This is a genomic window from Paenibacillus sp. MABNR03, assembly GCF_050455445.1.
GTDB classification, from domain to species: domain Bacteria; phylum Bacillota; class Bacilli; order Paenibacillales; family Paenibacillaceae; genus Paenibacillus; species Paenibacillus xylanilyticus.
The window spans coordinates 1-115,343 of record NZ_JBCIYR010000008.1 but is presented as its reverse complement, the minus strand read 5'-3'; the positions used below and the strand labels follow the sequence as shown (position 1 = coordinate 115,343).

The 115,343-nt window shown below is 48.5% G+C and carries 88 protein-coding genes, 1 tRNA gene, 1 other RNA gene and 1 riboswitch (1 of these 91 running past the window's edge); of the genes, 70 read left to right on the top strand and 20 right to left on the bottom strand.

Translation table 11 applies throughout. The features are described 5' to 3' along the window. Both AAIH57_RS26795 and AAIH57_RS26790 read left to right on the top strand, forming a co-directional pair. Positions 1-283: the final stretch of an SIMPL domain-containing protein gene (locus AAIH57_RS26795; RefSeq protein WP_430023644.1), read on the top strand. Its footprint begins 473 nt before the window's first position; 283 of the gene's 756 nt are visible here — the last part of the coding sequence; its start codon lies beyond the left edge, outside the window; its stop codon occupies positions 281-283. A 305-nt stretch (positions 284-588) separates the two neighbouring features. Beyond that, the gene (locus AAIH57_RS26790) at positions 589-1,686 is read left to right on the top strand and encodes a PdaC/SigV domain-containing protein (RefSeq protein WP_430023643.1); all 1,098 of its coding nucleotides are present in this window, start codon (positions 589-591) and stop codon (positions 1,684-1,686) included. 186 nt (positions 1,687-1,872) lie between these two features. Here the strand turns inward: AAIH57_RS26790 and clpP are convergent, their stop codons facing one another. Next, on the bottom strand, positions 1,873-2,469 hold the full coding sequence (gene clpP / locus AAIH57_RS26785) for an ATP-dependent Clp endopeptidase proteolytic subunit ClpP (protein ID WP_072735760.1): 597 nt from the start codon (positions 2,467-2,469) through the stop codon (positions 1,873-1,875). A 176-nt stretch (positions 2,470-2,645) separates the two neighbouring features. Beyond that, a tRNA-Arg gene (locus AAIH57_RS26780) sits at positions 2,646-2,720 on the bottom strand. Positions 2,721-3,160: 440 nt separating this feature from the next. On the opposite strand from AAIH57_RS26780, the gene AAIH57_RS26775 reads away from it, so the two are divergent. The 12 genes from AAIH57_RS26775 (at position 3,161) to AAIH57_RS26720 (ending at position 16,679) form a co-directional block, all read left to right on the top strand. Beyond that, positions 3,161-4,186, top strand: a complete 1,026-nt coding sequence (locus AAIH57_RS26775; protein ID WP_175394332.1) for a sugar-binding transcriptional regulator — start codon at positions 3,161-3,163, stop codon at positions 4,184-4,186. 105 nt (positions 4,187-4,291) lie between these two features. Further along, positions 4,292-5,299 (top strand): type I glyceraldehyde-3-phosphate dehydrogenase, encoded by a 1,008-nt coding sequence (gap, locus tag AAIH57_RS26770; RefSeq protein WP_175394333.1) that lies wholly within the window; start codon positions 4,292-4,294, stop codon positions 5,297-5,299. Positions 5,300-5,448: 149 nt separating this feature from the next. After that, positions 5,449-6,630, top strand: a complete 1,182-nt coding sequence (locus AAIH57_RS26765) for a phosphoglycerate kinase (protein ID WP_175394334.1) — start codon at positions 5,449-5,451, stop codon at positions 6,628-6,630. Positions 6,631-6,663: 33 nt separating this feature from the next. Then, positions 6,664-7,416: a triose-phosphate isomerase gene (gene tpiA / locus AAIH57_RS26760; RefSeq protein ID WP_175394335.1), complete on the top strand. Its 753-nt coding sequence runs from the start codon at positions 6,664-6,666 to the stop codon at positions 7,414-7,416. Next, a complete protein-coding gene (gpmI, locus tag AAIH57_RS26755; protein ID WP_175394336.1) occupies positions 7,416-8,960 on the top strand; it encodes a 2,3-bisphosphoglycerate-independent phosphoglycerate mutase in 1,545 nt (514 codons plus the stop codon). The genes tpiA and gpmI overlap by 1 nt, the downstream gene beginning before the upstream one ends. A gap of 242 nt (positions 8,961-9,202) precedes the next feature. Next, entirely contained in the window at positions 9,203-10,489 is a 1,287-nt protein-coding gene (gene eno / locus AAIH57_RS26750) for a phosphopyruvate hydratase (protein WP_175394337.1), read from the top strand. A gap of 217 nt (positions 10,490-10,706) precedes the next feature. Next, the gene (secG, locus tag AAIH57_RS26745; RefSeq protein ID WP_095362032.1) at positions 10,707-10,940 is read left to right on the top strand and encodes a preprotein translocase subunit SecG; all 234 of its coding nucleotides are present in this window, start codon (positions 10,707-10,709) and stop codon (positions 10,938-10,940) included. A 537-nt stretch (positions 10,941-11,477) separates the two neighbouring features. Further along, complete coding sequence (rnr, locus tag AAIH57_RS26740) at positions 11,478-14,219, top strand: ribonuclease R (protein WP_175394338.1); 2,742 nt, start codon at positions 11,478-11,480, stop codon at positions 14,217-14,219. Between the two features lie 178 nt (positions 14,220-14,397). Next, the gene (smpB, locus tag AAIH57_RS26735; protein ID WP_175394339.1) at positions 14,398-14,880 is read left to right on the top strand and encodes an SsrA-binding protein SmpB; all 483 of its coding nucleotides are present in this window, start codon (positions 14,398-14,400) and stop codon (positions 14,878-14,880) included. 579 nt (positions 14,881-15,459) lie between these two features. Then, positions 15,460-15,824: a transfer-messenger RNA gene (gene ssrA / locus AAIH57_RS26730) on the top strand. Between the two features lie 89 nt (positions 15,825-15,913). Then, the gene (locus AAIH57_RS26725; protein ID WP_175397149.1) at positions 15,914-16,111 is read left to right on the top strand and encodes a hypothetical protein; all 198 of its coding nucleotides are present in this window, start codon (positions 15,914-15,916) and stop codon (positions 16,109-16,111) included. Next, a complete protein-coding gene (locus tag AAIH57_RS26720; protein ID WP_430023642.1) occupies positions 16,104-16,679 on the top strand; it encodes a zeta toxin family protein in 576 nt (191 codons plus the stop codon). The genes AAIH57_RS26725 and AAIH57_RS26720 overlap by 8 nt, the downstream gene beginning before the upstream one ends. A gap of 112 nt (positions 16,680-16,791) precedes the next feature. Here the strand turns inward: AAIH57_RS26720 and AAIH57_RS26715 are convergent, their stop codons facing one another. Next, the gene (locus AAIH57_RS26715; protein ID WP_430023641.1) at positions 16,792-17,232 is read right to left on the bottom strand and encodes a stress protein; all 441 of its coding nucleotides are present in this window, start codon (positions 17,230-17,232) and stop codon (positions 16,792-16,794) included. Positions 17,233-17,442: 210 nt separating this feature from the next. Here AAIH57_RS26715 and AAIH57_RS26710 point away from each other — a divergent pair, with 210 nt between their 5' ends. After that, a complete protein-coding gene (locus AAIH57_RS26710; RefSeq protein ID WP_430023640.1) occupies positions 17,443-18,696 on the top strand; it encodes a mechanosensitive ion channel family protein in 1,254 nt (417 codons plus the stop codon). Between the two features lie 165 nt (positions 18,697-18,861). Next, positions 18,862-19,716 carry an aldo/keto reductase gene (locus AAIH57_RS26705; protein WP_430023639.1) on the top strand — a complete coding sequence of 285 codons (855 nt, stop codon included), beginning with the start codon at positions 18,862-18,864 and terminating at the stop codon, positions 19,714-19,716. A gap of 185 nt (positions 19,717-19,901) precedes the next feature. On the opposite strand, the gene AAIH57_RS26700 is transcribed toward AAIH57_RS26705, so the two are convergent. Next, complete coding sequence (locus AAIH57_RS26700) at positions 19,902-21,053, bottom strand: glycosyltransferase family 2 protein (RefSeq protein ID WP_430023638.1); 1,152 nt, start codon at positions 21,051-21,053, stop codon at positions 19,902-19,904. Between the two features lie 405 nt (positions 21,054-21,458). Between AAIH57_RS26700 and AAIH57_RS26695 the strand changes: the two genes are divergently transcribed. The 5 genes from AAIH57_RS26695 to AAIH57_RS26675 all read left to right on the top strand — a co-directional run bounded on the left by AAIH57_RS26695 (position 21,459) and on the right by AAIH57_RS26675 (position 28,488). Further along, positions 21,459-23,036: an extracellular solute-binding protein gene (locus tag AAIH57_RS26695; protein WP_430023637.1), complete on the top strand. Its 1,578-nt coding sequence runs from the start codon at positions 21,459-21,461 to the stop codon at positions 23,034-23,036. A 70-nt stretch (positions 23,037-23,106) separates the two neighbouring features. Next, positions 23,107-24,033 (top strand): ABC transporter permease subunit, encoded by a 927-nt coding sequence (locus AAIH57_RS26690; protein WP_175397143.1) that lies wholly within the window; start codon positions 23,107-23,109, stop codon positions 24,031-24,033. A gap of 28 nt (positions 24,034-24,061) precedes the next feature. After that, a complete protein-coding gene (locus tag AAIH57_RS26685; protein WP_175397142.1) occupies positions 24,062-24,946 on the top strand; it encodes a carbohydrate ABC transporter permease in 885 nt (294 codons plus the stop codon). 44 nt (positions 24,947-24,990) lie between these two features. Next, a complete protein-coding gene (locus tag AAIH57_RS26680; protein ID WP_430023636.1) occupies positions 24,991-27,324 on the top strand; it encodes a helix-turn-helix domain-containing protein in 2,334 nt (777 codons plus the stop codon). A gap of 33 nt (positions 27,325-27,357) precedes the next feature. Beyond that, positions 27,358-28,488: a glycoside hydrolase family 88 protein gene (locus AAIH57_RS26675; protein ID WP_430023635.1), complete on the top strand. Its 1,131-nt coding sequence runs from the start codon at positions 27,358-27,360 to the stop codon at positions 28,486-28,488. Positions 28,489-28,613: 125 nt separating this feature from the next. Here the strand turns inward: AAIH57_RS26675 and pdxA are convergent, their stop codons facing one another. From pdxA to AAIH57_RS26655, 4 genes are all read right to left on the bottom strand, one after another. Next, positions 28,614-29,615, bottom strand: coding sequence for a 4-hydroxythreonine-4-phosphate dehydrogenase PdxA (pdxA, locus tag AAIH57_RS26670; RefSeq protein WP_430023634.1), 1,002 nt, complete (start codon positions 29,613-29,615; stop codon positions 28,614-28,616). Then, positions 29,612-30,907 carry a four-carbon acid sugar kinase family protein gene (locus AAIH57_RS26665; protein ID WP_430023633.1) on the bottom strand — a complete coding sequence of 432 codons (1,296 nt, stop codon included), beginning with the start codon at positions 30,905-30,907 and terminating at the stop codon, positions 29,612-29,614. The genes pdxA and AAIH57_RS26665 overlap by 4 nt, the downstream gene beginning before the upstream one ends. Positions 30,908-30,967: 60 nt before the next feature. Next, positions 30,968-31,954, bottom strand: coding sequence for a 2-keto-3-deoxygluconate permease (locus tag AAIH57_RS26660; protein ID WP_175397138.1), 987 nt, complete (start codon positions 31,952-31,954; stop codon positions 30,968-30,970). A gap of 168 nt (positions 31,955-32,122) precedes the next feature. Then, positions 32,123-33,805 carry a PrpR N-terminal domain-containing protein gene (locus AAIH57_RS26655; protein ID WP_430023632.1) on the bottom strand — a complete coding sequence of 561 codons (1,683 nt, stop codon included), beginning with the start codon at positions 33,803-33,805 and terminating at the stop codon, positions 32,123-32,125. A gap of 236 nt (positions 33,806-34,041) precedes the next feature. On the opposite strand from AAIH57_RS26655, the gene AAIH57_RS26650 reads away from it, so the two are divergent. The 11 genes from AAIH57_RS26650 (at position 34,042) to AAIH57_RS26600 (ending at position 45,610) form a co-directional block, all read left to right on the top strand. Then, complete coding sequence (locus AAIH57_RS26650) at positions 34,042-34,254, top strand: hypothetical protein (protein WP_430023631.1); 213 nt, start codon at positions 34,042-34,044, stop codon at positions 34,252-34,254. A gap of 229 nt (positions 34,255-34,483) precedes the next feature. Continuing rightward, positions 34,484-35,188, top strand: coding sequence for a PspA/IM30 family protein (locus tag AAIH57_RS26645; protein WP_430023629.1), 705 nt, complete (start codon positions 34,484-34,486; stop codon positions 35,186-35,188). Positions 35,189-35,229: 41 nt separating this feature from the next. Further along, positions 35,230-36,261: a TFIIB-type zinc ribbon-containing protein gene (locus AAIH57_RS26640; RefSeq protein ID WP_430023628.1), complete on the top strand. Its 1,032-nt coding sequence runs from the start codon at positions 35,230-35,232 to the stop codon at positions 36,259-36,261. 38 nt (positions 36,262-36,299) lie between these two features. Then, on the top strand, positions 36,300-37,058 hold the full coding sequence (locus tag AAIH57_RS26635) for a TPM domain-containing protein (RefSeq protein WP_246310978.1): 759 nt from the start codon (positions 36,300-36,302) through the stop codon (positions 37,056-37,058). A 47-nt stretch (positions 37,059-37,105) separates the two neighbouring features. Then, positions 37,106-38,140 (top strand): SPFH domain-containing protein, encoded by a 1,035-nt coding sequence (locus AAIH57_RS26630; RefSeq protein ID WP_430023626.1) that lies wholly within the window; start codon positions 37,106-37,108, stop codon positions 38,138-38,140. A 199-nt stretch (positions 38,141-38,339) separates the two neighbouring features. After that, positions 38,340-38,567, top strand: coding sequence for a DUF896 domain-containing protein (locus AAIH57_RS26625; RefSeq protein ID WP_175397153.1), 228 nt, complete (start codon positions 38,340-38,342; stop codon positions 38,565-38,567). A 98-nt stretch (positions 38,568-38,665) separates the two neighbouring features. Beyond that, positions 38,666-39,622, top strand: coding sequence for a ring-cleaving dioxygenase (locus AAIH57_RS26620; RefSeq protein WP_430023624.1), 957 nt, complete (start codon positions 38,666-38,668; stop codon positions 39,620-39,622). 95 nt (positions 39,623-39,717) lie between these two features. Continuing rightward, complete coding sequence (locus AAIH57_RS26615; RefSeq protein WP_430023623.1) at positions 39,718-40,806, top strand: low temperature requirement protein A; 1,089 nt, start codon at positions 39,718-39,720, stop codon at positions 40,804-40,806. Positions 40,807-41,269: 463 nt separating this feature from the next. Then, complete coding sequence (locus tag AAIH57_RS26610; RefSeq protein WP_430023621.1) at positions 41,270-44,053, top strand: glycoside hydrolase family 3 C-terminal domain-containing protein; 2,784 nt, start codon at positions 41,270-41,272, stop codon at positions 44,051-44,053. A gap of 114 nt (positions 44,054-44,167) precedes the next feature. Further along, positions 44,168-44,359: a hypothetical protein gene (locus tag AAIH57_RS26605; protein ID WP_175397129.1), complete on the top strand. Its 192-nt coding sequence runs from the start codon at positions 44,168-44,170 to the stop codon at positions 44,357-44,359. A gap of 240 nt (positions 44,360-44,599) precedes the next feature. Further along, positions 44,600-45,610, top strand: coding sequence for a sialidase family protein (locus AAIH57_RS26600; RefSeq protein WP_430023619.1), 1,011 nt, complete (start codon positions 44,600-44,602; stop codon positions 45,608-45,610). Between the two features lie 47 nt (positions 45,611-45,657). Here AAIH57_RS26600 and AAIH57_RS26595 read toward each other — a convergent pair whose 3' ends face one another. Next, on the bottom strand, positions 45,658-46,596 hold the full coding sequence (locus AAIH57_RS26595) for a helix-turn-helix domain-containing protein (RefSeq protein ID WP_175397127.1): 939 nt from the start codon (positions 46,594-46,596) through the stop codon (positions 45,658-45,660). A gap of 138 nt (positions 46,597-46,734) precedes the next feature. Between AAIH57_RS26595 and AAIH57_RS26590 the strand changes: the two genes are divergently transcribed. The 16 genes from AAIH57_RS26590 to AAIH57_RS26515 all read left to right on the top strand — a co-directional run bounded on the left by AAIH57_RS26590 (position 46,735) and on the right by AAIH57_RS26515 (position 69,630). Further along, on the top strand, positions 46,735-47,427 hold the full coding sequence (locus AAIH57_RS26590) for a copper homeostasis protein CutC (protein WP_430023617.1): 693 nt from the start codon (positions 46,735-46,737) through the stop codon (positions 47,425-47,427). Positions 47,428-47,465: 38 nt separating this feature from the next. After that, entirely contained in the window at positions 47,466-48,947 is a 1,482-nt protein-coding gene (locus AAIH57_RS26585) for an alpha-L-fucosidase (RefSeq protein ID WP_430023615.1), read from the top strand. Then, positions 48,928-50,685, top strand: a complete 1,758-nt coding sequence (locus AAIH57_RS26580) for a glycoside hydrolase family 35 protein (RefSeq protein ID WP_430023613.1) — start codon at positions 48,928-48,930, stop codon at positions 50,683-50,685. Before AAIH57_RS26585 ends, AAIH57_RS26580 begins: the two co-directional genes overlap by 20 nt. Positions 50,686-50,789: 104 nt before the next feature. After that, on the top strand, positions 50,790-51,656 hold the full coding sequence (locus AAIH57_RS26575; protein ID WP_430023611.1) for a sugar phosphate isomerase/epimerase family protein: 867 nt from the start codon (positions 50,790-50,792) through the stop codon (positions 51,654-51,656). 214 nt (positions 51,657-51,870) lie between these two features. Next, complete coding sequence (locus AAIH57_RS26570; protein ID WP_430023609.1) at positions 51,871-52,929, top strand: Gfo/Idh/MocA family protein; 1,059 nt, start codon at positions 51,871-51,873, stop codon at positions 52,927-52,929. A gap of 378 nt (positions 52,930-53,307) precedes the next feature. Continuing rightward, complete coding sequence (locus AAIH57_RS26565) at positions 53,308-54,720, top strand: alpha-L-fucosidase (protein WP_430023607.1); 1,413 nt, start codon at positions 53,308-53,310, stop codon at positions 54,718-54,720. Positions 54,721-55,034: 314 nt separating this feature from the next. After that, a complete protein-coding gene (locus AAIH57_RS26560) occupies positions 55,035-56,012 on the top strand; it encodes an ABC transporter permease (RefSeq protein ID WP_175397120.1) in 978 nt (325 codons plus the stop codon). A gap of 15 nt (positions 56,013-56,027) precedes the next feature. After that, positions 56,028-56,936 (top strand): carbohydrate ABC transporter permease, encoded by a 909-nt coding sequence (locus tag AAIH57_RS26555; protein WP_153976530.1) that lies wholly within the window; start codon positions 56,028-56,030, stop codon positions 56,934-56,936. A 132-nt stretch (positions 56,937-57,068) separates the two neighbouring features. Then, positions 57,069-58,706, top strand: coding sequence for an ABC transporter substrate-binding protein (locus tag AAIH57_RS26550; RefSeq protein ID WP_430023604.1), 1,638 nt, complete (start codon positions 57,069-57,071; stop codon positions 58,704-58,706). 178 nt (positions 58,707-58,884) lie between these two features. Continuing rightward, entirely contained in the window at positions 58,885-61,098 is a 2,214-nt protein-coding gene (locus tag AAIH57_RS26545; protein ID WP_430023602.1) for a helix-turn-helix domain-containing protein, read from the top strand. A gap of 48 nt (positions 61,099-61,146) precedes the next feature. After that, on the top strand, positions 61,147-63,459 hold the full coding sequence (locus tag AAIH57_RS26540) for a glycoside hydrolase family 3 N-terminal domain-containing protein (protein ID WP_430023601.1): 2,313 nt from the start codon (positions 61,147-61,149) through the stop codon (positions 63,457-63,459). Further along, a complete protein-coding gene (locus AAIH57_RS26535; protein ID WP_430023599.1) occupies positions 63,456-66,554 on the top strand; it encodes an alpha-mannosidase in 3,099 nt (1,032 codons plus the stop codon). The genes AAIH57_RS26540 and AAIH57_RS26535 overlap by 4 nt, the downstream gene beginning before the upstream one ends. A 201-nt stretch (positions 66,555-66,755) precedes the next feature. Next, positions 66,756-67,631: a sugar phosphate isomerase/epimerase family protein gene (locus tag AAIH57_RS26530; RefSeq protein WP_175397115.1), complete on the top strand. Its 876-nt coding sequence runs from the start codon at positions 66,756-66,758 to the stop codon at positions 67,629-67,631. Between the two features lie 12 nt (positions 67,632-67,643). Further along, positions 67,644-68,516, top strand: a complete 873-nt coding sequence (locus AAIH57_RS26525) for a sugar phosphate isomerase/epimerase family protein (protein WP_430023597.1) — start codon at positions 67,644-67,646, stop codon at positions 68,514-68,516. A 224-nt stretch (positions 68,517-68,740) separates the two neighbouring features. Further along, on the top strand, positions 68,741-68,977 hold the full coding sequence (locus AAIH57_RS26520) for a DNA-binding protein (RefSeq protein ID WP_175397113.1): 237 nt from the start codon (positions 68,741-68,743) through the stop codon (positions 68,975-68,977). 224 nt (positions 68,978-69,201) lie between these two features. Beyond that, positions 69,202-69,630: a VOC family protein gene (locus AAIH57_RS26515; RefSeq protein ID WP_430023596.1), complete on the top strand. Its 429-nt coding sequence runs from the start codon at positions 69,202-69,204 to the stop codon at positions 69,628-69,630. An 83-nt stretch (positions 69,631-69,713) separates the two neighbouring features. On the opposite strand, the gene AAIH57_RS26510 is transcribed toward AAIH57_RS26515, so the two are convergent. Continuing rightward, complete coding sequence (locus AAIH57_RS26510; RefSeq protein ID WP_175397111.1) at positions 69,714-70,568, bottom strand: hypothetical protein; 855 nt, start codon at positions 70,566-70,568, stop codon at positions 69,714-69,716. Between the two features lie 185 nt (positions 70,569-70,753). Here AAIH57_RS26510 and ytxJ point away from each other — a divergent pair, with 185 nt between their 5' ends. The 8 genes from ytxJ (at position 70,754) to AAIH57_RS26470 (ending at position 81,204) form a co-directional block, all read left to right on the top strand. Then, positions 70,754-71,293 (top strand): bacillithiol system redox-active protein YtxJ, encoded by a 540-nt coding sequence (gene ytxJ, locus AAIH57_RS26505; RefSeq protein ID WP_430023594.1) that lies wholly within the window; start codon positions 70,754-70,756, stop codon positions 71,291-71,293. A gap of 284 nt (positions 71,294-71,577) precedes the next feature. Then, positions 71,578-71,661, top strand: coding sequence for a potassium-transporting ATPase subunit F (locus AAIH57_RS26500; protein ID WP_175397151.1), 84 nt, complete (start codon positions 71,578-71,580; stop codon positions 71,659-71,661). A 35-nt stretch (positions 71,662-71,696) separates the two neighbouring features. After that, entirely contained in the window at positions 71,697-73,376 is a 1,680-nt protein-coding gene (gene kdpA / locus AAIH57_RS26495; protein ID WP_430023592.1) for a potassium-transporting ATPase subunit KdpA, read from the top strand. 67 nt (positions 73,377-73,443) lie between these two features. Beyond that, the gene (gene kdpB, locus AAIH57_RS26490; RefSeq protein WP_430023591.1) at positions 73,444-75,588 is read left to right on the top strand and encodes a potassium-transporting ATPase subunit KdpB; all 2,145 of its coding nucleotides are present in this window, start codon (positions 73,444-73,446) and stop codon (positions 75,586-75,588) included. Between the two features lie 223 nt (positions 75,589-75,811). Further along, complete coding sequence (kdpC, locus tag AAIH57_RS26485) at positions 75,812-76,372, top strand: potassium-transporting ATPase subunit KdpC (protein ID WP_175397108.1); 561 nt, start codon at positions 75,812-75,814, stop codon at positions 76,370-76,372. Positions 76,373-76,575: 203 nt separating this feature from the next. After that, positions 76,576-78,915: a histidine kinase gene (locus AAIH57_RS26480; RefSeq protein ID WP_430023590.1), complete on the top strand. Its 2,340-nt coding sequence runs from the start codon at positions 76,576-76,578 to the stop codon at positions 78,913-78,915. 8 nt (positions 78,916-78,923) lie between these two features. Beyond that, positions 78,924-80,504, top strand: a complete 1,581-nt coding sequence (locus AAIH57_RS26475) for an ATP-binding protein (protein ID WP_430023588.1) — start codon at positions 78,924-78,926, stop codon at positions 80,502-80,504. 1 nt (position 80,505) lies between these two features. Continuing rightward, positions 80,506-81,204 (top strand): response regulator, encoded by a 699-nt coding sequence (locus tag AAIH57_RS26470; RefSeq protein ID WP_175397106.1) that lies wholly within the window; start codon positions 80,506-80,508, stop codon positions 81,202-81,204. A 106-nt stretch (positions 81,205-81,310) separates the two neighbouring features. On the opposite strand, the gene AAIH57_RS26465 is transcribed toward AAIH57_RS26470, so the two are convergent. Continuing rightward, positions 81,311-82,612 carry an alpha-glucosidase/alpha-galactosidase gene (locus tag AAIH57_RS26465; protein ID WP_413037441.1) on the bottom strand — a complete coding sequence of 434 codons (1,302 nt, stop codon included), beginning with the start codon at positions 82,610-82,612 and terminating at the stop codon, positions 81,311-81,313. Positions 82,613-82,805: 193 nt separating this feature from the next. Between AAIH57_RS26465 and AAIH57_RS26460 the strand changes: the two genes are divergently transcribed. The 6 genes from AAIH57_RS26460 to AAIH57_RS26435 all read left to right on the top strand — a co-directional run bounded on the left by AAIH57_RS26460 (position 82,806) and on the right by AAIH57_RS26435 (position 89,067). Next, complete coding sequence (locus AAIH57_RS26460; RefSeq protein WP_430023587.1) at positions 82,806-83,633, top strand: AraC family ligand binding domain-containing protein; 828 nt, start codon at positions 82,806-82,808, stop codon at positions 83,631-83,633. An 81-nt stretch (positions 83,634-83,714) separates the two neighbouring features. Further along, a riboswitch (cobalamin riboswitch) is annotated at positions 83,715-83,904 on the top strand. A 163-nt stretch (positions 83,905-84,067) separates the two neighbouring features. Then, positions 84,068-85,006, top strand: coding sequence for a nickel ABC transporter permease (nikB, locus tag AAIH57_RS26455; protein ID WP_430023586.1), 939 nt, complete (start codon positions 84,068-84,070; stop codon positions 85,004-85,006). Next, positions 85,007-85,840, top strand: a complete 834-nt coding sequence (gene nikC / locus AAIH57_RS26450) for a nickel transporter permease (RefSeq protein ID WP_430023585.1) — start codon at positions 85,007-85,009, stop codon at positions 85,838-85,840. A 14-nt stretch (positions 85,841-85,854) separates the two neighbouring features. Next, positions 85,855-87,450, top strand: coding sequence for an ABC transporter substrate-binding protein (locus AAIH57_RS26445; RefSeq protein WP_430023584.1), 1,596 nt, complete (start codon positions 85,855-85,857; stop codon positions 87,448-87,450). Next, the gene (locus AAIH57_RS26440) at positions 87,450-88,247 is read left to right on the top strand and encodes an ABC transporter ATP-binding protein (RefSeq protein WP_430023583.1); all 798 of its coding nucleotides are present in this window, start codon (positions 87,450-87,452) and stop codon (positions 88,245-88,247) included. The genes AAIH57_RS26445 and AAIH57_RS26440 overlap by 1 nt, the downstream gene beginning before the upstream one ends. Continuing rightward, a complete protein-coding gene (locus AAIH57_RS26435; RefSeq protein WP_430023582.1) occupies positions 88,237-89,067 on the top strand; it encodes an ABC transporter ATP-binding protein in 831 nt (276 codons plus the stop codon). The genes AAIH57_RS26440 and AAIH57_RS26435 overlap by 11 nt, the downstream gene beginning before the upstream one ends. Positions 89,068-89,277: 210 nt before the next feature. Here the strand turns inward: AAIH57_RS26435 and AAIH57_RS26430 are convergent, their stop codons facing one another. The 8 genes from AAIH57_RS26430 to AAIH57_RS26395 all read right to left on the bottom strand — a co-directional run bounded on the left by AAIH57_RS26430 (position 89,278) and on the right by AAIH57_RS26395 (position 102,605). Beyond that, positions 89,278-92,181, bottom strand: a complete 2,904-nt coding sequence (locus AAIH57_RS26430; RefSeq protein ID WP_430023581.1) for a DUF5704 domain-containing protein — start codon at positions 92,179-92,181, stop codon at positions 89,278-89,280. Positions 92,182-92,656: 475 nt separating this feature from the next. Then, positions 92,657-93,934 carry an S-layer homology domain-containing protein gene (locus AAIH57_RS26425; protein WP_430023580.1) on the bottom strand — a complete coding sequence of 426 codons (1,278 nt, stop codon included), beginning with the start codon at positions 93,932-93,934 and terminating at the stop codon, positions 92,657-92,659. Between the two features lie 547 nt (positions 93,935-94,481). Further along, complete coding sequence (gene udk / locus AAIH57_RS26420; protein ID WP_175393910.1) at positions 94,482-95,114, bottom strand: uridine kinase; 633 nt, start codon at positions 95,112-95,114, stop codon at positions 94,482-94,484. Between the two features lie 197 nt (positions 95,115-95,311). Continuing rightward, positions 95,312-95,893, bottom strand: a complete 582-nt coding sequence (locus AAIH57_RS26415) for a VanZ family protein (protein WP_430023579.1) — start codon at positions 95,891-95,893, stop codon at positions 95,312-95,314. A 27-nt stretch (positions 95,894-95,920) separates the two neighbouring features. Continuing rightward, positions 95,921-97,048, bottom strand: coding sequence for a DUF4179 domain-containing protein (locus AAIH57_RS26410; protein ID WP_430023578.1), 1,128 nt, complete (start codon positions 97,046-97,048; stop codon positions 95,921-95,923). Then, on the bottom strand, positions 97,032-97,565 hold the full coding sequence (locus tag AAIH57_RS26405; protein ID WP_175393912.1) for a sigma-70 family RNA polymerase sigma factor: 534 nt from the start codon (positions 97,563-97,565) through the stop codon (positions 97,032-97,034). Before AAIH57_RS26405 ends, AAIH57_RS26410 begins: the two co-directional genes overlap by 17 nt. Before the next feature lie 262 nt (positions 97,566-97,827). Beyond that, positions 97,828-100,836, bottom strand: coding sequence for a DEAD/DEAH box helicase (locus AAIH57_RS26400; protein WP_430023662.1), 3,009 nt, complete (start codon positions 100,834-100,836; stop codon positions 97,828-97,830). 5 nt (positions 100,837-100,841) lie between these two features. Continuing rightward, positions 100,842-102,605 carry an SWIM zinc finger family protein gene (locus AAIH57_RS26395; RefSeq protein ID WP_430023577.1) on the bottom strand — a complete coding sequence of 588 codons (1,764 nt, stop codon included), beginning with the start codon at positions 102,603-102,605 and terminating at the stop codon, positions 100,842-100,844. A gap of 279 nt (positions 102,606-102,884) precedes the next feature. Between AAIH57_RS26395 and AAIH57_RS26390 the strand changes: the two genes are divergently transcribed. Next, positions 102,885-103,703 (top strand): endonuclease/exonuclease/phosphatase family protein, encoded by an 819-nt coding sequence (locus AAIH57_RS26390; protein ID WP_175393914.1) that lies wholly within the window; start codon positions 102,885-102,887, stop codon positions 103,701-103,703. Between the two features lie 125 nt (positions 103,704-103,828). Here the strand turns inward: AAIH57_RS26390 and AAIH57_RS26385 are convergent, their stop codons facing one another. Next, the gene (locus tag AAIH57_RS26385; RefSeq protein WP_175393915.1) at positions 103,829-104,656 is read right to left on the bottom strand and encodes a methyl-accepting chemotaxis protein; all 828 of its coding nucleotides are present in this window, start codon (positions 104,654-104,656) and stop codon (positions 103,829-103,831) included. Between the two features lie 306 nt (positions 104,657-104,962). Between AAIH57_RS26385 and AAIH57_RS26380 the strand changes: the two genes are divergently transcribed. From AAIH57_RS26380 to AAIH57_RS26350, 7 genes are all read left to right on the top strand, one after another. Then, complete coding sequence (locus tag AAIH57_RS26380) at positions 104,963-107,284, top strand: glycoside hydrolase family 88/105 protein (protein WP_430023576.1); 2,322 nt, start codon at positions 104,963-104,965, stop codon at positions 107,282-107,284. Positions 107,285-107,503: 219 nt separating this feature from the next. Then, entirely contained in the window at positions 107,504-108,838 is a 1,335-nt protein-coding gene (locus tag AAIH57_RS26375; RefSeq protein WP_175393917.1) for an ABC transporter substrate-binding protein, read from the top strand. Positions 108,839-108,886: 48 nt separating this feature from the next. After that, positions 108,887-109,837, top strand: a complete 951-nt coding sequence (locus tag AAIH57_RS26370) for a carbohydrate ABC transporter permease (RefSeq protein ID WP_217506281.1) — start codon at positions 108,887-108,889, stop codon at positions 109,835-109,837. Further along, on the top strand, positions 109,834-110,682 hold the full coding sequence (locus AAIH57_RS26365) for a carbohydrate ABC transporter permease (protein ID WP_175393918.1): 849 nt from the start codon (positions 109,834-109,836) through the stop codon (positions 110,680-110,682). Before AAIH57_RS26370 ends, AAIH57_RS26365 begins: the two co-directional genes overlap by 4 nt. Positions 110,683-110,707: 25 nt before the next feature. Further along, entirely contained in the window at positions 110,708-112,594 is a 1,887-nt protein-coding gene (locus AAIH57_RS26360; protein WP_430023575.1) for a cache domain-containing sensor histidine kinase, read from the top strand. After that, positions 112,591-114,195, top strand: coding sequence for a response regulator (locus tag AAIH57_RS26355; RefSeq protein ID WP_430023574.1), 1,605 nt, complete (start codon positions 112,591-112,593; stop codon positions 114,193-114,195). Before AAIH57_RS26360 ends, AAIH57_RS26355 begins: the two co-directional genes overlap by 4 nt. Positions 114,196-114,247: 52 nt before the next feature. Then, the gene (locus AAIH57_RS26350) at positions 114,248-114,793 is read left to right on the top strand and encodes an N-acetyltransferase family protein (RefSeq protein ID WP_430023573.1); all 546 of its coding nucleotides are present in this window, start codon (positions 114,248-114,250) and stop codon (positions 114,791-114,793) included. The last annotated feature ends 550 nt before the right edge of the window (positions 114,794-115,343 follow it).

Here is a 115,343-nt window from a genome sequence, read left to right as displayed (position 1 = left end):
AAATGTACGCTTTACGGTAGAAAATCCGGAAAACTTCGAAGCACAAGTGATCGAGAAAGCGGTAGCCAATGCAGATGTGAAAGCAGGCGCGATTGCCAAAGCTGTTAAGCGTCAATTGGGTGCTGTCCTGTCCGTGAGCCAAGGCGATGCCAATGTGCCTGTGTTCTATGCAACGGAAAGTTTAATGGCCAAGGACGTGGCAGAGTCTGCTGCCGGTACAGAAATTGAAACAGGTCAGGTGAAAGTCAGCACAACGCTGAACATCACGTATGAAATGAAATAAAGCATAAATCAATTCATGCAAAGGCTTTGTCCGGCGGACAGGGTCTTTTTTTATGATAAGTGGAGCTTTGAAGAAGTAAGACATTAGTTGGCTCACTCTATCGGGTAATAGCTGCTTGATGTCTCTTTTGTATAATTGTTCGTGACAAAACCTTTACCAATTGGATCAGGATCGAACAACATTGTAACTGGTGCTGTAAACCTTTCCTGAATTGGGTTAATTATAATAGAGAGGTGAGCGTATGAGATATGCGATCAGAATACATACGCTATGAACCCTAGGCGAATTCGAGAGGAGTTTTATATATGACATCATGGAAAAAGTGGACAAGTGCATTGCTCGCAGCAGGAATTATTGTAGGTAGTGGAGCGGTATGGCAGGATAACTCCGTGCAGGCAGCCTCGGTAACATCCAAAGTAACGGCATCTACAGACGTGACATTGAAGTCAGCAGGCAAAACCCTTACACAAAAAGGGCTTCTGCTAGGTGGATCGACGTGGGTATCCCTCACAGCTGTTAAGGATGTGGCTGGTGGAACATTAACATATAACGCAAAAACAAAAGAGTACTCACTGACTGCAGCGAACAACACGATGAAAATTAGTCTGGCTGATGGCGAGCCGACATTAAGAGTAAATAATTATTATCCCAATGTTGAAGCGAAGTTGATCAAGGGACGCCTGTATATTCCTTTTTCCGCTATGAGAGATTATTTGGGAGTTCAAGGCAGTTGGAATGGTAAAACCAAAACACTTGGACTCAGCAAAGTGGAACAAAACAGCGTGAAAGTAAAAGCAGCGACAGTTAAAGTCAGCATCAAAAATGCTGAAGTGGATATTCAGTACCCGCAGGTAAGTGGACTTGCCAGTGATGAAGCCGAAGCGGCAATCAACAAAGTGTTGAAAGACGAAGTGGATACATTTGTGGCTGATTTCAAAAAGCAGACTGCAGAATACGGGTCCGCAACCGCAGACCGCCCATACGCTTTTGAAAGCACTTATGTGGTGACGTATAACGAAAATGGTGTGCTGGGACTGGTTACTCAACGTTACGAGGATTATGCCGGAGCACATGGTATGACGACAAGAACAGGTCACACCTTTGCACTGGATACTGGTAAAGAACTGAGCCTGGATGATGTACTGCAAAACAACAATGCAATGCGCGAGACGCTTGGCAAAAAAGTAGGCGAACAGCTCAAGGCTCGTGGTGGCTACCTCGAAGGCTATAACGGATTGAACAAAGATCAGGACTTCTATGTAACGCCAACAGGCGTCGTAGTATTCTTCCAATTGTATGAGTACACCGCTTATGCAGAAGGTTTCCCGGAGTTCCCGTTTACGTACAAAGAGCTGCTTCCTAAAGGTGCTGAGCCGTTTAGTGGTTTGACATCAGAGAAATAATCTCAGACTAGCTCTTTTGTAGACCTTATATGGCCTAATATGAGTTAAGGATCAACGGAATTATCTTTATAAAATAAAAAGAGCGCCCCTCGTCATGTTCTTGACAAGGGGCGCTTCTTCGTATGTTCAGGTCAATCAGGTCATGCTGATTGTCTGTCCATGTCTTCCGTAAATGTCCGCTTCGGCTTAGATGCCTTGGGAGCCTACGTTTTCGATAACTTTATCAATGATACCGTAATCGGCAGCTTCAGCAGCACTCATAAAGTAGTCCCGGTCTGTATCTTTCTCAATACGCTCCAGTGGCTGGCCTGAGCGCTCAGCAATGATGCGGTTCAGGGTATCGCGCATTTTCAGGATGCGGCGGGCACGGATTTCGATATCCGAAGCCTGACCTTGAGCACCGCCCAGCGGCTGGTGAATCATGATCTCACTGTTTGGCAGGGCAAAACGTTTACCTTTTGCACCAGCGTTCAACAGGAATGCACCCATGGAAGCTGCCATACCTACACAGATGGTAGATACATCAGGTTTGATAAATTGCATTGTATCGTAAATGGCCATACCGGCTGTAATCGATCCGCCTGGGCTGTTGATGTATAGATGAATGTCTTTCTCCGGATCTTCCGCAGCGAGGAACAACATCTGTGCCATGATGGCATTCGCAACAACGTCATTTACATCGCTGCCCAGGAAGATGATACGATCCTTCAGCAATCTGGAATAGATGTCATAGGCGCGCTCACCGCGGTTGCTCTGTTCAACGACCATAGGAATATAACTCACGTGAAAAACCTCCTCGGAAATGTTCATGGAATAGTGTATCTATTTAAACTGTTACCGTATTACCCACATCATAAACAATTTCAAACAAAAAGTCAAAGAAAGTCAAACTAACTTTGAAAAAAAAGAAACCTTTACGGTTCCATTGGTTAAAAGGGTTATGAACTGCTAATCAAGAATGGCGCGCCCGCCAAGAATCGAACTTGGATCTCAGGCTTCGGAGGCCTACGTCATATCCATTGGACCACGGGCGCACATTTATGTGACAGCAATAATGATTATAGCTCATGAGATACTGAATTGCAAGAGGATGATTACGCTCATGGTTTGGATTAGCCCGAATTTGATCATGATGAGGAAGAATGGATAAAGAGAGCATTTAAGTAAATGCTAAGAAAGGTTTTGGACAGGCTGCATGAAGCGTGTTCTTGAAGACTTCAGAAGCGATATATAGATGAGATTTTCGGTTTCCTTCTATATATGGTATGCATGAGGGCTGCCGCGTCGTGGAAGTTGGAGATTGTGAAAATAAGCGCGTACAATGGGCCCAAGTCGTTGTGAAATAAGGCTTTTGAAACACTTGCATGTCGCGTCAGTTTTAGGTAGAATAGACGTGGGACTTAAAAAGTTAACCCGGGACATTTTAGGGCCATGAAAGAAAGCTTGGAACGAGAAGCTTGCGGGAGTGGAAAGCATGCGAACGATTTTAGAAGTGCAAAAGCAGCTTCTGCCTGATCTCATGGATGTCTTGAAGAAGAGGTATACGATTCTGCACCAGATCATGTTATCGGATGTGATCGGGCGGAGAACGTTAGCCAATTCCATGCAGATGACCGAGCGGGTTCTGAGGGCTGAGACCGATTTGTTAAAGGCTCAGGGACTTATTGAAATTGACAGTGCAGGAATGAAGATCAGCGAGGCTGGGCATGATTTGCTGCAGCAGTTAGAGCCCGTGGCCAAAGAGCTGTTCGGATTATCCGAGCTGGAAGAACGCATCAAGCAAGCCTACGGTCTGCAAAAGGTAGTTGTCGTTCCCGGCGATTCGGACATTTCTCCATTTGCCAAACGGGAACTGGGTAAAGCCGGAGCGAAGGCTCTTGGTCAAGTGATGAATGATAACGACGTTGTTGCCGTTACTGGCGGTTCAACAACGGCAGAAGTAGCAGAGCAGCTGACTCCGCCAACATCGTTAAAAGGTGTCTGGTTCGTACCGGCACGCGGTGGATTGGGAGAAAGCCTCGAGATTCAGGCCAATACGATTGCGTCGACAATGGCAAAACGGGTAGGAGCGCAATACAAACTCCTGCATGTACCGGATTTGCTGAGTGATCATGCCTATGAATCGTTAATTCAGGACCCTAGTGTCCAGGAGATTCTTCAGCTGATCAGACAGTCACGAATCGTGATTCACGGGATCGGTGATGCCGTGGAGATGGCGCGAAGACGCAAACTTGCAACGGAGATCGTAGAAGAGCTTCAAGAGCAAGGTGCCGTATCTGAATCCTTCGGTTATTATTTTAACGATCAGGGTGAAGTGGTACATACCATGCTCACTCTGGGCATGCGACTTCAGGATATTGAACGGACCGATGTGGTGATCGGGATTGCGGGCGGCAAAAGCAAGGCGGCTGCCATTCATTCCGTACTGCGATTCGGGCAGGAGGATATTCTGATTATTGATGAGGCTGCCGCCGAAGTCATCGTAGCCGAAATGGAATAGGTTTTGTTTTACCACAACTCTTGTTGTCTTGACGGACTTCACCGTCTGTCTTGAATATATAAGCTTCATAAAAAAATTAAATCAAAACTTGGGAGGAACTTACTCATGATTAAAGTAGGTATTAACGGTTTTGGACGTATTGGTCGCTTGGCATTCCGCCGCATTCAAAATGTAGAGGGCATTGAAGTAGTAGCAATCAACGACTTGACTGACGCTAAAATGCTGGCTCATTTGCTTAAATATGATACAACTCAAGGTCGCTTCGATGGCGATGTTGAAGTACACGACGGCTTCTTCAAAGTGAACGGCAAAGAAGTTAAAGTACTCGCTAACCGTAACCCAGAAGAACTTCCTTGGGGCGACCTGGGCGTAGACATCGTTCTGGAATGTACTGGTTTCTTCACAACGAAAGAAGCAGCTGAGAAACACTTGAAAGGCGGAGCTAAGAAAGTTGTTATTTCCGCACCAGCTACTGGCGACATGAAAACCATCGTTTACAACGTAAACCATGAAATCCTCGACGGTACTGAAACTGTAATCTCCGGCGCATCTTGCACAACAAACTGCCTGGCACCAATGGCAAAAACACTGCAAGACAAATTCGGAATCGTTCAAGGTTTGATGACTACAATTCACGCTTACACTGGCGACCAAAACACATTGGATGCTCCACACCCTAAAGGTGACTTCCGTCGTGCTCGCGCAGCGGCTGAAAACATCATCCCTAACACAACTGGTGCTGCTAAAGCAATCGGTTTGGTTATCCCTGAACTGCAAGGTAAACTCGACGGTGCAGCTCAACGTGTACCAGTAGCTACTGGTTCCCTGACTGAGCTCGTAACTGTTCTTGGACAAAAAGTAACTGCTGAAGAAGTTAACGCAGCAATGAAAGAAGCTTCCGATCCACAAACTTTCGGATACACTGAAGATGAAATCGTATCTTCCGATATCCAAGGTATCACTTTCGGTTCCCTGTTTGATGCAACTCAAACTAAAGTTCTGACTGTGGGCGACCAACAACTGGTTAAAACTGTAGCTTGGTATGACAACGAAATGTCCTACACTGCTCAACTGGTTCGCACTTTGGAGCACTTTGCAAAAATGATCAAGTAATATCTGAAATAACATAGAGCGGAAACAGATGCTATTGTTTCCGCTCTTTATCTATCAACCTTTTGCAAATTTCTCAAAAACACCAGGACTGACAGGGGATTTGGGCCCTTGATTGGTCCACCAAATACATGGGTGCGGAGGAAATACAGATGAACAAAAAAAGTGTACGCGATATCGAATTGACAGGAAAACGGGCTTTTGTCCGTGTAGATTTCAATGTGCCGCTCGAAGATGGTAAAATTACAGATGACAAACGTATTCGTGCAACGCTTCCTACGATCAACTACTTGATCGAAAAAGGCGCTAAAGTCATTCTTGCAAGCCACATGGGCCGTCCTAACGGCGAAGTGGTTGAATCCTTGCGTTTGACTCCAGCAGCTGAGCGTTTGTCTGAATTGCTTGGTAAAACAGTTGTCAAAGCTGACGATTCCGTTGGTGACGCTGTTAAAGCTCAAGTTGCTGAACTGAACAACGGTGACGTATTGTTGCTTGAAAACGTTCGTTTCCATGCAGGCGAAGAGAAAAATGATCCGGAACTCGCAAAACAATTTGCGGAACTGGCTGACGTTTTCGTTAACGATGCATTCGGCGCAGCTCACAGAGCACACGCTTCCACAGAAGGCATTGCTCACTTGCTGCCAGCGGTATCCGGTCTCTTGATGGAAAAAGAACTTGAAGTGTTGGGTAAAGCGATCTCCAACCCTGAGCGTCCTTTCACAGCCATCATTGGCGGATCCAAAGTTAAGGACAAAATCGATGTTATCGACAACCTGCTGAACATTGCAGACAACGTAATCATCGGTGGCGGCTTGTCCTACACATTCATGAAGGCTCAAGGTCACGAGGTAGGACAATCCTTGTTGGACGAGTCCAAACTGGATGTAGCTCTGGGCTTCATCGAAAAAGCGAAAAAACTGGGTAAAAACTTCTACCTGCCAGTAGATATCGTCATTTCGGATGACTTCAGTGCTAACGCAAACACCAAAATCGTTGAAGTTGGCGACATTCCTGCGGATTGGGAAGGTATCGACATCGGTCCTAAAACACGTGAGATTTATGCTGACGTCGTTAAAAACTCCAAACTCGTAGTATGGAACGGACCAATGGGCGTATTCGAAATTGAACCTTTCTCCCACGGTACTCGCGCAGTAGCTCAAGCTTGTGCTGAGACAGAAGCATACACCGTAATTGGTGGTGGTGACTCCGCAGCAGCAGCTGAGAAATTCAAGCTGGCTGACAAAATGGACCACATCTCTACAGGTGGCGGTGCATCGCTCGAGTTTATGGAAGGCAAAGTGCTTCCAGGCGTAGTTGCATTGAACGACAAGTAAGTTTTAAGCTATAGCATGAAGGAGTTGAAAACCATGAGAACACCGATTATCGCAGGTAACTGGAAAATGTTCAAAACGGTTTCCGAATCCAATGACTTCATTCAGGAAGTTAAAGGAAAAGCCGAAGTTGAAGGCGTGGAGACTGTAATCTGTGCACCGTTTACGAATCTGCCTACATTGGTAGAAGCTGTGAAAGGCACAAACATCAAAATTGGTGCTCAAAATCTTCACTTTGAAGACAACGGTGCATTCACTGGTGAAATCAGCGGCGTAATGTTGAAAGACCTGGGTGTGGATTATGTAATCATTGGTCACTCGGAGCGCCGTCAATATTTTGCGGAAACCGATGAGACTGTCAATAAAAAGTTGCATGCAGCATTCCGTCACGGATTGACTCCAATCTTTTGCCTTGGTGAGACGCTTGAAGAGCGCGAAGCGAACCAAACGAAAGATGTATGCAAAGTGCAAACAGAAGCTGCTTTTGCAGGTCTGTCTGCAGATCAAGCAGCACAAGTGGTTATCGCTTATGAACCAATCTGGGCGATTGGTACAGGTAAATCCTCCACATCTCAAGATGCGAATGAAGTTATTGCTTACATCCGCAGCCTGGTGAAGGATCTGTACGATGAGAAGGTTGCTGATGCAGTTCGTATTCAATACGGCGGCAGTGTTAAACCAGAGAACGTAACAGAATACCTCGGACAAAGCGACATCGACGGCGCTCTTGTTGGCGGTGCCAGCTTGCAGCCGGCTTCGTTCATCGCGCTTGTTGAGGGGGCGAAGTAATGACAGCTCCAAAACCTGTAGCACTGATCATCATGGATGGCTTCGGTCTTCGTAACACGGTGGAGGGCAACGCAGTAGCGCAAGCCAAAAAACCGAATTACGATCGCTTTATGAGCCAATTCCCACACACAACGCTCACTGCTTGCGGTGAAGCTGTAGGTTTGCCGGAAGGGCAAATGGGGAACTCCGAGGTAGGTCACCTGAACATTGGTGCTGGCCGGATCGTATACCAGGATTTGACCCGTATCTCCAAGTCGATTCGTGACGGTGAGTTTTTCGACAATGAAACACTTGTCAAAGCTGTACGCGAAGCGAAGCAAAACGGTAAAAAGCTTCACCTCTACGGTCTGTTGTCTGATGGCGGCGTACATAGTCACATCGACCACCTGTTTGCCATGCTGGATCTGGCCAAAAAAGAAGAAATGAATGATGTGTATATTCATGCCTTCCTGGATGGCCGTGACGTTATGCCAGACAGTGGTAAAGACTTCATGAAGAAGCTGATCGCCAAAATTGAGGAAGTCGGTGTAGGACAAATCGCAACGGTTCAAGGTCGCTATTACGCGATGGACCGTGACAAACGTTGGGAACGTGTTGAGAAATCATATCGTGCTATCGTTTATGGTGATGGACCAAAATATATCGATCCACTCAGAGCGGTTGAAGAATCGTATGAAAAATCCGTATTTGACGAATTCGTTGAGCCAACGGTTATCGTTAAAGCGGATGGGGAGCCGGTAGGTTTGGTGGAAAGCGGCGATTCCGTTATCTTCCTGAACTTCCGTCCTGACCGTGCGATTCAGCTGTCGCAAGTATTCACGAACAAGGATTTCCGTGGATTTGACCGCGGTCCGAAGTTCCCAGAAGGCTTGCACTTTGTGTGCCTGACATTGTTCAGTGAAACTGTTGAAGGTTATGTGGCTTACTCGCCTAAAAACCTCGACAATACACTGGGTGAAGTTCTGGTACAGAACAACAAAAAACAGCTGCGTATTGCTGAAACCGAGAAATACCCGCACGTTACCTTCTTCTTCAGCGGCGGACGTGATGTTGAGCTTCCGGGCGAAACGCGTGTGCTGATCAACTCGCCAAAAGTTGCAACATATGACCTGCAACCAGAGATGAGCGCTTATGAAGTGGCTGACGCGTGTGTACGCGAGATTGAAGCGGACAAACATGATGCGATCATTCTGAACTTCGCCAACCCGGACATGGTTGGACACTCCGGCATGCTGGAGCCTACCATCAAGGCGGTTGAAGTGACGGATGAGTGCATGGGACGTGTTGTTGACGCAGTGCTTGCCAAAGGCGGCGTTGTACTGATCACAGCGGACCATGGTAACGCGGATATGGTATTCGATGAGCAAGGACGTCCGTTCACTGCTCATACTACGAACCCGGTTCCATTTATCGTTACAGACTCTAACGTAACCTTGCGTGAAGGTGGAATCCTGGCCGATATCGCGCCAACGATTCTGGACCTGATGCAATTGCCTAAACCGGAAGAAATGACAGGTACATCTGTTATCGCTACCCGTAAATAAGTTACACAGCCACATATACAAAGTGGGAAGTTTGGAGTTTGCCCCCGAACGAAGGAAGCAGAAATTGTCTGAAGAAACGAAGTGTTCGCCTTTATCACATGATTTCAACTTATTAAAATAAGTTCAAAGGAATCAGGGAATAACAGCGATCGGAAGACGATTCTGCTGACGTAGTGGGCATAAGGGCAAGCACAAGTGGTCCCAAATTTAAATAAATTCAAATTAAAAGGAGATTATCACTCATGACTATTATTTCTGACGTGTACGCTCGCGAAGTCCTCGACTCCCGCGGTAACCCTACAGTAGAAGTTGAAGTATACCTGGAGTCCGGCGCAATCGGACGCGCAATCGTTCCATCCGGTGCATCCACTGGTGCCCACGAAGCTGTTGAGCTTCGCGATGGTGACAAATCCCGCTACCTGGGTAAAGGCGTTCTGCAAGCAGTTAAAAACGTAAACGAAACAATCGCTCCAGAAGTAATCGGTATGGACGCATTGGATCAACTGGGTATCGACAAAATGATGATCGCTTTGGATGGTACGCCAAACAAAGGTAAACTGGGTGCTAACGCAATCCTGGCTGTATCCATGGCTGTAGCTCGCGCAGCTGCTGACGCTCTGGACCTGCCACTCTATGTTTACCTGGGCGGATTCAATGCTAAAGCACTGCCAGTACCAATGATGAACATCATCAACGGTGGTGAGCATGCTGACAACAACATCGACGTTCAAGAGTTCATGGTTCTCCCGGTTGGAGCACCAACGTTCAAAGAAGCTCTTCGCGTAGGGGCAGAAATCTTCCACAACCTGAAATCCGTACTGAGCTCCAAAGGCTTGAACACAGCTGTAGGTGACGAAGGCGGCTTCGCACCGAACCTTAGTTCGAACGAAGAAGCAATCACGACAATCATCGAAGCGATTGAAAAAGCAGGTTACAAACCAGGCGTTGATGTATTCTTGGGTATGGACGTAGCTTCCACTGAGTTCTACAAAGATGGTAAATACACACTTGCTGGCGAAGGTAAATCTTACACTTCCGCTGAGTATGTTGACCTTCTGGCTTCATGGGTTGAGAAATACCCAATCATCACCATCGAAGACGGTATGTCCGAAGATGACTGGGATGGCTGGAAATTGCTCACAGAGAAATTGGGAGACAAAGTACAACTCGTTGGTGACGACCTGTTCGTAACGAACACAGAGCGTCTGGCTAAAGGTATCGAAGAAGGTATCGGTAACTCCATCCTGATCAAAGTGAACCAAATCGGTACACTCACTGAAACATTCGATGCAATCGAAATGGCTAAACGTGCAGGATACACAGCTGTAATCTCCCACCGTTCCGGTGAGTCCGAAGACAGCACAATCGCTGACATCGCTGTTGCGACTAATGCAGGACAAATCAAAACAGGTGCTCCTTCCCGTACAGACCGTATCGCGAAGTACAACCAATTGCTCCGCATCGAGGATCAACTGGGTGAACTGGCTCAATACAATGGTCTCAAAGGATTCTACAACCTCAAAAAATAAGTTGTCTTCTGACGACTCTAGGGCAAGCCGGGGAACCGGCTTGTTCTTTTTATTAGGCGCTAATCATTAATTCGCAATATTGGTAGCGAATTTGTGTGGATATTATTGGGTGATGTGAAGGTTGGCACTACTTGTATCACATTAATAGCTGTGGTACAATTAAAGTAACTGTTTTTATGGTGAGATGTTATGCCCACATGGGTAGGAGGTGGAAAGAATGGATATTGCTTTGAAATTGCTGCTCGTTGTCTTCTCGATCGGTCTAATCACTGTAGTATTGCTGCAGCACGGGAAAAGCGCTGGTTTGGCGGGTGCCATCTCCGGTGGTGCGGAACATCTTTTCGGTAAAACGAAAGCGCGCGGATTGGATCTTTTCCTGCAACGTGCAACCGTTGTACTGGGTGCAGGATTTATGATCTTGGCTATCGTTGTTACGGTTATTTCCAAGTAAGGAATGATGCTGTAGCGTTTCGGGAATTCAAGTTTATATGATTGAACGACCAAAGATGATAAACCTTCGTTTCGAGAAGAAACGGAGGTTTTTTAATAAATTGGCGTCTGACCAAAGTTTTCCACCGGCTTATTGCTCAACCTATTCAATCTTCCGTTTCATTCCTCTCCCTTATCGTTTTCCTTTCCGTTTACATCGTCCGATTATGTCTTATCTGATCTGCTTACCAGTACGCTCTGCTTCATTCGTTTTGATCTCAACAGATCTAAAGGGTTCTTAGAGGTTTGTAATTTAAGAATTAAATGAAAATGTGTATCAAATAGGCAACGGTGATGTATGTTATGGAAGGCCGATGATGCAGGTATGGTTGAGGGTTGGTTTATTTTGCGGGGTACGGATGCGCTGGATTGAATTCGTGTATACTAGGGTATGAGATAGTGAGGGCTTGTGTTACATGGCATGAAATTGCAAGGAATTGATTACATAAAGACAGATACAAACCAGATTACACTTTTACGTTTCCCGAGGTGAATATTAATGATAACAGAACAACAATTGCTCGACTTCATGCGGGAAACCGCTTATAAACCGATGACTTATCAGGAGCTGGAACAGCACTTCGAGATTGAAGACGCCGCTGATTTCAAAGCCTTTTTGATTATGCTGAATACGCTGGAGGAATCCGGCAAAATCCTGCTAACCCGTAATAACCGCTACGGCATGCCAGAACGCATGGACCTGGTTCGCGGTCGGTTGCAGGCACATGCGAAGGGGTTTGCTTTTCTCATCCCCGAAGATAAAGAGCATCCGGATGTGTACATCCATGCCAATGATATGAAGAGTGCAATGAACGGGGACACGGTCCTCGTGAAAGTGACATCCCAAGGTCCTTCCAATGGGCGTTTGGAGGGCGAGATTGTCCGCATTGTCACACGTGCAGTAACACAAGTGGTTGGTGTATTCCAAAGCCATGAAGTGTATGGGTTCGTCATCCCCGACGATAAACGGATTAATCGTGACATCTTTATTCCTCGCACGAACTTTGCCGGAGCAGTGGATGGGCAAAAAGTTGTTGCAAAAATCGTGAGTTACCCAGAAGGTCGTGCTGCCGCGGAAGGTGAAATTATCGAGATTCTCGGACATAAGGATGATCCAGGTATCGATATCTTGTCCGTTATCCGCAAGCACCAGCTGCCTGAAGCATTCCCGGATGAAGTGGTGGAAGAGGCTGAACAAGCTCCGGAATCCATTACGGATGAAGAGATCGTACAACAGGGCCGCCGTGACTTGCGTGGTCTGAATATCGTAACCATTGATGGTGAAGACGCCAAGGATTTGGATGATGCCGTTAATGTGGAGAAGCTGCCAAACGGAAACTATCGCCTGGGTGTTCATATTGCTGATGTTGGCTATTATGTAGGCGAGAATTCCAAGCTGGATCAGGAAGCGTATAATCGCGGATGCAGTGTGTACTTGGTAGACCGTGTTATTCCGATGCTTCCGCATCGTCTGTCGAACGGGATTTGCAGTTTGAATCCTCAGGTGGATCGCCTTACGCTGTCCTGTGAGATGGAGTTCAACGACCAGATGAAGGTTGTGAACCACGACATTTTCACGAGTGTGATCAAAACCAAAGAGCGGATGACATATTCCAACGTTCGTAAAATTCTCGAAGGCGAAGAGCCTGAATTGCTGGAACGTTACAAGGATCTGGTGGATGACTTCCATCTGATGAAAGAGATCGCCTTGAAGCTTCGCGCAATGCGTATGCGCCGGGGTGCGGTTGATTTTGATTTTGAAGAATCCAAAATCATTGTGGACGAAGAAGGCAAACCGGTCGATATCGTAAAACGCGAGCGTTCGATTGCAGAGCAAATCATCGAGGAGTTCATGCTTGCGGCCAACGAAACGGTGGCAGAGCACTTCCACTGGCTGAAGGTTCCGTTTATCTATCGTGTGCATGAAGATCCCGATCAGGAGAAATTACAAAATTTCCTTGCCTTTGCAGCGAATTTTGGACACCACGTTAAAGGACGCGGTAACGCGATCCACCCACGTGCACTTCAATCCCTGCTTGAGGATATCAATGGAACGAAGGAACAAACGGTCATCAGTACGATGATGCTGCGTTCCATGAAGCAGGCGAAGTATGATGCCGAGATGTCGGGTCACTTCGGCCTCGCGGCAGAGTTCTACAGTCACTTTACGTCTCCGATCCGTCGTTATCCCGATCTTGTCATTCACCGTGTCATTCGGGAAGTGATTGAGAACAAGGGTGCATTGCCTGAAAATCGTCAGGAATACCTGGCAGCACGCATGTCTGACATTGCTCAGCAATCGTCTGAGCGTGAGCGTGTGGCTGTTGAAGCCGAGCGGGATACGGAAAAAATGAAGAAAGCCGAGTATATGCTCGACAAAGTTGGCGAAGAGTTCGAAGGCATGATCAGCAGTGTAACCAGCTTCGGTATGTTCATTGAACTGGAGAACACGGTTGAGGGCTTGATTCGCCTGAGTGCACTGACGGACGACTATTACCATTTTGACGATCAGCATATGGCTCTGATTGGTGAACGTACCTCGAAGGTGTTCCGCATCGGTGATGAGGTGAAAATTCGTGTTGCACGCGTAAGCATGGAGGAGTACACCATTGACTTCGAAATGGTCGACATGAAACCTCGCAGCGAACGACCAGGCGGCTTTGGTGGTAGCAACCGTGGCGGCAAGGGCGGTCGTCCTGCTGGCGGTGGTGGACGCAGTGGGGCCAAAGGTGGCGCTGGTGGATTCAGCGGTTCACGCGGCGGCAAAGGCAGCGGCAACCGCGGTGGAAGAGCACCGGAGGAGAGCAGCAAGGGTGGCCGCGGCAGTTTCAGCGGCAAGGGCGGTGGCAAACCGAAAGGTGAGCGTCGCGCTGGAGATACCAATGCTTCGACTGGTCGCGGAAAAGGTACTGGAGCGGTAAGCTTTGGTTTTGGCTCGGGTAAAGGTGGATACAGCTCGGGAACTTCCAGTCAGGATAGCGCTACTGGTGTCCAAGGAAATGAACTGAACAGCGCCGGTAACAGCCGTGGCGAGAGCAGCTTCAAATCAGGCAAAGGCGGAGGTAAAGGCAGCAAAGGCGGCGGCGGACGCAAGAAGACGTCACCTAGCGGTATCTTTATTGGCGAAGCAGCTACACCGGGAGGTGCGCAGGAAGGCGGAGCTCCGCGTCGTAAACGGAAAAAGAACAAAGGTGCATCTGCTAACGGAACAGCAGCTTTTGTACGGAAGAAGAAAAAGTAATACCGTTTCGCACAGCATAAAATTTGTGTAATGAGAAGGGGCGGCGTATGCCGCCTCTTTCTTGATTTTAACAGCGGTCCTTGCTACAATTAAGGTCTGGCATAGGGTACCTGGGCATCATCGGGTGCGCGGCTATAGAGCATGGTACCGGCTTATTTTACGGAGAAGGAGTGAGGACATGGGCAAGAATGATGGACAGAGTAAAGTGCTTGCACAGAATAAAAAGGCTTCCCATGACTACTTCATTGAAGATACGTATGAAGCGGGCATGGTGCTTACCGGAACGGAGATCAAATCTCTTCGCAACGGCCGTGCGAATATTGGAGATGCGTTTGCCACCATTCGTAACGGTGAAATTCACATTCATAATATGCATATTAGTCCTTTTGAACAAGGGAACCGACATAATCCACTTGATCCAACGCGTACGCGAAAACTGCTGCTGCATAAATCCCAGATTCACAAGCTGCTTGGGCTGTCGAAGCAGGAAGGGTACAGCATTGTGCCGCTGAAAATCTACGTGCGTAATGGATACGCGAAGCTGCTGCTTGGCCTGGGTAAAGGTAAGAAGCAGTACGACAAACGTGAATCTGCTGCGAAACGGGATGCACAACGCGATATTCAACGGGCAATGCGCGAGAAGCAGAAGGTCGCTCGTTAATTTAGAATTGCTTCGGTGTTGCAGGATGCTCTTATAAGTCAGCAGTACGTAAAGTAAACGTGGGAAGTAAGATGAGGATCTCAAGTTTGCCCATTTCGGGGAAAAGCTTGAGATTTTTATTTTTAGTGAGACAACTTGTGTTTCGGCATTCGGGATGAGAAAAAAAATATAGGTGTGGATCGATAAGATGAAATTTGGATCGTAATCGCAGTGTGAATCAGCATTGCACTATATTCGGCTGCTCTCTGCGTAGTCAGTACAGTTCTTGGGTAAGATACAGTAGGTACAAGTAGTTCGCGACCTCAAGTTGGTTAACTTTACTTCGTCTGAGGGACGCGGTATAATATGTAGACGATTGAGCCTCATATGATGCATTGGTTAAACTTGCACAGATGCTCAGCCTGCTGGAATGACTTCCAGTAATCTATACTATATCTGCATTCGGTCCTGTGATATGATTATTCATGTAGCAGACAGGAATGCCGAGTTTGGAAGAGCATCTTTTTACCTTGGAGGAAAAAGATGTGCAGCACCATTGCTCCGTATTCACGGATTAATCCTGGAGCCCTTTTTATATGAGGGGGCGTTTATGGATTCGACGGGGATAGTTCGAGCATGGGTAGCGGGTAGTGGGGACGCGTCCGCTTCATCAACGCTAAAGCCTATTAAACGGCAAACAACAAAACAACTACGCTTTCGCAGCCTAAGAAACTGTGTGCGTGCTTCTAACCTGCATCGCCCATGTGACAGGATTAGGGGCTAACAAGTAGTGGGATACGCTGTCACATCTCCGCCTGGGGTGTGCTGAAGAAGACAATCAGGCTGACCCAACGTATAGCCGGTTACGGGGCGATACTCGGGTGACATCAAAACTGTGACTACACCCGTAGAAGCTTATGTGTCGTTATCTTCGGACAGGGGTTCGACTCCCCTCGCCTCCATTAGAGCGAGTAAAAGCCATCAACCAGTTGTTCTGGTTGGTGGTTTTTTATTTGTGATATAATGTTGATAAATTTAGATTGGGGGACTCAAGATGTTTAATAATCGAGAACAGCTCCAAGAAATTTTAAAAAAAGCGAATCAACATGCACGGAAGCAAGCCAAAGAATCGGGTGCTTCTATTTATTATATAAAAAATAATAAACGTGTTCGTGAAGATGCTGAAGGTAATAAATTTGAAATTACTTTTGATTCTGCTGGTAAACGTCAGGAATTCGAGTATCATGAGTGAAATCAAACCAGTTATGACTGTGTTCGCTGGAACCAACGGAGCAGGGAAAAGTACACTTAGCATGCAAATGAGAGAGTGGCTTGGCGAACTGGTTGATCCAGATCAAATTGCAAGAGAGTTGAAGCCAGAGAATCCGCGTAGTGCTGACCTGTCTGCTGGCAGGGAAGCTGTAAAAAGAATCCGATCTCTCATTAAAAGTGGTACAAACTTCGCTATTGAAACGACATTGTCTGGATCGTTTGTTTTGAAACACATGCAAATTGCAAAAGAAAACAATTATGAAATTGTTGTTTACTATATCGGCCTCGAGGACGTTCAAATGCATATAGATCGTGTTGCCTCTCGCGTTGAACAAGGTGGACATTGGATTGCAGAAGAAGACATTCGTTATCGATACGGTCAGTCATTACAGAATCTTACACCCGCTCTGGCCATCGCAGACCAGGTCATCATCATTGATAATACATATGAGCCTCTAATTATTGCAGAAATCACTCAGGATAAATTGGTCTATTGCATTGACTCAATACCTGTTTGGTGTAAGCCTGTTCTTGTTAGGTATAAATGAAAGTTAGAGTGAAACAACAAGAGAGCCATCAGCCAGAAATTCTGGTTGGTGGCTTTTCGGTTTATATGAAGCGTAAGCTGATGATCTGACTATTGATGAGCCATCTAATTCCTCATAAATCCTTGATAACCTTTACATATCGATCAAACTCCGTTTGACTCATTTGATCACTCATCTGCAAAAGGATATTATCTTGAGCATAGGCATGTGAATTAGGCATTAGCGTTGATTTTCCGGGTTCCTCGTAAAAATCCTTCAGTTTTTCAAGATCCGTTTTATCCTCAAATAAGAATAGATACCCACCCTCACCTTCACCCAAAGCTGGCACCAAAATGTGCCGCACATCTTTAAAGCCTAAGTTAGCCAATCCGTGTTCTTCACGGATAGACCCCGTTGGAGTTTCAATCTCAAGTCCAGCCTCTTGGAACTCAGTGACAATATCATCAAGAGTAATCGCAGATTCACTCTCACTCGAAGAGCAGGCAGCAGTTATGCTTAGGATTAGGCCTAATACGGAAACCAAACCAATATATTTTCTCAAGTCAATCATCATCCTCCCTGCTAGAAAATATAAGTAAGTATAGTTTAACATAATTGGATATTTTAATTAGAGGCATCACTGTTTATTCTCATATCAACTAATAATAGATAACTCCAACAAACTAGCATACCCGCTGTATAGTGCCTCTCAACTTGAATTTTGCTTCGTACCAGAGAGTCATTTATAATGAGAAGCTAGACTAGACTGCGTTAGGAGGAAACAATGGATTTTATCAAAAATCAACTAGACGGAACAGGCATGAGTGAACAAACCATTGGCATTCTTTCAAACTTGATCATGGTTATTTTTATAGCGGTGGTCTCCATTCTGGCGAATTATATAGCCAAAAAGGTCGTGCTGAAGACGATTCATCATATCGTCAATAACAATCGGTACAAATGGGGCCACATCATTGTGGAGAAAAAATTGTTTCACAAGCTGTCCCATCTCGTGCCGGCTATTATCATCTATTATTCTGCTTATATCTTTCCATCCTATCAGGCATTGATTGAGAAGGCTGCTATGACTTACATGATTGTGATAACGATCACTGTATTCAATGCGCTGCTCAATGTGTTTGATGATGTATATCGTTCCTATGAAGTATCCAAGATCAGGCCGATCAAAGGTTATATCCAGGTAGCGAAGATTATTCTTTTCATCATCGGTGGCATTATCGTCATCTCGAGCCTCATCGGTCAGAATCCGTTGATTATTCTTAGTGGGCTTGGTGCTTTGTCGGCCGTACTGATGTTGGTCTTTAAGGACTCCATCCTGGGCCTGGTCGCAGGCGTCCAATTATCATCAAACGATATGGTGCGTGTAGGCGACTGGATTGAAATGCCGAAATATAATGCAGACGGCGACGTGATCGACATTACACTAAATACGGTAAAGGTAATGAATTTTGATAAAACGATCACGATGATTCCAAGCTATGCCCTCATCTCGGACTCGTTCAGGAACTGGAGAGGCATGCAGGTGTCCGGGGGCAGAAGGATTAAGCGAAGCGTCTATATCGATACGAGCAGCATTACCTTTTGCACCGAAGAAATGATTAAGGAGTTCCAGAAAATCCACTACCTTACGGAATATATCGATACAAAACTAAGTGAAATTAATGAGTACAACATGGAGCACCAGATTAATACAGAAAGCAAAGTGAACGGCAGACAACTGACCAATGTCGGGGTATTCCGGGAATATATCCATCAATATTTGAGGAATCATCCAAAAATCCATAAGGATATGACGCTGATTGTGAGACAGTTAGCGCCGGGAGATAACGGACTGCCACTTGAAATCTATGCATTCAGCAATGATATCACCTGGGGAGTGTATGAATCGGTTCAAGCGGATATTTTTGACCATATCTTTGCCGTGGCGCCGACGTTTGGTCTTCGTGCTTTCCAAAATCCAACGGGCCATGATATCGTTCAGCTCAAAGAAAGTCCGCAATTTTCGCGGGGATATTAAGATATGTTTTGAAAGTATATATCGAAGTATTATCATGCTTTGCGCAGCTCTGTACTTTCGGACATCCATTTGATTCAAGCGTGTATAGAGGGGTAGAATAAACGAGAGGGCCATATATCTTTTTCCATATCGTTTCGTATACCTTTCGTAAAGGAGAGTCTCCAGATGAATCATCAAATTCCGGAATATACGTTGAATGATGGCTTGAAAGTACCTGCCATTGGGTTTGGTACCTATAGCTTAAAAGGAGCAGAAGGCGTTAAATCCATAGTATCCGCTCTGGATACAGGTTACCGTTTGATTGATACCGCCTATAACTATGAGAATGAGGCAACTGTCGGAAAGGCAATCAAGCAGAGTTCGGTTTCCAGAGAAGAGCTGCTGATTTCCTCCAAGCTGCCGGGGCGTTACCACGATTATAAGAAGGCTCTCGTAGCAATTGAGGAGTCCCTATACAGAGCAGATCTCGATTATTATGACCTATACCTGATTCACTGGCCGAATCCGAAACAGGATAAGTATGTAGAAGCCTGGCAGGCACTCATTGAGGCCAAGAAACGCGGATATATCCGTTCTATTGGAGTCAGTAATTTTCTTCCCGAACATAATGAACGTCTGATTAAAGAGACCGGGGTAGCACCAAGTCTGAACCAGATTGAACTCCATCCGTTTTTTGATCAAGTGCATCAGCGGAAGAAGGATTCGGAGCATGGCATTGTGAACGAGTCCTGGAGTCCCATTGGGCGTGGTAATGATGCTGTACAGGATATCGTAAAAGATGAGAAGATTCTTCGTATTGCCGAAGCTCACGGGAAAACAGCGACCCAGGTTATTTTGCGCTGGCATACCCAGCTGGGGTCCATTCCGATTCCTAAAGCAGGCTCCCTCCAACATCAGAAAGAAAATATCGATATTTTCAATTTTGAGCTGAGCGAGAAGGAGATGGATGTCATTTCATCTTACAGTCGTGAGGATGGACGGTTGTGGGGACAGGATCCGAGCGAATACGAAGAGTTTTAAGTGTTATATAAGACCCGTGCAATTCACCGTAAGGTGAGGAGAACGAGCACAGGCAAGAGCACGAAGGAAACGAGTCCTCCTATTCTGCAGAGATGTAGATAGGAGGCTTTTTTGTTTTTACTTGAAAAGAATAATTAAGATTTTCAACTCATGAGTACTTTTTAAAACTTAATTTGAATCCCGAACTACTCCACCAATTTCCCGGCTCTCTGTACCATATCCCGTAAAACCCGAGCCACTCGACTTTTTCTGCCTTGAGCCTTCCGCTGAATTTTGTCCAATGAATTTTTGTATGCTGCCGCATCAGTTTTAAGTAAGAACTGCTTGGCTGCAATGCGTAGAGTTCTCCTTAACAACCGTGCGGAAGAACGTGTTGCTTTAGACCGAAACCCTCTGCGCAGGATCCGTAGTGTACTTTTGTAGGTTTCGAGGTCAGCGGATGGAGGTACAACGCAAAATAAATTCAGTGCGGAATCATTGAAGCCATAGGTTTCCAACATGATTCGCAGATTCTCCGTATTGAGCACATCCCCCCGGAAGTGGGTTGGGTGCTCCTGATGATAGCCTACGACCTCTTTGATGCAATAGAAAGGCACTTTCAAACAGTGCAGCCTGTAGCCCAAATCCCAGTCTTCAAGCCCATAAAGTACATATCTTTCGTTGAAACCCCCAACGCGATTCAGCAGACTACGCCGGACGGATACACACCGAGTAACAAATACCATCCAGGGAGCTACATCTGTACTCGCAAATTGTTTGATGACACCCGGCGGCATTTTGGATGGAAAAACCACTCGTGACAAAGCATCTGTATGATGAATGATATCTGCGGGTGTTACCAACGGAATAATTTCATTCGCAGCTTCTAGTTCGGGACCCCATGAGTTTGATGCTGCGAGGACCGCATGACAATGTTCTTTCTCTTCTGGGGAAAAGTCCGGATAGTAGTGGGTATATGAACCATCGAAAGAATGCGGAAAGCCAGAAACCACGGCTCTGGGATTTTTACGATGATACTGCCGTACGGTTCGGATGAATTCGGGTAGTGCCAGAAAGTCAGCATCACAGAAGATGACGTATAACCCCTTGGCATGCTTCAGCCCCAAATTCCGAATAGCAGATCTGCCGCGTTGTTCTGTTTGGGATACATAGATCAATGGATATGAAGCTTGAAAGGCCTCTACCTGCTCTTTCGATCCATCCGTGGAACCGTCATCAGCAACGATGACCTCAAATAGATGCTTCGGGTAGGTCTGCGCTTCAAAAGCGGCCAGTGTAAGTGATAACTGATGGGCCCGATTATACGTTGGGATAATGATACTGTAGCGGATCGCCATGCTATATTCCTCCCTTAGGTTTGTTGATGCTCCTTATGGAAAACCGAACACGTTCAAGAAAGAAGTGATATTAGTTTATTCCATATGGTTGGGGGTGACTGGTCAAACACCCTAAGGTTTTGGAAACAGGCTTGGTCGATCGCATTCTTCCTTTTAAATGATTTACCAGACGGTCTACAGGAAGGGATGCCGGATATTTCCTCGCTCGCCGTCATTCCTAAAAATATGATCTCGATCTTTTGCCTGCATGTGCAAATCCTGCGCCGGATAAGGAAATATCAAATTTTGGATATCCCAGCAAGAATGGAGGATAGCCATAATGGCGGCCAGGCAGTAACTTTATGAAGAGGGCTCAGCACAAAGGGGTCCGGCATCTTACACGAACACATGGGGGGACGTGAAGTGATGAAACGGTCATGGAGAAAACGGCTGACAATTGGAATCTGCCTGATGATGGGATTGACTGCTCTTGCAGGCTGCTCAGGAGAAAGTGGAAAGGCGAGTGAGGCGGAAGGAGACGGTCCTACACCAATTTCAATCTGGATGTCGATGAACACGAATGCTTCCATTACGCTCAAGAGCATGAATGAAATCACGGCGATTAAGGAATGGGAGAAGAAGACCAACACCAAGATCGAATTCCAGCATCCTGCGGTGGGTGCCGAGACCGAACAGTTCAATGTCATGATTGCCTCGAATCAGCTGCCTGATGCCATGTTTGTAAATGGAGATTACGCCAAGCTGTTCAATGATGGCATCATCATCCGGCTTAACGAACTCATTGATGAATACGCTCCCAATTTGAAAAAGATCCTTGAGGAGAACCCCGAGGTCGCCAAACAGTTGAAAGCGGACAATGGAGATATCTATGCCATTCCGCATCTGCGTCTGGGGGAATACAAAACCTTCGGCGGTACATTCATCCGTCAGGATTGGCTCGATGAGCTGAAGCTGGAGAAACCGGAAACGCTGGAGGAATGGGAAACCGTACTTAAAGCGTTCAAAGAGAAAAAAGGCGTGTCCGCGCCGCTGTTGTTCGGTGCACCACCTAAAATGACAACGATGGGACCTGCAGCGCCTACCTATTTGGAGGCTTACGGTATAACTAACAACACGTTCTTGAAGGATGGCAAGGTAGTCTATGGGCCAATCGAGCCCGAATACAAGGAATTTCTGACGATGTTTCATCGCTGGTACCAGGAGGGACTGATCGATCCTGACTTTGCCACCAACGATCAGAAGACATTTGACGCCAAAGTGTTGAGTGGTCAGGCGGGTGCCTTTTTCACCTTCATCGGTGGAGGTGTAGGCCGCTACCTGCCCGCTCTGCAGGAAACCGATCCGAACGCCAATCTGACAGCCGTCCAATATCCGGTGCGGAACAAGGGCGATGAGCCAATGTTTACGGGACGTTCCTGGGAGTGGAGCAGCAGCGGCGTCGTGATCACCAATAGCAACAAACATCCGGAGGAAACGGTCAAAGCACTCGATTATTTCTTTAGTGAAGAAGGTCATATGCTGAAAAATTTCGGTGTGGAGGGCCTCACCTATACGATGAAGGATGGTTACCCGACCTATACCGATGAAATTTTGAAAAACCCGGATGGATTGTCAGTTGCCCAAGCGATGGCCAAACATTTTATTGCCAACTACCCCTTCGTGGGCGAAGATGACGACCGGTACAATGAGCAGTATTATCAGCTCCAGCAGCAGAAGGATGCTGCGATTCTGTTCTCCAAATACAGCGACAATACACTAAAGGTAGGCCTTCCTCCTACCAGCCTGACAACAGAAGAATCCACGGAATACAGCAAAATCATGAGCGATATTGGAACGTATCGGGACGAAATGTTCGTCAAGTTTGTCATTGGGGTCGAGCCGATTGAGAACTTTGACAAGTTTGTCGAGCAGATCAACAAGTTCAACGTTACACGAGCCCTTGAAATCCAGCAGGGCGCACTGGACCGCTATAACGCCAGATAAGGAAGAGACGATCGTGGGGTTGAATCACTTCAACCTCACGGCTGCCCTCTTTGAATGAAAAAGGAAGGGGATGGAGAAGGTGTCGCACAAGCTTTCCTTGTTATGGCTCAATTACAAAAAGAATAAAGCGATCTATTGGATGGCTCTTCCCGTCGTTTTATATTTTCTCATCTTCAAATATCTGCCCATGTACGGAGCGATCATTGCATTCAAGGATTATTCGGTGGGCAAGGGCATATGGGGCAGTGATTGGGTGGGACTGCAGCACTTTCGGGATTTCTTTCAGAGTTACTATTTCTGGCGGATTTTGAAAAATACCCTGGTGCTGAGCTTTTATCAACTGTTATTTGGCTTTCCTGCACCGATTCTGCTTGCACTGCTTCTAAATGAGATCCGAAATGAAATATTCAAGCGCACGGTGCAAACCGTCTCGTACATTCCGCATTTTATCTCGATCGTTGTCATCTGCGGCATGATTGTGGATTTCTCGTCCCGCGATGGGCTGTTTAACACCATTATTGGTTATTTTGGCGGTCAGAGCAGTGCACTTCTCAGCGATCCGGCCAATTTCCGTACCATTTATACGGCTTCATCCATATGGCAGGAACTCGGCTTCTCCAGCATCATATATTTGGCTGCTCTTAGCGGAATCAATCCGGAGCTCTATGACGCAGCGAATGTGGATGGGGCGAGCCGCCTTCGTCAGGTCTGGCATATTACGCTGCCCGGCATCATTCCAATGATTTTGATTCTTCTTATTCTCCGTATTGGCGGACTGATGGAGATCGGCTTTGAGAAAATTATTTTGCTCTATAATCCGAATGTGTATGATACGGCCGATGTCATCTCCACGTTTGTCTATCGCAAAGGGATTAGTGAAAGTGCTGAGTTCAGCTATACGACTGCGGTAGGTTTGTTCCAATCCGTGATTAACTTTACGCTGCTAATCGGTGCCAACCGCCTGTCCAAAGCGATATCCAATACCAAGCTATTCTAGTCAGGAATGAGGTGGGGGAGGGAATTCAATGAAAATAAAACGATCAATCGGTGAGCGGCTGTTTGGTGGTGCCAACGCCATCCTGATGACTGGCCTGATTGTTGTAACCTTGTATCCGCTGCTGCATGTGCTGAATGCATCGTTCAGCGATTCCGGTCAGCTCATGGCCCACAGAGGACTGCTGCTCTTTCCCAAGGGTCTGACACTCGAGAGTTACAAGCTCGTTCTCAGCAATCCGAACATTCTGTCCGGGTACCGAAACACGATATTCATTGTTGTTGTGGGTACTGCGCTGAATCTGCTGTTTACCATTCTGGGGGCATATACCTTGTCTCGCAAAAGCTTTATGCTCCGCAATCCGATTATGCTGGCGATCGTATTTACGATGTTTTTCAACGGCGGAATCATACCGTCCTACCTGTTGATCAACAATACGCTTCATATGGGGAACAGCCTGTGGGCCCTGATTGTACCCGGTTTGATCAGCAGCTATAATCTGATTATTATGCGTACATCGTTTCAGGAAATCTCGGAAAGTCTGCTGGAGTCAGCCCGGATGGACGGGGCAGGAGAGATGCTGATTCTCTGGCGGATTGTGGTGCCATTGTCCATGCCGGTTATTGCAGTGATGATTCTCTTTTATGGGGTCAGCCACTGGAATTCATGGTTCAGTGCTATCCTGTACATTCGGGATCGAAATCTGTTTCCGCTTCAGCTGGTCCTGCGCGAAATTTTGATCCAGAACAGTACGGACTCCATGACGACAGGAGCTTCAGCCGTGGACAAAGAGGCGATCGGGGAAAGTGTAAAATATGCAACCGTCATGGTGGCCACACTCCCTATTTTGTTTATCTATCCATTTCTGCAGAAATACTTTGTCAAAGGTGTTATGATCGGAGCAATCAAGGAATAAATCAGTCGTAGGCCATGCCAAACCACAATGTGAGGAGGAGACTCATGAAGAAGAAAAGCATCCTGCTGTCCTGGAGCATTTCTTACATGGTCATTCTGCTCATCCCGATTGTGATCGGTGCAGCTGTCTTTGCCGAGTCCCGCATCTTACTTGAGGAAGAGGTTAATCGTTCCAACATGGTGCTGTTATCCCAGGTGCAGGAGACGATCGATAATCAGATTGGCGATATTGGCAGCATTAGCAATCAATTGATGGCCGATTCCCAGCTGACGAGCTTCATTAACCATGCGTCAGAACAGGATGCCCGGTGGAGGTTGATGGGACTGGAGCTTATCAAAAACCTCAAATCCACACGCGTCGGAAACGGCCTAATTAGTGAATTATATATCTATATCAAAAACTCCGATGTTGCCCTGTCATCTTCTTCACTTATTCAGAAAAAATATCTGTATGACATGTTCTATAAAGGCACCGATGTAACTGAGGAAGCGTGGACTGGACTGATGCATGATACCGGTAAGAGCATGTTCCGGAAAATGGCGGTTCGGAGTGAAGACCGGCGTATTGAAGAGACGCTTGTCTACCTGCAGCCGTTTCCCATCCAGAGCGCTGCCGACAGCCCCGCTACCTTCGTGGTCAATCTGGACCCGAATCGGTTCCAGCAAGCGATTGATAATGTGCGTTTGGAAAAAGAAAGTACCGTATTCATCCTGGATCGTGAAGGTAATACTTTGTTTTCTACAGGATCCTTTGAAACCCCTTACAAAGCAGGCGGAGATCTGAATCTCCAGCAGGATACAGGTGGGAAAACAGAGACGATCGACTGGAACGGTGAATCTGTCACCATGTCCCAGATCTCTTCCAAGGTCCAGGACTGGAAGTATGTATCCATCATACCTACCCGGATCTATGCCAAGAAGCTAACGGTCATCCGCAATATTACGATTGGCGGGGTTGCGGCTGGGCTTATGATTGGCGGTGTGGCAGCCTGGTGGTTTACACGGAGAAATTACCGTCCGCTTGGACGGATCATGAACATTATCTCCGACAAGGTCAAATGGAAGCTGGAGCAGCCAGACGATGAATATGGCATCCTGCAATCGGTACTGGTTCGTGCCTGGGAAGAGCAGGATCAATTCGCAAGCAGGCTCAAGGATCAACAAAACGTGGTACGGAACAGTCTATTTTCCAAGCTGATGAAGGGAAGGGTTCAGACAGGCGAAGAGTTTGCTTCAACGTTGGAACGGCTGAGTATTCGGTTCGAATCAAATTCGTTTGCCGTCTTGCTCTTGCATATTGAGAACGTTGAAGGATTGTTCCGTACAAAAGTACGCGAGCAGGATCAGGAGGAAAAATATCAATTTGTGCACCTGATCCTGACCAATGTGCTGGAGGAAATGATGGGTTCCGTGGGCCATGTATATTCGGCAGACATTGACGGAAGGATCGCATTTCTCGTCAACATCCGGGAGTATGGGGAAAATGCCGGGTCCCAGCTAGTCCGTGCAGTCGAGGAAGCCCAGCGTTTTATCGGGTCACGGTTTTGTGTGTACTTTTCTGTTGGGGTAAGCGATGTTCATCAAGGAGTAGCAGAGATCGCAGACGGTTTTCGTGAATCGGAAGAGGCACTGGAATATCGACTGATTCTGGGGATCGGGCAAATTATTGACCAGAACCGGATTCGCAGGCCAAAAGAGGAACTGTACTACCCTCTCGATCTGGAAAGACAGCTCATTAATTATATTGCGACAGGCAATTATGCCCGCTCAACCGAAGTGATGAACGAAATTCTGATGACCAATTTTACCGGAGAGCCCTTGTCTGTTGAACTGGCACGCTGTCTCATGTTTGAGTTAATCGGTACCTTTTTGAAGGCCACCGAACAGATCAAGACAGATGACCAGAACGAGCTGACTCATCGTAATGATCTGATCCGGCAGCTGTGTGCATGTGAGACTTTTGAGGAGATGGAAGCCGAGTTACTTCGGATTCTGGAGAGCATCTGTCAGATGGTGCATGAACGCAAGCGCTCCCGCAATGCAGAGCTGAAGGACCAGCTGATTGAATTCATTGTGGAGAACTACGCAGATGTCAATCTGGGTCTGACCCATTTGTCGGAGCGCTTTCGTTTTCATCCAACCTATGTCTCCAAGTACTTCAAGGAACAGACCGGAGTCAACGTGATCGATTACATCAACCAATACCGCATTGAGCAATCCAAGAAAATATTACAGGCCGAGGAACTGACAATTCAGGACGTATCCGAGCGTGTAGGCTTCCTGAACAGCAATTCGTTCATTCGTGTCTTCAAAAAATATGAGGGCATTACGCCCGGCCAATACAAGCAAAACAGCAGGCTCATCCAGCATGAGGTTTGAAAACAATAGATCCATAGAGGAGGAATTGGTTTCATGTGGAAAAAGGCGATTGAAGATGCACTCCAAGTCACCCGGCACAATATTGACCGATTCGGGGGACGATTTCCCCATGTAAGTAACGGCGATGAGCATTATATGCTGAACGACAACACGGAGTGGACGGCAGGCTTCTGGTCAGGCATTCTGTGGTTATGCACGGAATATACCCAGGATCCGCTGTATCGTGAGGCAGCTGTAGATACCGTCGCTAACTTTCGGACGCGCATGGAGCGGAAAAGCATCTTTGACCACCATGATATTGGTTTTCTCTATTCGTTATCCTCCAAGGCGCAGTGGATTGTGGAACATGATGCCTCAGCACGGGAACTTACGCTGGAAGCGGCAGATATGCTGATGAAACGCTGGCGGGAGGAAGCCGGACTGATCCAGGCTTGGGGACGTAAAGGCGATGTGAACAACGGAGGGCGAATCATTATTGATTGCCTGCTCAATCTGCCGCTATTGTTCTGGGCGTATGAACAGACGAATAACGAAGAGTATCACCGCGTGGCGAAGCTCCATGCCGAGAAAAGCCGTCGTTTTCTGGTCCGGGGAGATGACTCCAGTTATCATACCTTTTATTTTGATCAGGGTACTGGTGAAGCTATCCGCGGCGGAACACATCAGGGGTATAATGACGGCTCCACATGGACTCGTGGACAGGCATGGGGGATATACGGCTTTGCATTATGCAGTCGTTATTTGCAAAGTGCAGAGATGTTCGAAACAGCGAAGCGTCTCGCCCGTTATTTTATTGCTCATGTACCTGAGGATCATGTGGCGTATTGGGATTTTGATGCTCCCCAAACCTCCGAAACGAAACGGGACAGCTCTGCATCTGCCATTGCCGCATGCGGAATCCTGGAGATTGTAGAGCGTATGGATCCATCCGATCCTGAACGTGAGGTTTTCCTGGATGCGGTGCAGAAGTCGATGACGTCTCTGGTACAGAATTACTCCACTCATGGGGCCGAAACCGAAGAAGGATTACTCAAGCATGGCTCCTACTCCGTCAGAGGCGGGGATTCACCGGATGACTATGTGATCTGGGGTGATTATTTCTATCTCGAAGCATTGATGCGTCTGGAGCGGGGCATTCCTGGATATTGGTATGACCGGAATTAGAACGGTAGGCAATAAGATGAAGCAAATATGATCAAGCAGGGTACATGAAACACAAAAGCAGCGACTCTTCCCATCAAGGAAAGGTCGCTGCTTTGTTTTGCTTCTATAGTTGGATACACGTGCTGTTACATCTGCGTTTTCGGAGCAAGTTCAATGGCAGAGCGAATGGCTGCCAGCATGCTTTTGTCATCGGCAATGTTTTTGCCTGCGATATCGAAGGCTGTACCGTGGTCCACGGAAGTGCGGATGATGCCGCCTTTTAAGCCAACGGTGATGTTCACGCCTTCCTCAATGCCCATAACCTTGATCGGAGCATGTCCCTGATCATGGTAGCAAGCCACAACGATATCGAAGTCACCGCGGCCTGCACGGAAGAACAGTGTATCAGCAGGGAGAGGACCAACCACATTAATGCCTTCCTGCTGCGCGCGCTCAATACCTGGCTGCAGCTTCTCTTCTTCTTCTCCATTACCAAACAATCCGTTCTCGCCTGCGTGCGGGTTAATGCCGCATACAGCTACACGTGGATTATCGAAGCCTGCTTTTTTGAGTGTATCATGCGCAAGCTTAACCACCGTGTAGGTTCTTTCCGGGTTGATGCTGGCAATGGCATCGATCAAGCCCATGTGTGTTGTAAGGTGAATGACCCGCAGGTTAGGTGTAGTCAGCATCATCGAGAAATCCTGTGTATCGGTCAGGTCAGCCAGAATTTCGGTATGTCCCGGATACAGGTGCCCACCTTGATGCAAGGCTTCCTTGTTCAAAGGTGCGGTGCAGATGGAATGGATCTGCTGTTTTTTGGCTAGATCAATGGCTTTGGCCAGGAATTGAAAGGCTGCGTCTCCCGCTATGGCAGATACTTTTCCGTACTCCAGATCGGCAGGAACCAGATCCAGATCAATAACATCCACCGTGCCGAACTCGTACTTGGCTTCGGAAGGCTCATGAATGGCATTTACGTTCAAGCTTGATCCGATCACGGGCAGAACGCGCTCCAATATTTTCGCATCACCAATAACGAGCGGGTTGCAGTTGTCGTAGACCTCTTGATGGCCCAATGCTTTCATAATAATCTCGGGTCCGATACCTGCTGCATCGCCCATTGTAATTCCAACTGTCGGTTTCATACTGGAATCCCTCCTTTTAATTTTTGAATCGCATGGATAAAGACGTCAGGTGTACCGAATCCGCCTGCTTTCGTAATGACGTGCAGATCTTCAATTCCAATAAATTTGGATACCGGAACACCGATCTCAAGTTCATCAAGCAGCTCGAAGCCGCTAATATTCCACTTCATGCAAATTTGCTTGGCGGTATCTCCGCCTGTCATGGATACACCTTTGAAATACCCTTCTTCGAGCAGTCTGGCACAAATCTCGCCCATCGCCCGTACAATTTCGTTGCTGACCTCGGTGTGATCCAGGCCGCGGGCTTCTCCCGTGGCACGTGCCAATTCGACATCGACCTGCTCTGCCGTGGAGTACAAGACAACGTCGTTGCCTTCCAGTGCCTTGGCCTTTACTTCTTCGTATACACGCTCCATTTCCTCTGTCCGATCTGCTGCAGCGGATACGGCTTTGAAGGAATGGAACGGGATAGATGAGACACTTGTTTGCTGCAGCAGCTGCTTCAGCTGCTCCCGAGAGTTTTTGTTTACACTGCCTACGACAGTCAGGATGGGTCCGGGGTTTTCCGGTATGGTCAGTTCGATTGATTTATTCTCCAGACGGTAATGTCCGGGAAGATAATTGGCGATACCCGCTGAACCTGCCCATGCAAAGGTATACTCCAGCTCGCTGGTCATCTGCAAAATTTGCTCCAGATGCAGTTCTTCCGTCGAATCCACAAGCACGTATGGGATCCCGTTTTCTTTAAACTGGTTTAACTTCTTCTGAATATGATCCTTGCCTGCTTCCAGATCAGATACGCTGATCTCGCCTACTTCATACTTCGTTTGAAGCTTCAATAGTTTCGGAAGATACGAAACGGTCACCGGTGTTTTCGGATCGTTCGCGATCTCGGTGTCGGCCAGTGCAATGCCGTTCAGGTAGTGTGTGCCATTTCGAATCGTGCGATTATTTTTCGGATACCCTGGGGCAATCATCATGAAATCCGGTTTAATCACGTCGTACAAAGCATCAATCTCAATTCCGATGTTACCACGCATAGTAGAATCCATTTTTTTGAAAATGGTATCAAATCCGTTTCTCGTCAGAAACTCGGCTGCGCTGCTAACGCGCTGATAAGCTTCATCCGAGGCAATGGAGCGGCTATCCGTGTCGAAAACAACAGCATCGTAATGACGAATGTTATTCTCGTCCATATTAAATAGTACACTGGTTTTCAAACCATGACGGGCAAGCTGAACCCCGCTGTCATTGGCACCAGTCAGATCATCTGCAATAATGGCTAATTTCATGCTGTTATCGCCTCCTTGAGAAAAAAATGAATTCATGTCCGGTCGTATAAGGTTGCTGCTTTATGTGGTCGGTCTTTGATTGTATTTCTCGACGCCGCCTGATTTCTCCAGCCGTTTGGAGAGGAATCCGATGAAAATCGGCAGCAGAATGGCTGTTGTCACAACACTCGCCGCAATCTGTACGGTAGCGATTTCAGCAATTGGGGCAAATGAAGCATTGGCAGCCACGATGGCAGCAGGTGTACCTACAGCGTTACCGGCTGTGGAACCTTCCGAAGCTCCGACAATGGGATTCCAGCCAATGGCTTTGAAGAGCAGGTAGCCAACGCCGCCAGTGATCAATACAGTAATTACACCCAGCATGATGCCGCCTAGTCCGCCTTGAATAATGGACGAGAAGTTGATTCCCATACCCAGTGAAAAGGCGAAGAATGGAACGAGCTTGTCGCTGCCTTTGTGCAGCCATTCAGCCAGGTTGCGATCCAGGTTACCAATAACAACACCGACGATCAGTGGAAGCAGTACGGCTACAAAAGCCATCGGGGAGAACATGCCATTGGCGAAGCCCATCGCACCGAAAATAGAGAGTGCAACCATGGTAAGAAAAGGTCCGTCGCTGAGTGCGAGGAATGGATAAGCCGCCTTATCATCTTCTTTGCCGTATTGTCCGGCCAATGCGATGTACAGTCCGCCGTTGGAATTCGTCATCGCGGCAATAATGGCAAGCGGTGCCAGGCCAAGGAATAATCCATTGGAATCTGCGAAGAAAATGGCGATCAAACCTAATATTGCACCAACGGCCCACTTGAACACAAGCAGCGTAACGCCTTTACCTACAGACGAACCGGCTGTCTTGAACGTAATTTGCGTACCGGCAATCAGGAGGAACAGGGCGATCAGTGTGCTTGAACTGTTCACGAACAGGGCTTCAGTAAAACCACCAATCCGCAAGGCATTGGGGAAGAATGTGTTAATACTTGCACCAAGTAACAGCGGGACAACCATCATACCGCCAGGAATGCGATCCAATGTCGCTTTAATGTTCATAGTAGTAGCTCCTTTATGTGAGTAATCGTTTTCATGAAGCGCTTGCAGGACTTATGTTATCGCATATTGTTTATTTTAGCAACAATAATTTATTGCAAATTTAAATTAATGCATTATGTGTTTAAATATGCAACACATTGGGGCGTAAAAAAAGCGTAAACTTAAAGATTATTCTTTAAGTTTACGCCATAACGTGGCACGGTTAATCCCCAGGCGATCCGCTGCCTTGGATTGATTGTTGTTTTCCTCCTGCAGGACGTGCTGAATGATTTCCTTCTCAATCTCTTTCAACGTACCGTTCAGCCTCATCGTGTTCGAAGCAGAATGCTGATTAAGCAAGCGGGATAACGTATCCGTCGAGATCACATAATCCTGCTCATTCAGGGCAGCCTGTTTGATAAGATGCTTCAGCTGGTTGACTGTCATCTGCGGAACTTGATCTCGGATCAACTGCAGCGCATCGTCTTTTATTTTCACTGCAGCCGTCCCATACTTCTGATAGTAGCCGCTTAGAAAATGCTGGATGAGTGGAGCCAAATCCTCCACCCTGTCTGCAAGACTTGGCATCATGATGGTATTGAGCTCGATATTAAGCTTCCAATGCGGATTCAATGGCTCTTCACCCAGGATGAATACACCAATCTGCCTATCGAGACAGGTCTGAATGAATGAGATTAGCTCTTCGTCATTTAGGCGACTATCGATATGATTCATTTCCACGTTGCGTACCTTGGAGAGCGGTATTTTATGCAAATGGCCAGCAGGTACCTGGGACAGATCCATTTGCAGCAATAGTCCACCACCCGAGTACATTTGATGAATATGTTTTACGAGAAATGATTTGCCGGAATCGGCATGGCCAAGCAGATAAATGGGTTCGTGATTTTCATATAGTGCCCGGATATTCTTCAGCGTCACCTGCATGGCAGGTGATTCTGCGACGATAGGTTCTATGGAAATATCGGTGTAAGCTGTTATGCCAAATTGTGCAAACTGGTAAGGTTGTCCCTTTTCGAGTGTGTATACTTTATAAGCCTTAGTATTGAGCGTCGTTTCATAGGCTGTCACTGTCAGCTGGTAGTCGTCAACCATAAACATATTCTGGACTTGGGACTGATGAAATTCCAGATTGGTGTTAATTAGATGAATGTGATTATCGGTCAGTGGGTTCTGCTCGAAATCCGTCAGGTTTTCGAATACAATCTCGTTCCGTTCATCTAAAATAAGCAGATTCGGATGCTCCTGCGTGACCAGATTGTTCAGAATAACGGATATTGCACGATTTTTGCTCAAATACCGATATACCAACTGGGCATCTTCCAACGCTCGCAGAATGGCTTCCTTGCCGGATTGGATCAGCAATCCTTCAAGTCCATAGGTTCTGGCAGTATTTACGGTGATAACATCCCCGACAATTTGACGGTATCCGGACGCTTTTAGCTCCAGCAGCAGTCTGGCCACATCTTCGGAACTGCGTATGGTATATACCTTGAGAGGCAAATCCATCAGATCAATAATCGATTGTGCACCCGATGTAATATTGGAAAAGCCTACGATGGCCGTTTTGCCGTTAAACTGGCTGGCCAATGTCAGGGAACGAATCATGTCATATCCCGACAGCTGCACATCAATAACGGGAATGGTGACAGCTTCCTTGATCAGCTGGGCAGTACCCCCGCGGCTAATGATAATATCCGCCCCGTTTTTTTCAGCTTGGGAGGCCAGTTCGGCGCCCTTCATCAGGTCACCTACCTCGTACTGGATGGTAAGTTGGGGAAATCGGGGAACGCATTCTTGTATAATGGTAGTCATGGATTCGTAAGGAGCGATAATATGAACTCGTGTACGCATAATTTTCCTGCCTTTTATAGAAATCTCATTCGGATGGTTCCCTTATTATAGCCAACTTACGTGGGATTGGCATCTTTGGCTCCGGGCAGCTTGAATATAAGTAGAGAGAAAAGATGGCCGAACGGCTGATCTGCATTCAAGAGAGTGTGACAATTATCACGGAAGTCAGAATTCCACTTTTTCAAAATGAATACATAAGCATCAACGATGGAAAGGAAAGAAAGGAGCGTCATGCGATGGCAGCATTTCGTGAAACGGTAGAACCGGATCACATTATCCGATGCGTTGTCAGTGAGTTTCCGTGCAGGGTATTGTGGAGTGAGGGGCGTCCATGCCTGGAGTATCAGCGGGAAGAGGATCTGAAGGTAATTACAGCGTACGTTGAGGTAAACTTTGGTGTTGATTTGCTGGATGTATTCTTTACTGCAGTAGAGAGTCTTCCCGCCTGATCTGGATAACGGCTAGCGTCATTAAGTGAAAATAGCGTGAGAGAAACCAACAGCGATATCTGGTGGTTTTTCTTTTGGTTCTTTATTTGTTGCAGGAAGATGATTAGGGTCATGATAAGGTAAGGATTTTTGAATGGGAAATACCTGTCCAATCCAGGGAAATGAAACCCCGTTCCCGGAATTCATGTATTATAGGGTATATGTAAACTTTTCGGAGGAGGAACGTGATATGGGAATCTTATCGAGGTTTAGGGACGTGATGAAGGCCAATATGAACAGCTTGCTGGCTCGGGCGGAAGATCCGGAGAAGACCGTGAACGAATACATGCGGAGTCTGAGCAGCGATCTGGGCCAGGTAAAGGCGGAGATGGCGGCGGTGCTGTCAGAGGAGAGCAGGGCGAAGAGGGCTTTGGACGAATGCAGTGCCGAAATCAAGAAGCTGCAGCGGTATGCAGAGAAGTCGGCAGAGTCAGGCGATGAAGATAAGGCGCGAAGTTTTCTGGAGAAGAAAGTGAAGCAAGCGGAGAAAATGAACGAGTTACAGGCAGCCTATGATCGGGCCTCCGCAAAAGCCAAAATGATGAAGCATATGCATGAGAAATTGGTGGTGGATATGGGGCAATTGGAAGCTCGGCATACAGAGCTCAAGGGCAAAATGGCAGATGCGAGAGCCCAGCAGCTTGCTAATGAACGAAATGCCTCTGCCGGAAGTGCGAATGCAGCATTTCAGGCGATGGAAGACAAGACCAATCAGGCATTGAATGAAGCGGAAGCACTTGCTGAACTCCGGGCAGGGAAGCAGGAGGATGATCTGGATGAACTTATTGCCCAGCTCGAGAAAGAAATGAACGCCGATGCGGGTAATAATGAAAATGCGACGCCAAGTGCGGAGGAGGAACTCGCAGCAATCCAGGAGAAGCTGAAGAATAAATAGGAGTTATACGATTATATTTCGTTAGACATTGAGGTGAGCAGATGCCAGTTATTGAATACAAATGTCCCAACTGCGGCAGTGGCATGGTTTTTGACAGTACGACAGGAGCATTATCCTGCCCGAGCTGTGGGCGGCAGGACAACATTGAGCAACTCCCAGACCCGCTCAAGAAACAGGTGTTCACGGAAAATGAAGTGAAGCAGTACCACTGCAACAGCTGCGGCGCGGATATCGTCACGGAACCGGAGACGAGTGCGACCACGTGCAGCTTTTGCGGAGCGGCGGTTGTACTGAGTGATCGGCTGACAGGTGATCTGGCACCGGTTAGGGTGATTCCCTTTTCCATCAGTAAGGAACAGGCGATGCAGGCATTCAAAAAGTGGTGCCGAAACGGTCTGCTGACGCCAAGCGGATTCATGAGTGCAGATCGGATTCAGAATATCACCGGGATGTATGTGCCTTTCTGGTTATATGAGCTACATAACAAAATCGAAGTTCACGGTCGCGGGACCAAGGTGAAAACCTATACGCAAGGCGACTACCATTATACGGAAACACAGCATTTTGATATTTACCGCAAAATCCGGCTCAACTATGTGAATCTGCCGATTGATGCTTCGGAGAAAATGAAGGATGAGCTGATGGATAAGCTGGAGCCGTTTCCCTATAACCAGCTGAAAGAGTTCAAGACTCCGTATCTAGCGGGATACATTGCCGAAAAATACAATTATACGGATGAAGAATTATATCCGCGGGCCAAGGAGAAAACCCGATCTTATATTGATTCTTACATTGCTTCAACGGTATCCGGTTATAACAGTGTGAGCTACACGGACAAACAAATCGATACCACCTTAAAAAATGCGGACTATGTGCTGCTTCCAGTGTGGATGGTCTATTATGACTTTAATCGTTCTCAGTATACCTTTGCCATGAATGGTCAAACGGGAAAGGTAGTCGGCAAACCTCCCATTAGCAAAGCCAAAGTGGCGGGATGGTTCGCAGGTGTTTCGGCCGTTTCCTTGCTGTCCTTGAAACTGGTCTCCTGGATGATGGGAGGTGGGTTCCTGTGAAAAAGGCCAAATATCTGGCGATGGTGGCTACTCTGGTAATGTTGGTGATCGGTCTCGCATTTCCCGTGTTTACCGTTCAGACAGCATCGGCAGCAGAGGACAAAAATCTCATCTATGATGAGGCCAATCTGCTGAGCGAGCAGGAAGAAAGCGAATTGAACGCACTGGCGAATGAATATGGTGACGAGAGGCAGACGGATTTTATTATCCTGACAACGAACAATACGGAAAATCAGGATGTAGAGCTGCTGACCGAGGATTTCTATGATGAACAGGCACTAGGGTATGATAAAGCCCACGGTAATGCCGTCATTTTGACAATGGATATGAATTTTCGGGAAGTGTACCTGGCTGGATTTTATAAAGCAGAGGATTATTTGGATAATGGGCGGCTGCAAGCTATCCGCAGCAGAATTACCCCTGATTTATCCAATGGTGACTATAAGCTAGCTTTCGAAAAATATATCAGGCTCTCTTACGAGTACATGGGGTACAAACCGGGTGTGAATCCTAATAATATTTTATTCAACGGTTGGTTTCAACTTGCTGTATCAGTCGCAATCGGCGGAATCGTAGTTGGTGTGATGGCCTACCGATCTGGAGGACGGGTCACCGTCAATCGGGCGACATATGAGGATTCCAGTAATTCCAGTGTACTTGATCGTCAGGACCGATATATCCGTACAACGGTCACCAAACAAAAAATTGAACGAAACAATAACAACGGCGGAGGCGGCGGTGGTGGAGGTACCACCCGAGGCGGCCATTCACATAGCGGAAGCAGAGGTTCGTTTTAGTATCTGAGCTTTCGGGGCAGGTCCAAATAGAAGGGATGGGAACGATTATGGGATTTTTCAAAAATCAATTCTCGAATGTGGTGGAATGGGAAGAATTCAGGGATGACATGATTTTTTGGAAGTGGAGCAATCGGGAGATCAAGAAGGGCAGTAAGCTGATTATCCGGTCGGGCCAGGACGCTATCTTTTTGAATAACGGCAAAGTGGAAGGGATTTTTGAGGAGGAGGGCTCATTTAATATCGATTCCGAGATCATTCCGTTTCTATCTACATTAAAAGGATTTAAATTCGGATTCAACAGCGGCATGCGGGTCGAGGTGCTGTTTGTGAATACAAAGGAATTTACCGTTCGTTGGGGGACGCAGAGTCCTGTACTGATTCCGACACCGCAGCTCCCGGGCGGGATGCCGATTCGGGCCAACGGTACGTTTAATTTTAAAGTGAGTGACTATGTCACACTAATTGATAAAATTGCGGGCATCAAGCAGAGCTATCTGGTCGAGGATGTCAAAATCCGCATGACTTCCGTTCTGGACCAGCTGCTGATGAAGTGGATCAGCCGCGAGGGCAAGGATATGTTCAACCTGCAGGCAAACGCATCGGAGATTGCCAAAGGCATTCAGGAAGACCTGGATATGCAGATGATGGACATCGGGATCGGCATTACCGGCTTCCAGGTGATGAGTTTCAATTATCCGCAGGAAATTCAGGATATGATTACGAAGACTGCTTCGCACGAGATGATCGGTAATCTGCAGAAATACCAGCAGGTCAGCATGACGGATGGCATTGCATCCGGTAAGGTCAAGGGCGGTGGTGCTGCTTCCGATATGGCAGGTATGATGATGGGCATGAACATGGCGAATGAAATGATGAAGAACATGAATTCCAATAACCAGAATCAAGGCCAGAGCCAAAACAATAACAGCAGCAGCAACTCAGGTCAAAACCAGGATCAACCATCCGCTTCCACGGGAGGATCTTCTTCCGAAGGTGCGAAGAAGCCGAACTTCTGTCCGAACTGTGGTGCTAAAAATGAAGGAGCCAACTTCTGTCCAAATTGCGGGCAAAAGCTTGGCTAATGTAACCCGATATAAGAAGGGCCTGCATGAGAGTGAGTAATCGTTAGCAGGCCCTTTTTCAATTTCAATTTAAGTTTGATAAAAGTGTTGACAATATTTCCGAAATCATTTATCTTTAATTTAAGATATTTAATTCAAAAGTAAACGACACCAAAGAAAAAATATCTGAATCCAAATTACAAGGAGCGAGATCAAGATGATGATTCCAACATTGACCAGAATAAACGAACTTTCCAGAAAAGCAAAAGAGGCAGAATTGACAGAGATGGAGAAAGCGGAACAAATTCGTCTGCGTCAGGAATATCTGCAAGTCTTTCGCGGTTCGATCAATGATATTCTGCTGAATGTCACCATCTATGATCCGAACGGCGATGACGTTACTCCGGATAAATTGAAACAGGAACAAGCAAGCCAAAATAACAGCTAAATTCAATCGGTCATATATCTTAATTTAAAGATAATACAAATTACGATAAATATTAAAAACCACCATATCCCATTCGAAAATCCAAGGAGGAATTTTTTATGACACTTCAAACTGCAGGTATTCACCATATTACGGCTTTTGCGGGAGATCCACAGGCCAATGTCGACTTTTACGCCGGGGTTCTGGGACTTCGTCTCGTGAAAAAAACAATCAACTTCGATGCACCAGACGTGTACCATCTGTACTTTGGAGATGAGAAAGGCAGCCCGGGAACCATTATTACCTTCTTCCCATCTGCCGGATCACCTCGGGGTAAAATTGGCGGCGGTCAAGTAGGCATCACCTCGTATGTCATTCCTCCTGGGACTATTGGCTTCTGGCAGGATCGGTTGGAACGGTATAACATTGAGGTAACTAAAACAAGTCGCTTTAACGAAGAACTTCTCCAATTCGAAGACAGTGAAGGTCTGCGGCTTGAGCTTGTTGAACGGGAAGAAGGAGCTGCCAGCACATGGGAGCATGAAGGAATTCCGGCAGACAAAGCCATCAAAGGCTTTGGTGGTGCAGTATTGTTCAGTGTGAATCCGCAAAGAACGATGGATGCGCTGGAGAATATTTTGGGATTCGTCAGAGTGGATGAAAATGAGGAATATGCTCGCTTCCGCTCCAGCGGCGATATCGGTAATGTCGTGGATGTTCCGGTCACTCGGATCCCTCTGGGAGTAGGCGGCTCAGGCACAGTACACCACATTGCGTGGCGTGCCAAAGATTTTGAAGAGCATGAAGCATGGAGAGGTGCCGTATATCAATACGGATATCAACCAACTCCGGTCCGGGATCGTCAATACTTTAACGCCATCTACTTCAGAGAAGCGGGTGGAATCCTGTTTGAAATTGCGACAGATCCACCGGGATTTGCGAAAGACGAACCTGCGGATGCACTCGGACAAAAACTGATGCTGCCAGAATGGTTCGAGCAATATCGTGATCAAATTGAGAGCAACCTGCAGCCGATTGTGGTAAGAACGTTGGAACCTGCGACAGCTGCTAAATAATATAGACCCTAGCGGTCAGAGCGATGTTCTGGCCGCGAATGGATTCAATGTAACATAAGGCACATTACGACTTGAACCCAAAGGAGCATCGAAGGATGGTGGAGAAAAAGGTTACCTGGCTGGAGCTGTTCTACGATCTGCTCTTCGTAGCAGCCGTGTCCAAAGCAGGTCATGTCCTGCTGCATGCCGAGCATGGCGTCATTACGTTTGAATATCTGTTGAAATTTGTATTAATCTTCATCCCTGTTTGGTGGGCATGGGTTGGGCAGACCTTATTCATTAACCGATACGGTCAGGATATCCTCAGCCATCGCGTTTTTCTCATCCTTCAGCTTCTGTCGGTTCTCGTCATGACAGCAAGCCTCTCGACTCATTTTGACCAATATTACCTGTCATTCTTCGTGGGGTATATCGGATCGAGGGCATTTACGGCAATTCAGTATCTCACAGTACATAAGTCCAAAAGTGCACATCAACAACAGGCTGCCCGGTATCTGGGTATCTGCTTTATTATCGGTATCCTGATCTCCACGGGTTCTCTGTTCTTTGATTCCTGGCTGCGTTATGTCGTGCTGTATGCGGGGATCGCAGTAGATATCGTGCTTCCGCTGATTGGTCGCAAAAATCTGGTGAAGGTACCGATCCACACACATCATCTGCTCGAACGCTTTGCGCTCTTTACACTCATCCTGCTGGGTGAGTCGGTGATCAGTATTATCGCTGTGCTTCAAGCGGATCATTGGGATCTGAGATCCATCCTGTTTGCCGCCTTTACTTCCATATTTGTCATTGCGATGTGGTGGCAGTATTTCGATAATGTCGAGAAAAAGGTTAGCAAAGAAATTCAGACCGCCGGGCAAGCGATCATCTATGGGCATCTGTTCATCTACATTTCGATGAGTATGATTGCAGCTTCAATTCAGCTGCTGTATCTGAATGAGCTCAACTATGTGTTCATGCTGGGGTTTGGTTTTGGATCTGTGCTATTATACTTCCTCTCGACCTCGCTCGTGTTCCATCGTTATCGGCATGCACATCAAAGGCTGCGTCCACGTCATCTGGTAGCTATGGTGGGGGTATTGGTTGCATTCGTTATAGTGGATCTGATCTACCAGGTTCCGAACTACGTCATCGTAGGGGAAGATATGTTATTTTTCCTTCTGTATGCGAAGCTGACGACTTGAGTAGCGGATTGAAAATACATTAAAAGTCACGGACGAATTACGTTCGTGGCTTTTTTGATTAACAATTTTTCTAAAATGCATGTCGACAATGTGAAAAAGCGGTTTCGTGAGTTATTTTCTTCTATAGAATCTGTTAATATGGGACTAGGTACAAGTGAATTTACCAAATCACTGAATATCTAATTTATAAGATGGGCTTGATGTAACAAATACATGAGAACGGAGAGGGCAGAAATAACCTGGAGAAGCGAAGCTAAAAGCTTTCTGGAGGAAAGCTGCATCGGAAGCATACACTTCGCCTTTATCACCGGATTTCTCCCTTAGAAAAGGGAGTCAGGAAATCTGGGGATAAGAGTGATCGGAAGGTTGTTCTGCAATCGAAGTGGCCTAATGTAGGTTGTTTTAAGTTCATTTTATACATAGCGATTCGTGGATATGGGGATGACAATCAGGAGGGAAATCATTGAGCACACATCAAATCGGAGTTCCATTGGAAGGGTTTGCAGAATTTAGCCGCACGGTTGCCGCAGAAGGCGCGGTGCTTTTGAAAAACGAAGGTCAGGTTCTTCCGCTTCGTGAAAACGAAAACGTTTCAGTTTTTGGCCGTATTCAAGTCAACTACTATCGTAGCGGCACAGGTTCAGGCGGAAGTGTACATGTAGCGTATACAACCAATCTGCTGGATGGACTGCGCAGCAAGAAGAATGTAACCGTTAATGAAGAGCTGGCAGCTGTCTATGAAAAGTGGATTGAGGAAAATCCATTTGATGATGGCGGTAAAGTATGGGCTGCTGAACCGTGGAACCAAAAGGAAATGCCTCTGACAGATGAACTGGTTGCACAAGCCAGAAGCAAGTCCAGCAAGGCTATTGTCGTGATTGGACGTACAGCAGGGGAAGATCAGGACAATGCCGATGCACCAGGCAGCTACCAGCTGACAGAAGATGAGAAAGCCATGCTGAAGCAGGTTACGGCGCATTTTGAACACACCATCGTAGTGCTGAATGTATCGAATATCATCGATATGAGCTGGCTGAACGAAACGTATATACATCCGATTCAAGGCGTCATTTACTCCTGGCACGGTGGTATGGAAGGTGGTAACGCGATTGCCGATGTACTGGCGGGTGATGTTACACCGAGTGGTAAACTGACAGATACGATTGCGTATTCCATCGAAGATTATCCTTCGACAAGCAACTACGGCAATGAGTTCAAGAACCTGTATCAGGAAGATATTTATGTGGGTTATCGTTATTTCGAAACGTTTCGACCTGAAAAGGTTCAGTTTGAATTCGGTTACGGCCTGTCTTATACGACGTTTGCCATTCAACCGGAAGAAGCGAAATCGGTGTCCAAAGATGGCGAAACCGTGATTGAAGTTCGTGTAAACGTGACCAACTCGGGCACAACATATGCGGGCAAAGAGGTTGTGCAGGTGTATTATGAAGCTCCGCAAGGCAAACTGGGACAACCTGTGAAAGCGCTGGTGGCTTTCGGCAAAACGGGACTGCTTCAGCCTGGAGAATCAGAACTCCTCACTGTAAGCTTCCCAGTAAAGGCCATGGCTTCCTACGATGATGCAGGTGTAACAGGTCATGCTTCCGCTTATGTTCTCGAAGAGGGCACCTATCGTCTGCATGTTGGAACCAGCGTCAAGCAAGCGCAGCACTTCCGCGTTGATGGCCAGGACGGGTACGTGATCGACGCCCTTCAGGTCGTAGAGCAGCTGCAAGAGGCGATGGCACCAACCGAAGATTTCACGCGGATGAAACCGGGTGTTCGCAAGGCAGATGGATCATACGAGCTGACTTACGTGGAAGTGCCGAAGCGTCAGGTCTCCATGGCTGATCGGATTGAGCAAAACCTGCCACAAACGCTGGAGCAAACGGGCAACCAAGGCTACAAACTGAGTGATGTCAAAAACGGCAAAGTCAGTCTGGAAGCCTTCATTGCCCAATTGAGCGATCAGGATCTGGCTGCGATTGTGCGAGGCGAAGGTATGAGCAGTCCGCTCGTTACTTCCGGTACAGCTTCTGCATTCGGTGGTGTCAGCGATAGCCTGTTTAACTATGGTATTCCTGTGGCCTGCACAGCAGATGGCCCGTCCGGTATTCGTATGGATAGCGGAGAGAAAGCCACGCAAGTATCAATCGGAACGCTGCTGGCGGCGACATGGAATACGGATCTGGTTGAAGAGCTGTACGTTATGGAAGGACAGGAATTGCTGAGAAATCAGGTAGATACCCTGCTCGGACCTGGACTCAATATCCGCCGGAGCCCGTTGAATGGTCGTAACTTCGAGTACTTCTCTGAAGATCCGCTGATCTCGGGTGTGTTTGCTGCAGCATGCACCAAAGGCATTATGAAGGGTGGATCCAATGCGACCCTGAAGCACTTTGCCTGCAACAATCAGGAGAAACACCGCAGCAAAGTCGATGCTGTAGTCTCGGAACGTGCACTGCGCGAAATTTACCTGAAAGGGTTCGAAATTGCGGTAAAACAAGGCGGCGCGAATTCCATCATGACCTCCTACAACCCAGTTAACGGGCACTGGGCTGCATCCAACTACGATCTGAACACGACCATTCTACGCGGAGAGTGGGGCTTCGACGGGATCGTTATGACAGACTGGTGGGCCATTATGAACGATGTGGTCGAAGGCGGAGAGGCTGACCGCAAATATACAAACTGGATGATCCGTGCCCAGAACGACCTGTACATGGTCGTGCCAAACTATGGCGCAGAGATCAACGGCTGGGATGACAATACGATTGAATCTCTCGCCAATGGAACACTGACACGCGGAGAGCTGCAGCGCTCGGCGATCAATATTTGCAAATTCATCATGAATGCACCAGTTTCCTCCAGAAAGCATGAAATTGTGGAGAACGTCGCTTCATTCCAGGCAAATGCATCCCTTTCTGCAGAAAAGGCCCAAGTTCTGGCTGAGAATGCACAAGTGAAGCCTATTGTAGGTGAGCCGGTTTACATGAAAGTAGACGAGGCAGGCCAATATCGGATTATCGTACAGATCATGTCCCCTGAGCCGGAACTGGCTCAAAGCGCATGTAATGTGCTCCTGAACGACCAGTTGATGACGACCATTCAAACGAATGGTACAGAGGGCAAATGGATCAGACAGAAGCTTGTAAAAGTAGAGCTGGAAGCAGGACTGTATGAGTTGAAGCTTGACTTCACCAAGCCGGGTCTGCAGATCGACTGGATTGAATTCAAACAGGTCTAGGACGGGCAGACAGACATTCAGTGAGGGGAATGTTGTCACTGGACAGGCTGACTGTTATGATGTTGTTAGGATATCCTGGAATTCTGAACAATCTGGTCAGGAGTGTTGCGAAGGATGAGAAGGTATAATTTTTGGAGTCCAATCCTGCTGATTGCGGTGGCGCTGATCGTAAGAAGCCTGGTAACCAACCTGGGCATGCTGTTCGGCATGTCGCAGGAAGCAGCGAGTAACATCGCCATGATTGCCATGGTAATTGCCGCACTTATTATGTTTAATCGAATGACGAAGGCTCGTCGCAAAAAATAAAAAAAGCTTGGATGCCCCGTTAGGACATCCGAGGCAAGAAGACACCCTCCCGGGTGTCTTTTTTTTGTATTGACGTTCTGAACCTAACGTTTTAGACTAAACCTAAATAATAATAACATTAATACAATAACGAAAATAACAGTGAGGAATCGGACTCAACGGGATATAAGTTAAATTTCACATTTACATGAGAACGTAGGGGACAGAAATAACCTGCCATTCCAAAGGAGGACTCCATTGATGAAGATCATTGCCGACAAACAATATATCTTTCAGGAAGGTCAGCCTTTTCAGAGCAGCCATGCTTCCACGGTTGCTGTTTTACCGGATGGAGCTGTGCTGGCTGCTTGGTTTGCAGGCCGGCATGAGAAGGCAAGTGATGTTGCGATCTGGATGGCAAGGCAGGAACAAGGATCATGGTCTGCTCCGCGTAAAGTCGCAGATGAAGAGGGCATCGCTCATTGGAACCCGGTACTGTATGCGCAGGGTGGTTCACTAATGCTGCTTTACAAGGTAGGGCACGAAATAACGGATTGGCATACCCGCATCATTCGCTCCGGCGACGGTGGGCATACGTGGTCCGCTCCCAAGGAACTGGTGCCTGGAGATATCGGTGGTCGTGGGCCGGTTCGCAACAAGCCTATTCAACTGGAGGATGGAATGATTCTGGCTCCGGCATCCATTGAACGATTGGAACCAGAGGGCTCCGGCAAACAGATATGGGAGTCTTTTGTCGATATCTCAACCGATCGTGGGGAGACATGGACGAAGAGTGCGCATGTGCCGAGGGACCTGTCCACCTATGTTGGTGCGGAGCACTGGTTTGCCAAGGGACTAATTCAACCCACTTTGTGGTCTTCCGGCGGGAAGTGTGTGCATATGTTTCTGCGCAGTACCGAGGGGGCTGTTTTTCGCAGTGATTCGGATGATGGTGGATGGACATGGTGTGAAGCTTACCGGACAGAGCTGCCCAACAATAATAGCGGAATTGATGCCACGTTGATGGAGAATGGCTTGCTTGCGCTTGTCTTCAATCCAGTCAGCGGGTATGCAACGGAGAGTCCTCGAACCCCGCTGGTGATCGCCTTTTCAGCAGACAATGGTCAGACTTGGGGCGATAAGTTTGTGCTGGAAAATAAACCGGGGGAATACTCGTATCCAGCGATCGTGGCCCAAGGGAAGGAACTGTATGTCACCTATACGTGGAAGAGAGAACGGATTGCGTTCTGGAAACTGACCGTTAACCCATAAGATGAATAAGGACCGCGAAGGCACTAATGATGCGCTTTGTCGGTCCTTTATGTCATGGGGCGTGGACGGAACTGATTCGGTGAGAGACCGGTACCACGCCGAAATTGTCTGGAAAAGTGGCTGACGGAATGATAACCGAGCTCATCCGCGATGTCCTCAATCGTTTTATTGGTACTGACAAGCAGTTGTTTCGCATGTTTAAGCTTCTTTTCCGTGACATACTGCCGAGGGGAAATGCCGTATATTTCTTTAAATATTTTGGTGCACTGGCTGCGGCTCAGATTCAGTTTTTCAGCCATTTGCGTGATGGAACCTTCGCTGGAGATCATGGTCTGCAGCTGCTCTTCGATTCGGTGTGCGGTATCCGCCTTATGCATGGTAGCTTCCGGTATGACATCCGGAATATGTTCTGCTTCCTCAGATTGCAGCAGGATTATTTCCTGAATAATCAGGAGAATGTAGGCTTGCAGAGCCATCTTTTGGACCGAGGTCAAGGTTAGTCTGATTGCAGAGTCTTTCTGGATCACGGCAGAATTCGAAGACAAACTGTGCTGCATCTCGAGTTCAATTCTTGTCACATAAGCAGGCAGTTCAGTGGAAGCTGCCTGGTTGTGGGGAATAAGCCGATATTCACGCTGGCTCAGCGTTTTTCGCATCCCAGAATCATCGATATCGAAGTGAATATTGAAAAAGGAGAAACACGAATGATCCATAGGTTCAATTTCGCCTGTAGATTCGTTGGTACAAGCACAAGCATTCTCCATCTGGTGTCTGGCGCCTGCCCGGATGAATAACCAATCTCCCGAACCCAGCAGAATTTCATCCGTCCCGATCTGCATTCTGCCCTCTCCGGATTGGCAATACAAGACTTCATATAAATGATGATGGTGCTTCGGATAGACCCAACCGGGTGATTTCCTGCCAAAATGACATCCCGTAATCTGCAGTGTACTCGTCATATTTGGAAAAATCACATCCGTATCCATGGGATCACCGCCTCATTATTGTTGTCACAGATTATACCATCCGGTCAGTGTGCACAAAAGGTCAAAAAGCCGGACGTTTTGTGAATGGTGAGATGCCTTGAGGACTTATATATTGGAAGAAACGAAGGGAGCTGCCATATGAAAAGACAGCCCGTATTGGAAGTGATCGCTATGGATGCGGCAGATGCCAGGGCAGCTGAGCAGGGTGGAGCAGATCGGATTGAGCTGGTCTCTGCCATGTCTGAAGGAGGACTTACCCCCAGCTTAGGTGTCATTGAGCAAGTGGTATCTCAAGTCCCCATTCCGGTGTATGTCATGATCCGTCCTCATAGCCGCTCGTTCCGCTATAGCGCTGAAGACATTGGCGCCATGGCCCGGGATGTGCGTGTAGCGAGAGAACTTGGAGCCTCTGGCATCGTGATCGGTGCCCTGACGGAAGAGGGGGAAGTCGATCTGCTATCCCTGCAAGCTTGTACAGTCGAAGCCCAGGGGCTGGGTGTTACATTTCATCGAGCCATCGATGCGAGCGCAAGCCTGACACGGGCGCTTAAGTCCATCAGCACAGTGGGCTCCGTTGAGCGCGTACTTACATCCGGAGGGAAAAAGTCAGCGCCTGAAGCCATGCCCGAATTAAAGCAGCTTCAGGAACTGGGGCAAGAGCTGAAAGTAACGGTTATGGCTGGCTCAGGGGTAACCATAGACCAGATTCCAACCTTGGTAAGGCAAACAGGTATCGCGGAAATACATATGGGATCAGGCTTGCGATATGAGGAAGCTTCCAGCACCCCATTAATCCCCGATTGGTCGCAGAAGCCAAGCGGCAGTTGTTAATTGCAATTCAATCCAACGAATGACGGGAGTGTTACGCCATGAATCATGGACTGCAAACAGCTGATTGGATCAAGTCCGCAGCGCAGGTCACGCCATCCGAGCGCCAGCTGAAGTGGCAGGAGATGGAGTTTTATGCATTTATTCATTTTACGGTGAATACATTCACGGATCGTGAGTGGGGGACCGGCGAAGAAGATCCGGCCATCTTCAATCCTTCGGAGCTGAACGCGGAGCAATGGGTGCAGGCATGCAAATCCGCTGGAATGAAAGGACTAATCTTAACTTGCAAGCATCATGACGGGTTTTGTTTATGGCCAAGCAAGGCCACGAAGCATACCGTCGCAGCCAGCCCGTGGAGAAATGGCACAGGTGATCTGGTAAAAGAAGTTGCCGAAGCCTGCCGTGAGAGCGGCTTGAAGTTCGGAATATATCTGTCTCCTTGGGATCGCCATGAAGTGTCGTATGGGGATTCGGAGAGGTATAACGAATTTTTCCTCCATCAGCTCCGAGAGCTGCTCACAAATTATGGAGACATCTTCTGTGTATGGTTTGACGGGGCATGCGGCGAAGGTCCGAATGGCAAAAGGCAGGTCTATGACTGGGAAGCTTACTATGCTCTCATTCGTGAACTTCAGCCGGAAGCTGTGATTTCGGTATGTGGCCCCGATGTCCGCTGGTGTGGTAATGAGGCGGGGCATACGCGAGACTCGGAATGGAGTGTTGTGCCGGTATATATGCAGGATAATGAGAAGATCCAGGAGCAATCTCAGCAGGTGGATGATGTAGAATTTGCCCGAAGGATCAATACGCAGGACAGTGATTTGGGAAGCAGAGAGGTCATTCGTGACCAAGACGACCCGTTGATCTGGTATCCTGCCGAGGTCAATACATCAATCCGTCCGGGATGGTTCTATCATGCGAGTGAAGATAAGCAAGTCAAAACGCTGGAAGAGCTGCTCACCATCTATTACGGCGCAGTGGGGGGAAATGCCAGCTTTCTGCTCAACCTGCCGCCAGACACGCGTGGTCTCATTCACGAACAGGATGTGAAACGGCTGCAGGAGTTGGGAGATGTCCTGCGCACCACATTTGAGGATAACCTGGCGTTGCAGGCGTTGGCTGAAGCATCAGAGACGATGGACGAACAACATGCAGTATCGGAAATCCTGACCGAACAACGAGATACCTACTGGTGTCCAAATGAAGGAACAGAACAGGCGTGGATTGAGATTGATTTACAGGCGGAAAAGACGTTTGACCGGGTGGTGCTGATGGAGCATATCCAGACAGGCCAACGGATTGAGCGCTTTGCATTGGAAGTTTGTAGCGACGATGGCGCCTGGAATGAGGTCTACACGGGAACAGTTGTGGGATATAAGAGAATCTGTTGTTTTGCGAAGGTCACATCAAGAAAAATTCGGCTGACCATTCATGAATCACGATGGTATCCTACGTTGTCTGGACTCGGCATATATCTGAGCGAGCGGGGAGGGACGCAATATGGCGGTTCTGACGTATAGAGGGTCACAATTCATTTATGATAACGAGCCCATTCAAATTTATTCAGGAGCCATTCATTACTTCAGGGTGGTCCCTGAATATTGGGAAGATCGACTGCTGAAGTTGAAAGCCTGTGGTTTGAATACGGTGGAAACGTATGTACCGTGGAATTTCCATGAACCACAGCCGGGGCAGTATCGTTTTGAGGGTATGGCCGATCTGGAACGTTTTATTCAAATTGCAGGAGATGTGGGTCTATACGTGATTGTCCGCCCGAGTCCTTACATATGTGCCGAGTGGGAGTTCGGAGGATTGCCTTCCTGGCTGCTCGCGGATGATGAAATTCGCCTTCGATGTCATGATGAAAAGTTTCTGGCGAATGTGGATCGTTATTATGATGTGCTTTTGCCCAAATTGAAACCGCTCCTTAGCACCCATGGCGGGCCAATTATTGCGATGCAGATTGAAAACGAGTACGGCAGCTTCGGAAACGATGCTAATTATTTGAAATATTTGCGTGATGGCATGGTGCGACGCGGCATGGATGTGCTGCTGTTCACCTCCGACGGACCGACAGATCCTATGCTGCAGGCCGGATCGGTACCGGGGCATCTGGCTACAGTCAATTTTGGATCAGGGACAAAGGATGCCTTCGCCAAGCTGCGTGAATATCAGCCAGATGAACCTTTGATGTGCATGGAATACTGGAACGGCTGGTTCGACCACTGGGGAGAGTCGCATCATACCAGGGAAGCTGCAGATGCAGCTAGTGTGTTTGAGGAGATGCTTCGAGAGGGAGCTTCGGTCAACTTTTATATGTTTCATGGCGGAACGAACTTCGGATTTTATAACGGGGCGAACTGTCAGCAAAAGGATCAATATGAACCTACGATTACAAGTTACGACTACGACTCGCTGCTCAGTGAGTCTGGGGAGCCGACAGCAAAATTCCATGCCGTGCGTGAGCTCATTGCTCGGTATAGCGACAGTAGTATGGGAGAGCTTGTACTGCCTGAACCGAAGGGCACCATCGCCTATGGGCGAGTGGAGTTGACGGAACAGGCCGGACTGCTGAGACAGTTGGGCCTGTTATCCGTTCCGGTTCAACGGACCAATCCGGAACCGATGGAGAAGTTCGGTCAGGATTATGGCTTTATTTGTTATCAAACCCGGATATCCGGCCCGAGGGAGCGACAGGAGCTGGTGGTTCAGGAGGTGCGTGACCGTGCACTGGTGTATGTTGATGGGCAATTTCAGGGCGTGCTGGAACGCGGAAATACAGCATTGTCGGTATCATTCGAAGTGCCTGCAGAGGGTGCGGAAATAATGATCCTTGTGGAAAATATGGGGCGAATCAATTATGGGCCGTACCTGAGGGATCCGAAGGGGATTACGGAGGGGGTGCGGCATGGCTTTCAATTTTTGTTCGATTGGACGATTCATTGTCTGCCGCTGACGGATCTGTCAGGCCTGCAATTTAGCAGCGCAACTTCTGAAGCACAGGGGCCAGCCTTTTATCGGGGGAGCTTTCAAGTCGATGAAACGCAGGATACCTTTCTGCGTCTGGACAGCTGGACCAAGGGCGTTGTTTATGTAAACGGGTTCAATCTGGGGCGCTACTGGGATAAAGGACCGCAAAAAACGTTGTATGTACCCGCACCGCTCCTTCGCCAAGGTGAAAATGAAATTATTTTATTCGAGCTTCATAAGACGACCGATCAGGCAGTAACATTTGTGGATACACCGGATTTGGGCTAGGAAAAGGAAAATAGTATAGCAAACGATTATTGAGAATTGTCGTGTCTGCAGGAAAAAGGTATACGTTGGGTATGGACATCGACTACAGGAGAGGATGAGGAAAAATGAAAGTTGGACTCAGCACCTACAGTCTGCAACAAGCACTGGATCGCAAAGAGCTGACCGTGCCGGATGCCATTCGATTTATTGCCGATCAGGGCGGGGAACATGTGGAGATTGTACCGATGGGATTCAGTCTGGTCGACAATCCGGAGTTGATTGATGAAATTAAAAATACGGCAGAAGAAGTCGGAATCGACATTTCCAATTACGCCATCGGCGCAAACTTTGCTGTTCAGGAAAACGCCGAAGCGCTGGAACAAGAGATTCAGAATGTGATGCGACATGTGGATGTGGCTGCTGCGTTAGGAGTTAAGCTGATGCGTCATGACGTGGCGTTCCGCCCTGCAGAAGAAGGGACCGTAGCACAGTTTGAAACGGATCTGCCGGTTCTGGTGAAGGCCTGTCAGCGGATTGCCGATTATGCTGCAGGCTTTGGAATCACAACGAGTGTGGAGAACCATGGGTACTATGTGCAGTCCAGCGAGCGAATTCAACGTTTGCTGCATGAAACGGCACGGGAAAACTTCAAAACCACGCTGGATGTCGGGAACTTCCTCTGTGTGGATGAAGATCCGGTAAGTGCGGTGAAAAATAACATCCCTTACGCGTCAATCGTGCATGCCAAGGATTTCTACTGGAGATCTTCCTACCGCAATCCCGGCGAAGGCTGGTTCCAAACCTCGCACGGCAATTACCTGCGCGGTGCGATTGTGGGCCATGGTGATATCGACATGCCTGAGGTGTTCCGTGTGCTGAAACAATCAGGGTATGACGGATATATCTCCGTTGAATTTGAAGGCATGGAAAATTGCAAAACCGCCTCGCGTATTGCAATGGATAACGTCCGCCGCCTATGGGAAGAGGCATAGTGCTGAGTACTTGTTTTAAATGAAGGTATGAATTACACAGAGCAACGGAGAGGGCAGAAAAAACCTGAAGAAGCGAAGCGTTCGCCTTTATCCCAGGATTCCCACCTTTAAGAAAGTGGATTGAGGAATCCGGGGATAACAGCGATCGGAAGGTTGTTCTGCCAGCGTAGTGGTAGCGTGTCAATAATCATTTATTTATGGAGGGATCAGCACAATGTCCAAATTGAAAGTCGCCGTCATCGGTGCCGGATCAATATCCGATTGCCATTTGCAAGCCTATGCCAGCAATCCTGAAGTTGAAATATACGCCATATGCGACCTGAATGAAGCACGTGCCACAGAAGTGGCGAAGCAATATGATGCACCTCACGTATTTACCGACTACAAGGAACTGCTCGCACTGCCCGAGATCCATTCCGTCAGCATCTGCACATGGAATGACTCCCATGCGGAGATTAGCATTGCCGCACTGGATGCGGGTAAAAATGTGCTGTGTGAGAAGCCGCTTTGCCAAACGGTGGAGGATGCACTCGAAGTGGAGAAGGCCGTTCATCGCAGCGGCAAGCTGCTGCAGGTTGGTTTTGTGCGCCGCTATAGCAACAATGCGCAGATTCTGAAGAAGTTTATTGACGCGGGTGAGCTGGGTGAGATCTATTACGCCAAAGCGTCCAGCCTGCGTCGCCTCGGTAACCCGGGCGGCTGGTTCTCGGATATCAATCGTTCTGGCGGCGGCCCGCTGATCGATATTGGTGTACATGTCATCGATATTTGTTGGTATCTGATGGGCAGACCGAAGGTGAAATCCGTTTCCGCTAACGTGTCCAATCGCCTTGGCAATCGTGCCAATATCAAGAATCTGTCATTCTACAAGGCTGCAGACTATGACGCTGAACAGAACACCGTCGAGGATATGGCAAATGCCCTGATTCGTTTCGAGAATGGTGCAAGTCTGCTTGTGGATGTCAGCTTCACGCTTCATGCCAAAGCGGATGAAACCTCAGTCAAACTATATGGTGACAAAGGCGGTGCCGAACTGGAGCCGGAAATCTCGATCATTGGCGAGAAATTCAATACTATTTTGAACATGACCCCGCAGGTGGATTTCAAATCATTCGATTTCATGGGTTCGTTCCGCAATGAAATTAACCATTTTATCGACAGTACGCAGGGCCGTAAGGAAACGCTTAGCCCGGTAGAGGACGGCGTCGAAGTGATGAAAATGCTCTGTGCCATCTACGAGTCGGCACGCGAGGGACGCGAAATTTCACTGTAAACGAACCAAGGAACTGAGAAGATCTGAGATAACAGTGTTCAGAAGACAGCATAGTACTCGAAGTGACGAGTTTAAAAAGTCTTTAATAAACTAAACTTTCACGCTAAAGCGGAAAGTGCAGAACCAGTCTGTAAAACGAAGTGACGAGACTTCATATGTCTTTTTTAGTTGAACTAAACCGTTACACGATAACGGAGAGGGCAGAACCAATCTGGAGAAGCGAAGCGCTCGCCTTTATCCCCGGATTTTCCCTTTGAAAAAAGGGAATCAAAAAAATCCGGGGATAACAGCGATCGGAAGGTGGTTCTGACCGCGCAGTGGTCCAGTGTACAGCTATTTATTCAGCTTATGACATTTAATCCAAAGGAGATGAACGGGATGAGCGAAACCAAAGACGTGGTGCTGGAACAGGAAGAACAGATCGTCGAAGCCGGGGTACACAATTTTAGCAAAGAGGATGAATGGGTCAAGCCGGAAGATCCGCTGCTCCTAGAGCGGCTGGAGTGGTTCAAGGACCAGAAGCTGGGGCTGATGATGCACTGGGGTCCTTATTCCCAGCTTGGTCTCGTGGAGTCCTGGGCGCTAAGTGATGAGGATGGCGATTGGTCACGCGATGACATCGACTGGACGGATGACATGGAAGACTTCAAACGAGAATATTTTGATTTGAACAAAACTTTCAATCCAATACGCTTCCAGCCTGAGGAATGGGCACAGATGGCGGCAGACAACGGGTTCAAATATTTCCTGTTCACGACCAAGCACCATGACGGTTTCTGCATGTGGGACACCAAGACGACGGATTACCGGATCACGGGTAAGGACACGCCTTTTCATACCCATAAGTATGCGGACATCTGTCGAGCGTTATTTGATGCTTTTCGGGCCAAAGGACTCGGTATCTCAGCGTACTTCTCCAAAGCGGACTGGCATACCCCGTATTACTGGGCCCCGGGCATGGAACGTGGACGTCATATGTGGCGCGGGCCATCGTATGATCCCCATAAGTACCCGTGGTTGTGGGAGAAATTCGTGGAGTTCACGCATGAACAGATCATGGAGCTGCTGACGAATTACGGACGGATCGAGTGTCTGTGGCTGGATGCCGGTTGGGTGCGTGAGGGTCGCCACGGCCAGGATATTCGGCTGGGAGAAGTCGTGGAGCGGGCGCGTCAGACCACACAGCCATGGCTCCTGTCAGCAGATCGCACGGTAGGTGGACCATATGAGAATATCGTCACTCCTGAGCAGACCATCCCGGAACATCCGATGAACATCCCTTGGGAGAGCTGTATCACAGTGGGCAATTCCTTTGCTTTCGGATTCGATGATCAGTATAAATCGGGAAGACAGCTGGCACATATTCTACTTGAGGTCGTTTCCAAGGGCGGTAACTTGGCGCTGAATGTAGGACCACAACCCGATGGACGTCTTCCGAAAGGGGCAATTCGAGGTATCAAGACACTCGGTGAATGGCTCGCTACCCACGGAGAGGGGATCTATGGAACCCGGATATGCGGACCGTACTTTACAAAGGATTGGGCCTTTACGCAGAAGGAAGATATCAACACGGTGTATGCCTTCCGTTTATACAGAAACGAGAATGAGGCAGTACAACCACAAATCATCATTCCCTATTTGGAAAAGGTAGAGCGAGTCGAACTCGTTGGTACCAACGACGTAATTTCGTATCAGCAGACAGAAAACGGACTTGTCGTGGATCTGCCACAGTCTACTGTTTCTGGAGCAACACCCATCACGCATACGTTCAGATTGGTAACAGGCAAATAGAACGTCATGTGAGTTCCGGGGGAGAAATAGTGGCCTCCGGGATTTTTTAATTCAATCAAATGGGGGTGGGATTCCTGATAATAAGGGCACGTAAACGCTTGTGCCGCAAGGGTTTATAGAATATGGAGAGGTGGGAGAAAATTACGAATTGATAAAAAAACACGGTTCAATGTACTATCAAATTAAGAAAGCGTTACCTGACACTATTACTAACACAGGTGATGCCGGAACGTAGAATATAGCGAAAAAAAGGATGTTTAAGAGATGTGAATGTAATGTATTATTACACTTGAGGTGTAGAAGGAGTGACGCAAATGAGTCGAGCTACGGAAAGCATACCCGCCAAGCTGGAACTCCAGCAAAGGAATCATGTGGAGCCCAAAAGGCAGCATCCATTCATCAAAAGCCTCAAGAAGCATTGGGAGCTGTATCTGCTTGTGCTGCCCCCCGTATTGTATCTATTGATCTTCAAGTACATCCCGATGGTTGGCGTACAGATTGCCTTCAAGGATTTCAGTGTGGTCAAAGGAATCTGGGGAAGCCCGTGGGTTGGATTCAAACACTTTGAGGCGTTCTTCGAATCCCCCAACTTCTGGCTCCTGATCAAAAACACGATAGGCATCAGCTTCTACTCCTTAATCGCCGGGTTCCCTATCCCGATCCTGCTTGCGCTGGCGCTGAATGAGATCCGAACAGGTTACTTTAAGAAGACCGTGCAGATGGTCACCTACGCTCCGCATTTTATTTCCACGGTCGTGATGGTATCCATTATCATTTTGATGCTCTCCCCGCATGTGGGTGTGGTAGACAAGCTGTTTACACTGCTCGGCTTCCCGATGACCAACTTTATGGGCATTCCGGAATACTTCAAATCGATCTATGTCTGGTCGGGTGTGTGGCAGGGCATGGGGTATTCATCCATCATATATATCGCGGCCCTTGCAGGCGTGGATCCATCGCTGTACGAAGCGGCAAAGATGGACGGTGCTTCAAGGCTTCGGAAAATTTGGCACATCGACCTTCCAACGCTCGTCCCGGTCACCGTCATCATGCTGATTCTGAGTTTGGGCAGCATTATGGGCGTCGGCTTTGAAAAGATATACCTGATGCAGAATCCGCTTAACACAAGCGCTTCGGAGGTGATCTCCACGTATGTGTACAAGGTGGGTCTGATCGGAGCGAATTTCAGCTTCTCCTCGGCAGTCGGATTGTTCAACTCGATTATCAACCTGATTCTGCTGGTCATCGTCAACGGCATTTCCCGCAAAGTATCCCAGAACAGCTTGTGGTAAAGGAGGAGCTCATCCATGTTCAATCTGTTTAATCGTAACCGGATCAAGGATCCGCTCGGTGACCGCATCTTCATGACATTCAACTATATCTTTCTGTTCGCCATACTGCTAACGGTGTTTTACCCCCTCTTGTATATCATCAGTTCGTCGTTCAGCTCTTCACGAGCCGTTACATCCGGTCAGGTGTGGCTGTTTCCGGTAGATTTTAATATCAAGGCGTACATCTCCATTTTCAAAAGCCAGCAGCTCATGCTCGGTTTTTATAACACAATCATCTATACCGTTGTAGGGACATTCATCAATGTGGCGCTTACCGTCATGCTCGCCTACCCGCTGTCACGCAAGTCGTTCTACGGAAGAGGAGCCATTATCATTTTCATGATGATTACGATGTTCTTTGATGGCGGACTAATACCAACTTACCTCTTGATGAAGGACCTCCACCTGCTGGATACACGCTGGGCCATGTGGCTGCCAGGAGCGCTCGCGGTGTTCCAGGTCATCGTAGCGAGAACCTTCTTCCAGTCTTCCATCCCGGAAGAGCTCGGAGAGGCTGCAGAAATGGATGGATGCCGGGATATCCGGTATCTGATCAGCGTGGTTCTTCCGTTATCGAAGCCCATTTTGGCGGTCATGACGCTTATGTATGCCGTAGGGCACTGGAATGCATACTTTGACGCACTGATCTATCTGCGTTCCGAGAAGTTGTTCCCCCTGCAATATGTACTTCGCAATCTGCTCATCTTGAACGCGGCTGACCCGGCGATGCTTGCCAATACGAGCCAACAAATGCGGGATCAAGGGTTTGAGCAGGTACTGAAATATGCATTGATCGTTGTCGCAAGTATTCCGATTCTGATCATGTACCCGTTTGTACAGAAGCATTTTGTCAAAGGGGTCATGGTTGGTTCCCTCAAAGGATAATCCATAGGAATGATGCCCGGCTAGCCTCTTGAAAGGAGGTGGAAGGAACACGCCGGCTTCCGGGATCGATTTTAAACAAGTGCAGTAAATGAGTTGTATGCCAGCCGTTTTGAACAAAAAGGAGGAGTCAGATTGAGAAAATCTTGGATTTCGATGTTGTTTCTGGTCTTTGCTTCGATGGCTTTGTTGTCCGCATGCGGTTCATCCGAAGAATCGGGCGCAGGTAGCGATGGTAGCGGCGAGAGCGGTGGCCCTGTAACGATGACCTTCTTTGCCCCGCAAGGCAAAGCGCCCATGGAAGAAAATGAGTTCACCAAATTTATCGAGGACAAGTTCGATGTTACCCTAAAATGGGATCTGGCCCCAACGGACGCATTACAGGACCGCAGACAATTGCTGCTGGCCAGTGGTGATTATCCCGAAGTGTTCCTTCACGGCAAGTTCACCACCTCAGATCTTCAGAATTATGGAAAACAAGGCGTGTTCCTTCCGCTGCAGGATCTGATTAAGGAATATGGCCCGAATCTGACCAAGGTCATGGAAGAGAAGCCATACTTCAAAGAAGCCATTACAGCTCCGGACGGCAACATCTATGCCCTGCCGATCTTCAATGAATGTTACCACTGTACGTATGCACAGAAATACTGGATCAACACGGAATGGCTCGATAATCTGGGGCTGAAAATGCCAACGACGACGGATGAACTCTACACCGTTCTGAAGGCGTTCAAAGAGCAGGACCCCAACGGCAACGGCAAAGCCGATGAGATTCCACTCACGGGTGCACCGAACAAGTACGTATGGAATGGCAACATTGATGCTTACCTGATGAACAGCTTTATATACAATGACAATGACAAATATCTGATCGTGAACGATAGCAAGGTTGATTTTGCAGCGAACAAGGAGGAGTGGAAGAAAGGACTGGAGTACATGCACAAGCTGTATGCGGAAGGTCTGATTGATCCGGCTTCCTTCACGCAGAACGATCAGGCGATTGGACAGCTGGGGAATAAGGAAGGCGACGAAGTGGTTGGCTCCATTACAACGGCGCTGGTCAGCTATCTTGTGAACACTTATGACAAAGAGATTACCCGTCACCAGCACTGGGAGATCGTTCCTCCATTGAAAGGGCCGGACGGTGTCCAGACGACAGGCGCTACACAAAGCGTAGGCGAGTTTGAGTTTGCCATCACCAACAAAGCGACAGAGGCACAGCAGATTGCTGCCATCAAAATTGTGGATTACATGTTTAGTGAAGAGGGTGCACTGTACGCGGAGTACGGTCCAACAGAGGGCAAGGGGTGGAAAAAGGCTGATGCAGATGAGAAAAACATCAATGGTGAGCCTGCCAAATACAGCTACTACAACCTGCCTGAGCGTGACCCGAATGTTATCGTTAACGAAAGCTGGTCCCAAATCGGAGCGCATGACTTGTCCAATACGTTCCGCAATCTGTTCGCAGAAGGTCAGAACCCGCTAGAGGCAGAGGGTTACGGTACTCGTCTGGCTCAAGCGACCAATGTGTATGAACCTTATGCTCCAAAAGAAGTGTATCCGGCAAACGTATTTATCCGTCCGGAGGATACGGAATCGGCTGCACAGCTCACCACCGCGATTAAGGATTATGTGCAGACCAATATGGCGCAGTTCATTATCGGCAGCAAAAGCATTGATAAGGAATGGGATTCATATGTCAAAGGCTTCGATGGTCTGGGGCTCAGCAATTATCTTGAGATCTACCAGCGTGCAATTGAGAAGGATCAATAATAGTTGATGGATGTATGATCGAGACTGTCCCGAAGTCACCCGTGACCGGGACAGTCTTATCCTTTGACAACCCCACTTCATCCGATATCATACGGATTATTTTTAGAAAAATAGCGACCAGAGCGAGTGGTTGTCGTCTTGCAGCATGTTGATAAACAGTGGTGGGGGGACCTCGGGGATGAATAACAATTGGTTTAGACGTTTGCTGCTTTCGTATCTGCCTGTTTTTTTTATCGTAACTACAATTTTATTCATTATCTTCTTCCAGATCTTCAACGAACAAAATCGCAAAGAGGCGCTAAAGGCGAATGAATTCCTGGCTTCACAGGTGACGCAGTATTTGGATAACTCGCTGCGCTCCATTGACTTCAAGGTGCTGCGCGAGATTTTAACCAATTCCAATCTGAAAAATTATTACGCGGTAACCGGAAGCGATGATGTATATGCCGGAATCCAGGCCATCCAGGTTATTGACGAATTGAAAATAGAATATCCGCTGATCGATTCCATTTATATGGTCCGGTACAAGGATGACAAGGTGTTCAGCAACGGCAAGCCCGTGCCTATTGAAGAATTCCCGGATGCAGCATTTATCGAAGACAGCCGGGCTGCAGAGACGCAAAAATGGGTGGGGGGAAGATCCTTCAAAGCCTTTCCCACAGAGGAAGGGAAACAGGTGATTACACTGATCCGCGGGGTTGGCAATGGAAAAGGCCTGATCGTGGTGAATGTTGATCTGCAAACGCTGCAGAAGTCCATCATGCAGATGTATGATCCCGAATTCACTTTCGTCAACATATTCAATCGCTCGGGTGGCAATCTGTGGGACGGTAGCATGGCGGAAGAGACCGCAGCAAAAGCCTCTTCCGGTGAAGTCTTCTCTGAATTTACATCCAGTTACAGCGGGTGGAAGGTGCAGACGGGGCTGAACAACGGCAAAGTCGTCAAATTTGCACTGAAGTTCTACAATATCTGGTTTGTATTCGCTGTGGCTGTTGTTTTGATTGGTGTGGCATGGGTGATCTATGTAACTCGCAGAAATTATAAGCCGATTCAGCAGATTGTCACGTTAATCGAAACCGTTGCCTCACAGAAACAGCCAGGCATAACTTATGCCAAGGAGAACGAGTTCCGTTTTATTCAGACGACGCTGGAACAGATGATTGACCAGACGAAGCAGTATCAGGAGGAGTACGAAGAGAATCTGATTCTGAAGAAAAAATACTTCTTTCAGGAGCTGCTGGAAGGGACGAAGGAATTCACTGGTGATGAGCTCGCAGCCGAGATGATCAAGTTTAACCTCCCGCCTTTGGATGACAGATGGACTGTAATGGTCGTGGAGATTGATCGCTATTCCCGCTTTATCGAAGAATACCATGTGCAGGACCAGTCTCTTCTGAAATTTGTATTATCCAGCATCCTGCAGGAGAGCGCCCGCAAGGAGGATACCGAGGTCTGGGCCGAGTGGATCTCGGACCATCGCCTGTATGCCATCCTATGGTTGCCGGAGACGCCGCAGCCGGAGGAGAGCGAGCGCAGACTGTTGTCCGGTTACCTGGAGCAGGTTGAGCAGTATCTGAACTTCACGGTGACCATTGGAATTGGGCGGGTAGCCGTCGATCTGCGCGGCCTCAGGGCTTCCTTCAAGGAAGCAATCCGTGCGCTGGATTACAAAGCGGTATTGGGTTTGAACCGAATCATTCCGTGTGGGGATGTACCAAGTTCAACCAATGACGTGTATGAGTTCCTGAGGACGATATCCCTGTTAGTGCAGGCGATGCGGCTGTCTGATGACGATTGGGAAAAGCATTTTGACAAGCTGTTTGAACAGATCCATGCTTCGGTGTTATCCCGTCAGGAAATCTTGAACACGATCCAGCTGCTGTTCCAACATGTGAACCGTGAATTTGCAGAGCTGCCGCGTGAGTACCACGAGCTGTGGGCCGAGGTCATGGGTCATCTGCTTCGCAATCTTGAAGATTGGGAGACAGCTGAAGATCTGCGGGAATTGTGCCGAGATGGGTTCCGAAAACTTGCCGAGCAGCTGCAGACGCTGCGTTGTACCAAGAAACACCGGACACATATTCTGGAGATTCGCAAGTATATCGAGGAGAATTATAATAATCCCGATCTGTCGCTGAATTATCTAAGTGATCTGTTCGATATTAACCCGAAATATTTAAGCAAGCTTTTCAAGGATGAGATTGGTGAGAAGTTTGTGGACCTGCTGATTAGCCAGCGAATTGAGAAGGCTAAGCAATTGATGCAGGAGACGGACAAGGCCATTCAGGAGATAAGTGAAGAAGTGGGATACACGAATTACAATTCATTCAACCGAGCCTTCAAGAACGTGGTGGGTGTAGCGCCGAGTGATTACCGAAAAGCCATTTGATTTCAATGTAACTGCAAACCAAGCCAAATGCATAAGGAGAATGTGCACATGGATTATAGAGATGCTTCGTTACCTGTCCCCGAACGGGTACAGAATTTACTTGAGCAGATGACTACCGAGGAGAAAATCGGTCAACTGATCCAGCCGATGGGCTGGAAAACGTACCGGAAAGAGTCAGATGGCACCGTACAGGTTACGGAGGAATTCAAAGAAAATATCGCGCAGGGTGGTGTTGGTTCTCTCTACGGTGTCCTTCGTGCTGATCCGTGGACCGAAGTTACGCTGGAGACGGGGTTAACCCCGAGACAAGGGGCCGCTGCCACCAATGAAATTCAGCGCTATGCGATTGAAAATTCGCGTCTCGGCATCCCGATTTTGTTTGGGGAGGAGTGCTCGCATGGCCATATGGCGATCGGGGCAACGGTATTTCCGGTTCCGCTGACCGTAGGGAGCACATGGAACACGGAATTGTACCGCAAGATGTGTGAAGCAATTGCTGTGGAGACCCGCAGCCAGGGCGGGGCAGCAACCTATTCACCCGTGCTGGATGTAGTGCGTGACCCGAGATGGGGACGGACCGAAGAATGTTTTGCGGAAGATCCATATCTGATTGGCGAACTGGCCGTGGAAGCAATCAGGGGATTACAGGGAGAGCGGCTTGATTCTGACCGGACAATTATCGCAACGTTGAAGCACTTTGCGGCTTATGGAAGTTCCGAAGGTGGACGCAATGCGGCTCCGGTACACATGGGCCTGCGGGAGCTGCATGAAGTGGATCTGCTACCTTTCAAAAAAGCGGTGGAAGCTGGGGCCTGCTCTGTCATGACGGCGTACAACGAAATTGATGGCGTGCCCTGCACGTCCAGTACGTATCTGTTGAATGATCTCTTGCGAGAACAATGGGGCTTCGAAGGTTTTGTTATTACCGACTTTGGTGCCATTCAGATGCTGGTCAGCGGACACAACACAGCCGAGAACGGGGAGCAGGCTGTAGCTCAATCCCTTCAGGCAGGTGTGGACATGGAGATGTCCGGATTCATGTACCGTAAACATCTGGCGCAGGCACTGGAGCAAGGATTGATTCGTAATCAGGACCTGGACACGGCGGTATGGCGGATTCTGGAGATGAAGTTTAGATTGGGCCTGTTCGAGCAGCCCTTTGTTGATCCGGACTTCGCAGAGCGGGTGATTGGTTGTAAAGAGCATGTGGAGCTGGCCAGAAAGGCGGCCCAGGAAGGGATTGTTTTGCTCAAAAATGAGAAGGACATCCTTCCGCTAAGCAAGACGAATATGAAGATCGCTGTACTTGGCCCGAATGCCAATCATACGTATAACCAGCTGGGAGACTACACCTCTCCACAGCCGAGTGGACAGATCGTTACGGTGCTTGACGGCATACGCCGAAAGTTTGGTGCAGATGCGGATCACGTATTATATGCGCCTGGTTGCCGGATCAAAGGCGATTCCAGGGAGGGCTTTGCCCAAGCCCTCGCTTGTGCTGAACAGGCCGACGTGATTGTCATGGTCATGGGCGGATCGAGCGCACGCGACTTTGGAGAAGGCACGATTGACCTGCGGACAGGTGCATCGGTTGTTACGGATGATCCATGGAATGACATGGAATGCGGAGAGGGCATCGATCGTTCATCGCTAGATCTCATGGGTGTTCAGCTGGAACTGGTCCAGGAGATACATAAGCTGGGCAAACCCGTGGTTGTCGTGTACATTAACGGACGGCCGATTGCAGAGCCATGGATCGATGAGCATGTCCATGCCATTTTGGAGGCTTGGTACCCGGGACAAGAAGGCGGCAATGCGGTCGCAGATATTTTGTTTGGGGATGTAAATCCATCCGGACGTCTGACGATCTCCATTCCCAAGCATGTGGGCCAGCTCCCTGTGGTTTACAATGCCAGACGTACCCGAGGCAAGAGATATCTGGAGACGGATCTGGAGCCGCAGTATCCGTTTGGCTTTGGGCTCAGCTATACCGAATTCGAATATGATCATGTAAGGGTTGTACCAGAAGTCATCCAGCCGGAGGGAGAGGCTGTAGTCCAGGTGGAGGTCACGAATGCCGGAACGGTCGCCGGAGCTGAAGTTGTGCAATTCTATATAACGGACGAGGCAGCTTCAGTCACCCGACCTGAAATATCACTTAAGGGTTTTCGCAAGATTCACCTGGAGCCTGGAGAGACCCAAACCGTCACATTTCCCGTGAACTCGGAACATTTGCAACTCATGAACTCCCGTCATCAGTGGGTGGTGGAGCCAGGCAAGTGTCGTTTGATGGTTGGTCGCAACTCCCGGGAATGGAGTGCATGCAGTTTACAAGTGCAGAGTGAGGTGGGGCAAGCATGATTCGCATTGGGCGTTTTATAAAGGATATGGCTGAGCAGCAATGGTTAGAGAAGGTGGAGCTGCCAGAATGGCAGATGCAGAAGGCCAAATATATACGGCCTGGAGAATACCGGATGGAGCAGGAAGAAGCCTCTGCCCAATCTGTAGATCCCCTTCACAGCACACACGGAACGACTTATTTTATGAGTAAGCTTCTTCAAATCCCGAGCGATTGGGAGGATCATGCGATTGGGTTGACCTTTGAAGCTGGTGGTGAAGGACTGCTAAAGGTGAACGGCAAGCCGTATCACGGACTGGATCGCAATCATTGGCTGGTGCCACTCCCCAAGAGCCGGGTTGGAGCATCACCGCTGCTGGAGATTGAACTGTATGACCCCATTCCGGAACCACATGACCCACTGAATCGCCAAGCAGTCATTCAGCCGCCGATCCGTGGGATACGTGCAGCCCTGGTACATATTAATCGTCCCTTGCAAAGCCTGATGTACAGCGTGACGGTGCTTGCGGAATCGCTAAAGGCACTGCCGGAGAAAGACTTGAAGTGTAATCGGCTGGTTCGTGCCATCCATCAGGTTATGGATGAGATGTACAACGAGCCTAAGCGTTGGGTTGAGGGAGCGTGGGTACAGCGCTTCGAGCAGTCGCTTGCACATACCGTACAGGAACAGGATCCGGAAGAACAGCGGGATGGTTTCATGCATCTGGTCGGACAGTCACATATTGATATTGCCTGGCTATGGCCTGTACGCGAAACGGTGCGCAAGTCCAGCCGTACCTTCTCCACGATGTGTACCTTGATGGACGAATACCCGGGGTTTGTATATTCACAGAGCCAGCCGCAGCTATATGCCTTCGTAAAGGAGCATTATCCGGATCTCTATGAACGGATCAAGGCTCGTATTGCCGAAGGTCGATGGGAGCTCGTCGGTGGCATGTGGGTAGAGCCTGATCTGAACATTCCGAGTGGTGAGTCTCTGGTGAGGCAAATTTTGTATGGACAGAATTTCTATCAGCAGGAGTTTGGCAAACGCTCAAGCATCGAGTGGCTGCCGGATACGTTCGGCTACTGTGCTTCCCTGCCACAGATGCTGCAGCTCGCCAATATTCCGTATTTCATGACCACCAAGCTCAATTGGAACGACACGAACGCGTTTCCGTACGACCTGTTCGACTGGGTAGGCATTGATGGCACCTCGGTGCTGGCGTATCTCAACCATGGGGTGAATGAACATACGCGGCCCAAGGATGTGGATGAACACTGGCAATCCTATAAACAGAAGGATCTTCATCCGGAGCAAATGCTGCTCTATGGACATGGAGATGGTAGGGGCGGGGTTACGCATGAGATGGTCGAGTTCGCGGAGCGGGCTCAGTTCATGGTTGGACAGCCGATCAGTACATTCAGTACAGCGCAGGCCTTTTTCGAAGGAATTTCAACCAACAATCCGACACTGCCGAAATGGCATGGCGACTTGTATCTGGAGCTGCATCGTGGAACGTATACGACTCATGCCCGAAATAAACGAAGCAATCGCAAGGCAGAGGTATTGTATCGGGACGCTGAGATTTGGGGGCAGTTTGCCGGGGCTCAGGCAGATTGGGTGAAGAGCACCCTGGATGAGGGTTGGAAGCTGATTATGCTTAACCAGTTTCATGATATTATCCCTGGTACGTCCATCCCGGAAGCATATGTCACGTCCACGGAAGAGTACACGAAGGTATTTGAACTGGGGACATCGGCTTTGGACAATACGCTCGGCCACCTTGCGGAGCGCATTGCAACAGAAGGATCAGACGGTGTGCCGTATATCCTTTTCAACAGTCTGGGCTGGGAGCGCGAAGAAGTGGTGACCATTAGCGGTGGAGCTGAGCTAAGTGGTTTGGCGGCGTTTGATCAGCAGGGGAAGCGTCTGGATTGTGATCTGGTGCAAAAGGAAGATGTACTGACTCTGTCTGTCGTTATTCCATCCATTCCGGCTTTTGGTTACACCACGATATGGCTTCGTTCAGACACGAATGCTGTTCCGGCTGTGTTCATGGATGAGACTTTCCCCTCCGTATGGGAAACGGAATTCTACAGGGTTGAATTCAATGAATCGGGCGAGATCACAAGGTGGTATGACAAATCGGTGCAGCGGGATTGGCTGAAGCCGGGGGATAAGGCGAATGAGCTGCAATTTTTCCATGACAAACCAACGTACTGGGATGCCTGGGATATTGATCCCCGGTTCGAATCTCAGCTTGCAGGCAAGGTGCAGTTGATCTCGAGAGAGATCGTACAGCGAGGAGCGACCAAGGATGTACTGCGGTTTCACTGGAAGCTGAACGATTCGGACATCAGCCAGGATATCGTGTTTTACCGTCACCAGCGACGGGTCGATTTCCAGACGAAGGTCAATTGGAAGGAAAGTCATAAGCTGCTGAAAGTAGCCTTTCCGGTGGATCTGGTGTCTGCCAAAGCAACGTATGAAATCCCGTTTGGTTCGCTGGAGCGGCCGACACATAACAACACCAGCTGGGAACAGGCACAGTTTGAGGTCTGTGGGCATCGATGGGCAGATGTCTCCGAAGGGAATAGCGGCGTAAGCCTGCTGAATGATTGCAAGTATGGATACGACATCAAGGGTCAGACGATCCGGCTGTCCTTGCTGCGTGCTCCGAGGTGGCCGGACGAACATGCTGATCAGGGTGAGCATGAATTTACATATTCATTATTGCCACATGAGGGAGATTGGCGGACCGCCGGGGTCGTTCGTCGGGCGATGGAGCTGAATCATCCGGTACAGACTGTTGCAGCAGGAAGACATGCGGGCGTATTACCTGCTGAACATGCCTGGATTGATTACCAGAGCGAGCATGTCATTTTGGATACGGTTAAGGCTTCAGAAGATGGTTCGGGAACGGTACTTCGTTTCTATGAATCGTCAGGAGGTCGGGAGACGGTTCGGGTTCAGTGGAGAGATCAGCATGTGAAGGCATCCATGATCAATCTGCTGGAGGACGAAATCGAACAACTGGCCTCTCAGGATGGAGCATTCGAACTGACGTTTAAACCATATGAGATTAAATCGGTGAAGCTTGTATCGGTAAATTGAGGATTAGACGGGTATAGCGATGACAACGTCGGACATACACGTAAGTAGAGTACTGTAACAAAATTGCCTTTCGATGTGACGGCGATTCGTACTTTAGTTATGATGAGGTAGAGTCGCTTCTCTACCATTTGCGAGCATGTCTTGAAGAAGGGCTTGCAGTATCCTGTTTTGAAAAATTCGAGTTCAGCGGGAGGGCATGACATGACATTAACGAACAAGATCGGTGTAATCGTGGACAGCTTCGGAGTAGGGGTACGTGAAGGGCTGAATAAAGCCAAGGATGTGGGTGCAGAAGGGGTGCAGATCTACGCCGTCAAGGGAGAGATGGATCCTGAAAACTTGTCGCCTGCGGCACGCAAGGAGCTAAGAAGTTATATTGATTCTCTGGGTCTGGAAATTTCAGCATTGGTTGGCGATCTGGGTGGCCATGGATTTCAGGTGAAGGAAGATAATCTGTGGAAAGTGGAGAAGTCCAAACGAATCGTTGATCTGGCTCTTGATCTTGGCACCAATATCGTTACGACCCACATTGGAATTGTTCCACATGATCCTGCATCAGAAGTGTATGCAACACTGCATGCGGCTTGTGAAGAGCTGGGCCAGTATGCCAAAAGTGCTGGTGCATACTTTGCGATTGAGACAGGACCGGAGACGGCAGCCGACTTGAAGAGATTTCTGGATACCCTCTCGACGAATGGGGTTTCGGTCAATTTTGACCCGGCGAACATGGTGATGGTGACCGGCGATGATCCGGTCCAAGGGGCTCGTTTGCTGAAGGACTACATCGTGCATACCCATGTGAAGGATGGCGTGCGCCTGAGGGAAGTGGATCCAAGGGATGTATACGGTGCGGTGGGCTACGCGCCTATGGACCATGAGAAGATTGCCGACATGGTATCGTCGGGGACATTTTTCCGCGAGGTGCCGCTTGGAGAGGGCAGTGTGGATTTTGACCGTTACTTTGCTGCCCTTCAGGAGATTGGTTACACAGGGTACCTGACGATTGAACGCGAAGTGGGCGACCAGCCTGAACAGGACATCCGCAAGGCAGTTGAATTCATCAAACAATACCGCTAGGGAGCTGAGAAGATGAAAGTGGGCCTGAGTACGTATAGCTTGTTGAACGATTTGAAGTCGGGAGAAATGACGGTTCTGGATGTGATCGACTGGATTGCGGCAAATGGTGGCGAGCATATGGAAATGGTCCCATACGGCTACACGGTGGAGGATAACCATGAGCTTGCCGATGCGATCCGGGAGCGAGCGGCTTCCGCAGGCATTGAGCTGTCCAACTACTCGATGCCAGCCAACTTTGTACAGGAGACCGAGGAGGCGTTTGAAGAAGAGATGGCTCGGGTCAAAAGGCATGTCGATGTGGTACACCGAATGGGTGTCAAACATATGCGTCATGACGTCACGGCATTTACTTTGCCGAAGGAAAACATGACCATTGCCTGGTTTGAGCAGCATCTGCCGCTCATGGTTCGAGGAAGCCAGATTATTGCCGATTATGCCGCGCAGTTTGGCATCACAACGACGATTGAGAATCACGGCTTCAGTGTTCAGGCGAGCGATCGTGTGCAGCGGGTGCTGCAGGCCGTGGACCGGCCCAATTTCAAAACCACACTGGATATCGGCAACTTCATGTGTGTGGATGAGAATCCGATAATTGGAGTCATGAAGAACCTGCCTTATGCCTCTCTGGTGCATTTTAAGGACTTCTACTTCCGCCCGTATGACGAACATCCGGGGGCAGGAGAGTGGTTTACCACGTCCAATGGTAATTTCCTGCGTGGAGCCATTGTTGGACATGGGGATATTCCGATTCGCAAAATTGTAAAACTGATTAAGGATTCCGGTTATGACGGAAACATCACGGTGGAATTTGAAGGCATGGAAGAATGCAAATCCGCATCCAAAATCGCCATGGACAACCTGCGCCGGTTTTGGGAAGAAGCATAAGCAATTATTCTATTTCAGTATCAGGGCCACTTTATATGGAAGTGGCTCTTTTGGCGCGTTTTTTTTGGCAATATTGATGCAGTCCTCATTGCCGGGCATACTCTCGCAAAGCTAACATAAATTGGTTCTATGTAAGGATGAAGTTACGATCATCACAAGTATGGTATACTTAATCTATTCAGCCTGGGAAAGTACTGGCTATGGATGGGAGAGATCGCTGATCTATGCAGGTATTCGAGGACTGGAATCAGAAGGTGAAGAAAACATTTAATGCGACAAACCCGGCGGTTGTACTGACGGTTTCGGAGGCAGGCAGTTTGCTCGGTTTATCCAAGGATCAAATGAAACTGTACGTGGATAAGAACAAGTTAACCAAGGTGCCCATTATGCGAAGCGTACACAGGTATCTGTTGCTGAAAAGCGAGGTTGACGATATCGTCAAAACGAATAAATCCATATGATCCTGATATCAGCCATTTTACCGACATGTGTATCGGGAGAGTGGTTGTTTTTTTTGTAATTTGATGCAGGCAGCCTGGTCTAGAACAGGGGATAAGATGTGGGAGGAATGGGTATTGCTTAAAAAAGGAAATACCTGCTTGTCAAAGGACAACCTGTCATATATACTCATGTCGCAAGCGGCATGAATGGTTTAAAAACATGAGCATAGGGAGATGAAAAACGCATGGCGATTAGTTTGAATGTGTATCTTGTAACGGATGGAAATGGACAAGAAGCAGTAGCGTTCTATAAAGAGGTATTTAACGCAGAAGTGTTGGCAGTTCAGACGTTTGGTGAAGGTCCATCCAATCCGGACCATCCGATTCCGCCAGAAGCCAAAGATCGCATCATGCATGCTTCCCTGCAAATTGGAGGATCTGTGCTCATGCTGTCGGATACGTTCCCGGGCATGCCCCATGTCATTGGTAACAACATTAGTGTTACCGTGAATACGGATACTGCAGATGAAGCCAAACAAATCTTCAATAGACTGCAAGAAGGCGGAGAGGTGAAAATGCCGATCCAAGAGACGTTCTGGAGCCCAGCCTACGGCATGGTTACGGACAAGTACGGTGTTCAGTTTCAAATTAGCTGTACTCCCAGCCAAGCGTAGCCATTCGCCTTCGATTTACCCTTGAAAAAGCAAAAGACCTTCAGTGCCTGATTTCATCACGCAAGCTGGAGGTCTTTTTTGGGTTAGACTTGTTTCTGAATCTTGGACGGGTTGTTAATTTTATAGGGAACAGGATTTCGAGTCAGTTTCTTTTTAATCATTTTTGCTTCAAACGTAAGTACATCGCCAACTTCAAGTTCCTGCTTTTTCATCGTGGCACTGTGACTGGACCAGGCTTCGCCAATCTCAACGCGCTCAGGCTCGGTAATCGCTACTTCTTCATAGATGATAACTTCATCGTCATTATCAGAGAAGTGGTTGGGAACCGTTGTAAATTCCTTCACGACCGCAGTCATTTTTACTTTACCTTCAGGAAGGTCAATCTTGACGGATTTGGCTTTGCTGGCCGTCTTCGCTTTCGGTTTGGCTTCACTGCTTGTCCCGCCTTGAGGTCCTACATATTCTTCCACCAGCCCATCCGGATCTCCCTTCAGGCCGGTATGGCTTCCTTCTTCATCAATATCCATGTCATTCAGATCGGATGGAATATCGTTTGATTCAGACACTGGATCTGCGACCGAAACAGCTTCAGGGCGAGGCGTCACTTCTGTTTTGGATGCGGCAGAAGGTTCATTTCCCTTCTCAGCTCCTGCTCCCGTCACGGATCTTATGTTATAGCTTGATGCCTGCATCTCTTTCAGATAAGAGGGGTGAATGCAGTGTTTCTGTTCATTATCCAGTTGAATGACTGCTGCCATGTGATCGACAAAGCCAATGATGGTGCAGGGTACGTTGAGTCCGTTTCCTTTATAGTAGAAGGTTTTGAGCTTGGTTGCTTTTCCTGAAAGCAGGCCCCACTCCTGGCATTTTTCAATGAGCTCTTCATCGTTCTCGAAGGGGGTGTAATGCTGCGGTTCAATCATAAAAGCGTATGTCATATCGAAATTTCCGCCTTTCCAATCGGTTCTCCATTCATCGTTTCCAAATTACAATCAGTGTATCACAAATATATACCCGAGGATGCATATTATAAAAGCGCCCTCGCGGGCGCCTGTGATATAATTTGTTAAAGATAACGGGTGGGAGTCGCGGCGCAGCCTTCTGTCCAGAAAGGATGATCTGAATGGAGAAAAAAGTGAATCACCAGGCCCTTTGGCTTGGAGTGGGCGTTGCGCTTGGGGTCAGCATTGGTACGGCTACGAATCAGATTGCACTTGGCATTGCTTTTGGCGTGGCTCTCGGAGTTGTGATCGGTTCGGTGGTTAGCAAACGGACAAATGCTGGTATGGAAGATCTGCTAAGCGAACATGTCAGCGAACTCCGCAAACCAGACGACTGGGAAGAGGCGCTTCAACGTTCGGAAGATCATCCGGTGCTAATCCTGAAGCACAGCACGACTTGCCCAATCAGTGCAAGGGCATACAGAGAGTTTATGGCGTTTGTGGGCTCGAATGCGTCAGACCCCAAACAGCAGATGGACTATCATATTGTCAAAGTCATTGAAAATCGTCCGCTTTCTCGCCGTATTGCGGAGGAGACAGAGGTTCACCACGAATCACCGCAGGTATTGCTTCTGGACCAGGGGCAGGTGATGAAACATACATCTCATGGCAAAATCACGAAAAAGAGATTGCTGCAATGGACGCAGAATCCCTTTGGTTAAAGATCATACCACCCGATAGACCCGTTTTCTTCAGCCCATGGCGAAGGAGCGGGTCTATTTTTACGCTTTTTTTACACCCTGGCAGGGATTTCTTTACCCCCTTTTTACAGCGTTCCGGTATAAGATTTTACACGTAGCAGGTTGGGAGAACGGTAGAGAGAGGGAGGAATGGTAACGGTGAACGATGCTGCGATGATCGGATTGGTTGTGCTGCTGTTCGTGGTGTTCTGGGGTTTCGTTAAATTCTGTGAGAGAGCCTAGGGCCTGGGGCCGGAGAGGGGAAGATGCATGTGACCGTCATTGGAGTGATTGTGCTGGCACTCGTGATCTATCTGGGCTACGTGCTGGTGAAACCGGAGAAATTCTGATTCATTCGGATCGTGATTAGGGAGGAACTATGGATATGGGTAGCGGTTTATTACAAGTGGCAGTCACACTGCTGATTATTATACTGCTGGTAAAACCGGTGGGGAGTTATCTGGTGAACGTATTCGGCGGTCAGCGAACCGGATTAGACCGGATTTTTGGCGGACCTGAGCGAGTGCTGTATCGATTGATGGGGGTACGGGAGAATGAGTCGATGGGCTGGAAAAAGTACCTGTCGGCCGTGCTCATATCCAACTTCGTGATGCTGATTTTAATGTTTCTGGTGCTGCGGCTGCAGCAATTTTTGCCGCTCAACCCGGATGGCATCAGCAACATGCCTGCGGCGCAGGCGTTTAACACGGCTGTATCCTTCATGACCAACACCAACTGGCAGTCGTATACGGGCGAGAGTGCCCTCTCGTATCTGTCACAGATGCTGGCTGTGACGTTCCCGATGTTTACATCGGCTGCAACGGGATTTGCAGTGGCTATTGCGTTCATACGCGGATTGATAGGTCGTAGAGATGAACTGGGAAACTTTTATGTCGATCTGGTACGGTCGATAACGAGAATCTTTTTGCCGCTAAGCTTCATTGTGGCGTTATTTCTGGTCTTTCAGGGTGTACCGCAGACCCTGGCAGGGGCAGTGAATGCAACTACGCTGGAAGGTGCAGAGCAGACAATCACCCGTGGACTTGTTGCTTCGCTGGAGTCGATCAAACACATCGGAACGAACGGCGGCGGCTGGTTCGGAACCAATGCGGCTCATCCATTTGAAAATCCAACCGCGCTGGCGAATTTGGTTCACATTGTCTGCATGATGCTGCTGCCGACTGCGCTGGTGTATGCCTTCGGACTGATGGTGAACAACCGGAAGCAGGGCTGGGCGCTTTTTGCGGCGATGAGCTTTCTGTTTCTGGTGATGCTTACAACCGTATTTGTTTCGGAATATCGCGGGGTGCCCGCACTGGATGCTGTCGGTGTTCAAGGCAACATGGAGGGAAAAGAGGTCAGGTTCGGGATATCCGAATCGGCGTTATTCACGGCAGTGACCACAGCTGCGACAACGGGATCGGTCAACAATATGCATGAGTCGCTCACTCCGCTCGGCGGAATGGTGGCACTGGCTGAAATGATGCTCAACAACGTCTTTGGCGGCAAAGGGGTAGGTTTGCTCAACGGATTGCTCTACGTCATTCTGGCTGTGTTTATTTCTGGACTGATGGTCGGACGGACACCTGAGTTTTTGGGCAAAAAAATTGAGGGGAAGGAAGTGAAGCTTGCATCGATTGCGCTGCTGATTCATCCCCTGATTATTTTGGCCCCCACTGCGCTGGCGCTCATACGACCGGAAGCTGCAGCCTCGATCTCGAATTCAGGCATGCATGGCCTGACCGAGGTGCTCTATGCTTTTGCATCGGGGGCTGCCAATAACGGGTCGGCCTTTGCCGGACTGAATGCCAATACGGACTTTTACAATATCGCCATTGGTGTGGTGATGCTCCTGGGAAGGTACATTTCCATGATTGCCATGCTCGCGATTGCAGGCTCACTGGCGACCAAACGAATAGTTCCTGTAACAACGGGTACACTTCGGACGCACACACCCCTTTTTGCCGGAATACTGGTGATGATGATTGTTGTAGTCGGAGCGCTTACCTTTTTTCCATCACTGGCGCTTGGACCGATCGCTGAACATTTGGCGATGATCCGGTAATGGACGGCGTATGGAGAGGTTACGGAGAGTATAGGAAGGACGTCAAGCATGGAGGTGCACGAAGATAATGGCAGCGATAGAGCGAAAGAAGGAACATAGGGTGGAAGGAATAGATCAAGAAACGTTTAAACCAACTGGCAAGGGTGTGGGTAAGGACAGTGGTCCCCAACATCATCGTCAACCCAAGAGGACAATAAGCAGGGATATCGTGCGTCAGGCGTCTCTGGATGCCTTTAAGAAGCTTAATCCGGTCGTCATGATCAAAAATCCTGTCATGTTTATCGTGGAAATCGGTACGTTCATCACATTGCTGTTATGTATCAATCCAGATTTTTTTGTTGCATCGGAAGCCGGTCGGGGATACAACATTGCGGTGTTTCTCATTTTGTTGTTTACCTTGCTGTTTGCGAATTTTGCCGAGGCGCTGGCTGAAGGACGAGGCAGAGCCCAGGCAGATACGCTGCGCAAGACGAAATCAGATACGACTGCAAAATTGGTGCAGAAGGATGGAACAACCAAGCAAGTATCCGGGGCACAATTGAAAAAAGGAGATATCGTCCGTGTGGAAGCGGGAGAACTGATTCCCACGGACGGTGAGATTATCGAAGGGCTGGCCTCCATTGATGAATCGGCCATCACAGGTGAGTCTGCTCCCGTCATTAAGGAAGCTGGCGGTGATTTCTCTTCCGTTACGGGAGGCACACGGGTCACTTCCGATTACATCGTTATCCGTGTGCAGACCGATCCGGGAGAATCCTTTCTGGACCGAATGATCTCTCTGGTCGAGGGTGCACAGCGCCAGAAGACACCGAATGAAATTGCGTTGACCACCCTGCTGGCCGTGTTGACCCTGATCTTCCTGATTGTCATCCTGACGATGGTGCCGATGGCAAATTATCTCGGAATACAGCTTGATCTGGCTACACTGATCGCGCTGCTGGTTTGTCTGATTCCGACAACGATTGGCGGATTGCTGTCTGCCATTGGGATTGCGGGGATGGACCGAGTCACCCAGTTCAACGTACTCGCCATGTCAGGGAAAGCGGTGGAAGCAGCAGGGGATATTGATACATTAATTCTCGACAAAACCGGAACGATTACGTACGGGAACCGCATGGCATCCGAGTTTGTCCCCGTTCAGGGTGTAACTTTGCAGGAGATGACCCGGGCGGCGCTGCAGGCTTCGGTACGAGACGAGACACCGGAAGGGCGCTCCGTGGTGGAGCTTGCTGGCAAGCAGGGTGAGAGCTGGATGGAGCAGGAGTATGCAGGTGCGGAAAATGTGGAGTTTACCGCCGAGACTCGGATGTCCGGTCTCAACCTCGGCAGCGGAACGCAGATTCGGAAGGGTGCAGTGGATGCCATCAAGCGCCATATTGTCTCACGTAGTGGGCGAATTCCCACCGATCTGGATGACATCGCTAATCGCATTGCCAAGGCTGGGGGCACACCGCTTGCCGTTGCGATCGATGACCGGATTTACGGTGTAATCTATCTGAAGGATACGGTGAAGCCCGGACTGAAGGAAAAATTCGCCGAGATGCGATCCATGGGCATCAAAACGATCATGTGTACAGGTGACAACCCACTTACGGCGGCTACGATTGCCCTGGAAGCGGGCGTGGATGACTTTATTGCTGAAGCGAAGCCGGAAGACAAGATTACTGCGATCAAAAAAGAGCAGCAGGCGGGCAAGCTCGTCGCCATGACCGGCGACGGTACCAATGATGCGCCTGCCCTGGCGCAGGCCGATGTGGGCCTTGCGATGAATTCGGGTACCATGGCGGCCAAGGAAGCGGCCAACATGATTGACCTGGACTCCGACCCGACCAAGCTGCTGTCGGTTGTCTCCATTGGGAAGCAGCTGCTGATTACACGCGGCGCGCTGACAACCTTTTCGATATCGAACGACATTGCGAAATACTTTGCCATTATCCCGGCCATGTTTATTGTGGCCATGCCGCAGCTCCAGGCGTTGAATATTATGAATCTGGCGTCACCGCAATCGGCCATTCTGTCGGCACTTATTTTTAACGCAATCATTATTCCGCTGCTGATTCCAATTGCCATGAAGGGTGTGAAGTACCGGGCCATGTCAGCCGAGCGGCTGCTCGGACGTAATGTGTTGATCTATGGCGTGGGTGGCGTGATTGTGCCGTTTATCGGGATTAAGCTGATTGACCTGATCCTTTCGGGGCTTCATCTGGTGTGATACTAACCCATACAAATTGGAATTCCCTTTTACACGATAACGGAGAGGGCAGAAAAAACCTGGAGAAGCGAAGCGTTCGCCTTTATCCCCATATTTTCACCTTGGGAATTGTGATCAAAAAATCTGGGGGTAACAGCGATCGGAAGGTTGTTCTGACCGCGCAGTGCGCTAGTGTAAGAAATTGATTCAAATTTACCAATAACAAATTCAGGATGTGACTGATATGAAAACAATACTGCCTGCCATCCGCTTATCCATCCTCCTTATGCTGATCTGCGGCGTGGTGTATCCGCTGGTGACGACTGCTGCGGCACAGCTGCTCTTTCCCACCGAGGCTGGAGGCAGCCTGATTACGCAAAATGGGAAAGTCATCGGTTCATCGCTGCTGGCACAGGAAGTGAAATCGCCGGCCATGTTCCAGCCCCGGGCATCGAGCGCAGGTTATGATCCAACGACATCGGCAGGCTCCAATCGGGCCGTCGCTTCGGAGGAGTATATTGGCGAGATAACAGAGAAGGCAGCCCAGCTCAGACAGGAAAATCCGGCATTGCAGCAAATTCCTGCGGACCTGGTGACCGGATCAGGATCAGGTCTTGATCCGGACCTTTCGCCAGAAGCAGCCAAGGCGCAGATTCCGCGGATTAGTCAGGCGACTGGCCTTAGTGAGCAGCAGCTCTCAAAACTCGTGGAAGCTCATATTCAGGGACGCCAACTCGGCATATTCGGTGAGCCGCGTGTGAACGTGACTGCGCTGAATCTGGCGCTGGCAGCAGAGCTGAAATAATTGCGGGAACGGCCCTGACCTTAAGGCGATACACGATGAATTTATAGTGGAGCATAGCCACAGGGTCAGAGCCCTATCCCTAATCAAAATGCAGAGATGTATATGTGAATCACTGTCGTTCAGCTATACTTGGCCTTCTTCCAGGTTTTCGGAGGGGGCTTTCTCCATTTTTGATCCAAGGCGTGGGAAGGGGGAATAAGCGGATGGGTGACGGCTTCAAGCGCAAATCGCCGGAGGACATTCTGAAGATGATTACAAAGCTGCAGCAGGGTACGCTCACCATCTACATCGGTCCGGTCAGCGGCTCTGGTAAGACATATCATATGTTAAGAGAAGGAAACACGCTGCGCCAGCAAGGCATCGATGTGGTCATCTGCGCTGTGTCGACCATGCAGAGACCCGAGACTGTGGAACAGCTTGGTGAGCTGGAACGAATTCCGAGTATTCATTGGCACCGGCAGAGAGATGGCATGGAGATGAAGGATTTGAATCTGGAGGCTCTGCTGGAGCGCAACCCGGAAGTGGTGCTCGTCGACGGACTGGCGCATAGAAACCGGGAGGGGGCTCTTCACGCGACCAGGCTGGAGGATATTCAGTATTTGCTGCAGCACAATATCAGCGTGATCACCACGGTCAATGTCTACGAGCTGGAGGGTTATACCCAACTGGCCCGGAAACTCACAGGCGTTGCAGCTGAGCATACGGTTCCTGCGGGTACCCTTGAATTGGCCGATGAAGTGAAGCTGATCGATGTCACACCGGAAACGGTGTTGACCCGGCTTGCTGAAGGACATCTGAAAGGTCACGAGGGGGAAGCTGTGTTCAGGCAAGGTAATCTGGGCATTTTGCGGGAACTGGCACTAAAACTGGTTGCCGAAGGGGTCAATGAATCGCTGCGTGAACACCGGGAAGAGATGGGGATCACCATGACAACAGGCATCATGGAACGGGTTCTGGTATCGACCCAATATCACTGGAACGGATCCATCTACATTCGGCGGGGACAACAGATTGCCAAGAGACTGAATGGGGATTTATGCGTGGTGACTTTTCGCGACAGGAAGCAGGTGCTAACCAAGGAGGCTGCTGTTTTTCGCCGTAACATGATCAAGCTGGTGGAGAAGTTCGGAGGAGCATTCGAGGAATTGTCTATGACACACCGCCGCACGATTCCATCGACCCTGGCACGTTATGCAGCTCAGCACCAGATTACCCGTATTGTAATGGGGCACTCGCGGCATACCCGCTGGCAGGAGCTATGGCAAGGTTCAGTCATCAATTCGCTCCTGCACAGATTTCAGGGAGTCGACCTGTTCCTGCTGGCAGATCGGACCGAGCTGGATGGTGAACGGGTGCTCCCGGCAAAATTGCCGGATACCCGGAGCACAACCTATCGCAGATTAAGTGAACAGGAAATGAAAAAACAGATCGGCCAAATTCGGCGCGGCCAATTCAAGGTGTACATCGGCGCAGCCCCCGGTGTAGGCAAAACCTATATGATGCTGCGGGAAGGGAATGATCTGCTCCGCAAAGGCATTGATGTCCGGATCGGCTTGCTGGAGACGCACGATCGGGCCGGGACGATGGAACAGATTGGGCAGCTTTCCGTTATACCACGCATGAGTCGGACCTATCAGGGAGTAGCTCTGGAGGAGATGGATACGCAGGCTATTCTTCATCTATGTCCGGAAGTGGTGCTGGTGGATGAACTGGCACATACCAATGTGCCCGGAAGTATACACCAAAAGCGCTACGAAGATGTGCTGCAGCTGCTTGATGCAGGCATCTCGGTAATTACGACGGTCAACGTGCAGCATCTCGAAAGCCTGAATGATGCCGTGGAGCACATTACGGGCATTAGAGTCAGAGAAACGGTGCCGGATCAAATTCTGCAGATGGCGAATGAGGTACAGTTGATCGATGTCGCTCCACGGGCCTTGCGGCAGCGCATGCGGGAGGGTAAAATCTATGCAGCAGCCAAGGTGGAGCAGGCCCTTGCGAACTTCTTTCGCATCGGCAACCTGATTGCATTGCGAGAGCTTGCCCTGCGTGAACTGGCCGACGATGTGGATGAGCGGTTGGAAGCGCAGGAACGCAAAAGTGCACTCCGGGGTCCTTGGCGGAGACAGGAAGTAGTCTTTGTCTGTGTAAGCAGTGACAAACAAGCGGAGCGGCTAATTCGCCGCGGATTCCGCACCGCCTATCGGTTGAAAGCCGTTTGGCATGTACATCATGTCCATGTAGGCAGGGCCATGAGTGATGAAGCAAAGTGTCAGCTGGAAGTACTGAAACAGTTAACTGAGAGGCTGGGCGGCCAATTTCATATTCATCACAGTCGGAGACTGAGCGAAGTACCGGTCATTTTGACAAGCAAGGCAGCGGAAGCGAAGGCAACGCAGCTGGTGGTTGGTCAAGCGAAAAGGCTCTGGTGGCTGAATGGCTATAGGGGTGCCGGGTCGGTGGTCCATAGGCTTGTCCAATTGTCCAGACATATGGATGTATTGATAGTTGCAGATTATAATTATGATCCTAGCGGGATGTGAAAAGTACGGTGTCTGAACGAACCAAGGTGGAAGAAGGATTAACCCGTGTGCTCCGGGTTCCCAAATATATATGGGTCACGATTGGAATTACCTTGTTAACCCCTCTGCTTCATGTCATTGGCATGAGTAATGATCTGGTTAACGTATCGCTTATTTACCTGTTTCCCATTTTGGTGAGTGCGGTCTTCTGGGGGCTGGGACCGGCAATCTACGCAGCAAGTCTGAGTGTTCTGATGTTTGACTTCTTTTTTGTGCCTCCGAATCTCAGTTTTACCGTTGCGGATCTGCGATATATTTTTTCTTTTGTGGTGTATTTGGCAGTAGCCGTGTTAACCGCGACACTTTCCAGCCGTTTGCGGCAGCAGCTGGAGATGGTAAAGCAGCGCGAAGCCACAACGAATTCATTGTATGCGCTAAGCCGCCAGATGACGGCCGTTACCGATCTGGACACCCTGCTGAACCATATTGCAAACCAGGTATCGCACACAATTGGTACCGAGGCTGCGGTATATTTGCCGGATGCTCATGGTGAACTGACAATAACGACATCCGCTGAGGATCATGTTACCACTAGCTGGGGTGAAGAGGAGTCGGAAATCGCGATTGCCAAATGGGTGTATAGAACTGGTGAAACCGCCGGAAGAGGATCTTCCAGCCTGCGGGAATCGTCCGGTCTATACGTACCCTTGCGTACGGAAAACCAGATTCACGGCGTGCTTGCAGTCCGTCTGGAAACCGGTGATGTCCGGGAACAGCGGGAACAACTGCAATTGCTGGAGGCTTGTGGAGGACTGGCTGCCAGTGCGATTGCTCGTGTAAAACTCGCGGAGGAAGCGAGGCTTGCACAGCTAACGGCTGAATCAGAGCGGATTCGCACAGCCTTGCTGGACTCCGTGTCTCACGAACTGCGAACACCCTTAACTGCAATAATCGGGTCCGCTACAGGATTGATCGAAAATGACGCCATTTTTACCCCCGAGGATCGGAAAGAGTTGACGGGCAACATTCGGGATGGTGCCATGCGCATGAACCGGCTGGTGACCAATCTGCTGGGCATGGTGAAACTGGAGAGCGGCATGCTGCAGCTGCGAAGGAAATGGTGTGACGTGGGAGACATGATCAGTGTGGTATTGGTGCAGGTTCGGGAATTCAGCAAGCACCGCACCATTCGTGTGGATTTGCCTGAACAACCGTCATTTATATGTGGTGATGAAATTTTACTGGAACAAGTACTGGTCAATGTAGTCAGCAATGCCATTAAATACTCTCCTGATTATAGCGAGATTGTAATTACCGTTACGGTAGATGAGAACAATGCCAAGCTGACCATCGTGGTGGCCGATGCAGGTATGGGTATCCCTGATATAGATAGGGAGCGGATATTTGAAAAGTTTTACCGGTCGGAATCCTCCCGGCATGTTACAGGCACAGGGCTGGGACTGGCCATATGCAAAGGAATTGTCGAAGTCCACGGAGGAACGATTGGAACAGAGCCCAATCCAGGAGGCGGAACAAGAGTAAGCATCTGTTTACCAATGGAAGTGCCTGATGCATTATTTCCCTATATGGAACAAGGAGAGGTTGAGTAACATGACGTCACCGCAAGGCGCACGCATACTGGTTATAGATGATGAACCACAGATCCGCAAACTGTTGAAGGTGACTCTGCAGGCACATCAATTCGAAATTCACGAATGTGGAGATGGGGAAGAGGCTGTCATTCAGGCCAGTATCGTTCATCCGGATCTGATCGTTCTTGATCTGGGTCTGCCTGGAATGTCGGGAATGGATGTGCTGCATCGTGTCCGCGAATGGTCCCAGGTGCCCATTATTGTACTGACTGCGAAGGAACGCGAGGAAGACAAAATTGCTGCGCTTGACGGCGGAGCCGATGATTATGTAACCAAGCCGTTTGGCATGGGAGAACTGGTTGCCCGAATTCGGGTTGCACTCCGCCACGTGGCCAGAACAACGGATGAACCTGTACTGCGTTTCGGGTCCCTCACCATGGATCTGGCACAAAGGCAGGTGGAGCTGGACGGTTTGCCGATCAAATTAACACCAACGGAATACGACATGCTCAAGGTTCTTGCTTCCAACGCCGGAAAAATCATTACCCAACGCCAGCTGCTGCAGCAGGTGTGGGGCGGGCATCATCACGAATCGGATAGTCATTATCTGCGGGTCTATGTGGGTCATCTGCGCAAAAAATTAAAGGAGGATCCTACGCAGCCGCGGTTTATCCAGACCGAGCCGGGAATTGGCTATCGCTTTTTGCTTCAGGATTAGATTGAATAGTAATAAGGTGCATTCAATAAAAGCGCCGGAGCCTCCTGGGATTACAGAGGACTTCGGCGCTTTCCTGATCATCAAGTGGATAATACCTTCTTGGGCACTAGGAAGTGTATTTCGGTAACCAGTCGCCATGGGCCTCGATCAGTTCATCACACATGGCGACGATATCATCGATGGATAGTTCGGCGGCGGTATGTGGATCCAGCATGGCTGCATGATAGATATGTTCCTTTTTGCCCGTCATGGCTGCTTCAATGGTCAGCAGTTGGGTGTTAATATTGGTACGGTTCAATGCCGCCAGCTGCGGAGGCAGGTCGCCGATATAGGTTGGGCTAATCCCGGATCCGTCGACGAGACATGGAACCTCAACACAGGCCTCACGAGGCAGGTTGGTGATCAGTCCGGTATTCATTACATTTCCGCCGATTTTGTACGGACGGTCCGTTTCCATCGCTTCCATGATGTGCGAAGCGTATTCACGGCTGCGGGTATGTTCAATATTTTCACTGGCAAACAGCTTCTCGCGCATTTCCTTCCAACCTTCAATCTGGTTCACGCAGCGGCGCGGATACTCATCCAGCGGGATGTTGAAGCGTTCGATCAATTCCGGATAATTACGTTTGATAAAATAAGGGTGGTACTCGGCATTATGCTCGGAAGACTCCGTTACGTAGTATCCAAAACGATTCATCAGCTCGAAACGCACCATATCATGATGCTGTTCCTTCTGCTTCTCTCTCGCGAGGCGTTTAATCTCCGGATACAGGTCCTGGCCGTCCTTAGTCACTTCCAGCAGCCAAGCCATATGGTTGATGCCTGCAACTTTTGCGACTACGCCTGTCTGATCCATCCCCAGCGCCTCAAACAGATGGGGCACACATACCTGCACGCTATGGCACAGACCTACCGTTTTAATTCCTCCATGCACGTTCATGACATTGGTCAGTACGGCCATGGGATTGGTGTAGTTCAGGAACCAGGCGTCAGGGCACACTTCCTGCATGTCCCGGGCAAAATCGAGCATGACTGGAATGGTACGCAAATTGCGGAAGATTCCGCCAATGCCGAGTGTATCGGCAATCGTCTGACGCAGTCCGTATTTTTTCGGAATTTCAAAGTCCGTGATCGTGCACGGATCATATCCGCCCACTTGAATCGCGTTAATGACATATTTGGCACCGCGCAGCGCTTCTTTGCGGTCCGTATATTTTTTTACAGCACAACGGCTTCCGAGAGAACGACCCATACTGGTCAGCAGTCGCTCCGAATCATTCAACCGCTCGGCATCGATATCATACAAGGCCAATTCAAAATCCTGCAGTGCTTCGGTCATCATGACATCACCCAATACATTTTTGACAAAAACGGTGCTGCCCGCACCGAGAAACGTAATTTTGTTCATCTCAAGTCCAGCCTCCCTGAATAATGGTGTACCCCAACTATAGGCCGATTCGGTATGTATAACTATGGTTCAACCTCTCTCAAACATGGCATAATCCCATTTTTAGTATCGCTTTCAGCTGATATTTCCCTGGTTCACCTGTTATAATTTAAAATGAGAAAAAAGGATACGGGTGAAGGGAAGGAGTGGAAGGATGACACCGATTGAGTTTAATGTGCTGCCCATGGACTGGACGCAGATGGAGCTGGTGCTGTTGTTTTTCGGCTGGCAAGCCTGCGATCCTTCTCATTATTGGGGTCCAGGGGTGCGAGATTCCTATGTGGTTCATTACATTCATGAGGGATGGGGAACGGTTCATATGGAGGATAAGGAATACCGGCTGACCCAGGGTCAGGGCTTCGTCATTCTCCCGGATACCATTATCCATTATGAGGCCGATGCGAAGGAGCCATGGACGTACTCCTGGTTCGGGTTTAAGGGCGTCCATGCCAAGACATTCATGCAGCGGGCAAAACTGAGTCCGGCACATCCTGTATTTGATGCCAGAGATCCTAAGGTAATAGATGGTTTGTATGCAGACATGACTCAGGCCTCATCACGCAATGGCGGAGATGTATTTAGCCAGAGTCTGTTATACCGGTTAATTGCCGAACTGATATCCTCCTCACCTGAAGAAGAGAAGACGCGGCGTCCCCTGTCCACCAAGGATGAATACATCAGGCAAGCCGTCCAGTTCATGGAGAACAGGTACAGCCAAAAGACTTCGATCCTTGATATTGCGCAGTCCGTGCGTTTGGATCGTACATATCTGTCCGGTCTTTTTAAGGAGAAGTACGGGAAGTCGCTGCAGGCATTCTTTCTCGAATACCGGATGAATCGTGCGGCAGAGCTGCTGCAAAGTTCAACGTTATCCGTAAGCGAGGTTGCCCATTCGGTGGGCTACACGGATCCGCTGTTATTTTCCAAGATGTTCAAGCGAGTGACAGGAGTGTCCCCCAAGGGATCAAGAGAACGAGGTTAGCCTGCAGAGCTGTTTCAAATTTGAATAAAAAGTTTTGATCATTATCCGTGAGCCAGCTATACTGGTACAGAATGCAATTCAATTGAATATGTGGAACTAGGTGCTTTACCCTCGGGTAGAAGCTTAATAGGGAAGACCGGTGTAATACCGGCGCGGTCCCGCCACTGTAACAGAGGAGTCAGGCAGCGTTATGCCACTGGTTTAGGCCGGGAAGGTGCTGCAATGACGAGGATTCTGGAGCCAGGAGACCTGCCTAGTTTAACAACACAGTAGTACCCTACGGGAGATAGGAAGGTGTTTAGAGAGCATGATTTTTCTGAAAATCTGTTTATTTAAGACGTCCTTTTCCGGTAATACGGAGAGAGACGTCTTTTTTGATATGCAAGGACAAGTCACTGTGTATTGATGGAGATTGGGGAGAGGGCGTCAGACATGTGAGTAGATACATTGTTAAAAGATTCATTCAACTGGCAGCCGTGTTATTCGGCATTACGTTTTTGACGTTTCTGCTGACCTACCTGTCTCCGGGGGACCCGGCAAGGCTCATGCTCATGTCCACGGGGGTCACTCCGTCTGACGAATTGGTTCAGCAGGTACGCGTTCAGCTTGGGTTGGACCAACCGTTTTGGATCCGCTATGGAACCTGGTTAGGACATGTGTTTACCGGGGATTTCGGAATGTCCTACAAATACGACAGACCCGTTCTCGACATCCTGTTGTCCAGGCTTCCGGCTACACTTCGGCTAACAGGAAGTGCCCTGCTTCTGGTCATTCTCATTTCATTTCCGCTGGGTATCATGTCTGCAGTCTACAGAAACAAAGTGCTGGATTACGTCATTCGCCTGTTTTCATTTGCCGGATTGTCCATGCCCAGCTTCTGGCTGGGGATGCTGCTCATGTTGGTGTTTGGCGTACAGTTTAAGCTGCTGCCCGTCATGGGAAGTTCGGGATGGAACAGCTTGATTCTGCCGGCATGCACACTGGCTTTGCCTCTGGTCGCCCAGTATGTCAGGCAGATCCGTACGGTGATTCTGGAAGAGATGTCCCAGAGCTATGTAACGGGGGCAAGAGCCAGGGGTGTGAAGGAGAGAGTGATCATGATGCATCATATTTTACCTAATATATTGCTGCCCATCGTTACGCTCATGGGTATGTCCACAGGCGCACTGCTCGGAGGGGCAGCCATTGTTGAAAGTTTATTTGTGTGGCCCGGGGTAGGGCAGATGGCGGTCGATGCCATATTTACAAGGGACTATCCCCTGATTCAGGGTTACGTCATCTGGATGGCGACGATCTACGTATTGCTGAATCTGATCGTTGATCTGTGGACACACCTGCATGACCCAAGGATTCGACTGGACGTGGATATATAGATGAGAAAATTCAGGCTTGTTTGGACACAGCACCGCTGGTTTGGGTTCCTGTTCTCATTGACCATCCTCTGGGTTATTCTCGCGATGGTTGCGCCGCTGCTTGCCCCGCATGATCCACTGGCAACGAACTTTGCCAAGGTGCTGCAGCCAGCCAGCGCCGAATACCCGCTTGGAACCGATCAGCTTGGTCGCTGCGTGTTATCCCGTCTCCTATACGGGGCGCGCACTTCGCTTCTGCTTACATTCATGATGATCGGTATTGTATTTGTACTCGGCGTGGCGATTGGTGTGATTGCGGGTTTCGCTCGTGGTCTGATCGACACGATTCTGATGCGGTTGTCCGATACGCTGATGGCCTTTCCGGGATTAATCTTCGCCATAGCGGTGGTAGGGATGCTGGGACCAGGATTATTTAATACGGTTATCGCTCTTGCGGTTGTCTGGTGGGCGAAGTATGCACGACTGGCAAGAAGTCTGGTGATCTCACTTCGGCAAAAGGAATATGTTGCTGCTGCGGCATTTAGTGGTGCGAGGCAGATTCAGATCATCACAAAAACAATCCTGCCCAACATGCTGTCTCCCCTCATTGTCATGGCAATGATGGATGTGGGCGGCATGATGCTGTCCATCTCGGGCCTGTCGTTTCTGGGATTGGGTGCCCAGCCACCTGAACCGGAGTGGGGGGCGATGCTGAATGAAGGCAGAAGATATCTGCAGACGGCCCCATGGCTGTTGATTTATCCGGGACTGGCGATATTCTGCACAGTTATCATTTTTAATTTGTTGGGAGACAGTCTGAGAGATGTGATGGATCCCAAGAAAAAGGCAGCTTAACAGGAGGAATGGAAATGAATTCGAGATATGGAAAAACGCTATCGCTTACCGTACTGTCATTATTGGTTCTATGTATTATCGCAGCTTGTGGCCAAACTACAACAAGTACTTCCACCTCATCATCTTCTGGCGAAAAGGCGGCTGAGGCGGACAAAGGCAGTGCGGTTACACCGACTCATCTAAATGTAGCCCTGTTCTGGCTCGGCAGCAATCTGGATCCGGCAGAAGAGTGGAATGGCTGGACCCTTACACGGGCAGCCATTGGAGAGACGCTGATTCAGTTCGATGTGAATATGAAGCTGGTACCGAAAATTGCGGATACCTGGGATCGTATCGATGATACGACATGGCACTTTCATATCCGGGACGGTGTAACGTTCCATAATGGCAACAAGGTCACCGCAGATGCGGTCAAAAAGTCCATTGAACGTTCCATCGAGTTAAACGAGAGAGGACAGTCGACCTTGCCGATAGCTTCCATGTCTGCTGAAGGTCAGGATCTGACCATTACAACAACAGAGCCTTACGCATCCCTGCTCGGCAATATTGCTGAGCCCTTGTTTGTAATTGTAGATACGAGTGCAGATACGTCCAAATTCAAGAGCGAGCCTATCGCCACCGGGCCATTCATGGTAACGGGCTATACCCCGGATCAGGAGATTCAGGTGAAAAAGTATGACGGATACTGGGACGGCGCAGCCGATGTGGATACCATTACGTTAAAATATATCAAGGATGACAGCACACGTGCACTCGCTCTGCAATCGGGCGAGATCGACGTAGCCAGCAACGTGGGACGAAGCAGTTTGGCATTGTTCCAGGACAAGAGTCAGTACACCATTGATGAGATTCCAAGCCTGCGTACCCAGTTTGTATGGTTCAACACGAAAAACCCGCTGCTGAGTGAGCCGGAAGTACGCCGTGCAATTTCCTATGGCATTGACCGCGAGATGTATGCAAATACACTGGTAGGTGGTCAGGCGGCAAAAGGACCGTTCACCTCCGCACTGCCTTTCGGCTATGATCAGATTAAAGGATATGACTATGAACCCGAGACAGCCAAACAGCTGTTGGATGAGGCGGGTTTCAAGGATACAGACGGAGACGGTATTCGGGAAAAAGATGGACAACAGATGACGCTCCAGTTGATCCTCAACTCGGCTTACGAATCGGATTCCATCGTGGCTGCCGCGATGCAGTCCCAGCTCAAGGAGATTGGTGTCAACCTGGAGATGACCTCCTATGAGGATCTGACCGATCATCAAAAAAGCGGAAACTACGATCTGGCCTTGACCAGCATCAATACGGGGATTACCGGGGATCCCCAGTATATTCTCGACTTTTATTTCAAAACAGGGTCAGAGTGGAACATTGGTGGCTACAGCAATGCGAATCTCGACGCGGTGATTCAGAAGCTGCATTCCGAATTTGATGTGGAAAAAAGATACGAACTGGCTGCAGAAGCGCAGCAGATGATCTTGGATGATGCAGCATATATGTTTATTACCTATACCCCGATTAACATTGTAAGCAAAAGTGCGGTGCAGGGTGCGACGATGTATCCGATCGACTTCTATCTCCTGGATCGAAATATCCAGGTTGGGCAATAATGAGCGCCTTACTGGGTGTAGATCGCCTTTCAGTCACGTATAAGAGCGGCTCACCCGTGCTGCAAAGTGTATCGTTTGCCATGAATGCCGGGGAGATTGTCGGAATTGTTGGCGAAAGCGGAAGCGGCAAATCGACGCTGCTTCGAGCTCTGCTCGGCATGCTGTCAGACGGTGGCCAATATGCGGGGGGAGACATTGTTTTTCAGGGGAAGTCCATATTTAGCCATTCACAAGGAGACTGGAGCCATATACGTGGCAAGCGGATGGCGATGGTTTTTCAGGATAGCGGTGCTTATCTGAATCCAATCCGCAAAGTAGGGAGTCAGTATATTGAGGCGATCCGCACACACTTTAATATATCGAAGAAGGCTGCCCATGCGATGGCGGTGGGCATGCTCTCACAGATGGGACTGGATGAACCCGATCGGATGATGAACATGTATCCCGGCCAGCTTAGTGGGGGGATGAAGCAGCGAACGGCGATTGCCATGGCGGTAACAATGGAACCAGAATTGCTGCTCGCTGATGAACCGACAAGTGCACTGGATGTAACCACACAGGTTGAAGTGGTGAAAAGACTGACTGATCTTCGGGCCCGTCAAGGAACAGGAATGATCATCGTGACGCACAATATTGCTGTTGCAGCTCATATGGCAGACCACATTGGTGTGATGCAGCACGGGGCATTGGTCGAGTTTGGACAAACGTCAAAAATCATTACCGATCCTCGTCATGAGTATACCCGAAGACTGCTCGATGCCGTGCCCGAATTGGAGGGGAATGCTAATGGGAAATGAGAGGATGCCCATTCTGGAATTGAGGGATTTGTGTAAAACCTATGAATCAAAGGGGCAGGCGGTCAATCCTGCACTGCAATCCGTCCATTTGAAGCTGTATCGGGGAGAATGTCTTGGAATTGTGGGCGAGAGTGGTAGTGGCAAGAGCACACTGGCCAAATGCGTGACCCATCTGGAAAGAGCAACCTCCGGACAAATCATCTATCGTCAGCAGGATATTACCTCAATTAAGGGAGAGGCTTTAAGGCTGCAGCGCAAACAGATCCAAATGGTTTTTCAGGAACCTTCGGCGATCTTCAATCCCCGCATGAAGATTGGAGCATTTATCCTCGAACCGTTATTGAATTATAAGCTGATCAAACGCAGGCACGCTGAGCAGGAGGTTCACCGCTTGCTGGAGCTGGTGGGGCTGCCTGCTGCTGCTGCGGACAAGCTCCCACATGAACTCAGTGGCGGAGAGCAGCAGAGAGTGGTTATTGCTCGTGCGATTGGGGTTCAGCCGGATATCATCCTATTTGATGAAGCCACCTCTGCACTTGACGTTTCCATTCAGCAGCAAATTCTGAACCTGTTGGTGCAGTTGCGCCAGGAGACAGGCATCTCAATTATTTTCATATCGCACGATCTGGCCGTGGTACAGCAGGTTAGTGATCGGACTGCCGTCATGTATAAGGGCAAAGTGGTTGAGGTGCTGGAAAGTGCTCAGCTGGCCTATGCAGCCAATCATCCGTACACGCGTAACCTGATGGCTTCGGTGTTGTCGGTGAGGGAGATCAAGGATAAGATGCGGGAGTATGCGCTTCAGGGGATCACTGGCTGACTCGACGTTGGCATATTGAGGTGTTTTAAAGAGGCAAGCGAACAAAAAGGATTATTCCGGGTCATGGTAGTGACGCTCGGAGTAATCCTTTTGCTGTATAAAGACGTTATAAGAATGGATGATTCAATGGTTGCCGCGAATCACACGGCATCTTACGCATGTAGGTGCATCCAGATCCAATATTAAGGTGCTGCTGCCCATGCGATGAGTTTAATGCGGTACTTGGGATTGGAAATCGTTTCGACTCGACCGATTGGCGTGATAGAACACGACATCTCCGTCTTGAATGGGCCAGGTGCTGCCTTCATGATCAACCGGACTGCGTTGAAAACCCTCCATCTGCCACTGATTCATCAGAGGAGCGTGAATGTATTGCAGGTGGGGCGCGTCTGTATCGCCATTCCGCAGACTTTCGATATTGAAGTTGACCACGATATAACCATTTCTCAGGAACACGGGGGACTTTTCGTCCAACTGGTTTTGTCTTGCGACTGGCTCCAGATCCGTGCCCTTCGGCACCGCATATACATCGGCAGGCAGGCTGTATTCCCCATACCAACGCTGGATGGCTGCATTGGCCCGGTCCATATTTACGCCCTGAGGAATGCCGGTTTTGGGTCCGATTAATGTACGAATGGAGGAGGGCAGGATCATCCAATCATAGCGACCCACCCACGTTTTCTGGTGAGAGGTCTGATCGACGAGACGAACCATGTACTCTGCCAGTGTGCTCTGGCTCTGCTCCTCTTTTGTCAATTCATAGGTGTATTGATAACGGGCAGTATCACCCAGCTCTGTACCAGGGACGTTTCGTAAACGGGCGTTCAGAACAACAAATCGTTTTTCCAAATCCTGCGCAGATCCGATACGAATAAACCTTTCCTGTCCCCTGTGGTAATACAGATCCACTTCCTGACGGGAAGAGCCATCTTCACTCACAAAATGAAAAGTCGGCGTAATCCGTACACCATCCTGCTTGCCAAACATATTGCCTTTTGTTTTTAGGTCAAACTTGATATGATATCCGGTTTTTACAGCCGCATTTTTGAATCCCTGTAAAGGATGACTGCCTGGACGAATGGGCAATACGAAGGGTGCCAGATTACCTCGAGGGTCGCCATCAATACTGTTGAAGCCTGTCCAGTAACTGACTCCCGTTGGCTCCGGGCTGCCCTGTTGTTTGCGGAAAACATTTTCCCAGTTGTAGTCCGAAATATCGGTGACGTGAAAATCGTACAGACGTCCGATAACTTCCACAGGAACCGTATCTGCAGCGACATGGTGAGCCAGGTTGGTGTTGGCATCCTGCTGTTCAGTGAAGGTGGAGGGTGCATTCTCCGCGATGTTGCGGAACTCAACCTCATAATTGCCCTCATCTACCCAGACAGGAAGATAAAAGCCAGTGTCCAACTGGTTTACCGGGATGTCTACCCAGGTTTTGGCGGGAATAAACTGACTCCTGTCCGCGTTATAGACGTCAAACGGGAACCGCACTTGTTTGATTCGAAAATATTTGGCGTAGTCCCGGTTGCCATAACCGGGGTAACTTGCTGCGTCCAAATGCTGCCCGGTGGTTGGAATACGCACGATAAATGGACGCTCCAGAATGAGTGCTGACCGAATTGGATCCGGAACCGTCTTCTGATTATGTGCTTGGTCATCCGATATCAAGGCGTAGTTTACAACAGGGGTGTGCACTGTAACAGTGTTAATGCCGTTAATCGGCAGCTCTTTGTTTGCTCCGCCATTCACATTTCCGGGCAGCAGATCGTAGTAGATCGTACCGGAGCTTGGCGTGTTCTCCTTGTTGATTAGCGTTGGGCTGATCATGTTGTTTGGTTTATACAGAACATCCTGACCAATCGTTGTAGGGTTAGGAATATTCGATGGCGTAGGCCCATCCTTGGTCGCCTCTATGTCATCCATTATTTTGGTATTGTTGAATATGACCGAGTCATTATTTACTTTTGCTTGAGGGGTGTTGGACTCCGCCATTCCCTTCAATCTCGATGTATCATCCGGTACATCTGGAGGTGAATTCAGCCCGCCTGTCAATTTAGGTGGGGTATATGATATGGACGTTGTTTGCCCTGGCCTGACGTGACTCTCCACGTCGTCATCATTTTTGGATACCAAGGTCGGTGGTGTATACCCGGTTGGAGTCATGGTGACCAGTTCACCCGGCAAGGCATAATTCTTCATGGTCGCTTTTGCGATCTTGTACACTTCAAGGTTGTTGATTTTCCAGTAAGAGTAGTCACGTGTAATTTGGAAATTGTACGGTTTGGTTACCGTATCATGGGCTGGAACAGGAGGGCCATCCGTGCAGCCTTCCTCGGTACAGATGTCTGGACCAGGCACGGTCCATTCCCTGTCGTAGGAGAGAGTGACATTGCAATCATACGTAACTTTACCCGACATTTTCGCCCATGCCTGGTTGAACAGGTAGTTGTCAGCAAATGCATTGGTATACAGTGACTCAGAAGTAGGGATTCCTTTCAATACATTAAATGTTTCATTACCTCTGTTATCCGACTTTATTACACCGTTGGCATTTGGATCAAGGTCGCTCATACTCATGATGTTTCCTGCAGAAGGTGGACCGATTGTCGGTGAACAGCCGACCCCACCACCGCCTCCGTTTCCTCCGCCACCACCGTCACCGGGATCTTCTTCTACGCCAACCGTTGTAGATGTTGTTAGTTGGAAGTCGTCTTTTTCCCAGAGCACGGTGATAGTTGTAGTACCCCTGCTTATGGCTCGAACTAATCCGGAATTACTAATGGTCGCAACAGCTGGGTTGGAAGAAGTCCAGGTCGTTCTCCCATTGCCGCTGTTCACATTGGTTTCAGCACCAAAGCTTCCATCACCGGTTTTGGTTTTGACTGTTGCATTTAATTGCTTTGAGTGGTTAATGCTGAGTTGACCGCCATCGGTGAGATTGATTTCTTTGGTTATTTCGGCTAAGGCTTTCCAGTATAAATCTGTGTTAAATTGATAGTCCGCATTCCATTTAGGAGGGTTATATTCTTCTGTTTTGATAGGTGCAATAGCTCCGCCTATCTGAGTGGTGAATCTTGTGTTACGGCCAGTAAACGATTCAACGGAAACCAAAATGGGCTCTCCCGGATAATAATGAGCTGTATTATCCATGTAGTGAGGCATGTTAGATCTATCAGTTATTTCTGAATTAGAACGCTTTTCACCGGCTTTATCAAAGTAGTCAGTAGGAATATAAACATCTTTATTCAGATCAAGGTCGACACAGACTGTTGAAGATACCGGAAGATTTTTGGTGCGATCGTTTTCTAGTTCGATGTTGTTGCACTGACCATCAACTCTCCACTTTAGGTTATCAATTTGGTAAATATAAACACCAATGTTAGTTTTCTTTGTTCCTTCAACGGGTATAACCTTTTTTTGTGACTTTGCAGGTTCAGAAGGCTCCATGTGGAATGCTTCCAGTACTGGTTTAATTCCTGGCCCCCCACCTGCTTGGATTGGAGTTCCTGACGATATAAATACTACCAGTGAAAGTACGATCAAACATAGTTTCTTTAAGAATATGTTTTCCCCCAATTTTATCCCTCTAATCTGTAGCTATTACACTGTAGGTAGGACCTTCCTTGCTCACAAGGCTGACATCGGAAATCAACTCTTTATCAAAATGTAAAAGACCTACACTCCAGTAGACTGGATTTTTGACAGTGAATATACCTTTACTTTTAGTGACAGCATTAATACTAGGCCCAGCGTATGCAGCAAATGAGACTGATTTTGGAGAATTCATAGGGTTAATTGTTGCTGAATTAAGCAAACTTCCGGCTTGTAATGAATTCATAGTAGAACTTTTCACGTTTAATTCAAGTTCTGCAAAAGAAAAGTACGCTCCCCGTAAGAGAGTGAATCCTTCATCCACAAAAACTGGGTAATAGATACTTCGTGCAGAACCTTTTGCAAAGGTATTAACAATGATCCAATTCTTTACTTTGAGGTCTGCATAATTGGTATCTGTAATAATATTTTTATTGCGAACTTTTGAAAAGTCGTCTGTAACCTTGTTGTAATCAACATTTGGTGAGATCTTTTTTTCTGGTGTCTTTTTGTACTTAGGTGCAATAATGCTCAAATTTGTTCCAGTTAAACCCACCTCACGCAACTCATTCAACCCCTGAAAATCAGCAGGTTTCGTTTTCGCTACATTAGCGTAACGAGAGATCAAAACAGCAACCTCAGCACGAGTTGTAGTGCGATCGGTTCCAAAGTTCTTATCGTTAGCGACACTCATCAACCCCGTACCGAGAGCAACAGCGACCGCATTTTTTTGGTTGCTTGCCAGCTTCCCAGTAAAGTACTCTTTCGCAGGTATCACGGTGTTGGTTACATCAGATAAGGCTTGTTTGTAATCCGGGTCAACCACCGTAAGCCCCTGCGCCAGCCAAGTTGCCATTTCTCCGCGTGTCAGAGATGCTTTGGCATCGAGTTTTCCATTGTAGTTGGAAGGGATGATGAAGCCTTTTGCGATCGCAGAGGATACGCCACTTTTTGCCCACTCAGGCACGTCGGTGAAGTTGTTTGCTTCTGGTGCAGCAGCATTAGGTTGATCTGTCAGTCGTCCAAGAATACTTGCCATTTCAGCCTTGGTTACAGGAGAACTTGGTTTGAATGTTCCATCGGAATACCCCTTGAAAAATCCTTGTTCTACTGCGGAGTTGATCGCTGCGGCAGCCCAGTGTGTCGAAGGGACATCTTTGAATTTTAGTGTAGCTTGAGCAGCCTCTACGGAACTCCCGTTACTCCCAGAACCTATAACACCTCCTGTGAACAAAGCCAATGCCGTAACCCCAGATAGAATCATTTTCTTCATGAATACTACTCCTTTCCATTTTCACTTCCTGGTTGTGCAGCATTTTGCATAATTCGATTTACCTTGCTCCCGAGTACAAGATATAGACGAATAGAAGCATTTCAATTCAATCTATATTTTGTTGGTTGAAAGATGCTCTTGGAATTTGCAAAATGCTTAGTATGTACTCGATACTACTAGATACTAAATTTGTAATAATCATCAATATTCTACCATGTATAACTAGGTATTTGGTATTATTTCTCAACATTAATGTTCCCTTTAAGGTGTGAAAACCCCTCCTCTGGACCCATCTATCCTCAAAAAAAACAAAAAAAGGCCACGAATCCGTAGATTCATAGCCTTATGCTTTAAGGTAGTGGTCCATCATATTTTATTGCCAAATTCATATGTTTCAAGGATAACCCATTTTCATCCATTTGAAAAGAGAGAATCCGGAGTAAACAAAAAATCCAGACCGCGCAGGACGCAGCCTGGATGTCGATGACCATCTTATTCAGCTCCAATATGAGCAGGGTGGACGGCTATACTTCAGTATTCGATAATGTTATGCGCCGTTCCATTTCTCGCCGGTCAGGTACTTCTCGGTCAAAATCGACAGCATCTGAATGCCGACTTCATTATGTCCACCTTCAGGGATAATAATGTCTGCGTACTTTTTGGAAGGCTCGATAAAAGCATCGTGCATCGGTTTGACGGTTTCGAGATATTGTTTATAAACGGATTGGATTGTCCGTCCACGCTCCTCAATATCCCGCAGCACTCTGCGAAGAATGCGAACATCGGAATCGGTATCGACAAATACCTTGATGTCCAGCAGGGCACGCAGATGTTCGTCGATGAGCACATGCAGTCCTTCCACAATGACGATATGGTTTGGTGCAAGTTCAACCGTTTCATCAGCAGCACGGTTATCTATGGTGAAGTCATATACGGGAGCATATGCCGTTTGTCCTTGCTTCAGCAGGGTGAGATGCTCAATCAACAGATCATTGTCGAATGCAAAAGGATGATCGTAATTGGTGAGTCGGCGCTGCTCTGGAGTGAGCTGCGACTGATCTTTGTAATAATTGTCCTGGGATATAAACGTCACTTTGCCTGATCCAAGACGGTCGATGACGGAGCGAGCTACCGTCGTTTTACCGGAGCCGGTTCCTCCGGCGATACCAATAATGAGCATGGTTGTTCCATAAACCTCCCTAGAATGGCAGCATGGTCATGGATAATGGCCAGTAAATCAAAATTGATTTAGGCCATTATCCACATGTCTGTCTGTGAATACACAATTCCTTCATTGTACCATAGCGCATCACATTTTTCATCTGAAGGAAGTGACCATGTTTTGCCTACTAGGGATGAGTCTTTACATCCAGCAATCTAGTGCATATTTTTGTGGAATATGCCGTGTGGGAGCTTCCATGGGTTAAGAAGGCGTTGTCCAAGGGCTCTTTTATCAAACCACTTAAGAATGAGAAAACCGAGCAAACTTCCCGCAGTATTGGCGATTAAGTCATTGATATCTGTGCTGCGGCCATTCCCCAGAGTAACCCGAATAAGAAGCTGCAGCATTTCTATGAGAAGACTCAAGATCAATCCAGCCCTTGCGGCCTCCCGCATAGAGGTAACCAAAGGGCTCAATAAAGGAAGCATGAACCCCAGTGGCAAGAACAATAAAATGTTCAGTGCAAAACTCGGTATATCTGCGGTGAGAAGGGGAATCCATTGAATGGTCTTGTACCAAGGTGTCTGATTGGCATATACTCCGATGTTGATGTCGATCGGGAAGAATACAAAATGCATTACTCCCAAAATGTAAACTGCAAATGCAATGATGAGGGCATATTGCTTTGAAGTGTATCTAATTTTAATTACCCTGGTACAAACCACCAGGGCAATTAGGAACAGGATGAACAGCGGACCGAGTACGGTTATGGATGTAATCGTATGTTGAATGGACACGGGACGACTCCTTTACAAAGCTATGATTTACGGCTGATTTAGCTCAATCTTCATTTCCATTCCTTTGATAAATTGCGGATCTTTGATTTCTTCTGCGAAGTCATCTTCGATCTCAAAAGGCTTCACAATCAAGTACTTCGGATTGCCAGATGTGGTGGCATAGATTCGTTCCGATTTTAACTGGTTACCCTCATACAAACCTTCGCCATTTAGTGCAGTCAATTGCCTGCCCTGATCATCGTAGATCGCAAACCCAATATTGCTTAGCTGGTCTTCAGTTTTGTTTGTGAGTGCATTTTTGTTGTTCAATGAAATAACCGTAGACAACCGTGTTGTAATCGGCGTAACCTCGGCTTCCGTAACGGATGCGGTAAATTGATCATTGGAAACGACCGTGTTGGGTTGAACATGCTGAATGTCATCAGTTGATTTGTTAAAAGGAATATCCAGCTTAAACTCATGATCAATGCCCTGCAGCGTTAATGTAACTTCGGCGTTAAACTGATCCGGGAGTCCAGCAGCCGCTTGGTCAGAGGGAATGACCTGCTCAAACAGCAGCGTGTCCGGCTCTGTTTCCCCTATGGAACTGTAGAAGAGGCCGCTATCCTGCTCGGTTCCTTGCACATTGAAAAATACGTTATCAATTCCATTGCTGAGCTGCACAATGTCTTTGCCGTTGTCATACTCGCCCTGGTTCAGATTAGGCGCGGTGAAGTGAACCAAAAAGGCTGCACGTGTACCATCATAGACCGTTTCCAGCACTTCAAGCTTCACATCCTGGTAAGATACATTGCTGTTCACGATCTGGGTCAGACCTTCTTCACCTGCGGTTCTTAGTCCCATATCGGCTTCAATGGAACTGAAGAGGCTGCCCACCAATGGAATATTACGCAGGGAGTCTGCCATAACGGGAGATACAAAACCAGAGGCAAACACAGTCACGCCCAATACTCCGGCTGCGATGGTAGCGACGGCTGTTCGGCGTAATCCTTTGTGAAGGCGAATTGGGCGCTGAGCATCCTTTAAACTGGATGTGGAGAGCTCGGGCAATGATTCAAGGGTGGCATCGATTCGAGTACGCACAAGTTTAGACATGACAGGACGCTCCTTTGCTTGTTCTTTTAATTCCTGCTCGATATTAAATGGGTTTGACATGTAATTTTACCTCCCGAAAGTTTTTAAATTTCTGATATAGTTCCTGCCTTGCCCGAGTCAGCCTCATTTTTACCGCACTCTCGGATATATTCAGCGTATCTGCGACCTGTCGCAGGGTGAGGTCTTCAAAATAATGCAGCACAATGACGATTCGCTTTGATTCTTCCAGCCGATCGACCGCTTCTCTCATATCCACCTCATCGTAGGGGCTGGTTTGTTCCTGCTTGGCAGGTACCTCAGCATAGGATGTAGAGAGGGAGCGACGGGACAGCATGGTGTTGCATTCATTAATAAGGATGCGGAACATCCATGTCTTGAAATATTGGGGTTCACGGAGCGTATGCATGGATTTATAAGCTTTTAAAATGGTCTCCTGAATGGCATCAGCCACGTCCTCCTCTTTTCGCAGCATGGATTTTGCTGTATTGTATAGGGAATTTTCGATTTCTCTGATGAGCCTGATAAAGGCATCGCGATCTCCCTGAATGGCCTGGTTAACGAGATCGGTTGGATCCATGGGTAACAGCTCCTTTCTGGAATACGGGAAACAGCTTCCCGCTGGTTTTTACATGAATTAGACTTTCAGGTGGTGTATATGGTCACAATTAATTTTAAAAAAGGGAAAAAGGTTTGCTTTATATGGACGAATCGGAGCGCGCTTGACCCTTCGTGATCAATGGTCATTAGGCATACCAAAAAGCGAAGTTCTCGACTCATGGTCGGTAACTTCGCTTTTTTGGTGTTTTTGGACATGGACTGATGTTATAGCAGCTTCTATTTTAACCCGACCAGTCACGACGACGAGTGAAGAGGTCCTTCAGTTCGTCTGTCGACAGCTCGGTAATCCAATTCTCGGAACTGGTGATGATGTTGTCGCTAAGCTGCTGCTTGCTCTCCAACATCTCGTCGATGCGCTCTTCCAGCGTGCCGAGGGAGATGAATTTGTGAACCTGAACGTCCTTCGTCTGCCCCATTCGGTACGCACGGTCGGTGGCCTGGTTTTCCACGGCAGGGTTCCACCAGCGGTCAAAGTGAAATACATGATTCGCTGCCGTCAGATTCAGCCCCACGCCGCCTGCCTTGATGGACAGGATGAAGACGGATGGCTGTTCCTGTGGAGGCAATGTCCGGGACTGGAACTGCTCGATCATGCGGTCCCGTGCGGTCTTGGATGTACCACCATGGAGATAGAGCACGGGTTCTTGGAGCTCCTGCTGGAGAACTTGCTGCAGCATCTGACCCATACCGATGTATTGGGTGAAAATAAGGCAGCGCTCGCCCTCCTCCCGCAGTTCGCGGACCAGTTCCATCAGCCGTTCCAGCTTCGCGGAGCGGCTGATCAGCATCGCCATGTCCTGTGGACTATACAGGTCATACTCGGTTCTGGAGCCATCCGAAGACAGCGTCTCCGGCAGGGCTTCCTTGGTCAGAAGCAGCGGATGGTCACACAGCTGCTTGAGCTGGGTTAATGCGGACAGAATGGCACCTTTGCGCTTGATGCCCTCCAGCTCTTTCATTTTATCCATCAGTGCCTGCACGGATTGATCGTATAGGGCACTTTGCTCACCAGTAAGATGAATGTAAGTCTTCATTTCGTTTTTGTCCGGCAGATCAAGCTGGATATTCGGATCCTTTTTCTTGCGGCGAAGCATGAATGGCTTGACCAACTGCTGCAAATCCTGCATTCGCTGCTCGTCCTTGTCTTTCTCGATTGCGCTGATAAACCGGGTTTGGAAGGCGCGTGCGCTGCCAAGGTATCCCGGATTAATGAAATCATAGATGGACCATAGCTCAGCCAGCCGATTCTCGATCGGTGTACCTGTCAGTGCGATGCGGTGTTTGGCCGGGAAACTGCGTACGGCCATGGATTGCTTGGTCTGTGCATTTTTAATATTCTGTGCCTCATCCAGACAGATGGATGCCCAAGTGTACTCCTGCAGCATTTCTTGGTCCAGGGTAGCCGTGGCATACGAAGTAATGATGATATCCACCTGTTCAGTCTGCTCCCTGAATTGATCTCCGCTAAGTCTGCGTGCTCCATAGTGCAGACTGACGTTGATCGATGGTGCAAAACGACTGATTTCCTTCTGCCAGTTCCCTAATACCGAAGTTGGACAGACGAGAAGGGCGGGGGCATCTCCAGGTAACCGCGGCTGGTTTTCCTTAATATGCAGCAAATACGTAATAAACTGAATCGTTTTGCCAAGGCCCATATCATCAGCAAGGCATGCTCCGAGACCGAATCTGCGCAGAAATCCAAGCCAGGCGAAGCCTTCCTTCTGATAGGAACGCAGTTCGGCATGCAGTCCAGTTGGAACGGGAAGGGATGGAGCACCGCCTTGTCCACCGCCAAGCTGTGCAATGATCCGGTTCAGGTGTTCGTTCAACTCGACTTCAAGCTTGATGTTCTCGGCAGATTGTGGCTGTTCTTCTTCCTGTCCTTCCTGGCGTTTCTGATTACGATACTCACGCTGCTCATTTTGCAGCAGATGCAGGTGCAGGATGTCCTGAAACGACAACCCCTGTTCCCGGTCGACACCGCCCATGGCCCGTCGAATCTGCTCCAACAGGGCAGGATCAAGCGGAACCCATTCCCCGCGAAAACGCACCAGTCGCTCGTTGCGAGCAACGAGATCGGCAAATTCCTCTTCACTGAGATCGGTATCTCCAATCGCAATTCGCCAGTCAAAATGAATGATCGAATCCAGTCCGAAGAATGACTGTCCACGTTCACTGCCTTCCTCCGGCTTCACCTTGGCACGAAGCTTGGGCTTCTTCTTGCGAGCCGCTTCCCACCATCCCGGAAGCAGTACCTGCCAGCCGGATTCCAGCAGTCTGCCGCTGTCCACCGTCAGGAACTGCCACGCCTCCTGATCGCTGAGCGGGTCACTTAGCACATCTCGGCTTCCGCTAATGGAACGGCTGATTCGCGGCAAATGTGCACGCAGCTGCTCCAGCCACCCGGCAGAACGGTCAAGAATGAATGCCGTCCACACCTCTGGCCATTCCCCTTCAAGCCGTCCGCGGGAGTCCAGTCGAACCGGAATGAGCGTAGCTGCGTCCAGCTTGTCCTGCAAAACCACTCGCAGCCGCCATGCGGGTTCATCGTCATCCGGCTCCAGCAATTGCAGGAGAGGGCGGAACGGGGCAGCGTCTGCTTTCCAGCCGATGGAGACAAGCCAGGCCTGGGCATCCATTCCTGCTGTTCTTGGTGGTGTACCTCCTTGAGGGAACAATTGAGGGAACTCGCGCCGCAGATCGGTTGCAGCTTCCTCGGTGCTATACCATCGCTGGAATACCGAAGCAGAGTAGGCTGCGCCGAGTCCCTCGGCGTAGCTCTCATCCGTCTGATCAAGAGCTTTGTTCAGAGCCGTCCGATCCTGGGGTTTCATACTATCCAGATCCCAGCTCCATTGCAGCTGACCTGTGCGAAAGGCGGTGAAGCTGGGGACATACTTCCGGTTCTCAATGGTGGCAGCGAGTGCAGGGGCAAGCCTGATCAGGTGAGCTGCCTGCTCGTCCCATTTCCATTCAATGTGCAGCAGCGTATGCATCTCTGCGAAGAAAGGAATAACTTCTTCCGCAGGCAGTACCACCAGATCAATATCTTCGATCTGCCTAGTCTCCAGCTCTGTTCCGTAGAAGGAGGGAGCATGCCAGGCAAATAGTCGCTGCTTGAGCGACTGCCCCGATACAAAATGATGCGTATTTAGTGCTCCATAGAATAAGGCATCACCGTATCCGGTTAATGCCACATGGACTTCAATCGTTTCGGTATAAGGATGTATAAGGCTCATGAGATCAACTTACCTTTCCGAAGCTCTTCCTGCAGGGCGCGCAGTCTGCTGTTCCGCACCGCCAGTGCGGTAATGAAATCTTCCCAGCGATCCTCTTGCTTCAATTTTTTGTAGAGTTTGGACAGTCTCTTCAGCAGCTTGACCGCTGCTTTGTAGCCGTCCCTGTTCTTGTGTCCAATATATCGCTCAACCGCCTGATGGTAGAACGGGAGCAGCAGCTCTGGTGCGTCTTTTTCAATCGGCTGCAGCACAGCCACGCGGAATTCCAGCGGCTCCGTTTCCGTGCTCAACTGAAAATCAATCCAACGGCGCCACTGTCCACGGCTGTGCATGGCATCTTCGTATGCGGGGCGTGAGTGGGGGAGCATGCTGACAAGGGTATCCCACATGTGATTTTCGGTCTCGGGAAGATGTTCAATTGTCGTATCCCACAGCTTCATGTAATCCTGCAATGGTTCATTGCGGCGGTTTGCCAGCAGTGGTCCAAGCTGAGCAAGCCATGCTCCGAGCCGCTTCCAGTCTGATTCATCCGCGAGTACATGAAGAAAATGCAGCAGATGCTCTGCCGGGATGCCATACGCCGTACTTCCACTCGTCAATCGCTGCCAGGCCTGTTCATCCTGCTGCAAGTGGAAGTACATCCAGCTCTGTGCCAGCACCAGTGACAAAGGCGGCGATTTTCCAGACTTGCCCGTCTGGCTGCTGCCCGTCAAATTCGCAACACTTAGCACGCTTCCGCCGCTGCTGCCTGGTGTATTGACTGCTGTTTCCTTCAACTGGGCCTCTATTTCCTGCAAGATGTTCAGCTCTGATTCGAGAAGTTGCTGATTCTGTACGTGAGGAACGATCCAATTCAGCCATACCTGCCGATAGATTGGTGTAAATAGCATCAACGTGGATGTTTCCGGCATCATCTGTGTGCGGAGATATGTTACCGTTTCTTCAAGCCGTTTCCACAGTTGCTTGAGCTTATTGTCTGGCAGATCAGCGAATTGAAGCGGGCGGGTTAATACCTGTTCCACTCCTTTCTGAAGTGAATCTACAGCAAGCTGTACAGGGTAACTTAGATAGATGGGTGTATGCGTAGTCGAATGACGAGCAGGTATGCAGTACCGCATAAGGTACAGGTGGACATGAAATTCAAATAACTGATCCATGCCAGCAGACAGCTTTGGTTTAATCGCATAGAGTTCGTCGGCTGCTTCCTGCACATACGCTGTACTTGGCGTGCCTGTACCCAACCTGGCCAGACATTTTTCGAACAGTTCGTGCCACTCCATGATCTCCAGGCCTTCAAGCTCTAATGCCCGCTCCTTGATCTGACTGTACTGATGATGGGGGATGTCCAGATCCTGGTCGGAAACATAATTCGAGTGTGCAGACATGGAAGCCACGGGCTTGGGAGCATGTTTCAGGGCCGTGCTGGAATGAGCGTTCACAATGGCATGCACTGGGCGTTCCATCAGCTCGGCATAAGACATCATAACCGCAATCATATGTTTACAAGTTGCGCCCACTGGGCAGGTGCAGTGACTAGTGGGTAGGGACTGAATACTCAAGGTGACTTCATAGTCTTCGGAGCCTTGTACGCCAGCTATAATTCCATGTTGTTCGGTAAAAGTTAATGATCCAACACGTTTCTGTTTATAATATTGGAATCCGCGCATGATCGTCAGGTTGTTAAAGTGCTCGGCAACTTCTCTGATCAGCTGCTGCCACTGCGCATCATCCATTTTCATGTCAATCGGTATGTTCATCATTCCATCTCCTGGGCAATCATAGGTTTAACGGTCCATACGACTCAACGACGTATGGTGTGGATTTTCTGTATCCATCATATCAGTTATGAGCAGCTCCGTGCATGGATTGAGAGAACTTGTAAGAGACTTTTTGATGAAGATAATCCGAAACGGCCACGTGTTCCTTCATCTACTAGCATGCGTAATCGCTCCATATTGTGTATGCTTATCGTATGTATTCCTTTCAGGAACGATACAGGCCCTCGAAGTGGTCAATTCAATCAACAGGAGAGAGCATATATGAAAATACTTACGTTAAATACACACGCCTGGGCGGAAGAAGATCAGTTGAACAAGATAAGCCAGCTGGCTGACTTTATCAATACACACCAGTTTGATGTGATCTCCATGCAGGAGGTCAATCAATCGATACAAGAGGCGGCATTGTCCGCAGAACACTTGCAGCATTTTGTTGTCACCGATCCTGAGGCTGTCATTAAAAAGGACAACTACGCCTACGTCTTGCTGACGCAACTAACCGATACCTACTACTGGACATGGGTTCCGACCCATATCGGATTCAGCAAATACGATGAGGGCCTGGCAATTCTGAGCCGGACGCCGATTACCCAGTCCTTTGGAGAATACGTTTCTCATATGCGTGATTACAGCAACTACCGGACACGCAAAATTGTGGGTATACAGACGGTCGTTGAAGATGAAGCAACCTGGTTTGTGAACGGACACTATAACTGGTGGGATGATGAACAGGAACCTTTCAAGGGACAATGGGAACTGACCGAGAGCAAGCTGGCTCCTTATATGGATCAGCCGCTGTTTATCATGGGAGATTTTAATAATGTTGCGGAAGTACGCGGGCAAGGCTACGATCACATAGTCGGTCATGGATGGAATGACCTCTATACCACCGCAAAACAGAAAGATGATGGAGCGACGGTCGTAAAAGCCATTGCCGGATGGGCTGATAATAAACGCGATTTGCGTATTGATTATATTTTCTCCAAACATCCAGTGCAGGCAAAGTCTTCGACCGTGGTGCTTAACGGCAAGAATGGTCCGGTTGTATCTGACCACTACGGCGTTGCCGTGGAAATCTAGGATGGCATTGCATTTTCATCAAACGAAAGCCTCCGCTGTGTTCCTGTTATTAGGAAATGCAGCTGGAGGCTTTTTTCATGTCTTAAGATTATGTACTTTTAGATTATTATGAACTCTTTCTATTCCTACTCTAGTGCCAGCATCTCTGTTACAAATTTTTTCAAATTTGCACTGGTTTCGCTGAGCTGCTCAATACTTTGCATAAACTCGCTGACCAGCTGTGCCTGATCCACAGTTGCGGTTGTAATCTGACCGATCTCCAGCTCCATATGCTTCATGGAATTTTGAACGCTGCCTAGTGAGGTTTCGATATCTGCGGCTGCTTGTTTGGTATGATCCGATAACTTTCGAACTTCACTGGCAACCACGCCAAAGCCACTTCCCAGATCGCCGACACGAGCGGCTTCAATCATGGCATTCAGGCCAAGCAGGTTGGTTTGTTCAGATACTTCACGAATCACGTTGGTTACCTTGGTTACACTGACCGAATTCTCTGCGGCTTGTTTGGAGTTGCGTAAAATTTCTTCCGAAGTCGCCGATAGTTCCTCCGAATGTGCTGCAATTTGCTGGATGCCGCCTAACAGGGCGTTAATGGTTGCTTCATTTTCACCGATGAGTTTCTCAAGGGTAATATGGTTATCCAGCGCGTAATTGACACCTAATATGCCTACAACCTGATCATTCTCTTTAATTGGAATAAGAATCGCATCAAAAGGTCTGCCTTGCAGATCGCCCGGCATCCGTGCCACGGTACGGGAATCGCGGTTCGTCAGCATTTTGAAATCCTTATAGTCTTCATGCAGCTCGTCCCCTACGTTTACACCAATCTCCAGACCGTTGGCTTCGGCAAAATATAGCACTTTCTCATGATCATTAATAGATATGGAAACATCATCACGAAACATCTGTCTTACAAAAGGCATAGCATTTACCAAAGATTCAAGAATACTCAAGGCTCATCTTTCCTTTCCCATACAAAAAGTGGAATTTCCAGTCTAATACCTATATCGGCAGGGCTTTCCCATTTTTAAACCGATTATATGATCTATTCTATCTGAAAGCGCAAACAAATTTCTATAGCCACCAACAATCCTGTCAGTTATACTGGGTGTAATATTTGGCTGTTCAGAGGATAAAACAGGAGGAATTGACCCATCAAGGGAGATGCTCACCAAGGTTAAGCGCTATACTCTATACTTTTCAGGCAATACATTTGCAGAGATGTTGTTAATCCCAACGGGAAAGGAATGTGGCAATCCATGACAACGTATTTTGATGAACCGCAGAGTATGAACTACCGGTTTGGGGAGGATCAGGATCAAGTGCTGAAGGTGCTGGCTGAGAGATATATCGGAGCCAATGCACAGGCTGACTTTGTGTATCGGGTGTTTCAGAAATCAGGTATTCTGCAAAACGAGAAAGGGTTGTATGATCTCAATCTAAGCGAACGTTTCCCTGATACCCAAAAAGGACAATTAGCCTATGCCGCAGCACTCGTCTGGGGAGATGAGGACCGGAATCTGGATGTGCTGATCCGCTGTTACGGACCTGTTCGTTTCTATTTCAATGAGCAGTTGGTGTACCGCTCTACGGTGATGGATGAGATTAATCCGGATGCGACGGTAAAGCTTGGAATCGACATCAAGCCCGGCTGGAATATGTTATTGCTCGAAATGAAATATACACCTGCCGGTTTTGGATGCCAGTTTGGTTCGGATGAAGGGAAAGTGCGTATTCTGAATGTACTGGCACCTTTTCAGGAACGTCAGGGACAGGCCGGATGGGTTTACTCCAAGCCTGTAAGCAGAGATGAAGCTCTTTCTTTCAGCACATCCGGAGGCAGTCATCCTGACTGGAACCTGCTTGGAATGGAACAAGATCATCAACTGGAATGGCTGCCTGAACCGGAATGGCCTGTTGAAATGAAGAACAAGTCTACCTTGCAGCGATTATACGGACATCTTCCGGGACAGCGGGTGTATGCTTGGTCACGGATGAACAATAGCGATTCGACGGGCAGCTCCATCCGATTATCCGGTCATTCTTCCGGCCCGCTAACGATATGGCTGAATGGCACACCAGCAGTACAATTAAAGGAAGCGGGATCGTTTGAGTCGGAGGTGCATGCATCTTTCGGCCGGAGCGATTTACTGGTATGCAGTGAATGCAGTAGTGATACCGCTGAGCCATGGCAATTTACTTTAAACGCAGCCGTGAATGGGAAGCAGTTGGAACTTGAGCTGCCCAGACATGTACATGGAGCTTCAGGAGAGAAGTGGATGTATGTCGGTCCTTTTGAATATGATGTGGAACCTGATGTTAAGGAAATGATGCGGACAGATCGCGTATACACGTTAAGTGTGTCACAGGACAGCAATGGAGAAGGTAGCCAGCATGTGCATACAAAACGAACGTATTGGCAGCTGGATCAACCGGATGCATGGATTCGTCCTTACTACGAGAACGCCATGTTAAGCAACAAATGGACTGTCGGCAGTGTAACCAACTACGGTCGTTGGGATTATCCGCTGGGTGTAACCGTATATGGACTGTTGCAGACGGGACGTTATTTGCATAGACCGGACATTATTCATTATGCAACAGAACATGTGCAGGCATGTACCCGGATGTATGATTACTCGCTGTGGGATCGGGAGCAGTATGGATTTCCTGCAGTGAATCAGCAGCTGGTCATGCTGAAAATGCTGGATAACTGCGGGTCCTTTGGTTCAGCCATGTTGGAGGCGTACTCGGAATGCCATGAACCGACGTTTTTGCCGATTGCCGAGCGAATCGCCGATTTTATGCTCTCCCGGTTGGAACGACAGGAAGACGGTGCGTTTTACCGTGAGTGCATTGGGGAGTTTGCCGAGAACACGATGTGGGCGGATGACCTTTATATGAGTACGCCGTTTCTCGTTCGGTATGCCCGCCTGTCAGGAAACACGTTTGCTCTGGACGAAGCAGCCAGACAATTTATACTGTACCGCAAGTATCTGTTTATGCCTGAATTTAAGATTATGTCTCACGTATACGATTTTAAATATGATCAGGCGACACGTATTCCGTGGGGACGCGGGAATGGCTGGACACTATTTTCCCTGACTGAAGTATTGGAGGCTTTACCCGAAGAGCACCCTGACCGCCCGGCATTAATCGATTTTTTTAATGAATTATGTGAAGGGTATGCGGCTTTGCAGGGAAAGGATGGATTATGGCATCAGGTGTTAAATGATTCGGAGACATACCAGGAAGCTTCCTGTACTGCGATGTTCGCCTATGGATTTGCGCGGGGGGTTCGATTTGGCTGGTTAGAGCAGCCTAACCGTTATATTAAAGCTTCTGAGCGGGCATGGAACGGACTGACTTGCAAAGCAATTGATCGACAAGGCAATGTACACGGGGTTTGCAGTGGATCAAGGTATGCCTTTACGGCAGAATATTATGATAAGGATTTACTTACTGTAACGAATGACAATCATGGTATTGGTATTATGATGCTGGCAGGAACCGAGGTTGCAAAGATGAAGGAATACTTGACACGGCATACGAAAACCTCTACTGCTGTGACGCATTCCTAAATATATGACTTGAAAAAAAGATCAACGAAATAACTGCCGGAAATGGGCTTTCCGGTGGTTATTTGAACATGAACCATTTCATCGAACCATCGACATGTCCAACTCCCTTACTTTTTTGACAGGAAAGCTTACTTTTGTTTATGTCATGAGCAGCCATAGGCCGTTACAATATTTTTTGTAAGCGATTCCATAAAAGCAAAAAGGGGAGGAAATTCATTCATGTTGATCACCAAAAAGTGGGTTACCCTGTTCTGCATGTCCCTGTTATTGTTTGCTACAGCTTGTTCCGGAGGATCTTCTGGTTCAACGGCTTCATCTGGTGACGGAAGTGAAGGAGATGCCTCGGGCAGCATTCAACTGCGCATGACCTGGTGGGGATCGCAAACTCGCCACGATCTGACAACCAAAGTGATCAAGCTGTTTGAAGAAAAGCACCCCGGTATTACGATCAAACCGGAATATTCCGGTTGGGACGGTTACATGGATAAACTGACCACCCAAGTGGCCGGTTCGAATGCTCCGGATATCGTGCAGATGGATTATGCTTTTCTGACCGACTTTGCCCGTCGCGGCGCATTGCTGGATCTGACCCCATATAGTCAGAGCAAAGAGCTGCGCACAGAGGATCACGACGAGAGCATGCTCAAGGCCGGATCAATTGACGATAAGTTATATGCGATTACATTGGGCGTAAACGCCCCCGGCGTCATCTATGATGCTACTCTCTTTAAGGAACTCGGGATCGAGGAACCACAGGAAAGCTGGACGTGGAAGGATTTTGGTGATATTGCCACCCGGATTGCAGCAGCCAAAGGGGAGGGATTTTACGGTTCAGCGGATATATCCGGTACAACCAACATGTTTGAGGTATTTATCCGCCAAACGGGCAAAGGTCTGTTTGAAGATGGAACGATCACGGCGACCAGCGAAGAAATGCAGCAGTGGTTCGACATGTGGGGCACCCTGCGCACAAGCGGTGGCGTAACAACCGCCGAGGTGACGGCATCCACAACGAATGCACTGGAGACACGCCCGATCTCGCTCGGTACAGCAGCCATGGATTTTGCGTGGTCCAACCAATTGCTGACGTTTCAGCAGGTGAATAAAAACCAGGATCATAAGCTCGGGATACAAGTCATTCCTCATGGTGTGGATGAGAAGCAAATCGGCGAATACTTGAAACCAAGCCAGTTTATCTCCGGCTATGCCAAAACAAAACACCCCAAAGAAGTGGCCATGTTTATCGACTTCATGGTGAATGATCCCGAAGCTACCGCCATTCTCGGTTCGGAACGCGGTGTGCCTGTCAATTCAAGCATCCGTGAGCAGCTGCAGCCAACACTGCCAGAGGCGGAGCAAGCCATTTTTCAATTCATCGATGTTGTATCCAAGAACTCCAGTGAGATTGATCCTCCTTATCCGCAGGGATTCTCCGAAGTGGACACCAGCTTCAAAAGTGCAAGCGAGCAGATCGCTTTCGGTCAAGGCAATGCATCGGATGTGATTGCTCAGTTTATTGAGGGAGCCAAGGCCACCCTTGCGTCGAGTCAATAACCGCTTGTCTGGTTCCCATATGTCCAATTCTGCGGGGAGGTTGCGAAGATGAGTACAACACAGGTCAGTCAGGCCCGAGCCGAACGAGTGACAGCCCGGAGGGTGAAGCGGAGATACGCACATAATAGAGCAGCACTGCTGTTCCTTGCTCCATGGCTGATTGGTTTGTTGTTCCTGACTCTTGGTCCAATGCTGGTTTCGTTATACATTTCATTCACGGATTACAGTATCCTGGCCGCCCCTTCCTGGGTCGGTCTGGGTAACTACACAACCATGTTTACTTCGGATAAGCTGTTTACCCAATCGCTCAAAGTTACCTTTACGTATGTTGCGGTGTCCGTGCCGATCAAGCTGATCTTTGCCCTGCTTGTAGCGATGCTGTTGAACAAGGGGATCCGGGGTCTCGGCATTTACCGGACCGTGTACTACATCCCAACCCTGCTTGGCGGCAGTGTGGCTATTGCCATGTTGTGGCGCAAAATGCTGGGTGGCGACGGATTGCTCAACGGTGTGCTTGCGATGGTGGGCATCAAGGCGCCGGATTGGGTTGCCAATCCGAAATACGCCCTGTACTCCATCGTGCTGTTGTCCGTGTGGCAATTCGGATCGTCCATGATCATTTTCCTGGCAGGCTTGAAGCAGATTCCGCCTGAATATGATGAAGCTTCAGCAGTTGATGGAGCAGGTCCATTCCGGCGTTTCTTCTATATAACGCTGCCGATTCTGTCGCCGGTGATTTTCTTCAATCTGGTGATGCAGCTGATTACGTCTTTTCAGTCGTTTACGCAAGCCTTCGTCATTAGTAACGGCAGCGGGGGGCCGGTTAATTCAACACTGATGTATTCCCTGTATCTGTATAAAAAAGGATTCTCTTTCTTTCAGATGGGCTATGCGTCCGCAATGGCCTGGGTGCTGGTGATCCTGATCGGTGTGTTTACATTGCTGGTATTCCGCAGCAGCAAGCTGTGGGTCCATTATGAGGATGGTGGAAAATCATGATTGGACAACGGAATTCTGCGGCTTGGATTGCCATGAAACATATCCTGATCTCTGGAATTGCCTTTGTCATGTTGTATCCGGTGCTCTGGATGCTGGGCAGTTCGTTCAAGCCGGGACATATGATTTTTAGTGAAACATGGTTCTGGCCGCAGGAATGGAACTTTCAAAATTACATGAATGGCTGGACGGGAATACAAGGAAATCCATTCTCCCGTTTTCTGACCAACTCCATTGTCCTGTCACTGGGTGCCGTGCTGGGCAATGTGGTCTCTTGTTCAATGGCGGCATATGCCTTTGCCAGACTTGATTTTCGTTTCAAGGCCATCTGCTTTGGCTTGATGTTAATGACGATCATGCTGCCGCATCATGTGACGCTGATCCCACAATATATCCTGTTCAACCATTTGGAATGGGTGAATACGTACTTGCCTTTGGTCGTGCCAAAATGGCTTGCAACCGACGCCTTCTTTATTTTCCTGATGGTTCAGTTCTTCCGGGGTTTGCCCAAAGAGCTTGATGAGGCGGCCACCATTGATGGCTGCGGACCTGTACGCATCTACACCAAAGTCATTATTCCGCTGGCCTTTCCGGCACTGGTGACCACAATGATCTTCACCTTTTTATGGACATGGGATGATTTCTTCAGCCAGCTGATCTATCTGAGTGATGTCAGCAAGTACACAGTACCGCTGGGACTTCGCCTGTTCCTTGATTCCAGTTCCCAATCCGATTGGGGTCCGATGTTTGCCATGTCTGTGCTTTCGTTGGTGCCTTGTTTTATCGTATTTATCGTATGTCAAAAGTACTTCGTGGAAGGAATCGCGACCTCCGGACTCAAAGGTTAATTCCAAAACGAAATGAGTTGATTTCATGGGGAAACGAAGATTATCCCTGTTTATCAATCAAAAGCTGCAGCAAAGCAAGCTCACCACACTGATGGTGACTTGCTTTATTGCGTTTAACCTGCTGCTCGTATCCATTATCGTCTGGCTGGCATATCAGTCCTTCTCTACGGTGACCTTTACCGAGATCAGCAAAGCACGGCTGGCGCTTCTGAACGAGAGCACCCGGCGGGGGTTTGATTTTATTACAGGGGTGACGGGGACTGCCTATTCGCTCGCAAGCAACCGGGATCTTACGAATTTGTTGGAAACAGCAGGTACAGGGAGACTTACGCAGATCCATCAGCGGCGAGAACTGGCCAAAATTCTGGACCATACACTTGTCGTTAGCGAAGGCATTACCTCGGTGGAATTGTATACAGATGCTTTCAATGGTGTTACTGTCACGATGGCTGACCGAATCTTTCCAGTGGATACGATTGCCGGGGATTCCTGGTTCGCAGCACTGGAACAGGCGGACGCAGCTTGGGTGCCTTTGCGTGAAAATGAATCGGGACATTCCCTGGTTGGGTATGCCCAGCGTATCTTTGACAGCCGTGGGGGTACGGTGGCTTACGTTTTGATCCGCTTAAGTCGCGAGGATATCGTACGCCGATTCGCGGACATGCCGATGGTGTTGGATGGACAGGTACTGCTGGTGGATACGGCGGGCAATGTCGTTATGCAGATGGGAGATGCAGACCAGACGAAGGAATCTGATCAAAATTCCAATGGTAATGCTGCTGCAGCAAGTGCAGCGGACTCATCCCTGCCGGTGGGCTCATCCACTAAGGGAACATTACCGGTTGTAGACCGTGATTGGATTCGAACCCATGCCGAACATAATGAAGACGGATTTGAAGTGGTATCTGGCAATGCTGGCGGTGCACAACTCGTGTTATATTCCAAACCGGCCACGCTTCAGTGGCGTCTGGTGCAGACGATTCCTGTACATACACTGCTATCTCCCGTCAGGTACGCCGGATGGCAGGTGCTTGGAATTGCTGTGGTTGGACTGCTATGTTCTGCCGTATTTGCGTATCTGTTCGTCCGGAGAATTGTACGTCCCCTTCGTCAGCTGATCAAACGAATGAGGCAGCTCGAGAAGGGAGACTTTGAGACCCGGGTCCAACTCTCGTTTACAGAGGAATATGCTCACCTGGCTTATGGCTTCAATCATATGGCATCAAGATTGACGGAGCTGATGGATCAGGTCAAGGAGGAGAGCCGTGCGAAGCGGGAGGCCCAGACGAGCCTGCTGGAGGCGCAGATCAAACCCCATTTTCTCTACAATACACTTGATATGATCCACTGGCGTGCGCTTGATTATGAAGCCAAGGACATCAGCCGCATGATTGTGCAGCTCAGCAAACTTTTACGCATTGGACTTAGTGGAGGCAGAATGTTTATTAAAGTTCGTGATGAGCTGGAGCATGCTCGTTGTTATGTCAGCATTCAAGCTGAACGGCTGCCGTTCTCCATTGATTATGAGGAAAAGATTGATCCACGTGTCCGTGGTTGTTACATTCCCAAAATTGTTTTGCAGCCCTTTATTGAAAATGCCGTCATGCACGCGCATCCCCAAGAGGAGAATCTTCGAATACGTGTGGCGATCAGCGAAGAAATTGGAGATCCTTCACAAGTCTTTATTCGAATTATGGATAATGGTCAAGGCCTGCCGGCAGAGTGGAAGCTGGAAGACTCACGTGGTATTGGAGTGAGAAATGTTCATCAGCGCATTCAGTTATATTGTGGCAAGGGATATGGAGTTGATCTATACACAGGTAGTTCGGGAGGTTTGGAAGTGACCATCTGTTTGCCGCGCATTGAGACGGAAGAGCAGTTAAATCTCTGGCTGGACGGTGAGAAGGTATGAAAACCATCATGCTTGTAGACGATGATCCACATATTATAAAGGCATTAACTGATCATATTGAGTGGCCCTCCCTCGGCCTTCGTATTGCAGGCACCGCTTCCAACGGAATTGATGCACTGGAACAGTTTGAGCGGCTGCGTCCCGATCTGGTTATGACGGATGTATATATGCCGGGTATGACAGGACTTGAGGTGACACAGGCGCTCCGGCGTAATCACCCTCATCTGCCAATCATTATTCTAAGTGGTTATGATGAATTTGAGAATGCTCGTGCCGCCATGCGATGGGGGGTTAATCACTTTTTGCTGAAACCGGCGGAGGTAGAGGAGATTGAGTCGGTGCTGCGTGAGGTTCTGTTGGAGCAGGAAGTGCGAGAGCGCCATGAGGAGCTGGAGCGGACATACAAGCAGGAGATTGGGAAGGTAGTTCCCTATTTGCGCAAACAGTTTCTGCACGAGCTCCTGACCACACGCTATCTGGCAGATGAGTTGCCGCAGGAACGTATGGATTACGTGGGTATTCCGATGTCTTCGCAGGTACGTGCGATTAGTCTGCAGCTGAATCGTCCCGGATTTCTGGCACGGATGAAAGAGCGGGACTGGCAGCTGCTCCGTTACGGGGCAGCAGATATTATTCAGGAGACGGTTAAGGAACAGATTGCGCACATGCAGGACAGCCAGGTGGAAGTTCTGGACTATTCGGATCAGGTGTTTGTACTGCTTCTTTTTGGTAGGGAGGAAATGTATGGACAGTTCGAAATACTTGTTGAGCGGATGATTGATCAGATATTTACGTATCTGAAATTGGAAATGAGCGCTGGGATTGGAACACCCAAAGAGCATATATGCGAGGTAATGGACTCCTATCTGGAGAGCAGAGAAGCGCTTGAGATGGCGGAATTTCAGGGAGGCAGTCGTGTCTATCCATACGATTCAATAGAAAAAGTAGAAACGGATGTCACCGATTATTCTTTGCTGCTGCGGCAGTGGAACGAGTCATGGGCAGATATGCGGACCGATCTGGCAGAGGAGATATGGCTGCAAATTCGCCATTTATTTGAGGATGGCATTTGTACTAATATTCAAGATGTACAGGTTGTGGCCGTAAGTCTATTCGACACCTTAATTCATAGCTGGAACAGACAATATCCCTTATTGCAGCCGCCACTGGCGATGAGTGAGTTTCTGCGGGATATTCAATCCAAGTATTCACTACAGGATTTGCTATGCTGGATGGACGCCATTACTGGAGACTGGATAGAGCAGACACGGAAAGAGATGACGGAGAAAAAAAGCAATAGACTGGTGGATCAGGTGAAACAGTACGTGGAGCAGCATTATGCTGACGAAATCAGCTTTGAGGCCATTGCCAAGGGACTTTTTGTGCATCCCAAATATTTGAGTCAGTTGTTCAAAAGGGTGGCCGGGGAGAATTTCGTGAGTTATCTGAACGGTTATCGAATTCGAAAGGCGATGGAGCTGCTGCAGTCGGGTCATTATATGGTCTACGAGGTTAGCGAGATGACGGGCTTTCGTAACGCCACGTATTTCAGCCAGGTTTTCAAGATGCTTACGGGTAAGAGTCCATCCGAATTCGGATAGGGCATTGGTCCATAATCGTAGTAATATAGAAAGGAATAGGAGGAAAGTATAGATGAACATTGAAGAACAGGACTTTATCGTGAAAGAATTGGCTTACTCCATTAGATCCGCAGAGGAAAAGGATGCTGAGGCATTATCTCGGCTTCGTGTACAGATTGATGGAGAGACGGAGAACATGGATCGGGAGCAGGGCGAGGCTTTTATTGGGCCAGCTGAATTTACAGAGATTATTCGTTTGGATAACGAGAAGGATCGAAACCTGTTCCTCGTTGCTGATGTGCAGGGAGAGATCGTTGGGTACTCCAGATGTGAGGGTTCCGATCTAAAGCGATTTTGGCATAAGGTTGAGTTTGGTGTATGTGTTGCCAGAAATCACTGGGGGTACGGAATCGGGAAGAAACTGCTGGAGCTGTCGATCCATTGGGCAGACACGAGTGGTGTCGAGAAAATGACGCTGAACGTGCTGGAAACCAACGATAAAGCGATAGAACTGTATAAAGGAATGGGTTTTGAAATTGAAGGTGTTTTGAAAAAGGACCGGAAACATGCCGATGGGAAGTATTACGATACGATTGTGATGGGTAGGTTTAAGAGTTGATTGGAGTAGGTCTGCGTTCAATAATACTGTTGTTCATATGTTAACTACTATATATAGAAGAAACAGAATATAGTGTGTGGCTAATATCATAGAGGTTATATAAGGTTTCTATTATGATCTCCAATAATATAAGCTAGAAAGGGGAGCGCAATATAATAAGCTGCCATACTTACCTGAACACTAATACTAGATAAGATTGTCTGTTTAATTGTGCTGACTAATATCGGCTTGCAAGTATAATAGATAAGATCAGTATGCTCGGTTTGATTGTGGGAGTAACAGCAAACATACTTATGCTATTCGATTCAATTACCGAGTAAGTTATTTGGGATATTTTACATGTAGTAATTAATGTAACAGCGTGATATATTATATTTCCGGCCAAGAAAACACGAGAAACACGGTGCGGTAAGCAAACCAAATAAGCTTCGAAAGAAACTTAAAAAAAACTGCTTGCTAAATTGGTTCGGACATGATAAGATATAAAAGTTGCTGAAGAGAACAACACTCGGATGCAAACGAAGTTTGATCTTTGAAAACTGAACAACGA

What these genes read in the sequence shown, in the direction of transcription:
- AAIH57_RS26790 (WP_430023643.1), top strand. Translation starts at nt 589, where the DNA reads ATGACATCATGGAAAAAGTGGACAAGTGCATTGCTCGCAGCAGGAATT.
- AAIH57_RS26775 (WP_175394332.1), top strand. Translation starts at nt 3,161, where the DNA reads ATGCGAACGATTTTAGAAGTGCAAAAGCAGCTTCTGCCTGATCTCATG.
- gap (WP_175394333.1), top strand. Translation starts at nt 4,292, where the DNA reads ATGATTAAAGTAGGTATTAACGGTTTTGGACGTATTGGTCGCTTGGCA.
- AAIH57_RS26765 (WP_175394334.1), top strand. Translation starts at nt 5,449, where the DNA reads ATGAACAAAAAAAGTGTACGCGATATCGAATTGACAGGAAAACGGGCT.
- tpiA (WP_175394335.1), top strand. Translation starts at nt 6,664, where the DNA reads ATGAGAACACCGATTATCGCAGGTAACTGGAAAATGTTCAAAACGGTT.
- gpmI (WP_175394336.1), top strand. Translation starts at nt 7,416, where the DNA reads ATGACAGCTCCAAAACCTGTAGCACTGATCATCATGGATGGCTTCGGT.
- eno (WP_175394337.1), top strand. Translation starts at nt 9,203, where the DNA reads ATGACTATTATTTCTGACGTGTACGCTCGCGAAGTCCTCGACTCCCGC.
- secG (WP_095362032.1), top strand. Translation starts at nt 10,707, where the DNA reads ATGGATATTGCTTTGAAATTGCTGCTCGTTGTCTTCTCGATCGGTCTA.
- rnr (WP_175394338.1), top strand. Translation starts at nt 11,478, where the DNA reads ATGATAACAGAACAACAATTGCTCGACTTCATGCGGGAAACCGCTTAT.
- smpB (WP_175394339.1), top strand. Translation starts at nt 14,398, where the DNA reads ATGGGCAAGAATGATGGACAGAGTAAAGTGCTTGCACAGAATAAAAAG.
- AAIH57_RS26725 (WP_175397149.1), top strand. Translation starts at nt 15,914, where the DNA reads ATGTTTAATAATCGAGAACAGCTCCAAGAAATTTTAAAAAAAGCGAAT.
- AAIH57_RS26720 (WP_430023642.1), top strand. Translation starts at nt 16,104, where the DNA reads ATGAGTGAAATCAAACCAGTTATGACTGTGTTCGCTGGAACCAACGGA.
- AAIH57_RS26715 (WP_430023641.1), bottom strand. Translation starts at nt 17,232, where the DNA reads ATGATGATTGACTTGAGAAAATATATTGGTTTGGTTTCCGTATTAGGC.
- AAIH57_RS26710 (WP_430023640.1), top strand. Translation starts at nt 17,443, where the DNA reads ATGGATTTTATCAAAAATCAACTAGACGGAACAGGCATGAGTGAACAA.
- AAIH57_RS26705 (WP_430023639.1), top strand. Translation starts at nt 18,862, where the DNA reads ATGAATCATCAAATTCCGGAATATACGTTGAATGATGGCTTGAAAGTA.
- AAIH57_RS26700 (WP_430023638.1), bottom strand. Translation starts at nt 21,053, where the DNA reads ATGGCGATCCGCTACAGTATCATTATCCCAACGTATAATCGGGCCCAT.
- AAIH57_RS26695 (WP_430023637.1), top strand. Translation starts at nt 21,459, where the DNA reads ATGAAACGGTCATGGAGAAAACGGCTGACAATTGGAATCTGCCTGATG.
- AAIH57_RS26690 (WP_175397143.1), top strand. Translation starts at nt 23,107, where the DNA reads ATGGAGAAGGTGTCGCACAAGCTTTCCTTGTTATGGCTCAATTACAAA.
- AAIH57_RS26685 (WP_175397142.1), top strand. Translation starts at nt 24,062, where the DNA reads ATGAAAATAAAACGATCAATCGGTGAGCGGCTGTTTGGTGGTGCCAAC.
- AAIH57_RS26680 (WP_430023636.1), top strand. Translation starts at nt 24,991, where the DNA reads ATGAAGAAGAAAAGCATCCTGCTGTCCTGGAGCATTTCTTACATGGTC.
- AAIH57_RS26675 (WP_430023635.1), top strand. Translation starts at nt 27,358, where the DNA reads ATGTGGAAAAAGGCGATTGAAGATGCACTCCAAGTCACCCGGCACAAT.
- pdxA (WP_430023634.1), bottom strand. Translation starts at nt 29,615, where the DNA reads ATGAAACCGACAGTTGGAATTACAATGGGCGATGCAGCAGGTATCGGA.
- AAIH57_RS26665 (WP_430023633.1), bottom strand. Translation starts at nt 30,907, where the DNA reads ATGAAATTAGCCATTATTGCAGATGATCTGACTGGTGCCAATGACAGC.
- AAIH57_RS26660 (WP_175397138.1), bottom strand. Translation starts at nt 31,954, where the DNA reads ATGAACATTAAAGCGACATTGGATCGCATTCCTGGCGGTATGATGGTT.
- AAIH57_RS26655 (WP_430023632.1), bottom strand. Translation starts at nt 33,805, where the DNA reads ATGCGTACACGAGTTCATATTATCGCTCCTTACGAATCCATGACTACC.
- AAIH57_RS26650 (WP_430023631.1), top strand. Translation starts at nt 34,042, where the DNA reads ATGGCAGCATTTCGTGAAACGGTAGAACCGGATCACATTATCCGATGC.
- AAIH57_RS26645 (WP_430023629.1), top strand. Translation starts at nt 34,484, where the DNA reads ATGGGAATCTTATCGAGGTTTAGGGACGTGATGAAGGCCAATATGAAC.
- AAIH57_RS26640 (WP_430023628.1), top strand. Translation starts at nt 35,230, where the DNA reads ATGCCAGTTATTGAATACAAATGTCCCAACTGCGGCAGTGGCATGGTT.
- AAIH57_RS26635 (WP_246310978.1), top strand. Translation starts at nt 36,300, where the DNA reads ATGTTGGTGATCGGTCTCGCATTTCCCGTGTTTACCGTTCAGACAGCA.
- AAIH57_RS26630 (WP_430023626.1), top strand. Translation starts at nt 37,106, where the DNA reads ATGGGATTTTTCAAAAATCAATTCTCGAATGTGGTGGAATGGGAAGAA.
- AAIH57_RS26625 (WP_175397153.1), top strand. Translation starts at nt 38,340, where the DNA reads ATGATTCCAACATTGACCAGAATAAACGAACTTTCCAGAAAAGCAAAA.
- AAIH57_RS26620 (WP_430023624.1), top strand. Translation starts at nt 38,666, where the DNA reads ATGACACTTCAAACTGCAGGTATTCACCATATTACGGCTTTTGCGGGA.
- AAIH57_RS26615 (WP_430023623.1), top strand. Translation starts at nt 39,718, where the DNA reads ATGGTGGAGAAAAAGGTTACCTGGCTGGAGCTGTTCTACGATCTGCTC.
- AAIH57_RS26605 (WP_175397129.1), top strand. Translation starts at nt 44,168, where the DNA reads ATGAGAAGGTATAATTTTTGGAGTCCAATCCTGCTGATTGCGGTGGCG.
- AAIH57_RS26600 (WP_430023619.1), top strand. Translation starts at nt 44,600, where the DNA reads ATGAAGATCATTGCCGACAAACAATATATCTTTCAGGAAGGTCAGCCT.
- AAIH57_RS26595 (WP_175397127.1), bottom strand. Translation starts at nt 46,596, where the DNA reads ATGGATACGGATGTGATTTTTCCAAATATGACGAGTACACTGCAGATT.
- AAIH57_RS26590 (WP_430023617.1), top strand. Translation starts at nt 46,735, where the DNA reads ATGAAAAGACAGCCCGTATTGGAAGTGATCGCTATGGATGCGGCAGAT.
- AAIH57_RS26585 (WP_430023615.1), top strand. Translation starts at nt 47,466, where the DNA reads ATGAATCATGGACTGCAAACAGCTGATTGGATCAAGTCCGCAGCGCAG.
- AAIH57_RS26580 (WP_430023613.1), top strand. Translation starts at nt 48,928, where the DNA reads ATGGCGGTTCTGACGTATAGAGGGTCACAATTCATTTATGATAACGAG.
- AAIH57_RS26575 (WP_430023611.1), top strand. Translation starts at nt 50,790, where the DNA reads ATGAAAGTTGGACTCAGCACCTACAGTCTGCAACAAGCACTGGATCGC.
- AAIH57_RS26570 (WP_430023609.1), top strand. Translation starts at nt 51,871, where the DNA reads ATGTCCAAATTGAAAGTCGCCGTCATCGGTGCCGGATCAATATCCGAT.
- AAIH57_RS26565 (WP_430023607.1), top strand. Translation starts at nt 53,308, where the DNA reads ATGAGCGAAACCAAAGACGTGGTGCTGGAACAGGAAGAACAGATCGTC.
- AAIH57_RS26560 (WP_175397120.1), top strand. Translation starts at nt 55,035, where the DNA reads ATGAGTCGAGCTACGGAAAGCATACCCGCCAAGCTGGAACTCCAGCAA.
- AAIH57_RS26555 (WP_153976530.1), top strand. Translation starts at nt 56,028, where the DNA reads ATGTTCAATCTGTTTAATCGTAACCGGATCAAGGATCCGCTCGGTGAC.
- AAIH57_RS26545 (WP_430023602.1), top strand. Translation starts at nt 58,885, where the DNA reads ATGAATAACAATTGGTTTAGACGTTTGCTGCTTTCGTATCTGCCTGTT.
- AAIH57_RS26540 (WP_430023601.1), top strand. Translation starts at nt 61,147, where the DNA reads ATGGATTATAGAGATGCTTCGTTACCTGTCCCCGAACGGGTACAGAAT.
- AAIH57_RS26535 (WP_430023599.1), top strand. Translation starts at nt 63,456, where the DNA reads ATGATTCGCATTGGGCGTTTTATAAAGGATATGGCTGAGCAGCAATGG.
- AAIH57_RS26530 (WP_175397115.1), top strand. Translation starts at nt 66,756, where the DNA reads ATGACATTAACGAACAAGATCGGTGTAATCGTGGACAGCTTCGGAGTA.
- AAIH57_RS26525 (WP_430023597.1), top strand. Translation starts at nt 67,644, where the DNA reads ATGAAAGTGGGCCTGAGTACGTATAGCTTGTTGAACGATTTGAAGTCG.
- AAIH57_RS26520 (WP_175397113.1), top strand. Translation starts at nt 68,741, where the DNA reads ATGCAGGTATTCGAGGACTGGAATCAGAAGGTGAAGAAAACATTTAAT.
- AAIH57_RS26515 (WP_430023596.1), top strand. Translation starts at nt 69,202, where the DNA reads ATGGCGATTAGTTTGAATGTGTATCTTGTAACGGATGGAAATGGACAA.
- AAIH57_RS26510 (WP_175397111.1), bottom strand. Translation starts at nt 70,568, where the DNA reads ATGACATACGCTTTTATGATTGAACCGCAGCATTACACCCCCTTCGAG.
- ytxJ (WP_430023594.1), top strand. Translation starts at nt 70,754, where the DNA reads ATGGAGAAAAAAGTGAATCACCAGGCCCTTTGGCTTGGAGTGGGCGTT.
- AAIH57_RS26500 (WP_175397151.1), top strand. Translation starts at nt 71,578, where the DNA reads ATGCATGTGACCGTCATTGGAGTGATTGTGCTGGCACTCGTGATCTAT.
- kdpA (WP_430023592.1), top strand. Translation starts at nt 71,697, where the DNA reads ATGGGTAGCGGTTTATTACAAGTGGCAGTCACACTGCTGATTATTATA.
- kdpB (WP_430023591.1), top strand. Translation starts at nt 73,444, where the DNA reads ATGGCAGCGATAGAGCGAAAGAAGGAACATAGGGTGGAAGGAATAGAT.
- kdpC (WP_175397108.1), top strand. Translation starts at nt 75,812, where the DNA reads ATGAAAACAATACTGCCTGCCATCCGCTTATCCATCCTCCTTATGCTG.
- AAIH57_RS26480 (WP_430023590.1), top strand. Translation starts at nt 76,576, where the DNA reads ATGGGTGACGGCTTCAAGCGCAAATCGCCGGAGGACATTCTGAAGATG.
- AAIH57_RS26470 (WP_175397106.1), top strand. Translation starts at nt 80,506, where the DNA reads ATGACGTCACCGCAAGGCGCACGCATACTGGTTATAGATGATGAACCA.
- AAIH57_RS26465 (WP_413037441.1), bottom strand. Translation starts at nt 82,612, where the DNA reads ATGAACAAAATTACGTTTCTCGGTGCGGGCAGCACCGTTTTTGTCAAA.
- AAIH57_RS26460 (WP_430023587.1), top strand. Translation starts at nt 82,806, where the DNA reads ATGACACCGATTGAGTTTAATGTGCTGCCCATGGACTGGACGCAGATG.
- nikC (WP_430023585.1), top strand. Translation starts at nt 85,007, where the DNA reads ATGAGAAAATTCAGGCTTGTTTGGACACAGCACCGCTGGTTTGGGTTC.
- AAIH57_RS26445 (WP_430023584.1), top strand. Translation starts at nt 85,855, where the DNA reads ATGAATTCGAGATATGGAAAAACGCTATCGCTTACCGTACTGTCATTA.
- AAIH57_RS26440 (WP_430023583.1), top strand. Translation starts at nt 87,450, where the DNA reads ATGAGCGCCTTACTGGGTGTAGATCGCCTTTCAGTCACGTATAAGAGC.
- AAIH57_RS26435 (WP_430023582.1), top strand. Translation starts at nt 88,237, where the DNA reads ATGGGAAATGAGAGGATGCCCATTCTGGAATTGAGGGATTTGTGTAAA.
- AAIH57_RS26425 (WP_430023580.1), bottom strand. Translation starts at nt 93,934, where the DNA reads ATGAAGAAAATGATTCTATCTGGGGTTACGGCATTGGCTTTGTTCACA.
- udk (WP_175393910.1), bottom strand. Translation starts at nt 95,114, where the DNA reads ATGCTCATTATTGGTATCGCCGGAGGAACCGGCTCCGGTAAAACGACG.
- AAIH57_RS26410 (WP_430023578.1), bottom strand. Translation starts at nt 97,048, where the DNA reads ATGTCAAACCCATTTAATATCGAGCAGGAATTAAAAGAACAAGCAAAG.
- AAIH57_RS26405 (WP_175393912.1), bottom strand. Translation starts at nt 97,565, where the DNA reads ATGGATCCAACCGATCTCGTTAACCAGGCCATTCAGGGAGATCGCGAT.
- AAIH57_RS26395 (WP_430023577.1), bottom strand. Translation starts at nt 102,605, where the DNA reads ATGATGAACATACCGATTGACATGAAAATGGATGATGCGCAGTGGCAG.
- AAIH57_RS26390 (WP_175393914.1), top strand. Translation starts at nt 102,885, where the DNA reads ATGAAAATACTTACGTTAAATACACACGCCTGGGCGGAAGAAGATCAG.
- AAIH57_RS26380 (WP_430023576.1), top strand. Translation starts at nt 104,963, where the DNA reads ATGACAACGTATTTTGATGAACCGCAGAGTATGAACTACCGGTTTGGG.
- AAIH57_RS26375 (WP_175393917.1), top strand. Translation starts at nt 107,504, where the DNA reads ATGTTGATCACCAAAAAGTGGGTTACCCTGTTCTGCATGTCCCTGTTA.
- AAIH57_RS26370 (WP_217506281.1), top strand. Translation starts at nt 108,887, where the DNA reads ATGAGTACAACACAGGTCAGTCAGGCCCGAGCCGAACGAGTGACAGCC.
- AAIH57_RS26365 (WP_175393918.1), top strand. Translation starts at nt 109,834, where the DNA reads ATGATTGGACAACGGAATTCTGCGGCTTGGATTGCCATGAAACATATC.
- AAIH57_RS26360 (WP_430023575.1), top strand. Translation starts at nt 110,708, where the DNA reads ATGGGGAAACGAAGATTATCCCTGTTTATCAATCAAAAGCTGCAGCAA.
- AAIH57_RS26355 (WP_430023574.1), top strand. Translation starts at nt 112,591, where the DNA reads ATGAAAACCATCATGCTTGTAGACGATGATCCACATATTATAAAGGCA.
- AAIH57_RS26350 (WP_430023573.1), top strand. Translation starts at nt 114,248, where the DNA reads ATGAACATTGAAGAACAGGACTTTATCGTGAAAGAATTGGCTTACTCC.